The sequence below is a fragment of the Burkholderia cepacia complex sp. TUM26381 genome (assembly GCF_057439935.1).
On the sequence record NZ_CM172006.1, the window covers coordinates 2,205,830 to 2,318,806 of the forward strand.

Consider the following 112,977-nt stretch of genomic DNA (forward strand, 5'->3'; position numbering starts at 1 on the left):
GTTGCGCGGCACGCCCGCCGCCGGCGACGATGCGCTCGACGCGCGCTGGTTCGATCTCGCCGAACTCGACCGCAACGATTTGCCGATGAGCGCAGGCGTTCGCGAGGTCGCGCGCTGCGCGCTCGAGCGTGCGACGGCTCTGGGTAACGCGCGGCGTCCGGCCAACGCCTGAATACCTGAAACACCGCCGTCGTTCTCGCAGCCCTTGCGAGCAGCCCGACCGGGGCCATGACGGCGCCGGCTACCCGCCGAACTTCCAATTACAAATCAAAGATGGGCCAAACCATGATCAGAATTCGCAAATCCACCCAGGCCGACGGCGCACGCGTTTTGGACATCTGGCGCAGCGCAGTCGATGCCACGCACCATTTCCTGAGCGACGACGACCGTCGCGCGATCGAATCCGACGTCGTCGCGTTCCTGCCCGATGCGCCGCTCGATCTCGCCGTCGACGATACCGACCGCGCGATCGGCTTCATGCTGCTCGACGGCGGTCACTTGGAAGCGCTGTTCGTCGATCCCGCCCACCACGGCGCGGGCGTCGGACGGCGGCTTGTCGAAGCAGCGCTCAAGCGGCATCCCGACCTGTCGACCGACGTCAACGAGCAGAACGAAGCGGCGGCCGGATTCTATGAACGGCTCGGTTTCGAGCGCACCGGGCGATCGGCGCTCGACGGGCAGGGGCGCGCCTATCCGCTGATTCACCTGCGCTATCGAGCAACACCGTCGTCCTCGCCGCGGCACGCATGACCGTGGCCGACGCGGGGTATCGCGCCGCCCTCCACGTCACGCGCACCGGGCACGCGAACGCGCTACCCGATACCGGGCCGGCTCCACGCATGCGTCACGCGGCCACATGACGCATCAGGCGCGACGTATCGGCAGCACGCGTTCGACCATTGCAACCGCGCGCTGCATGAAACCGTTGAACCGGACGGCATCGCGCCGCAGCCCGGCCTGTTGACCACCGATCAGGCACATGTGCACGGCCTGCCCGACGATCTCCGCCTCGTCCGGCGTACGCACGAGCCTGCGTGACGTCTCGATCGCAAACGCGAGCCGGGCCGCATCGACGCGCTGCTGGAATTCCGCGACCAGCGGATCGTGCAACGCCCATGCGCGGATCGCGATTTCACGCCCGGACCGCTTCTCGGCGGCAATGCGCAGATAGCGCGCCAGCGTGTCGACGGCGCCGCGACCGTCCGCCGCGTAGGCAAGCATGCGCGCGGCGTAGTCGTCCTCCCATGCGGTCAGCAAGGTCCTGACGAAATCCTCGCGATTACGGAAGTGGTGATAGAACGAACCGCGGGTCACGTTCAGCCGTCGCGCGAGGCACTCGGCCGAAATGCCCGCATACCCTTCCCCGTCGAGGGCGTCGAAGCCCGCTGCAATCCAGTCGTTTCGCGTCAGTGTGCTCATCGTCATCGCCATACAGGCTGTGTATGGTGCGGCATGGACAGATAGGCTGCGAACTCTATCACGGCCGCCGCCGCTTCCGGCAGCGCGCCACCACGCATGGAGTCCACCTTGAAAGACATCGCTCTCGTCGCATTCGACCGGTTCACCGACGTCGACCTGTTCCTGATGTGGGACATTCTCGGCCGCAACTGCCGCGACTGGCGCGTCCGGATTCTGGGTGCGCAGCCGGTGCTGCATTCCGCACATGGTCTGGCCATCCCGACGCACGGCCCGCTTGCCGACGCCAATCACGCCGACGCGGTCCTCTTTTCGAGCGGCAAGGAAGGCGTACCGGCCGCACTGGCCCATCCCGATTTCCTGCCGTCGTTCGATCTCGATACCGAGCGCCAGCTTGTCGGGTCGATCTGCGGCGGGGCTTTCATTCTCGAGCGGCTCGGGCTGCTGCCGGAGCGCCGCGCCACGACGCATCCCGACGCGCGGAAAGGCTTGCAGGCACTCGGGCTGGACGTGCCGAACCAGCCGCTGGTATGCCGTCGCAACGTCGCGACCGCGGGCGGATGCCTTGCGTCGGTCTATCTGACAGGATGGCTGGTGGAATCGATGTTCGATGCGGACAAGCGCCGCGAGACCCTGCAACCCGTGCTGCCCGCCGGGCAACGGGAGATTTATGAAGACCTGATCGAGTTCAGCATCAGGCAGGGTGCGGGGCAAGCCACGGGTACGATCCGGATGGTCGAAGGCGAAAACGGGCTTGCGGCATGACGCACGGGCCAACGCGCTGCCGATAGTCGGCGGCCGGCACCCTGTTGCACCATGTGCGTCCCGCCAAGCCAATGGCGGATCGGGGCGAGTTCGCGGGCGGTCCGGGTCATCGACCGGGTCGGCGCTCACCGCACGGATGGTCGTTTCCCGGGCAGAACGAGCCTGTCGCGGGCCTGGAGATGCTAACCTCTCGGCCACTCTAACGACACCGCGTGAAGCAACAGGATTCGACCATGCAAACCGTTGCAGTACTGGACTTCGAAACAACCGGACTTTCGCCCAATATGGGCGACCGAGCAACCGAAATCGCCGTCATCCTGCTCCGGGATGGACAAGTCGTCGACCGTTTCCAGAGCCTGATGAATGCGGGCAGGCGCATCCCGTCCGATGTCGTCGCGCTGACCGGCATCACGAACGAGATGATCGCAGCGGCTCCGCCGGCGTCGAAAGTCATGAAGGAAGCCGCGGCGTTCGTCGGCAAGCATGCGGTCGTGGCCCACAACGCCGGTTTCGACAAACGGTTCTGGCAGGCGGAACTCGAGCTTCTCGGCATGTCGGCCGAGCATGCCTTTGCGTGCACGATGCTGGTGGCGAGGCGCATCTACCCGGATGCCCGGAGTCACCGCCTGTCGAGCCTCGTGGATATGCTGCGGTTGCCGAAATCGGGGCGTGCGCACCGGGCGATGGTCGACGCCGAGATGGCCGGTCACCTGTGGTGCCGCTTGCAGCACGACATTGCGCGGACTTACGGACTGGATCGCATCGATCACGCGCTCATGACGCGTGTCCAGGCCACGGCGAAGGCGAAAGTGCCGACGTACCTGCGTTCGCTCGTGGGCACGCACGCGTGAGCATCCGAGGCGCGACGGCGCTGACTTGCGCCATCCGTCAATGAAAAACGGCCTGGCAACCCGCCAAACCGTTTTCGTGTCGCAACAGTCTTCCAGTCGATTTCGACGTGACCGGCCCACGGCGCCGACCAACCGAGTCGCGACTTGTTTTTACTACGCGAGGCCGATAAGGAGCACTTTGAGGGTACCTCCGTGGCTGAGGTCTCCCAGGTAGGCCACGACCTTCTGCTTCTGTCCAAGCGCCGTGAGCGCGTTGCCGATCTGGATCAGCAACGCCGTGTTCGACGCATCCACTTCAAACGAATTCGCCCCCTCGTTATTGAGCATGAACGGAAAGGTATCGTGCTGGTCCCAATAGCCCAGCTGGATTGACTCCACCTCGACGCGCTTCAAGCCGTCCGCCTGCTCCGCGAACTTCTGAATTTCGCTGAAATTTTCGTTCGACATGACAATTTCTCCTGCAGTGAGTTGAAAAAAAGCCGAAACCCAGGGTCGTATAGGCCGAATCTGACTTGCGCGAGTCACGCATCGACAACGTTCATCACCCTCTCCGTGGTGGCTTGGGCCAGCCATCCGCCAAGAGCCCTGCGGGGACGAAGTTAGGCTGAGCACGAGGCGCAATCAATTACACTCGATTACAGTCGCGGCGAAACGGGGGGTAGCAGCGCGTCGTTTTCCGATTTCTCCATCAAGCGGTCTCACTGCGCACGCGGACGCTGCTTCAAACCCGCACCTCTTGCGCCGCAACTGAGTGCAGGCGCCGATTGAGTACGGCTTGGTGCAGTCGACGAGCGGAGACGCTGGTCGAACGAGAACGGAACAACGGAACTAAAGGCACCCGCGACCCCTCACGGCGCACGAATGTTCTCGGTGTGTTCTGGCCGATGAAGCACGAAATCCGCGCGATGCGCCAAGCGGGCCAAAAACAAAAAAGCCCGCTGTGAAGCGGGCTTTGATGTGTTCTGCGGTCAGTTCGTACCGGTACGTGCCGGACGTCCAGTTATTCCCACTCGATCGTCGCCGGCGGCTTGCCCGAGATGTCGTACACGACCCGGTTGATCCCGCGCACCTCGTTGATGATCCGGTTCGACGCGCGACCCAGCAGCGCGTACGGCAGGTGCGCCCAGTGTGCGGTCATGAAGTCGGTCGTCTGCACGGCGCGCAGCGACGTCACGTAGTCATACGTCCGGCCATCGCCCATCACGCCGACCGACTTGACCGGCAGGAACACCGCGAACGCCTGGCTCGTCAGGTCGTACCAGCTCTTGCCGACGTCGGCTTCACCGCACAGGCCGGCAGCTGCATCCTGCGCGGTCGCGGTCGTGCCGCGCAGTTCCTCGATGAAGATCGCGTCTGCGCGGCGCAGCAGATCCGCAAATTCGCGCTTCACTTCGCCGAGGATCCGCACGCCGAGGCCCGGGCCCGGGAACGGATGACGGTACACCATCTCCGGCGGCAGGCCGAGCGCGACGCCCAGCTCGCGCACTTCGTCCTTGAACAGGTCGCGCAGCGGCTCGAGCAGCTTCAGGCCGAGCGTTTCCGGCAGGCCGCCGACGTTGTGGTGGCTCTTGATCGTCGTCGCCTTCTTCGTCTTCGTGCCGCCCGATTCGACCACGTCCGGGTAGATCGTGCCCTGCGCGAGCCACTTCGCCTTCGACAGCTTCTTCGCCTCGGCCTGGAACACCTCGACGAATTCGCGGCCGATGATCTTGCGCTTCGCTTCCGGATCGGTCACGCCGGCCAGGTGGCCGAGGAACTGGTCAGCCGCATCGACGTGCACGACCTTCGCATGCAGGCGGCCCTCGAACATGTCGAGCACCATCTTGCCTTCGTTCAGGCGCAGCAGGCCGTGGTCGACGAACACGCACGTGAGCTGGTCGCCGATCGCGCGATGGATCAGCGCGGCCGCGACGCTCGAATCGACGCCGCCCGACAGGCCGAGAATCACTTCCTCGTCACCGACCTGCTCGCGGATCTTCGCGACGGCTTCCTCGATGTGGTTCTTCATGATCCAGTCGGGCTTCGCGCCGGCGATCTGCAGCACGAAGCGTTCGATGATCTGGCGGCCCTTCACCGTGTGCGTGACTTCCGGGTGGAACTGCACCGCGTAGTAGCCGCGCGCTTCATCGGCCATGCCGGCGATCGGGCAGCTCGGCGTCGACGCCATCAGCGCGAAGCCCGGCGGCAGCTCGGCAACCTTGTCGCCGTGGCTCATCCAGACCTTCAGCATCCCGTGGCCTTCGGCCGTCGTGAAATCTTCGATGCCGTCGAGCAGGCGCGTATGGCCGTGCGCACGCATTTCCGCGTAGCCGAATTCGCGATGGTCGCTCCACTCGACCTTGCCGCCGAGCTGCACGGCCATCGTCTGCATGCCGTAGCAGATGCCGAGCACCGGCACGCCGAGATCCCACACGGCCTGCGGCGCGCGCAGCTGATGGTCTTCGTACGTGCTCGCGTGGCTGCCCGACAGGATCACCGCCTTCGGCGCGAACTCGCGGACGAAGTCGTCGGACACATCGTTCGGATGGATTTCGCAGTAGACGTGCGCTTCACGCACACGCCGCGCAATCAGTTGGGTGACTTGCGAACCGAAGTCGAGAATCAGGATTTTGTCGTGCATGGCTGCGGACGGGATGAAGAGAATAAGAAAAGCAGCGCACCAAGCGCTGCGTCAAAAGCATGGACAGCGGCGTCGGGCGGCAGGCGGCTCGCGCGACGCATCGCCGGTCAATCCTGCATCGGCGGGCGTTCGTCGAGTGCGACGCCGCCTGACGATCGACTGGAACCGGATGCAGCCGGCGACGATGCCGCGGGCGCCGCGGGACGGCTGACGACGGGCTCGGCACGCTGCGGTGCGGGCGACGACGCGGGCGCCATCGCCGGCTCGGCCGGACGCTGCGCCGGTGCGCGCGCCTCGAGCGCCTGCGCCTTCTCGCGCCGGCGCACGGCCGATGCGATCCGCACGCCGCCGAGACCGAGCACGATTAGCACAACGCCGGCCGCGACCGACAGCACCCGGCCGGCGGCCGCCAGCGCGGGACCGTTGCCGGCCCCGAGCGACCAGATGATCGTCAGCACGCCGGTCAGCCAGTACACGTGACCGACCGACCGCGCGACAGGCGCCGTGAGATCGCCGTTGAACGCCGCATGAAACGCGAGCCACGCGAGCCCGAGCAACGCGATGCCGAACGCCTGACCGAGCATCGCAGGCTGGATGTTCGCCAGCTGCAATGCGTTGAACAGCGACTGCCAGGGCGTCAGCACGAACAGCACGCCGAACGCCAGCAGCAATACGGCATCGATGATCAGCACAGCTCGCAGCAGCGGTTTCATCGGCGATCAGTCCACGTGATAGTTCGGTGCTTCCTTCGTGATCTGCACGTCGTGCACGTGCGACTCGCGCATGCCCGCTGCCGTGATCTGGACGAACTCGGCCTTCTCGTGCAGCTCGTCGATCGTGCGGCAGCCGCAGTAGCCCATGCTGGCGCGCACGCCGCCGACCAGCTGGAACAGGATCGCGTTGACCGAACCCTTGTATGCGACGCGGCCTTCGATGCCTTCCGGCACGAGCTTGTCGATGTTCGCCGAATTGTCCTGGAAGTAACGGTCTGCCGCGCCGTCCTTCATCGCGCCGACCGAACCCATGCCGCGGTACGACTTGTACTGGCGGCCCTGATACAGGAACACGTCGCCCGGCGCCTCTTCGGTGCCCGCGAACATGCTGCCCATCATCACCGCGTTCGCGCCGGCCGCGAGGGCCTTCGACACGTCACCCGAGAAGCGCACGCCACCGTCGGCGATGCACGGCACGCCGGTGCCCTTCAGCGCTTCCGCGACGTTCGCGATCGCGCTGATCTGCGGCACGCCGACCCCCGCGACGATCCGCGTCGTGCAGATCGAGCCCGGGCCGATACCGACCTTGACCGCGTCCGCGCCGTATTCGACGAGCGCCTTCGCAGCGGCAGCCGTCGCGATGTTGCCGCCGATCACTTCGACGTGCGGGAAGTTCTGCTTGACCCAGCGGACGCGCTCGAGCACGCCCTTGCTGTGACCGTGCGCGGTATCGACGACGATCACGTCGACGCCGGCCTGCACCAGCAGCTCGACGCGCTCTTCGTTGTCCGGGCCGACGCCGACCGCCGCGCCTGCGCGCAGCTTGCCGTGTTCGTCCTTGCACGCGTCCGGGTGCTCGGTCTGCTTCGTGATGTCCTTGACGGTCATCAGGCCGCGCAGTTCGAACGCGTCGTTGACGACCAGCACGCGCTCGAGGCGGTGGCTGTGCATCAGCGCCTTCGCTTCGGCAAGCGGCGTGCCTTCCTTGACCGTGACGAGGCGCTCGCGCGGCGTCATGATCGACTTGACCGGCTCGTCGAGGCGCGTTTCGAAACGCAGGTCGCGGTTCGTGACGATACCGACGAGTTGCGGACCTTCGACGACCGGGAAGCCCGAGATGCCATGCTGGCGCGACAGCGCGATCACGTCGCGCACCTTCATCTGCGGCGGCACCGTGATCGGGTCGCGGACGACGCCCGACTCGAAACGCTTGACCTTCGCGACCTCGCGAGCCTGTTCGGCCGGCGTGAGGTTCTTGTGGACGATACCGACGCCACCCTGCTGCGCCATCGCGATCGCGAGGCGACCTTCGGTGACCGTGTCCATCGCGGCGGACACGAGCGGCATGTTCAGGGAGATGTTGCGGGTCAGCTTGGTCTTGAGGCTGGTGTCGCGCGGGAGAACGTCGGAAAAGGCGGGAACGAGGAGCACGTCATCGAAAGTGAGTGCTTTTTGGATCAGACGCATGGCAAATCCTATGGGCGCAAAAGCGAATTATACGCGAAGCGCCGCGAATTTTCACAACACGAACAACGGCTTAGCCGGTTTCAGCCGTTCGGGGGCCGAATCGTTCGGATCGCGGTTCGGTTCGTTTTCGATCGCCTTTCGTTTCACCGCTGCATCGAGCCATTCGCGCAACCGGCGGCAAAACGGCTCGTTCGCCTGTTGCGGACGGGGCACGCGACGGTCGCGGCCACGGTGAAACAAGGCCCGGCAACGCATCGAATCGGCCTGCCTACCCTGTGTTATAGCAGTCCGGCCGCATGCACGATCATCGCAATGCCGCCGCCGACCGCCGCACAGCCGGCGATCCGCGCCACTCGTCCGCCGGACGGCGCGAGGCGCTCGGCGGCGATCGCGACCGTCACGGCCGCCATCACGCGCAGGTCCATCATGCCGACGGCCAGCGCCACCGCCATCAGGTTTCCGCAGCAGGCGCTGCAATGCATCGCAGCCCGCACGCCGTACCGCCATGCCGCGCCGGCAGTCGTCGCCTGCGACCGGTGCGCGCTGCCCGTCGCGTGCCGGCAGCACGACAGCCGGCGCGCCTTCCACGCGGAGAATTGCAGCCCGCCCGCAGCCAATACGACCATGCCGGCCGCGAACGGCATCGCACGGGCCAGCGCCGGCAGCCGCATGGCAGCGCCCGTCAGTGCAGCGCCGGCCGGAAACACGAGCGCCCCGAGGGCCATCCACACCGCGAAATACCCCGCTCCCGCGACGACGACGAGCCCGGCCGGACGCGGCGCCGCCTGCCGACCGATGTTCTGGCGATAGCGCCAGAGCATCGGCGCGAGCACGGGCAGCATCATCGTCACGGTCATCGCGCCCCACATTCCGGCGAACGCGGTGAGTGCGCGCCCGGCGCCCCATCCGCACGGCTGCAGCCATGCGGCCGAAGCCGTCCAGCCGCCGGGCATCGGCTCGCCACCCATCGCGGCCATCGACGCGTGCTGCACCAGTGTCGCCGTCACCGCGACGGCGAACACGGCCAGGACCGCCGCGCCGAATACTCGTGGATTGGCGCCCGCCCCGCCGGTTGCCGGCCGTGTCATCACGCCCCCGCCCGTCGCCGGCCGGCGCTCAACCGCGCACGTACTCGTCGTGACGGCGCCACCACGGGCCCGCCTCGTTGCGCCCGCGCGGCGCGCGATCGAGCCACTGGTACATCCCCCACAGCCCGTCGAGCCCGCGCGCGTAGGTCGAATACGTGTGATAGACGGCGCCGTCCTCGCGCACGAACGCGCTCATCCCCGGCCGGTCGAGCGAATACGTAACCGCGTCGGTGCCGCAGGTGGCCGCAAACTGCACGACGGGCGCCGGCGGCGGATCCATGTCCATCGCATGGCCGGCCCGCGCGTAGTTGTATTCGACCTCGCCCGCGCGTTGCTGCGTTTCGGTGAACGACACGTTGAAGTCGAAGTTGAATTCGCTGCCGACCGACGACGCCCACGGAAACGTCCATCCCATCCGCTCGCGGTACGCGAGCAACTTCACGAGCGGCGCGCGCGACACGGCGGCAAGCGTGACGTCGTGGTACGCGAGATGCACGGCAAAGCCGTCGAAGCCATCGGCGAGCGCCGAGCATGACGGGCAGCCCGCCTTGTAATCGGGGCCGAACATGAAGTGATAGACGAGCAGTTGCGAGCGGCCGCGAAACAGGTCGTCGAGCGTCGCCTGCCCGTCTTCGGTGTCGAACCGGTAGGTCTTGTCGACGCGCACCCACGGCAGTGTCTGGCGCCGCCGCGCGAGTTCGTCGCTTTGCCGCGTCAGCGCCTTTTCGGCGTCGAGCAGTGCGCGGCGCTCGGCCAGCCATTCGTCGCGCGTTCCGGTGAGATGGGTCGTCATTGCGGGTTCCTCCTTCGGTGGGTATCCGGGCACGGCGTACGATGCCGTGTACGTGGTGCTAGATTAGTGGCCGACATCGGGCCGGAGGGAGTGACAACTGTGTCGGGATTCGAATGGATTCGCTGATCACGGCGGCCGCACGCGCGCTCGCGGCCGGCGACGCGCTCGGCGCGCTGAACCGCGTTGCACTGCGCGACGATGCGCCGGCGCTCGCGCTGCGCGGCATCGCGATGGCGCAGCTCGGCGATTTCGAGCGCGCGCGTGCCCTCGTGCGCGGCGCCGCCCGTGCGTTCGGTCCAAGGGAAGCTGTCGCGCGGGCGCGCTGCGTGGTCGCGGAAGCCGAGATCGCGCTCGCGTCGCGCGACCTTCAGTGGCCGACGCGCGCGCTCGATGCGGCCTGCGCGACGCTCGACGCGCACGGCGACCGCGCAAATGCCGCGCATGCCCGCTATCTCGGCGTGCGCCGGTTGTTGCTGATCGGTCACCTTGACGACGCCGAGCAGCGGCTCGCGACGCTCGATCCCGCGCCACTGCCGCCCGCGTCGCGCGCCGCCCATGAACTGATCGCGGCCGGCATCGCGATGCGCCGCATCCGCACGCACGCGGCCCGTGCAGCGCTTGCCCGTGCGCGGGCCGCCGCCCGCGACGCCGGCATCGCCGCGCTGACGGCCGAAGTCGACACCGCGGCGGGCGTGCTCGACGCACCGGCCGCGCGACTCATTGCGCGCGGCTCATCGCGGCTCGTCCCGCTCGACGAAGTCGAGACGCTGTTCGAGTCGAATGCGCTCGTCGTCGATGCGTGCCGCCACACGGTGCGCGACGCGCGCACGACCGTGTCGCTCGCGCGGCGCCCGGTGCTGTTCGTGCTCGCCCGCGCGCTCGGCGAGGCCTGGCCGGGCGACGTGTCGAGAAACGCGCTCGTCGCCGCCGCGTTCCGCGCGAAACAGGCGGACGAATCGCATCGCGCGCGGCTGCGCGTCGAGATCGGCCGGTTGCGCGCGGTGCTGCGCCCGCTCGCGAACGTCATCGCGACACCGCGCGGCTTCGCGCTCGAACCGCTCGGCGTGCGCGAGACCGTCGTCCTCGCGCGCCCGGTCGACGATCGCCACGCAGCGGTGCTCGCGCTGCTCGCCGACGGTGAAGCGTGGTCGAGCTCCGCGCTGGCGCTCGCGCTCGGCGCGAGCCAGCGCACCGTACAACGTGCGCTCGACGCGCTCGCCGAAGCCGGCAAGGCGCAGGCGCTTGGCCGAGGCCGCGCACGCCGCTGGATGACGCCGCCGCTGCCCGGTTTCGCGACGACCTTGTTACTCCCTGTTGCGCTGCCGGGAGATTAGGATGACCTCATCGAACGACGAGGTGACGAACATGAAACGCTCCACTGCAGACATCCTTCACGAATACGGCCCGTTTCCCGGTGTCGACGGCGTGCACGGCGTCACGTTCGACGGGCAGCACGTGTGGTTCGCGTCCGGCGACAAGCTGAATGCGCTCGATCCCGGGCGCGGCACGACCGTCCGCTCGCTCGACGTCGCCGCGCACGCGGGCACCGCGTACGACGGCCGCCACCTGTTCCAGATCGTCGAAGACCGCATCGAGACAATCGACCCCGAATCGGGCCGCGTGCTCGCGACGATCCCGGCGCCCGGGGGCGGCGCCGATTCGGGGCTCGCGTGGGCCGAAGGCACGCTGTGGGTCGGCCAGTACCGCGAACGCAAGATTCATCAGGTGGATCCGCAATCGGGCGCCGTGCTGCGCACGATCGAGTCGAACCGCTTCGTCACCGGCGTGACGTGGGTCGACGGCGAGCTGTGGCACGGCACGTGGGAAGCCGACCAGAGCGACCTGCGGCGCATCGATCCGCGTACGGGCGAGGTGCTCGAGCAGGTCGACATGCCGCCCGGTGTCGGCGTATCGGGGCTCGAATCCGACGGCCACGACCGCTTCTATTGCGGCGGCGGCAACAGCGGCAAGCTGCGCACCGTGCGGCGTCCGGCGCACACGCGTGCGGCAGGCGACGGCACGCAGGCAACCCCCGATCCCGCTGACGCCTGATCCGCCGCCCGTCGAAGCCGCTCCGGCGCACCGCACGCCGGCATTCGCGACGCCCCGAGTGCAGGAATGAACAAGACGCCGCCGCGACGGCGTCGCTAAGATGCGCGCACATCAGTCATTCGTTCGGAGCAGTCGATGCAGCGCGGTGTGGTTTATGGTGTCCTGGCGGGTGCCCTGTGGGGCATGGTGTTTCTCGTTCCGCGGCTGCTGACCGATTTTTCGCCGCTGCTGCTGAGCGCCGGCCGCTACGCGATGTACGGCCTCGTATCGGTCGCGGCCGCGCTGCCGGCCGCCCGCTCGCTGCTCGCGCGGCTGACCCGTGAAGACCTCGCAGCCCTGGTGAAGCTCGCCGTCGTCGGCAACGTCGCGTACTACATGCTGCTGTCCGGCGCCGTGCACCTGATCGGCATCGCGCCCAGCTCGCTGATCGTCGGCGTGCTGCCCGTGACCGTCACGCTCGCCGGCCTCGGCGACCACGGCGCCGTGCCGCTGCGGCGGCTCGCCGCCCCGCTCGCGCTGGTGATCGCGGGCATCGTCTGCATCAACGTCGATTTGTTTACGTCGGAAGCCGCGCACGCAACCACGCTCCCCCAGAAGCTCGCGGGTATCGCCTGCGCGGCGGGTGCGCTGGCCAGCTGGACCTGGTATGCGGTGGCGAACGCGCGCTACCTGCAGCGCCATCATCGTTTCGGCGGCAACGAGTGGTCGATACTGTGGGGCGTCGTGACGGGCCTGATCGGCGGCCTCTGCTGGATCGCGATCCTCGCGCTGCCCGCGGGTACGGTGCAGGCGGCCGTCCCGGCTTCGCGCTGGCAGTTGTTCTGGCTGCTGAACCTCGTGCTCGCGATCGGCGCGTCGTGGCTCGGCAACGGGCTGTGGAATGCCGCGTCGAAGCGGCTGCCGCTTACGTTGTCGGGCCAGTTGATCGTGTTCGAAACCGTGTTCGCGATGCTGTACGCATTCGTGTACGACCAGCGGATGCCGCGCACGCTCGAAATCGCCGCACTCGTGCTGCTGCTCGCCGGCGTGTACGGCGCGGTGCGACAGCACGGCGACACGCCGGCCGGTGGCAATACGCCGGACCACGCGCCGCCCAACGCAAACGCCGCGGTCCGCTAAGAAGGAGCGCCGCGGCGTTTGATCAGACGAATCGGAACGAATGACGCGTCAGCGCGCGTCCTTGTGCATCCACTTGCGGCCCTCGATCGAGCCGGCACGTCGGGACTTGTCGACACGCCGCTGGCGCGCCAGCTTCGGATCGACGATCAGCGGGCGGTAGATCTCGACGCGATCGTGGTCGGCGAGCGGCGCATCGAGCGGCGCGAGCTTGCCGTACACGCCCGTCTTCGCTTGCGCGAGATCGATCTCCGGGTGCAGCGCGAGCACGCCGCTCGCGTCGATCGCCGAGCGAACGGTCGCCCCTTCTGGCAGCGACAGCGGGATCAGCGTCTGGCGGTCCGGCAGCGCGTAGCAGACTTCGATCGACAGCATCGCGTCACCCCTTCCCGTAGCGCTGGTCCGCACGCTTCACGAACGAATCGACGAACGTGTTCGCGATGTGGCTGAACACCGGCCCGATGATCTTCTCGAGCAGGATGCTCGAGAACTCGTAGTGCAGCGCGAATTCGATCTTGCACGCATCGGCACGCAGCGCCGTGAAGCGCCACGAGCCCGTGAACTTCTTGAACGGGCCGTCCGTGAACTCCATGTCGATCCGCGTCGGGCGCTGCTGCGTGTTGCGCGTCGCGAAATGCTGCTTGATGCCCTTGAAGTTGATATCGATGCGCGCTTCCATCCCGCTCTCGTCCTGACGGCGAATCTCGACGCCGCCGCACCAGGGCAGGAAATTGGGGTAGTCGGCCACGTCGGTGACGAGGTCGAACATCTGTTCCGCCGAATGACGGATCAATACGGTTTTCTGGACATCTGCCATAAATCGCGCGGCATCGCTTAAGGTAGGAACACAAGCCGGGCGATTCCCGCCCCGCTTTGCTAAAATCGTGATTTTAAACGAGTTGGCCCGATCCTTTCATGAGCATCATCGACAACAGGAAAGCGCACTTCGATTATCACATCGAGGAACGCTACGAGGCGGGGCTCGTGCTTGAGGGCTGGGAAGTCAAGGCGCTGCGCGCCGGGCGCGGCCAGATCCGGGAAGGTTACGTCGTCGTGAAGAGCGGCGAAATCTTCCTGATCGGTACCCATATCAGCCCGCTGCCCGAAGCCTCGACGCACATCACGCCCGACCCGGTTCGCACGCGCAAGCTGCTGCTGCACCGCGAGGAAATCAAGAAACTGATCGGCAAGGTCGAGCAGCGTGGCTATACGCTCGTGCCGCTGAACTTCCACTACAAGGGCGGTCGCGTGAAGTGCGACATCGCGCTCGCGAAGGGCAAGAAGCTGCACGACAAGCGCGAAACCGAGAAGAAGCGCGACTGGGAACGCGAAAAGGCCCGCATCATGCGCGCCGGCACCTGACGCGCGTCACGCCCATCGCAAACGACACGGCCCGCTCGAAGCGGGCCGTGTTGCTTTGGACTACCTGAATCGCGCTTGCCGGTTGCCCGGTTGCGCGACGATTCGCCGCACATCGATCGCATGCGGCGGCCGCCTGCGCACCGGATCCGCGCCGCTCAGCCCTTCGCGGGCGTCGAAGCGTTCTTGACGATCGTCAGCGCCGACGAGATCGCGGTGCCGAGATCCGACAGGTTCGACGGCACGATCAGCGTGTTGCCCTGCTTCGCGAGGTTCGAGAACGCGTTCACATACTGCTCGGCGACCTTCAGGTTCACCGCATCCATCCCGCCCTGCGACTGGATCGCGTTCGCGATCTTCTGGATCGCCTGCGCGTTCGCCTCGGCCACCGCCAGAATCGCGGCGGCTTCGCCCTGCGCCTGGTTGATCGCAGCCTGCCGCTCGCCCTCGGACTTCTGGATCGCCGCTTCACGCGCCCCCGACGCGAGGTTGATCTGCTCCTGCTTGCGGCCTTCGGACGCCGCGATCAGCGCGCGCTTTTCGCGCTCCGCGGTGATCTGCGCCTGCATCGCGTGCAGGATTTCCTTCGGCGGCGTCAGATCCTTGATCTCGTAGCGCAGCACCTTCACGCCCCAGTTCGCCGCGGCCTGGTCGAGCGCCGACACGATGTTGTGGTTGATGAAGTCGCGCTCCTCGAACGTCTTGTCGAGTTCGAGCTTGCCGACCACCGAGCGCAGCGTGGTTTGCGCGAGCTGCGTGATCGCGAGCACGAAGTTGCTCGACCCGTACGACGCCTTCATCGGATCGGTCACCTGGAAGTACAACACGCCGTCGACCTGCAACTGCGTGTTGTCGCGCGTGATACAGACCTGGCTCGGCACGTCGAGCGGGATTTCCTTCAGTATGTGCCGGTACGCGATGCGATCGACGAACGGCAGCACGATGTTCAGACCGGGCGACAGCGTCGCGTGATAGCGCCCGAAGCGCTCGAGCACCCACGCATGCTGCTGCGGCACGATCTTCACCGTCTTCGACACGATCACGATCGCGATGACGAGCAGGACAACCCAGATGATCAGCGAATCCATGAAGTATTCCCTCCTTGTTGTATCAGCGGACGATCAGCCCGCGGGTTTCGCCACGACCACGAGACAATTGCCGCGCACGGCACTCACCTGATAGACGTGCACATCGTCGCGCTCGCCGTTCGCGAGCTCGACGTCCCAGTCGGCACCACGATACTGCACGCGCGCGCGTCCGTCGCGCCATGCATCGACCGTGACGGTCGAGCCGATATCGAGATTGACGTCGGGATTCGTCGACGTGTCGCGCTTCTGCTTGCGGCCGAGCCCCGACCGGCGCAGCACGATCATCGCGACGATCGCGACCGCGGCCGCCGCGCCGAACTGCACGTGCGGCGCGAAACCAGCCAGTTGCAGCAACCCGCCCGCGAGAAAGCCGAGCGCGATCATCAACAGATAGAACGTACCGGTCAGCAACTCGGCGACAACCAGCACGCCCACCGCGACCCACCAGAACAGATGCCCCGACATGATTGTGGTCTCCAGGAAAACGGCCCCCACGCTTACGCTCGTTCGCTGTCGGCCGGAGTTGGCGCTTCAGCGCTTGCTCCGGTCTCATGCACGACGCGCCCCCGAGGGGCGATCGATACGCTTGGGGCGGCCCGGCGCGTACCGACAAACAAAAACACCCCGGTGCTTACCGGGGTGTTTATAGCATGAACCTTGCATTTTGCCTTCATTGAAGGAGCGACCGTGCCGCTCCTTCGCCGAAGATGCATTACCGACCGTTACTTCCGGTTGGCAGCGAGCGCTTGCCACGTATCGATGATCGTGTCCGGGTTCAGCGAGATCGACTCGATGCCTTCGTCGGTCAGCCATTGCGCGAAGTCCGGGTGATCGGACGGGCCCTGGCCGCAGATACCGACGTACTTGCCCATCTTGCGGCAGGTATCGATTGCGCGCTTCAGCAGGAACTTGACGGCCGGGTCGCGTTCGTCGAAGTCGACGGCCAGCAGTTCCATGCCCGAATCGCGGTCGAGGCCGAGCGTGAGCTGCGTGAGGTCGTTCGAGCCGATCGAGAAACCGTCGAAGTACTGCAGGAACTCTTCGGCGAGGATCGCGTTGGTCGGGACTTCGCACATCATCACGAGGCGCAGGCCGTTTTCGCCGCGCTTCAGGCCGAACTTCTCGAGCAGGCCGACGACACGCTCCGCCTGCTTCACGGTCCGCACGAACGGCACCATGATCTCGACGTTGGTCAGGCCCATCTCGTCGCGCACGCGCTTCAGTGCACGGCATTCCATCTCGAACGCCTGCGCGAAGTCTTCAGCGATGTAACGCGACGCGCCACGGAAGCCCAGCATCGGGTTTTCCTCGTCCGGCTCGTAACGCGAACCGCCGATCAGCTTCTTGTACTCGTTCGACTTGAAGTCGGACAGACGCACGATCACGGGCTTCGGATAGAACGCAGCACCGATCGTCGCGACGCCTTCCGTCAGCTTGTCGACGTAGAACTGACGCGGCGACGCGTGGCCGCGCGCGACGCTCTCGACCGCCTTCTTCAGGTCCTGGTCGATGTTCGGGTACTCGAGAATCGCCTTCGGGTGAACGCCGATGTTGTTGTTGATGATGAACTCGAGACGTGCGAGACCCACACCGCCGTTCGGCAGTTGCGAGAAGTCGAACGCGAGCTGCGGGTTACCGACGTTCATCATGATCTTGACCGGAATTGCCGGCAGTTCGCCGCGCTGCACTTCCGTGACTTCCGTCTCGAGCAGGCCGTCGTAGATCTTGCCTTCGTCGCCTTCCGCGCACGACACGGTGACGAGCGCGCCGTCCTTCAGGATGTCGGTCGCATCGCCGCAACCGACGACTGCCGGCACGCCGAGCTCACGCGCGATGATCGCCGCGTGGCAGGTCCGGCCGCCGCGGTTCGTGACGATCGCAGCCGCACGCTTCATCACCGGCTCCCAGTTCGGGTCGGTCATGTCGGCCACCAGCACGTCGCCCGGCTGCACGCGTTCCATTTCCGACGGATCCTGGATCACGCGCACGGGGCCCGCGCCGATCTTCTGGCCGATCGCACGGCCCGTCGCCAGCACCTGCGACTGACCCTTCAGCTTGAAGCGCTGCTCGGCCTTGCCGGTTGCCTGGCTCTTCACGGTTTCCGGGCGTGCCTGCAGGATGAAGATCTTGCCGTCGCGGCCGTCCTTGCCCCACTCGATGTCCATCGGACGCTGGTAGTGCTTCTCGATGATGACCGCGTACTTCGCCAGTTCGATCACGTCCTCGTCGGTGATCGAGTAGCGGTTGCGCTGCTCGTGCGGCACGTCGACCGTCTTCACGCGGCCCGGCTCGCCCGGCTGCGTGAATTCCATCTTGATCAGCTTCGAGCCGATCGAGCGGCGGATGATCGGGTACTTGTCCTGCGCGAGCGTCGTCTTGAACACGTAGAACTCGTCCGGGTTCACGGCGCCCTGCACGACGGTTTCGCCCAGGCCGTAGCTCGACGTGATGAACACGGCGTCCTTGAAGCCCGATTCGGTGTCGATCGTGAACATCACGCCGGCGGCGCCGACGTCCGAGCGGACCATGCGCTGCACGCCGGCCGACAGCGCGACTTCGGCGTGCGTGAAGCCCTTGTGCACGCGGTACGAGATCGCGCGGTCGTTGTACAGCGACGCGAACACGTGCTTCATGCGGTCGAGCACGTCTTCGATGCCGACGACGTTCAGGTACGACTCCTGCTGGCCGGCGAACGATGCGTCGGGCAGGTCTTCCGCGGTCGCGGACGAACGCACGGCGAACGACAGCTCGGCCGGCGAGCCGCTCTTCAGGACTTCGAACTGCTCGCGGATTTCCTGCTCGAGACGTGCCTGCATCGGCGCGTCGACGATCCACTTGCGGATTTCGGCACCGGCTTCGGCGAGCGCCTTCACGTCGTCGATGTCGAGGGACTCGAGACGCTTGGCAATACGATCGGTCAGGTCGTTGTGCTTGAGGAAATCACGGAACGCGAGCGCGGTCGTGGCGAAACCGGTGGGTACGCGAACGCCTGCTTCGGAAAGCTGGCTGATCATCTCGCCGAGCGACGCATTCTTGCCGCCCACGATTTCCACATCGGTCATCCGCAACTGCTCGAACGGAATTACATACGCCTGGTCCTTTGCGACGTTTGCTGCGTTAGTCATACAAGCCCCTAAGTGTGAAAAAAATGCTCGATTGCGCAAGTGGGCTCGGACGCGGGCGCTTGCAAAAAGGCGCGGCGCGTCTTGCGCAACCTGTTAGATAAACACTCGCAGCGGCGAAAAATATTCCGACCCGATTTGCAAAAATCCCGGCAGAAGGGCGATATATGCAGACAAATCGCCAAACTTGCCGGGAATTTTGGAATCAAGTGGTCAGGCCGCGGGCGCCGTTCGCGCCCTGCCCCCGCAATTGCTTATCCAACAGGTTGCCGCTATTCTACCGTGCCGGCTGCCGGATGTGGCGCGACCTTGTCACTGCGTCTGGAGGCGAACCTCCAGCCGCCCGCGCAACCGCCCTTCACGCTCGACGCCCAGATTCATGCTGCCTACCGTATTCATCGTCTCCGACGGCACCGGGATCACTGCCGAAACCTTCGCGCACTCGATCCTCTCCCAGTTCGACCAGAAATTCCGTCTCGTACGCGTGCCGTTCGTCGACTCGCTCGACAAGGCCTATGCGACCGTCGAGAAGATCAACGAGGCCGCCGTGCACGACGGCCGCCGCGCAATCGTGTTCACGACGCTCGTCGACAGCGAGTCGAACGACATCGTCAAGCGCTCGAACGCGCTCGTGCTCGACATGTTCCAGCGCTTCGTCGAACCGCTCGAGCAGGAACTGGAGCTCAAGTCCAGCCACGCGATGGGCCGCGGCCACCAGAACGCCGACACCGAGGAATACAAGACGCGGATCGAGGCGATCAACTTCTCGCTCGCGCACGACGACGGCCAGTCGAACCGCAACCTGTCGGAAGCCGACGTGATCCTCGTCGGCGTGTCGCGCAGCGGCAAGACGCCGACGAGCCTGTACCTCGCGATGCAGTACGGCGTGAAGGCAGCAAACTATCCGCTGATTCCGGAAGACTTCGAGCGCGGCAAGCTGCCGTCGGCGCTGTCCGCACACCGCGAGAAGCTGTTCGGGCTGTCGATCGACCCGCAGCGCCTGTCGGAGATCCGTAACGAGCGCCGGCCGGGCAGCAAGTATGCGGCGCCCGAGAACTGCCGCTACGAGATCAACGAGGCCGAAGCGATGATGCGCCGCGAAGGGATCAAGTGGCTGTCGTCGACGCACAAGTCGATCGAGGAAATCGCGACGACGATCCTGCAGGAAATCCGTCTCGACCGGCAGTCGTACTGAGCACGGGCGGCCGCGTGTCCGCCGCCGGAAACAAAAAGGCCGCGTCTGACGCGGCCTTTTTTCATGGTGCGGCAAATGCGCGGGGGCGGCATCACGCAGGCCGCTGCTGGCGCACCTGCTCGAACAGGCATACCGCTGCCGCCGCCGCGACGTTCAGCGACTCCATCCCGCCCGGCTGTGGAATCGTCACGCGATGCGTGGCCGCGTCGCGCCAGAACGCCGACACGCCGGCGCCCTCGTTGCCGAACACCCAGGCAACCGGCCCCGACAGGTCGCAGTCGTAGACCGCCTGCGCGCCATGCGAGTCGGTCAGCGCGACCGGCACGCCGAGCCGTTCGGCGAGCGCGACGGCGTCGACATCCTCGTGGATCGACAGCAGGAAATGCGCCCCCATGCCCGAGCGCAGCACCTTCGACGACCACGCGTAGGCGGTGCCCGGCGCACAGAACACGTGGCGCACGCCCGCCGCCGCCGCGCTGCGCAGGATCGAGCCGACGTTGCCGGCATCCTGCACGCCGTCGAGCACGACCGACGTATGCGTGACGCGAGCAGGCAGCGGTTGTTCGGGCCGATCGACGAGCAGCAGGAAACCGACGCCGTTGACGACATTCGACAACTGCCCGAACAGCGCGTCGGGCAGCGTGACGATCCGCTGCGCATCGATGCGCGCGACGATCGCCTGCGCCTCGGCGTGGCCAAGTGCGCCCTCGGTCGCCACGCACAGTTCCGGCGTCGCACCCGTATCGAGGTACGCGCTCGCGAGGTGGAATCCTTCGAGCAGCGCCTGGCCGCTGCGGCGCTGATGGGGCGTCGAACCCGCGAGCGCCTTCAGGCGCTTGTACAGCGGGTTGTCGCGGGAAGTAATGCTTTTCATCGAATCAGGTCGAGTGCCGCACGGACGGGCGCGAACGTGCGCCGATGCGCTTCGCACGGGCCGTGCTCGCGCAATGCGGCAAGGTGTTTCGCGGTACCGTAGCCCGCGTGCACGTTGAAACCGTACACCGGGAAGCGCTCGTGCAGGTCGACCAGCATCCGGTCGCGCGTGACCTTCGCGAGGATCGACGCGGCCGAGATGCTCGGCACCAGCGCGTCGCCACTGACGATCGCCTCGGCCCGCACCATCAGCGTCGGGCAGCGGTTGCCGTCGATCTGCGCGAGCGTCGGCAGCACCGACAGGCCCTCGACGGCCCGCTTCATCGCAAGCATCGTCGCGTGCAGGATGTTCAGCGTATCGATCTCGTCGACGCTCGCCGACGCGACGCAATACGCGCGCGACCGCGCGACGATCAGGTCGTACAGCGCGTCACGCTTCTTCGCGGACAGCGCCTTCGAATCGTCGAGCCCGTCGATCGGCTGCGCCGGATCGAGAATCACTGCGGCGGCCACCACCGGCCCCGCAAGCGGGCCGCGGCCGGCTTCGTCGACGCCGCAGACGATTTCGTCGGGACGGCTGAAGTCGAAACCGCCCTGCTCGTCGCTCGACGCGCGGCGGCGTGATGCACGTACCGCGGTCATGCGCGCCCCTTGCGATGTTCGAGCACGCGCACGACGGCTTCGGCCGCCTTCACGGCCGTATTCTGCCGCAGCGAAAGATGCATTTCGGTAAACACTTCGGTCAGCGTGCGGCGGTTCGCGTCATCGCGCAGCTGCGTGAGCGTTGCATCGGCGAGCGCCTCGGGCGTCGCGAAATGCTGCAGCAGCTCGGGCACGACGAAACGCCCCGCCAGGATGTTCGGCAAGCCGACGTACGGCAGGTAGCCCTGCCGGCGCATGATCTGCCCGGTCAGCCAGGGCACCTTGTACGAGATCACCATCGGCTTCTTCAGCAGCGCGGCTTCCAGCGTCACGGTGCCGCTCTTCACGAGGATCGCGTCGGCGGCCGTCATCGCGACCTGCGAGCGGCCGTCGGTGATCGTCAGCGCGAGCTGCGGATGCGCGTCGACGAGCGGCTGCAGCAGTTCGCGCAGCGCGGGCGTCGCCGCCGGCATCACGAACCGCACGCCGGGCTCGCGCTGTTGCATCAGCGCCATCGCCGCAAAGAACGTCGGGCCGATCAGCGCGATCTCCGAGCGCCTGCTGCCCGGCAGCACCGCAATCACGGGGCCGTCGGCGGGCAGGCCCAGCGCGATGCGCGCGCCGTGCGTGTCGGGTTCGAGCGGGATTTCGTCGGCCAGCGGATGGCCGACATACGTCGATGCGACGCCCGCCTTGTCGAGGATCGCCGGTTCGAACGGGAACAGGCACAACATGTGATCGACGGACTTCGCGATCTTCTTGATCCGGCCGCCGCGCCACGCCCAGATCGACGGGCACACGAAGTGGATCGACGGGATGCCTGCGTCGCGCGCCGCCTGTTCGACGCTGAAGTTGAAATCGGGGGCGTCGACGCCGATGAATGCGTCCGGCCGCTCCGCGAGCAGCTGGCGCTTCAGTTCGCCGCGAATCCGCAGGATCTCGGGAATCTGGCCCAGCGCCTCGACATAGCCGCGCACGGTCAGCTTGTCCATCTGCCAGTGCGAGTCGAAGCCCTGCGCGATCATCCGCTGCCCGCCGATCCCGTAGTACTGGGCCGATTCGGGCAGCCGCTCGCGCAACCCGCCGAGCAGCGATGCCCCGAGCAGGTCGCCCGACGGCTCGCCGGCTACCATCGCGAGCCGGAGCTGATTGGTCGGAAGCGGCATCGCTTAGCGGATGATGCCGCGTTGCGACGCGTCGATGAAATCGACGAGCGCCTTCACCGGCGCATCGCCGTCGCCGCCCGCCTCCGCCAGCTCGCGCAACTGCACCTTCGCTTCCTCGAACGACAGGCCGTTCTTGTACAGCACGCGGTACGCGCTGCGCAGCGCCGAGATCGCATCGGCCGAGAAGCCGCGCCGGCGCAGCCCTTCGACGTTGATCCCGTGCGGCTCTGCCTTGTTGCCGGCCGCGATCACGAACGGCGGGATGTCCTGCACGAGCGCCGACGCGCCGCCCAGCATCGAATGCGCGCCGATCCGCACGAACTGGTGGACACCCGACATGCCGCCGACGATCGCCCAGTCGCCGATCTCGACGTGGCCGGCCATCTGCGCGTTGCTCGACAGAATCACGTTGTTGCCGACGCGGCAGTCATGGCCGATGTGCACGTAGGCCATGATCCAGTTGTCGTCGCCGAGCGTCGTCACGCCGACGTCCTGCACGGTGCCCGTGTGGATCGTCGTGAATTCGCGGATCGTGTTGCGGTTGCCGATCACGAGCTTCGTCGGCTCGTCCTTGTACTTCATGTCCTGCGGACGGCCGCCGACCGACGCGTAATGGCCGATGCGGTTGTCCTCGCCGAGCGTCGTATGGCCTTCGATCACGCTGTGCGAGCCGATCGTCGTGCGCGCGCCGATCGTGACGTGCGGACCGACGATTGCGTACGGGCCGATCTCGACCGATTCGTCGATTTGCGCGCCCGGCTCGACAATCGCGGTGGGATGAATCCTGGTCATGCGCCGTTGCCTCTCGATGTGATGTGTCGCGTTGCGTTGCCCATGCGTGCCGCGTCGCTCAGGGCGCCGCGTCGGCCGTCTTGACCGTGCACATCAGCTCGGCTTCCGCCGCCACCTTGCCGTCCACTTCCGCCACCGCCTTGAACTTCCAGATGCCGCGGATGTAGCGTTCGAACGTCACGTTCAGAATCAGTTGGTCGCCCGGTTCGACCACGCGCTTGAAGCGCGCGCCGTCGATGCCGACGAAGTAGTACAGCGTGTTCTCCGGATCCTTCGGCTGCTCTTCCGCGAAGGTCAGCAGTGCGGCCGCCTGCGCGAGCGCCTCGAGGATCAGCACGCCCGGCATCACCGGCCGCTTCGGGAAATGCCCCTGGAAGAACGGCTCGTTGATCGACACGTTCTTCAGCGCTTTGATTCCTTTGTGCGGCTCGAGTTCGAGCACGCGATCGACGAGCAGAATCGGGTAGCGATGCGGCAGCAGCGTGAGGATCTTGTGGATGTCGAGATTGATTTTTTCAGTGCTCATGATGGTTCGTCTCACGCAGGGGCTGCGCGGTGGTGATGCAAAGGCTGAAGCGGGCCGCCGCGCGGCCCAGTCTGGCAAACCGGGCCGGTTGCGCTGGCCGTGCCCGGTTCGTGGTCTCGCATGATGCGCTCAGGCGTCCGTGCCGCCCTGGGCGGCGAGCGCGGCTTCGAGCACCTTGATGCGCTCGCGCAGCTTGTCGAGGTTGCGCACGAGCGCGGCGCTCTTGTTCCATTCGCCGTGGTCGACGGCCGGAAACGCGCTGGTATAGATGCCGGCCTTCGGCAGCGACTTCGATACGCCCGACTTCGCGGTGATGATGACATAGTCGCCGAGCGTCACGTGGCCGGCGATCCCGGCCGCGCCGCCGATCATGCAGTGGCGGCCGATCGTCGTGCTGCCCGCGATGCCAGCGCTGCCGGCGATCACCGTATAGGCGCCGATCCGGCAGTTGTGGCCGATCTGGACCTGGTTGTCGATCTTCACGCATTCCTCGATGACGGTATCCGCCATCGCGCCGCGATCGATCGTCGTGTTCGCGCCGATTTCGACGTCCGGGCCGATCGTCACGCCGCCGACCTGCGGGATCTTGACCCAGCTGCCGGTGCGCGCGTCGCCGTCGCCGACGAAATCCGGTGCAAAGCCGAAGCCGTCGGAGCCGATCACGGCGCCCGAATGGACGATCGCGCGCGGGCCGACCTTGCAGCCGTGGTACACCGATGCGTTCGGATAGAAGTGCGAACCGGCGCCGATCGTCGTGCCGCGGCCGACGAAGACGTTCGCGTCGAGCTGCACGCCGTCCTCGATCACCGCGCCGGCCTCGACCGTCACGTGCGGGCCGATCACCGCGCTCGCCGCGATCTTCGCGGCCGGATCGATCGTCGCGCTCGGATGCACGCCGGCGGCGCGCTGCGGCGTGGCCAGGTCGATGAACATCTGCGCGACGCGCGCAAAGTACGCGTACGGATTCGGCGTGACGATGAAATTGCGGCCGCTAGCGGCCGCACCCAGCTTCTCCAGATCCTTCGGTGCGATCAGCACCGCGCCTGCCCGGGTCGTCTCGACCTGCGACAGGTACTTCGGATTCGCGAGGAACGCGAGTTGCTGAGGGCCTGCCTGGTCGAGCGGTGCGAGCCCGCCCACCTTGCACTGTGCGTCGCCGGCGATCTCGCCGCCGAACCGCTTTACGAGTTCCTCAAGCGTCAATGCCATTCGTCGTCTGCTCCGTTCAGTTCGTCGAGCCGGACGCGAGCGCCTTGAGCACCTTGTCGGTGATGTCGATGCGCGGGCTGACGTACACGGCTTCCTGCACGATCAGGTCGTAATTCTGCTGCTCGGCGATCTGCTTGATGACCTTGTTCGCCCGCTCCAGCACGGCCGCCAGTTCCTCGTTGCGACGCTGGTTCAGGTCTTCGCGGAACTCGCGCTGCTTGCGCTGGAAGTCGGTATCGAGCTGGGCGAGATCGCGCTGCTTCTGCGCACGATCGGCCGCCGACAGCGACGCGCCGTTCTTGTCCAGCGAATCGGACATCGACTTCAGGCGCGCGCCCAGGTCCTGCAGATCCTTGTCACGCTTCGCGAACTCGGCTTCGAGCTTCGTCTGCGCCGCCTTCGCGGGCACCGACTCGCGCAGGATCCGATCCGAATTGACCGCCGCAATGCGGGCGACGTCCTGTGCGTGCACCGTTGCCGCGCCCAGGGCCAGCGCAACGGTCAGCGCGCACATCACTCGTTTCGAAAACTTACCGGTTAGCAAAATTACCCTCTCATTGCTGTTGTCATGCGTTCGGTCAGAACGCCGTCCCGATCTGGAACTGGAATTTCTGGTACTGGTCGCCTTCGTGCTTCTGCAGCGGGAAACCGAGGCTCAGCTTCAGCGGGCCGATCGGCGAGATCCACGCGAGACCCACACCGTAGCCGTAGCGCAGGCCGTTCGCGCCCGTACTCGTGCCGCCCGGTGCGTTGCCCCACACGTTACCGCCGTCAAGGAACGTGAACACGCGCAGCGTGCGGTCGTAGCCGGTGCCCGGCAGCGGGAACGTCAGTTCGATGTTGCCGACGAGCATCTTCGAACCGCCGATCGGGTCGTTCGTCTTCGTGTCGCGCGGGCCCAGCGAGCTCGGCTCGTAGCCACGCACGGAGCCGATACCGCCCGCGTAGTAGTTCTTGAAGATCGGGTACGGGTTGCCGATACCGTTGCCGTAGCCACCCTGCAGGTTCATGCCCAGGATGAAGCCGCGCGAGAACGAATAGTAGTATTGCGCCTGCAGGTCGGCCTTGTAGTACTGGATCTTGCCGACCGGCACGCCGTACTCCATGTTCGCCTGCGTGAAGTAGCCGCGGCTCGGAATCAGCGCGCTGTCACGCGCGTCGCGCGACCAGGCCACCGTCAGCGGCACCGTGTTCGACACGCGGCCGAACTGGTTCACATAATCCTGGTAGCTCTGCGGCGTGTTCGAATCGACGTCGAGGCGGTTCTGCTCGAAGCCCGCGCCGAAGTAGACGGTGTCGACTTCCGAAAACGGAATGCCGAACTTCAGGTTGCCGCCCGCGCTGATGATCCGGAAGCTCGAGCTCGTCGAATAGTACAGCGGCTGGTACGTACGGTAGTAGACGTCCGTGATCCGCTTGATGCCGTCGACCGTGAAGTACGGGTCGACCTGCGTGACGGTCAGCGTACGGTAGCTCTTCGCGGTGTTGACGTTCACCGACAGGCTGGTACCCGAACCGAACACGTTGTCCTGCGACACGCCGGCCGACAGCACGACCTTGTCCGTCGATGAGAAGCCCGCACCCAGCGTGATGGCGCCGGTCGGCTTTTCGTCGACCTTCACGTTCACGTCGACCTGGTCGTTCGTGCCTTCGACCGGCACCGTCGTCACGTCGACGTTGGTGAAGTAGCCGAGACGGTTGACGCGATCTTTCGACAGCGCGAGGCGGTTCGAATCGAACCACGAGCTTTCGAGCTGGCGCATTTCGCGGCGCACCACTTCGTCGCGCGTGCGCGTGTTGCCGACGACGTTGATGCGGCGCACGTACACGCGGCGGCTCGGATCGACGACGAGGTTCAGGTTCACCTTGTGGTTCGCCTGGTCGATGTCCGGCTGCGCGTTGACGGTCGCGAAGGCGTAGCCGTATTCACCGAGCTTGTCGACGATCGACTTGGTGGTCTGCTGGAGCTTTTCGGCCGAGAAGCGGTCGCCCGGCTTGATCTTGATCAGCTTGGTGAGTTCGGCCTCGCGATCGAGCAGGTTGCCCGACAGCTTGATGCCCGACACCGTGTACGGCTCGCCTTCGTGCAGCGTGACCGTCAGGTACATGTCCTTCTTGTCGGGCGAGATCGACACCTGGGTCGACTCGATGTTGAACTCGAGGTAGCCGCGGTTCAGGTAGTACGAGCGCACGGCCTCGAGGTCGCCGGTGAGCTTTTCCTTCGAGTACAGGTCGTTCTTCGTGTACCAGGAGAACCAGTTCGGCGTCGACAGCTGCATCTCGTCGCGCAGCTTACTCGTGCTGAACGCCTTGTTGCCGATGAAGTTGATCTGGCGGATCTTCGCGCTCGGGCCTTCGGCCACCGCGAACAGGATCGACACGCGGTTCGCATCGACCGGCGTGATCGTCGTCTTGACCTCGGCCGCATAGAAGCCGCGCGTCAGGTACTGGCGCTTGAGCTCCTGCTCCGCCTTGTCGACGAGCGCCTTGTCGTAGTAGCGGCCGTCGGCGAGGCCGACGGCGCGCAGCGCCTTCGTCAGGTTGTCCTTGTCGAATTCCTTCGTGCCGGTGAAGTCGATCGACGCGATGGCCGGACGCTCCTGCACCTGCACGATGACGACGTTGCCTTGCGTCGCGATGCGCACGTCGTTGAAAAAGCCCGTCGCGTACAACGCGCGGATTGCTTCGGATGCCTTGTCGTCCGTGAAGGTATCGCCCTGCTTGATCGGCAGATAGGCGAACACCGAACCCGCTTCGACGCGCTGCAGCCCCTCGATCTTGATGTCTTGCACCACGAACGGTGCCGCTGCATGCGCCGCGAGGCCGTGAGCGGCGAGCGCGGCCGCTGCAACTGTCTTAGGTACAAAGCGATGAGGTTTGAACAACATGCATCCCCAATATTTAGCTGCATCAAATCGGGCGACTGCCGAGCAGCGGCCGCCTGACGCTTCAGAAATGGATTAACCGAGCCAGATCGTTGAACAGCGCGATCGCCGACAATGCGACGATGCAGATCAACCCGGCTCTTTGCAGAATCAGCTGCCAGCGCTCCGAGACGGCTTTCCCGGTCGCGGCTTCAACCGCATAATATAACAGATGCCCCCCGTCCAAAACGGGAATCGGCAACAAGTTCAGGACGCCAAGGCTAATGCTGACAAGGGCGAGGAACGACAGGAACGCCGACGGACCGAGCCGCGCGCTCTTGCCTGCGTAGTCGGCGATCGTCACTGGGCCGGACAGGTTCTTCAGCGATGCGTTGCCCGTGATCATCCGCCCGAACATCTTCAGCGAATACACGGAAATGTCCCACGTGCGGTGCGCGCCGAGCCGCAGGCTCTCGATCGGCCCGTAGCGCACGTCGACGGACGGCGCGTGCATCGACAGCGCCGCGCCGATCCGGCCGACCTGCTGCCCCGATTCGTCGTCGCGCTGCGTCTGCGGCACGATCGACACCGTCTGTGTGGCGCCGTCGCGCTCGATCTGCAGGTCGAGCGCCTGGCCCGCGTGGTGCTTCACCGAATCGATGAAACGCGTTGCGCCGCCGATCGGCTTGCCGCCGAGCGCCACCAGCTTGTCGCCCGCCTTCAGCCCGGCCTGCTCCGCCGCGCTGCCCGGCTGCACGGATGCGACCGACAGCGTGCCGCCGCCGGTCTCGAAGCCCAGATGGGCCATGAAATCGTCGTCGAGCTGGCTATCGGGAACGTTGCGGAGGTCGACGCGGAAATCGAACGTTGCGTTGCCGTCGCGCGCGCCGAGCACGATCTCGCGGTGGTCGAACGCGGCCGACAGCAGCTTCCAGCGCAAGTCCGACCACGACCGCACCGGCTCGGACTCGCCGCCCTGCGCGTTGCGGATCGACACGACCGTCTCGCTGCCGTCGAAGCCCGCGCGGGCCGCCACCGTGCCGGCGGCCGGCGGCGCGACGATCGCGGCCGGCTCGGTCACGCCCGTAGCAAACACGATCGAGAACAGCGCGATTGCCAACAGGAAGTTCGCAATCGGCCCGGCCGCGACAATCGCGATCCGCTTGTAGACGGATTGCCGGTTGAACGCCTGCCCGAGCTCCTCGGGCTGGATGCCGGGGCCCGGATCGCGCTCGTCGAGCATCTTCACGTAGCCGCCGAGCGGCAGCACGGACAGCGTCCACTCGGTGCCGGTCCGGCGGCTGACCCAGCGCGCAATGGGCTGGCCGAAGCCGATCGAGAAACGCAGCACCTTCACGCCGCACCAGCGCGCGACGCGATAGTGTCCGTACTCATGCACGACGACCAGTACCCCGATCGCCACCGCAAACGCGACCAGTTCGACCAGCACGTTCATGAGCACCCCATTCAGACAGTACGCTCCACGCGTGGCGCAGGCGCTTTCGCAATGATCTCGGCGGCGAGGCGGCGTGCCTCGGCATCCGCCGCCAGGACATCGTCGAGCCCGTCGGGCGCGCGGTTCGGCAGTGCGTTGAGCACCGAGTCGACCGTCGCCGCGATCGCCATGAAGCCGATCCGGCGCTCGAGAAATGCTTCGACCGCAACTTCGTTCGCCGCGTTCAATGCGGCGCTCGCGATGCCGCCTTCCTCGAGTGCCTTCAGCGCGAGCGCGAGGCACGGGAAGCGCGCGTAGTCGGGCTTCTCGAATGACAGCTGCGCGATCTGCGCGAGGTCGAGCTGGTCGACGCCCGCGTCGACGCGCTCGGGGAACGCGAGCGCATGCGCGATCGGCGTGCGCATGTCGGGATTGCCGAGCTGCGCGAGCACCGAGCCGTCACGGTACGACACGAGCGAATGGATCACGCTCTGCGGATGGATCAGCACGTCGATGCGATCGCCCGGCAGCCCGAAGATCCAGTGCGCCTCGATCACCTCGAGGCCCTTGTTCATCATCGTCGCCGAATCGACCGAGATCTTGCGGCCCATCACCCAGTTCGGGTGCTTGCACGCTTCGTCCGGCGTCACGTCGACGAGCGTGGCCGGCTCGCGCGTGCGGAACGGACCGCCCGACGCAGTCAGGATGATCTTCGAGATCCCGCCGTGCTCGGCCGCGTCGCGCGGCATGCACTGGAAGATCGCGTTGTGTTCGCTGTCGACCGGCAGCAGGATCGCGCCGTGGTCGCGCACGGCGTCCATGAAGATCGCGCCCGACATCACGAGCGCTTCCTTGTTCGCGAGCAGGATCCGCTTGCCGGCGCGCGCAGCCGCGAGGCTCGGCGCCAGGCCGGCCGCGCCGACGATCGCCGCGACCACCGTATCGCAGCCATCGCTCGTCGACACGTCGACGAGCGCCTGCGGGCCGTACAGCACGGCCGTCTTGCTGCCTGCCGCGCGCAGCTTCGCTTCGACGTGTGCGGCCGTCGCGGCATCGCCGACCACCGCCACTTCGGGCGCGAAGCGCAGACACTGCTCGACGAGCTTGTCGCCGTTGCGGTGCGCAGTCAGCGCGTAGACCGAGAAGCGCTCGGGATGGCGGGCGACCACGTCGAGCGTGCTGTCTCCGATCGAGCCCGTGGAACCGAGCAATGTCAGACGTTTTTGCATAACAGAATTAATGGTTTAACCAAGCAGCAGCATCGCGAGCGGCAGCACCGGCAGCAGCGCGTCGACACGGTCGAGCACGCCGCCGTGGCCCGGCAGCAGTCCGCTCGAATCCTTGACGCCCGCCTGCCGCTTCAGCAGCGACTCGAACAGGTCGCCGATCACGCTGTACGCAACCAGCAGCGTCAGCGCAGCCCACGCGCCGGACATCCCGTAGCGGGCGGCAAATGCAGAAAACAGGGTCGGCTCGAACGCATGCGCGGCCATCGCGGCACCGGCGACGACCATCACCGCCAGCCAGCCGCCGATCGCGCCTTCCCAGCTCTTGCCGGGGCTGATCGTGATGGCCAGTTTACGCTTTCCGAAGGCCTTGCCCGCGAAGTATGCACCGATATCGGCCAGCCAGACGACCAGTAGCAGCGACAGCACGAACGGCACGCCCTGCGCACGCGCCGCGACGAGCGCATGCCAGCAGGCCGCGAACACGATCAGGCCGGCGGCGAGCAGGAACGGCCGCCAGACGCCGCCCGCGAGTTCGGGCTTGCGCCGCAGCGCGAACGGACCGACCAGCAGCCAGAACACGCCGGCTGCCATGAAAAGAGGGCGAGATCCGGCCGCATCGACGCCGAGCGGCGTGGTGGCCGCCAGCGCAAGCGCCGCGACGACCGCATAGACGACCGGGCCGGCGCCGCCGAGCTTCAGCAGGCGCGCCCACTCCCACGCGGCGAACACGAGCACGGCGCCGATCAGCGCGCCGAACGCCGTGAGCGGCGCGAACAGCGTCACCGGCAGCAGCACTGCCAGCATCACGATCGCCGTGATCACACGGGTTTTCAGCATGAAAGGGAGTCGGCGTTTTGCGATTGCGGTTCGAGCTGCGCACTCGTGCGCCCGAAACGGCGCTCGCGCTCGGTATACGACGCCATCGCGTCGGCCAGTGCCGCGCCGTCGAAGTCCGGCCAGTATTTGTCGGTGAAATAGAACTCGGCGTACGCGAGCTGCCACAGCAGAAAGTTGCTGACGCGCTGCTCGCCGCCCGTACGGATGAAGAGATCGGGCTCCGGCGCATAGGCCATCGCCAGGTGCGGCGCGAATGCGTCCTCGGTCACTTCGACCTCGCGACCTTCGCGCACGGCTTGCTCGACGAGCTTCTTCGTCGCCTGCAGGATGTCCCACCGCCCGCCGTAGTTGGCCGCGATGGTGAGCGTCAGGCGCGTATTGCGCGCCGTCTTGGTTTCGGCGCGGCGAATCAGTTCGCGGATGCGCGGCTCGAAACGGTCGAGATCGCCGACGACACGCAGGCGGATCCCGTTTGCATGCAGCTTGCCCACCTCGCGCTCGAGCGCAGTGATGAACAGCCGCATCAGGAACGACACTTCGTCGTTCGGCCGGCGCCAGTTTTCCGAACTGAACGCGAACAGCGTCAGGTATTCGACGCCGGCGCGCGCGCAACCTTCGACCACCGCCCGGACGGCATCGACGCCGCGGGTGTGCCCCGCGACGCGCGGCAAGCGGCGTTCGGTCGCCCAACGGCCGTTGCCGTCCATGATGATCGCGATGTGACGCGGCACGACGCCGACGTCAGGCACGCGAACGGTAGAGCTGGTATAGGTCATGGCCGTTGAGACAGTAATGCGGGAAGAAGGCGGCGCGCGAGGACGGTCGTCAGACCGTCATGATCTCGGCTTCCTTGCTCTGCACGAGCTTGTCGATTTCGGCAACGTGCTTGTCGGTCAGCTTCTGCACGTCGTCGCTCGCACGGCGCTCGTCGTCTTCCGAGATTTCCTTGTCCTTCACGAGCTTCTTGAGCGCTTCGTTCGCGTCGCGGCGCAGGTTGCGGATCGCGACCTTGGCCGTTTCGCCTTCGCTCTTCACGACCTTGGTCAGCTCGCGGCGGCGCTCTTCCGTCAGCGCGGGCATCGGCACGCGGATCAGATCGCCGGACGTTGCCGGGTTCAGGCCGAGATCGGCTTCGCGAATGGCCTTCTCGACCTTTGCGACCATCGGCTTTTCCCACGGCTGCACACCGATCGTCCGTGCGTCGACGAGCGTCATGTTGGCAACCTGCGAGATCGGCACCATCGACCCGTAGTAGTCAACCTGCACGTGATCGAGCATGCCGGTGTGCGCACGGCCCGTACGGATCTTTGCCAGATCGCTCTTGAATGCATCGATCGAGCGCTGCATCTTTTGCTCGACGCCCTTCTTGGTATCAGCGACACTCATTTCAACCTCCGAACCTTCAAACCTTCAAAGAACGCGGGCCCCGCCCGGCGCAGGACATACGCCGCGGCCGATGACCCGCATCCGCGGGAGTTTACACGTGGACGAGCGTACCTTCGTCCTCGCCCAGCACGATGCGCTTGAGCGCGCCCGGCTTGTTGATCGAAAACACGCGAATCGGCAGCTTCTGGTCGCGGCACAGCGCAAAGGCCGTCGCGTCCATCACCTGCAGATTGCGGCTGATCGCCTCGTCGAAAGTGATCGTCGTGTAACGCGTGGCCGACGGATCCTTCTTCGGATCGGCAGAATATACGCCATCGACCTTGGTCGCCTTCAGCACGACCTCGGCGCCCACTTCCGAACCGCGCAGCGCAGCGGCCGTGTCCGTCGTGAAGAACGGGTTGCCCGTACCGGCCGCGAAGATCACGACGCGGCCTTCCTCGAGCTGGCGGATCGCGCGGGGCCGGATGTACGGCTCGACGACCTGGTCCATGCGCAGCGCGGACTGCACGCGCGCCTCGATGCCGGCGTGGCGCATCGCGTCCTGCAGCGCCAGCGCGTTCATCATCGTCGCGAGCATCCCCATGTAGTCGGCCGTCGCGCGGTCCATGCCGGCCGCGCCACCCGCGACACCGCGGAAAATATTACCGCCACCGATCACGACCGCGAGCTGCGTACCGAGACGCACGACTTCGGCAATATCGGCCACCATCCGTTCGATCGTCGCGCGATTGATGCCGAAGGCATCGTCGCCCATCAGCGCTTCGCCGGAGAGTTTGAGAAGGACGCGTTTATAGGCATTGGACATAGGGGCTTCCGAGCGACGAGAGGATGACAACCACGAACTGTAGGGGCGAAATACTGATTCGGGCAAGCGCCGACGACCGGACCGGGGTTCCCGGCCGGCCGGCAGCGCCGCCGGCCGCGGCGGAGCGGACGCCCGCCGCGGATACTGCCTGACTGCTTACTGCTGCTTTGCTGCTGCGACTTGCGCGGCCACTTCGGCGGCGAAGTCGTCCTGGCGCTTCTCGATGCCTTCGCCGACGACGAACAGCGAGAACTTCTGCACGGCGGAATCCGCCGCCTTCAGCATCTGCTCGATCGTCTGCTTGTCGTTCTTCACGAACGTCTGGTTCAGCAGCGACACTTCCTTCAGGTACTTCTGGACGCTACCGTCGACCATCTTCGCGACGATTTCAGCCGGCTTGCCCGATTCCGCAGCCTTCTGCTCGGCCACGCGGCGTTCCGTCTCGATCAGTTCTGCCGGCACGTCGGCCGACGACAGCGCGACCGGCTTCATTGCCGCGATGTGCATCGCGACGTCCTTGCCGACCTGCTCTTCCGCGCCCGTGTACTCGACGATCACGCCGATACGCGCGCCGTGCAGGTACGTTGCGATCTTGTTCGCGGTTTCGAAACGGACGAAACGGCGGATCGAGACGTTCTCGCCGATCTTGCCGATCAGTGCCAGGCGCACTGCGTCGACCGTCGAGCCTTCGAGCGGCAGCGCCGACAGCGCAGCCACGTCGGCCGGGTTTTGCGTCGCGACGAGTTCTGCAACCGTCTTCGAGAATGCGAGGAAGTCGTCGTTCTTCGCGACGAAGTCGGTTTCGCAGTTCAGTTCGACCAGCGCGCCTGCATTGCCGCCGACGAACGATGCGACGACGCCTTCAGCCGTCACGCGCGATGCCGCCTTGCTCGCCTTGTTGCCGAGCTTGACGCGCAGCAGCTCTTCAGCCTTGGCCAGATCGCCGTCGGCTTCCGTCAGCGCCTTCTTGCACTCCATCATCGGTGCGTCGGTCTTTGCGCGCAGTTCTGCCACCATGCTTGCGGTAATTGCCGCCATCATTCGCTCCTTGAGTCTGTATTCACAACGCCGCCCGCTTGGACGCGAACGGCCGAGATTCGTTTCCGGACCCGCGCCGATTCGGCGCGATCAGGTCCGGCGCACAAGCTTAAAAAAAGGGGGCCTGTTGAGAGCCCCCTTTTTGCGCCGGCTCGGGGCCAGTTACGCGTTTTCCTCGACGTACTCGTCGTCGCCGCGTGCGGCCTGGACCACTTCGTTGACCGCATTCGCACGGCCTTCGAGGATCGCGTCGGCCACGCCTTCGGCGTACAGCGCGACTGCCTTGCTCGAGTCGTCGTTACCCGGGATCACGTAATCCACACCTTCCGGCGAGTGGTTCGTATCGACCACGGCGATGACCGGCACGCCCAGCTTGTTCGCTTCCGTGACGGCAATCTTGTGGTAGCCGACGTCGACGACGAAGATTGCGTCCGGAATGCCGCCCATGTCCTTCACGCCGCCGATCGACTTCTGCAGCTTGGCGATTTCGCGTTCGAACAGCAGCGCTTCCTTCTTGCTCATCTTCTCGAGCTCGCCTGCCTCGACTGCCGCTTCCATGTCCTTCAGGCGCTTGATCGATACCTTCAGCGTCTTGAAGTTGGTCATCATGCCGCCGAGCCAGCGTGCGTTGACGAACGGCATGCCTGCGCGCTGCGCTTCCTGGGCGATCGTGTCACGCGATTGACGCTTCGTGCCGACGAACAGGATCGTGCCGCGGTTCGCTGCCAGCTGGCGCACGTACTTCTGTGCGTCCGTGAACATCGGCAGCGTCTTTTCGAGGTTGATGATGTGAATCTTGTTGCGGTGACCGAAAATGAACGGAGCCATCTTCGGGTTCCAGAAGCGCGTCTGGTGACCGAAGTGGACACCTGCTTCCAGCATTTGGCGCATCGTAACTGCCATGTAAATTCTCCACGAGGGTTGGGTCTTAAGCCGGCCGCCGTACCGCCGCGCGAACCCGCCCCGAAGGGCACCGATTCCACGCGGCCGGCACCCTGGTTGCGCCGGCTTGCGATTCGGCACGTGCAAAACGCCCGTGCCGTAAGCCTTTCATCGCCATGCCGCCCCAAGATGGGGCAAATTCGGCATTTGGATATCGACTTAGCCAAAGAGTATAGCACGCCGATTTGTCCGCTCTCAAGTCGCTCACCACTTTCGCTAGCCGTGCGGCAGCCGGCCGGACAATCCGCGAAAACCCGCATCCGCGCGGCCGGCAGGGGCTGCGAGGCCCGCCATAAGGTGCGATAATCCGTCAATTCACCGCATTCCAGGCATACCTCGATGGCTATTACGCTCAAAAACGAACACGATATCGCGGAGATGCGCGTCGCCTGCCGTCTCGCCAGCGAAGTGCTCGACTTCATCACGCCGCACGTCGTCGCGGGCATCACGACCGCCGAACTCGATCGCCGCTGTCATGAATTCATGCTCAACGAACAGGGCACGATCCCGGCGCCGCTGAACTACCAGCCGCCCGGCTATCCGCCGTACCCGAAGGCCACCTGCATTTCGGTCAACGACGTGATCTGCCACGGCATTCCCGGCGAGAAGGTGATCAAGAACGGCGATGCGCTGAACATCGACATCACCGTGATCAAGAACGGCTACTTCGGCGACACCAGCCGGATGTTCATCGTCGGCGAAGGCTCGATCCTCGCGAAGCGTCTCGTGCAGACCACCTACGAATGCATGTGGCTCGGCATCGACCAGGTCAAGCCCGGCGCGCACCTCGGCGACATCGGCTACGCGATCCAGAAGCACGCGGAAGCGCAGGGCTACAGCGTCGTGCGCGAATACTGCGGCCACGGCATCGGCACGGTGTTCCACGAGGATCCGCAGGTCGTCCACTACGGCCGTCCGGGCACCGGCATCGAGCTGAAGGCCGGGATGATCTTCACGATCGAGCCGATGATCAACGCCGGCAAGCGCGACATCCGCACGATGCCCGACCAGTGGACGGTCAAGACGCGCGACCGCAGCCTGTCCGCGCAGTGGGAGCACACGGTGCTCGTCACCGAGACCGGCTACGACGTGCTGACCGTGTCGGCCGGCACGCCGGCGCGCCCCGTGTTCGCGCAACCGGCCGCCGCCGTCTGAGCGCCGTCGCGCCAGCCCGCCCCACCCGCACCTGAACGGCCGCCCATGAGCGCTCACGCCGCCCCCTCGCCCGACGCGCTGTCGCGGCGCGCCGAATTCAAGGCCGCCAAGACGGAGATGCTCGAGCGCTTTCGCCGCGCGACGAACGTCGCGTCGCTGATGCACGCGCTGTCGAAACTCACCGACGATGCGCTCAAGCGCGTGTGGGACGACTGCGGGCTGCCCGCGACGCTCGCGCTCGTCGCCGTCGGCGGCTACGGGCGCGGCGAGCTCGCGCCCTATTCCGACGTCGACATCCTCGTGCTGCTGCCCGACGCGCACGATCCGGCGCTCGACGCATGCATCGAGCGCTTCATCGGGATGGCGTGGGATCTCGGTCTCGAGATCGGCAGCAGCGTGCGCACGGTCGCGCAGTGCATCGAGGAGGCGTCGCAGGACGTCACGGTGCAGACCTCGCTGCTGGAAGCGCGCCGCATCGTCGGCAGCACCGCGCTGTTCGAGCGTTTCACGGTGCACTACCACGAGGCGCTCGACGCCCGCGCGTTCTTCACCGCGAAGGTGCTCGAGATGCGCCAGCGCCACGCGAAGTTCCAGGACACGCCGTACAGCCTCGAACCGAACGTGAAGGAAAGCCCCGGCGGGCTGCGCGACCTGCAGACGATCCTGTGGATCGCACGCGCGGCGGGCTTCGGCAGCAGCTGGCGCGAACTCGATACGCGCGGCCTCATCACCGATCGCGAAGCACGCGAACTGCGCCGCAACGAAGGATTCCTGAAGACGCTGCGCGCGCGCCTGCACGTGATCGCCGGCCGCCGCCAGGACATGCTCGTGTTCGACCTGCAGACGCAGGCCGCCGAGAGCTTCGGCTACCAGCCGACGCAGGCCAAGCGCGCGAGCGAGCAGCTGATGCGCCGCTACTACTGGGCCGCGAAAGCCGTCACGCAGCTCGCGACGATCCTGATCCAGAACATCGAGGCGCAACTCTTCCCCGCAACGAGCGGCATCACGCGCGTGCTGTCGCCCGACCGCTTCGTCGAAAAGCAGGGCATGCTCGAGATCGTCGACGACGGCGTGTTCGAGCGCCATCCCGACGCGATCCTCGAAGCGTTCCTGTTGTACGAGACGACCCGCGGCGTGAAGGGCCTGTCCGCCCGCACGCTGCGCGCGCTGTACAACTCGCGCGAAATCATGAACAACGCGTGGCGTCGCGATCCGCAGAACCGCGACACGTTCATGCAGATCCTGCAGCAGCCCGAAGGCATCACGCACGCGTTCCGGCTGATGAACCAGACGAGCGTGCTCGGCCGCTATCTGCTGAACTTCCGCCGCATCGTCGGCCAGATGCAGCACGACCTGTATCACGTGTACACGGTCGACCAGCACATCCTGATGGTGTTGCGCAACATCCGCCGCTTCGCGGTGGCCGAGCATGCGCACGAATACCCGTTCTGCAGCCAGCTGATCGGCAACTTCGAGCGCCCGTGGGTGCTGTATGTCGCGGCGCTGTTCCACGACATCGCGAAGGGCCGCGGCGGCGACCATTCGACCCTCGGGATGGCCGATGCGCGACGCTTCTGCCGCGAGCACGGCATCGTCGGCGACGACGCGTCGCTGATCGTATGGCTCGTCCAGCATCACCTGACGATGAGCCAGGTCGCGCAGAAGCAGGACACGAGCGACCCCGAAGTCATCAAGCGCTTCGCCGAAGTCGTCGGCAACGAACGCTACCTCACCGCGCTGTACCTGCTGACCGTCGCCGATATCCGCGGCACGAGTCCGAAGGTGTGGAACACGTGGAAGGGCAAGCTGCTCGAGGACCTGTACCGCATCACGCTCGCGGTGCTCGGCGGCGCGAACCCCGACGCGCATTCGGAGCTGAAGTCGCGGCAGGAACAGGCGCTCGCGCTGCTGCGCCTCGAGACCGTCCCCGACGATGCGCACCGCGCGCTGTGGGATCAGCTCGACGTCGGCTTCTTCCTGCGTCACGATGCGGCCGACATTGCATGGCAGACGCGCGTGCTGTACCGGCACGTGAACGCCGAAACCGCGATCGTCCGCGCGCGGCCGTCGCCGATCGGTGACGCGCTGCAGGTGCTCGTGTACGTGAAGGACCGCCCCGACCTGTTCGCGGGCATCTGCGCATATTTCGACCGCAACGGGCTGTCGGTGCTCGATGCACGCGTCAGCACGACGCGGCACGGCTATGCGCTCGACAACTTCATCGTCACGCAGACCGAACGCGACGTGCGGTACCGCGACATCGCGAATCTCGTCGAACAGCAGCTCGCGACGCGGCTCGCCGAAACCGCCCCGCTGCCGGAGCCGTCCAAGGGCCGCCTGTCGAGGCTGTCCCGAACGTTTCCGATCACGCCGCGCGTCGACCTGCGGGCCGACGAGCGCGGCCAGTACTACATCCTGTCCGTGTCGGCCAACGACCGGCCGGGCCTTCTCTATTCGATCGCGCGCGTACTCGCCGAGCATCAGATCGGCGTCCATGCGGCGCGGATCAACACGCTCGGCGAACGCGTCGAGGACATCTTCCTGCTCGCGGGTGCCGGCCTGTCCGACAACCGCCTGCAGATCCAGCTCGAAACCGAATTGCTGCGTGCGATCGCAGTCTGAATGAATTCAAGCGTTTATGCGCACCAAACTAACCGTCAAGAATCCGAAGCCGGCGTCGCCGACCCGCGCCCCTGTCCGCTCCGGCAGCCTCGTCGCCCGCAAGGCGGTGCGTCCCGCTACGCCGCCGGCAGGCGACAAGCCGGCGCGTCCGAAAAAGGCCGCCCCGGCCGCCGCCGGCGAACGCTCGTTCAAGCCGCGCGGGGCCGCAGGCGCCGAGCGCCCGGGCGCGGATCGCGCACCGGCCAAGCGCGCGCCGCGTGACGGCGGTGCCGAACGCAGTCCGCGCGCGCCGTATCGCGACAACGCAGGCGGTGAAGGCGCGAAGCGCAGCTTCGGCGACCGCCGCACGTCGTCGGATCGCCCGCCGCGCCGTGATGACGATTCACGTCCGCGCCGCGCAGGTGGCGAAGGCGGTGCACGTGCGCCGTATCGCGACAACGCATCCGGCGAAGGCGCGAAGCGCAGTTTCGGCGATCGACGCACGTCGTCGGATCGCCCGCCGCGCCGAGATGACGATTCACGTCCGCGCCGCGCAGGTGGCGAAGGCGGTGCACGTGCGCCGTATCGCGACAACGCATCCGGCGAAGGCGCGAAGCGCAGCTTCGGCGATCGCCGCACGTCGTCCGATCGTCCGCCGCGCCGTGACGACGATGCACGTCCGCGCCGCGCAGGTGGCGAAGGCGGCCCGCGCGCGCCCTATCGCGACAATGCATCCGGCGAAGGCGCGAAGCGCAGCTTCGGCGACCGCCGCACGCCGTCCGATCGCCCGCCGCGCCGTGACGACGATGCACGTCCGCGCCGCGCAGGTGGCGAAGGCGGCCCGCGCGCGCCCTATCGCGACAACGCATCCGGCGAAGGCGCAAAACGCAGCTTCGGCGACCGCCGCACGTCGTCCGATCGCCCGCCGCGCCGCGACGACGATTCACGTCCGCGCCGCGCAGCTGGCGAAGGCGGTGCACGCGCGCCGTATCGCGACAACGCATCCGGCGAAGGCGCAAAACGCAGCTTCGGCGACCGCCGCACGTCGTCCGATCGCCCGCCGCGCCGTGATGACGATGCACGTCCGCGCCGCGCAGCTGGCGAAGGCGGTGCACGCGCGCCGTATCGCGACAACGCATCCGGCGAAGGCGCAAAACGCAGCTTCGGCGACCGCCGCACGTCGTCCGATCGCCCGCCGCGTCGTGATGACGATTCCCGTCCGCGCCGCGCAGGCGCCGACGAAGGCAAGCGCCCGTCCTACCGCGACAAGGCAGCCGGCGAAGGCGCGAAGCGCAGCTTCGGCGACCGCCCGGCCCGCCCCGCACGCGACGGCGAGCGCCGCTCGTTCGGCGCGGTCAAGACCGCGCAACCGGTCAAGCGCGTTTCTGCCGACGTCGACTACGGCGACGAAACGGGCCTGATGCGCCTGTCGAAGCGGATGTCCGAGCTCGGCATGTGCTCGCGCCGCGAAGCCGACGAATGGATCGAAAAGGGCTGGGTGCTCGTCGACGGCGAACGCATCGACACGCTCGGCACCAAGGTCCGCGCCGACCAGAAAATCGAGATCGACGAGCGCGCGAGCGCCGCGCAGGCCGCGCAGGTGACGATCCTGCTGCACAAGCCGGTCGGCTATGTGTCGGGTCAGGCGGAAGACGGCTACGAGCCGGCGGCCGTCCTGATCACGCGCGCGAACCGCTGGAGCGGCGATCATTCGCCGGTGCGCTTCTCGCCGCAGCACCTGCATGCGCTCGCACCGGCCGGCCGGCTCGACATCGACTCCACCGGCCTGCTCGTGCTGACGCAGAACGGCGTGATCGCGAAGCAGCTGATCGGCGAGCAATCGGACATCGACAAGGAATACCTGGTGCGCGTGCGCTTCGGCGAGCAGCTGATCGACATCGACCAGCACTTCCCGGCGGAATCGCTCGCGAAGCTGCGTCACGGCCTCGAACTCGACGGCGTCGCGCTGAAGCCCGCGCTGGTGAGCTGGCAGAACGGCGAGCAGCTTCGCTTCGTGCTGCGCGAAGGCAAGAAACGCCAGATCCGCCGCATGTGCGAACTGGTCGGCCTCGACGTGATCGGCCTGAAGCGCGTGCGGATGGGCCGCGTGATGCTCGGCGCGCTGCCGCAAGGCCAATGGCGCTATCTGTCGGCCGACGAGACGTTCTGACCGCAGGCGAGCCATGTGCGCCATGCAATGAAAAAGCCCGCGCAAGCGGGCTTTTTTCTTGTCTGCCGGAAGCCGGGCGATCAGTCGTCGCCGGTCGGGTCGAGCCCCGGGAACAGCACTTCGGTGAAGCCGAAACGCGTGAAGTCGGTGATCCGCATCGGATACAGCTTGCCGATCAGGTGATCGTATTCGTGCTGGACCACGCGCGCGTGGAACCCGTCGGCGACGCGGTCGATCTTCTCGCCGAATTGGTCGAAGCCGCTGTAGCGCACCTTCGCATAGCGGCTGACGACGCCGCGCATGCCCGGCACCGACAGGCAGCCTTCCCAGCCCTCTTCCATGTCCGGCGGCATGTACTCGACCTTCGGATTGATCAGCACCGTCTCGGGCACCGGCGGCGCATCCGGGTAGCGGTTGTTGTTGCCGAAGCCGAAGATGATGATCTGCAGCCCGATGCCGATCTGCGGCGCGGCCAGCCCGGCGCCGTTCGCATGGTGCATCGTCTCGAACATGTCCGCGACGATCTCGTGCAGTTCGGGGGTATCGAACCGCTCGACCGGCTTGGCGATTTCGAGCAGGCGCGGATCGCCCATCTTCAGGATCTCGCGAATCATGGCGTATTGCCCTCCAGGAGTTGGTGCAGACCGTCTTCGTCCAGCACGGGGATGCCGAGTTCCTCGGCCTTCACGAGCTTGCTGCCGGCTTCGGCGCCCGCGACCACGTAATCCGTCTTCTTCGATACCGAACCCGCAACTTTCGCGCCCGCCGCTTCGAGCATCTCCTTCGCGGCATCGCGCGTGAGCGTCGGCAGCGTGCCCGTCAGCACGACCGTCTTGCCGGCCAGCACGCCCTGCGGCGCCCTCGGCGCGGGCGGCCCTTCCGGCCACGTGACCTTGCCCGGCGCGCGCAGCTGCTCGATCACGGTCCGGTTGTGCTCTTCCGCGAAGAACTGGTGAAGCGACTCGGCGACGATCGGCCCGACGTCGTTGACTTCGAGCAGCGCCTCGAGCGACGCGTCCATGATCGGCGTCAGCGAGCCGAAGTGCTTCGCGAGATCCTTCGCGGTCGATTCACCGACATGGCGGATGCCGAGCCCGTAGATGAAGCGCGCGAGCGTCGTGTGCTTCGCCTTCTCGAGCGAATCGAGCAGATTCTGGGCGGACTTCTCGGCAAAGCGGTCGAGCTCGGCCAGCGTCGCGAAACCGAGATTGAACAGGTCGGCCGGCGTGCGCACGAGATTCAGCTCGACGAGCTGGTCGATGATCTTCTCGCCGAGCCCGTCGATGTCGAGCGCGCGGCGCTGCGCGAAGTGCCACAGCGCCTGCTTGCGCTGCGCCGGGCAAAACAGGCCGCCCGTACAGCGCGCGATCGCCTCGTCCGGCAGACGCTCGATCTTCGAGCCGCACACCGGGCATTCGGTCGGCATCACGAATTCCGCCGCATCGGCCGGACGCCGGTCGAGCAGCGCGCCGACGACCTCCGGAATCACGTCGCCCGCGCGGCGCACGATCACGGTGTCGCCGATCCGGATGTCCTTGCGGCGCACTTCGTCCTCGTTGTGCAACGTCGCGTTGGTGACGGTCGCGCCGCCGACGAACACGGGCTCGAGACGCGCGACCGGCGTGATCGCACCGGTGCGGCCGACCTGCACGTCGATCGCGACGAGCTTCGTCAGCGCTTCCTGTGCGGGGAACTTGTGCGCGAGCGCGAAGCGCGGCGCGCGCGACACGAAACCGAGGCGCTCCTGCTCGTCGCGCCGGTTGACCTTGTAGACGACGCCGTCGATGTCGTACGGCAGCGATTCGCGCTTCTCGCCGACGTTGCGGAAGAAGTCGAGCAGGCCTTCGGCGCCCTGCACGACCGCACGTTCGCGGTTCACCGGCAGGCCGAGCGACTCGTACCAGTCGAGCAGCGCGCTGTGCGTGTCGGGCATCGGCATCCCGTCGAGCACGCCGATCCCGTACGCGAAGAACGACAACGGACGCTGCGCGGTGATCTTCGAGTCGAGCTGGCGCAGGCTGCCGGCCGCCGCATTGCGCGGGTTCGCGAATTCACGCTGCTCGGCCGCGCGCTGGCGTTCGTTCAGGCGTGCGAAATCGCGCTTGAACATCAGCACCTCGCCGCGCACGTCGAGCACGGCCGGCACGTTCTTGCCCTTCAGCTTCAGCGGAATCGAGCGGATCGTGCGCACGTTCTCTGTCACATCCTCGCCCGTCGTCCCGTCGCCACGCGTCGATGCCTGCACGAACACGCCCTGCTCGTAGCGCAGCGAGATCGCGAGCCCGTCGAACTTCAGTTCGCATGCGTATTCGACAGGCTCGGTCACCGAGCCGGCGAGATCCGTCGTCTTGTCGAGCGCATCGGCGATGCGCTTGTCGAACGCGACGATGTCTTCGTCGGCGAAACCGTTGTTCAGCGACAGCATCGGTGCATCGTGGACGACCGGCGTGAAGCCGCCTGCCGCTTCACCGCCCACGCGTTGCGTCGGCGAATCGGGCGTCACGAGTTCGGGATGATCGGTTTCGAGCTGCTGCAGCTCGCGGAACAGCCGGTCGTATTCGGCATCGGGCAGATCCGGCTGGTCGAGCACATAGTAGGCGTAGTTCGCCCGCTCGAGTTGGTCGCGCAGCCACGCGGCGCGCGCGTCGGGCTGGCTGGCTGGCGGTTCGGCTTGGGTTCGGGCCATGCTGGCGGCAGAGTCGTTCTGAAAAATCGGATGCCCGATTATCTCAGTTTGACGCCGCGGCGGGGCGTGCAATGCAAGCCCGATGCGCGTGTTGCAGCGCACACGAAGCGGTGTGCGCTGCCATGACGGACAGCGACGCCGAAGCCCGCCGTCCGCGCCATCGCGTTACTGGCTGAAGAGGCGGCGCGTGACCGGCGAACCGGCCGGGATACCCGCTTCTTCGAGCTTCGCATACAGCTTCATCAGCTGCTGCTCGATCGCGAGCAGCGTCGATTCCGGCAGCGGCCGGCGCGAATCGTCGACGACGCGCGCGCCGATGCGTTCGGACAGCGACTTCGCGTAATCGCACATCAGCCGGAACGGCAGGATGTCCTCTTCGGCGACCGGTACGTCGAGCACCAGCGTGATCATGTTGCCGCCCTTGTACGTGAGGTCGTCACGCAGGAAGTTCGTATCGCCGAATTGCAGCATGAACACCGGGTTCTGCTTCGCGTCGAGCTTCACGAAACGCGTGCCGTCGCGCGACAGCAGCAGCCCGTCCTGCGATGCGACCGCCTGCACGTAGTTCGCCGACCACGGCGCGCCGTCCGACATCACGTTGATCGACAGCTGCGCGTCGCACTGCGCGGCGAACGCGTCGAGCTCGCGCGCCATCGCGACGGTTTCCATCATGTCCGGGAATTCCGGTGCGCCGTCGATCGCGTCGGCGAACTGCTGGACCCCCGTCACGAACTCGGAGAATTCGAGTTCGTTCAGCGCGCCGCTGCGGTTCGCGAGCTGGGCTGCCGCGCGCAGTTCTTCGTAGCGCACGCCGTTCTGCAACAGCTCCCACTGGCCGCCTTCCGGCTTGCCTTCGATGTGCACGGGCTTGCTGCCCGCGCGGCGCAGCCGCTGCGCGGCCGGCAGGATCTTGTCGCCCGGCAGCGGCCCGGCGAGGCGGATCGGCACGATGCAGTCGATCCGGCGGTCGACGATCGCCGGCGGCGCCGACGAGATCGTCGTCGCGGCAGGCAGCACGGGTTCGGTCGGCTCGGCCGCGCCGGCCGGCGCTTCGTGCGCGGCGGCAGGCACGGCGTCTTCACCGGCAGCCGGCTCGGTCACTTCGGACTGCGTGTCCGCGCCCGTTGCCTCGGCCTGCAGATCGGCCGGCATGTCGGCCGGTGCCGCACCACCGAACGTCGGCTCGACGCGCGCGACTTCAGCCGTCGCAGCGGCGGCGGCCGCGACCGGTGCCGCGGGCTCGCGGCGCACCGGCTGACGCACCGGTTCGATGAACGGCAACTCGTCATCGCGCTCGGGGCGATTCATCGCCTCGGCCGCTTCCTCCGGCATCGGGCGCGGCATCCTGCGCCGCACTTTCGCACCCTGCCACGCGTTGTAGACCACGACGCCGCCCACCACGACAGCGCCCGCGCCGATCAAACCGAGTGTCAACTCGTCCATGCACGCTCCATCAGCAATTCTTTTTCGTCGGGACCGCGAACGGGCGCCTCATGCGCCGCGCGAACGCGGTCCGGTTTCGTCAAACGTCAATTCTGGGCAAAACCCGCGGCGGTTTCCATGTCCACCGCAACGATCCGCGACACACCCTGCTCCTGCATCGTCACGCCGATCAGTTGCTGCGCCATTTCCATCGCGATCTTGTTGTGCGAGATGAACAGGAACTGCGTCTTGTCGGACATCGCGCGCACGAGATTCGCGAAACGCTCGGTGTTCGCGTCGTCGAGCGGCGCGTCGACCTCGTCGAGCAGACAGAACGGCGCCGGGTTCAGCTGGAACATCGCGAACACCAGCGCGGTCGCGGTCAGCGCCTTCTCGCCGCCCGACAGCAGGTGAATCGTCGCGTTCTTCTTGCCCGGCGGCTGCGCCATCACCTGCACGCCGGCATCGAGAATCTCGTCGCCCGTCATGATCAGCTTCGCCTGGCCGCCGCCGAACAGGCGCGGGAACAGGTCGCTGAAGTGGCGGTTGACCTCGTCGAAGGTGCCCTGCAGCAGCGTGCGGGTTTCCTGGTCGATCTTGTGGATCGCGTCCTCGAGGGTCGTGATCGCGTCGATCAGGTCGGCCGACTGCGCGTCGAGGAACACCTTGCGCTCGCTCGCGGCCTTCAGCTCGTCGAGCGCGGCCATGTTCACCGGGCCGAGCGCGTTGATCGCATTGTTCAGGCGCGTGACCTCGCCCTGCAGGTACGACGGCTTCAGGTCCGGCGTCAGCTTCGTGGACAGCGCGGCCTCGTCGACCTCGGCCGTCGCGAGCTGCTCGGCGAACTGCTCGACGGACAGGCGCGCGGCCTGCTCCTTCAGCTGCAATTCGGTGATGCGGTCGCGCAGCGGCTGCAGCGAGCGCTCGGCCACGAGGCGCTGCTCGTCCGATGCGCGCAGCTTCGCGGTCAGGTCGTCGAGCTCGATCCGCGCGGCCTGCAGCGCTTCTTCCTTCACCGCGCGAATTTCGAGCGCGTCCTGCAGGCCGGTGTGCGCGGTCTGCTCGTTGATTGTCTCGAGTTCGGCACGTGCGTCTTCCAGCGACCCGGCAACGCGCTCGCTCTGCTCGTGCGCGACCTGGATGCTGCGCTTGAGCTCGTCGATCCGCGTCACCGCGTTGCGCGCCGCGAAGCGGGCATCGTTCGCGCCGCGCTCGAGGTCGCGCGCTTCCTGGCGCGCCTGCGTCAGCGATTCGTCGAGCGATTCGAACGCGAGCTGGTTGTCTTCGAAGCGCGCCTGCAGCTCCGCGAGTTCGCCGTCGAAACGCTCGAAATTCGCTTCCGACTCCGCGCGCAGCGCGCGCTGCTCTTCGATCTGCGCGCCGATTTCCTCGAGTTCCTCGCGGATCTGCGTGCTGCGCTGCGTGTAACGTTCGTGCGCCTGCGCGAGCTTCAGCACGTCCATCTGCAGCGCGTGCACGCGCTGCGTCGCACGTTCGGCCTGCGCGCGCACGTCGCCGAGCGCCTGCGTGGCCTGCGTGTGCGCGGCTTCCGCACGCACGGCGGCCGTACGCGCCTCGTCGGCGAGCAGCGCCTGGGCGCGCACCTGGCGCGTCAGGTTTTCGATTTCCTGCTGGCGGGCCAGCATCCCGGCCTGTTCCGAATCGGCGGCGTACAGCTGCACGCCGACGCGCGTGACGATATGGCCCGCCTTGACGACGAACGCGCCGCCTGCCGGCAGCTGCGTGCGCGTGGCAAGCGCCTGTGCGACGTCGTCGGCGACATACACGTTGCCGAGCCAGTCGTTCAGCACCGCGCGGATGCCTGCGTCGTCGATGCGCACGAGCGACAGCACCGGACGCAGCCCGGCCACCGCGGCGGGCGGCTCGCCGGCCGCGGGCGGCGCGTAGAACGCGAGCTTCGCGGGCGGCGCATCGGTCGCGAACGCCTTCACCCAGTCGAGATTCGACACTTCGAGCGCGGCGAGGCGCTCACGCAGCACGGCCTCGAGCGCCGCTTCCCAGCCGGCCTCGACGTGCAGCTTCTTCCACAGACGCGGCAGCGCGCCGAGCTCGTGCCTGTCGAGCCACGGCTGCACCTTGCCTTCGGTCTGCACGTTTTCCTGCAGCTGCTTCAGCGCGGCGAGACGCGCCTCGAGCTGGTGGATCTGCGCGGCTTCGGCCTGCACGCGCTCCTGCGCGGCACGGCGTTCGCCGTCGAGCCGCGGCACCGTTTCCTGTGCATCGGCGAGGCGCGCCTGCGCTTCGGCGAGGATCTCTTCCTGCTCGGCCAGCTGCATGCGCAGCTCCTCGAGCTGCGCCTCGTCCGGCGCGTCGAGCCCGCCCGCTTCGCCCTTCAGGCGCTCGTGGCGCTGCTGAAGCTGCTGCAGCTGCTGGTCGGCGTTGCGCTGGTGCGCGGCTTCGAGCTTCAGCGACTGTTCGGTCTGCGCGATCCGCGCACGCTCGTCGTTGAGCTGCGCCTGCGCATCGCGCCACTTCGCTTCGAGCGCCGGCAGCGCGTCGTGCTTCGACGCCGCGTTGTCTTCGGCGAGCGCGGCCTTCTCGTCGGCCATCGCGCGCGCCTCTTCGGCTTCCTCGAGCTCGTCCTGCGACTTCTCGGCCTGCGCGCGCCATTGCTCGCGCTGCGCGTTCAGCGCGGCGATCTGCGCCTGCACGCGATTGCGCGATTCGACGATGAACTTGATCTCGGCCTCGAGGCGGCTCACTTCGGCATTCGCCTCGTACAACGAACCCTGCGCGCCCTGCATCGCGTCGCTTGCCGAGTAGTGCGCGACGCGCAGCGTCTCGAGCTGCGCCTCGACTTCGCGCAGCTTGGCCGTCTGCGCCTCGAGGTCGATCTGCGCCTGTTCGATCGCGCGCTGCTGCTTCTGCTGCTCGCCGGCGGCCTCGTTCTTGCGCAGCAGCCACAGCAGGCGCTGCTTCTCTTCGCCGTCGGCGACGAGTTCCTTGTACTTGGTCGCGACGACGGCCTGTGCCTCGAGCTTCTCGAGGTTCGCACCGAGTTCGCGGACGATGTCTTCGACGCGCGTCAGGTTCTCGCGCGTGTCGTGCAGGCGGTTCTCGGTTTCGCGGCGGCGTTCCTTGTACTTCGACACGCCGGCGGCTTCCTCGAGGAACACGCGCAGTTCTTCCGGCTTCGCCTCGATGATCCGCGCGATCATGCCCTGCCCGATGATCGCGTAGGCACGCGGCCCGAGGCCCGTGCCGAGGAAGATGTCCTGGATGTCGCGGCGGCGTGCCGGCAGGTTGTTGATGTAGTAGCTTGACGTGCCGTCGCGCGTCAGCACGCGCTTCACGGCGATCTCGCCGTACTGGCCCCACTGCCCGGCCGCTCGGCCGTCGGAGTTGTCGAAGATCAGCTCGACGCTGGCCCGGCTGCCGGGCTTGCGTGCGGTCGAGCCGTTGAAGATCACGTCCTGCATCGACTCGCCGCGCAGCTCGGAGGCTCGCGACTCGCCGAGCACCCAGCGCACGGCATCGATGATGTTGGACTTGCCGCACCCGTTCGGGCCTACCACGCCGACAAGCTGGCCCGGAACCTGGAAATGCGTGGGATCGACGAAGGATTTGAAGCCAGCGAGTTTGATCGAGCTCAGACGCACGGCGGTATCGGATGTGAAGAAGGTGTGAAACGGACGGGACCGCATTGCACGGGGCCGGACGGCCCATGCGCGCGACGCGCCCCGGAATTCAAAAACGGGGCCGCGCGCATACAGCGTTGGGCCCCGCAAACGGCTTCCATCATACCATCGCGCGTGCGCCGTCCCGACCGTCGCCGGGTTTGTCCGGTGCGGGCGCGGCCCGATGGACCCGGCTCGACAGCAGCGTCGCCAGCACGATGCACACGCCGCCCGCCCATTCGCGCGCGGTCGGCAGCTCGCTCGCGAACACCCACGCCGACAGCGCGGTGATCACGATCTCGAACAGCATGATGATCGACGCGCGGTTCGCCGGCACCCGCGCCAGGCCGTATTGCACGAGCAGGTTGTTCGACGCCATCGTCACGCCGATCGCGGCGATGATCAGCGCGGCGATCCCCAGCTGGCCGCTCGCCGGCGCGGCCGGCAGCCCCTCGAACAGCGACGCGATCGCCCCGAACACGGCCGCGCCGCCGAACAGCGTTGCGGTACGCATTTCCGCGCGCATGTCGGGCAGCTCGCGGCTCGCCTTGATCACGAGCACGTTGCTCATCGCGAAGCTCAGCCCGGCCGCGAGGCCTGCCCATTCGGCCGGATTGGCCGGCAGCGGCAAGCCGAGCTTCGGCGACCACAGCATCAGCATCGCGCCCCCGATCGACAGCGCCGCGAGCCCCGCGCCGGCCCAGGTCAGCCGCTCGCGCAGCAGGAAGTGCGCGTAGATCGCGGTCCAGGCCGGGGTCAGGTAGAACAGCAGCATCACGCGCAGCACCTCGCCGTGGATCGTGCCCCACACGAAGCCGAGGTTCGTCACGCCGGCCGTCAACGCAATGCCCGGCAGCACCCAGTGCCAGCGCAGCGTCGCGATCGTGCGATGCCGCGCGATGACCACGAACAGGAACGCGACGAGACTCGTCAGCGCGCTCGCCAGCGTGCCCGTCACGCCGAGCGACGCGAGGATCCGCAACGGATACCAGATCAGGCCCCATACCGAAGCGCCGATCAGGATGGCCAGCGTCGGCAGGCTGCCGCGTACCGCGTTATTCATTTGGTTCGATACCCTTTATTCGACCGGCCCGGCCGCCGTTCCGGCAGGCCGTGACCGCATTCCGTCACGCTATAATCATCCGTTGCGACCCGCGCGCCTCAGGCGCCCGTTCGCAGCCGCGCGGCGCGCCCGCCGCTTCTTTCGCTCCAACCGGCCGCGATGGCCGCTTCGCCCGTGAACCCTCGACTCGACTCGCTCCAGCCCTATCCCTTCGAAAAGCTGCGCGCCCTGTTCAAGGACGTGACGCCTTCCGGCGACCTCAAACCGATCAGCTTCGGCATCGGCGAGCCCAAGCACGCAACGCCGGCGCTGATCCGCGACGCCGTGGTCGCCGCGCTCGACGGCCTTGCGTCGTACCCGGCCACGGCCGGCTCGGACGCGCTGCGCACGTCGATCGCGCACTGGCTCGAGCGCCGCTACGGGCTGCCGGCGATCGATCCGGCCACGCAGGTGCTGCCCGTGTCGGGGTCGCGCGAAGCGCTGTTCTCGCTCGCGCAGACCGTGATCGACGCGCGCCCGGCCGCGCAGGGCGAGAAGGCGATCGTACTCTGTCCGAATCCTTTCTATCAAATTTACGAAGGCGCGGCGCTGCTGGCCGGTGCCGAACCCTATTTCGCGAACAGCGACCCGGCCCGCAACTTCGCGTGCGACTACGCGGCCGTGCCCGACGAAGTCTGGGCGCGCACGCAGCTGCTGTACGTGTGCTCGCCGGGCAACCCGACGGGCGCAGTGCTGACGCTCGACGACTGGCGCGAGCTGTTCGCGCTGTCCGACCGCCACGGCTTCGTGATCGCGTCCGACGAGTGCTATTCGGAAATCTATTTCGACGAAGCGGCGCCGCCGCTCGGCGGCCTCGAGGCCGCGCACCGCCTCGGCCGCGGCTTCGAGCGCCTCGTGATGCTGTCGAGCCTGTCGAAGCGCTCGAACGTGCCGGGCATGCGCTCGGGCTTCGTCGCCGGCGACGCGGCGCTGCTCAAGCAGTTCCTGCTGTACCGCACGTACCACGGCGCGGCGCTGTCGCCGGTCTGGCAGCACGCGAGCATCGCCGCGTGGAACGACGAGGCGCACGTGCAGGAGAACCGCGCGCTGTACCTGCAGAAGTTCAATACGGTCACGCCGATGCTCGCCGACGTGATCGACGTGAAACTGCCCGACGCCGCGTTCTACCTGTGGGCCAACGTGTCGCGCACCGGCCTGTCGGACACCGAGTTCGCCCGCCGCCTGTACGCCGACTATAATGTGACGGTTCTGCCCGGCTCGTACCTGGCGCGCGATGCGCACGGCACGAATCCGGGCCGCGATTTCATCCGGATCGCGCTCGTCGCGGGCACCCCCGAATGCGTCGAGGGCGCGCAACGCATCGTCGATTTCTGCCGGTCCCTCGCGCGGTAATCGTCCATCCCGATCAATTCCATCCTTTTCCTGCGAAAACGAACATGTCGCAACAACTTCAGCAAATCATCGATACCGCCTGGGAAAACCGCGCCGAGCTGTCGCCGAAGGCCGCGCCGGCCGACGTCCGCGAAGCCGTCGCTCACGCGATCGAGCAACTCGACAAAGGTGCGCTGCGCGTCGCCGAGAAAATCGACGGCAACTGGACCGTGCACCAGTGGCTGAAGAAGGCCGTGCTGCTGTCGTTCCGCCTGGAGGACAACGCACCGATGCCGGCCGGCGGCTACTCGCAGTTCTACGACAAGGTGCCGTCGAAGTTCGCGAACTACACGGCGGAAGATTTCGCCGCGGGCGGCTTCCGCGTCGTGCCGCCGGCCATCGCGCGCCGCGGCTCGTTCATCGCGAAGAACGTCGTGCTGATGCCGTCGTACACCAACATCGGCGCGTACGTCGACGAAGGCACGATGGTCGACACGTGGGCGACGGTCGGTTCGTGCGCGCAGATCGGCAAGAACGTGCACCTGTCGGGCGGCGTCGGCATCGGCGGCGTGCTCGAGCCGCTGCAGGCGAACCCGGTCATCATCGAAGACAACTGCTTCATCGGCGCGCGCTCGGAAGTCGTCGAAGGCGTGATCGTCGAGGAAAACTCGGTGATCTCGATGGGCGTGTACCTCGGCCAGAGCACGAAGATCTACGACCGCGAGACGGGCGAAGTCAGCTACGGCCGCATCCCGGCCGGCTCGGTCGTCGTCGCCGGCAACCTGCCGTCGAAGGACGGTTCGCACAGCCTGTACTGCGCGGTGATCGTCAAGAAGGTCGACGCGAAGACGCGTGCGAAGGTCGGCCTGAACGAGCTGCTGCGAGGCGACTGATGGCGAAGCCGCACACCGTGGTCGTCTACGGCATTCCGAACTGCGACACCGTGAAGAAGGCCCGCGTGTGGCTTGACGATCACGGCGTCGAGTTCGAGTTCCACGATTTCAAGAAGCTCGGCGTCAGCGCGCCGCTGATCGAAGACTGGCTGAAGGACGTGTCGCTCGACGCGCTCGTGAACAAGCGCGGCACCACGTGGCGCGGCCTGGACGACGCAATGAAGGCGGCCGCCGAATCGAAGACCGGCGCGGTCGCGCTGATGATCCACAAGCCGTCGGTCATCAAGCGCCCCGTGCTCGTCGTCAACGGCCGCGTGAAATCGCTCGGCTTCGTGGCCGATCAATACGCGGCGCTGTTTGCCGCATAGGGCCGCCCGCGCTGCGCCTGCCGGCGCAGCCCGACGTCCTGTCGCTGCCGGCCACCGCGCCGGCATTTTTTATCGAAAGTGGTCCGAACCATGTCCGCCACCCTAGCCCTTACCGAACAGCTGATCGCCCGCGCGTCCGTGACGCCCGACGACCAGCACTGCCAGCAGATCATGACCGAGCGCCTCACCGCGCTCGGCTTCGAATGCGAGACCATCGCGTCGCACGGCGTGACCAACCTGTGGGCCGTCAAGCGCGGCGCCGACGGCCGCGACGGCAAGCTGCTCGCGTTCGCGGGCCACACCGACGTCGTGCCGACCGGCCCGCTCGAGCAGTGGACCTCGCCGCCGTTCATTCCCGCCCATCGCGACGGCAAGCTGTACGGCCGCGGCGCGGCCGACATGAAGACGTCGCTCGCGGCGTTCGTCGTCGCCTCCGAGGAATTCGTCGCGGCCCACCCCGGCCACCGCGGCGCGATCGCGTTCCTGATCACGAGCGACGAGGAAGGCCCGGCCACCGACGGCACCGTGAAGGTCGTCGAACTGCTGCAGGAACGCGGCGAGCGCCTCGACTACTGCATCGTCGGCGAGCCGACGTCGACCGCCGAGCTCGGCGACGTCGTCAAGAACGGCCGCCGCGGGTCGATGTCGGGCGAACTGGTCGTCAAGGGCGTGCAGGGCCACATCGCCTACCCGCACCTCGCGAAGAACCCGATCCACCTGCTCGCGCCGGCGCTCGCCGAGCTCGCCGCCGAACAGTGGGACGAAGGCAACGAATACTTCCCGCCGACCACCTGGCAGGTGTCGAACCTGCACGCCGGCACCGGCGCGACCAACGTGATCCCCGGTCACGCCGACCTGCTGTTCAACTTCCGCTTCTCGACCGCCAGCACGGTCGAAGGCCTGCAGGCACGCGTGCACGCGATCCTCGACAAGCACGGCCTCGAATACACGCTGAAGTGGTCGGTCAGCGGCCTGCCGTTCCTCACGCCGCGCGGCGAGCTGTCGGGCGCGCTGGAGCATGCGATCCGTACCGAGACTGGCATCACGACCGAACTGTCGACGACGGGCGGCACGTCGGACGGCCGTTTCATTGCGCGCATCTGCCCGCAGGTGATCGAGTTCGGCCCGCCGAACGGCAGCATCCACAAGATCGACGAGCACATCGAGGTGCGCTTCATCGACCCGCTGAAGAACGTGTACCGCCGCGTGCTCGAACAACTGATCGCCTGATGGAGCCTCGCATGACGACACCTTTTGCCACTGTTCGCGACCTGCTGCGCTACGCGGTCACGCGCTTCTCGAAGGCGAAGCTCGCGTTCGGCCACGGCTCCGACAACGCGTACGACGAAGCGGCCTATCTCGTGCTGCGCACGCTCGACCTGCCGCTCGACACGCTCGAACCGTTCCTCGACGCACGCCTGCTGCCCGACGAAATCGCGGCCGTACTCGCGGTGATCGAGCGGCGCGCGACCGATCGCGTGCCGGCCGCTTACCTCACGCATGAAGCGTGGATGCATGGCCACCGCTTCTACGTCGACGAACGCGTGATCGTGCCGCGCTCGTTCATCGGCGAGCTGCTCGACGACGGGTTGCAGCCGTATGTCGCCGATCCCGAGCAGGTCGGCGCGGTGCTCGAACTGTGTACCGGTTCCGGCTGCCTCGCGATCCTTGCGGCAAGCGCGTTCCCGAACGCCGAGATCGACGCGGTCGACCTGTCGGACAAGGCGCTCGAAGTCGCCGAGATCAACGTGCGCGACTACGGCCTCGAAGACCGCATCGGATTGCACCGCGGCGACCTCTACGCACCCCTGCCCGCATTCCGCACCGACCCGGGCTCGCGCTACGACGTGATCCTGACGAACCCGCCGTACGTGAACGCATCGTCGATGGCCGCGCTGCCGCCCGAATACCGGCACGAGCCGGAGATGGCGCTCGCGGGCGGCGACGACGGCATGGACATCGTGCGACGCATCGTCGCCGAAGCGCACCGCTGGCTGCACGACGACGGCGTGCTCGTCGTCGAGATCGGCAACGAGCGCGAGCACGTCGAAGCGGCATTCGGCGGCCTCGAACTCACGTGGCTGCCCACCAGCGCGGGCGACGACGCCGTCTTCCTGATCCAGGCGTCGGACCTGCCGCGCAAGGCCTGAACCTTTCCGGCCCGCCAACCGTGCGGCACACCGTTGCGCCGCACGGTTGGGTAAGATGCGCGTAGGCGGCCGCCCGGCCGCCCGACCTCAGGAGTCCGTCACGCGCCCATGACCCTCGACTGGCTACATCTCGGCACCCTGATCCTGACCATCCACGTGCTCGGGATCGTTGCGGCATGCCACGCGATCATGAACACGCGCACGTCGCAAGGCGCAATCGCGTGGGCCGTCTCGCTCGCGGCCATGCCGTACCTGACGCTCATTCCCTACCTGTTCCTCGGCCGCAGCAAGTTCTCCGGCTACGTCGACGCCCGGCGCCACGAGCTGGAAATGTTGCGCACGCACACGCCGCGCTCGCCGTGGCGCACCACCGACGCAACCGACGGGCCGGCCGCCGACGCGCTCGGCCAGGCCGCCGTGCTCGCGCTCACGCGGCTCGGCGGCATGCCGTTCCTCGGCGGCAACTCGGTGCGCACGCTCGTAAACGGCGACGCGACGTTCTCCGCCATCCTGTCGTCGATCGACGCTGCGCGAGACTACGTGCTCGTCCAGTTCTTCATCGTGCGCGACGACGCGCTCGGCCGGATGCTGCGCGACTCGCTGCTCGCGCGCGCGGCGGCCGGCGTGCGCTGCTGCCTGCTGTACGACAGCATCGGCAGCTTCGACCTGCCGCACAGCTACGTCGACACACTGCGCCGGGGCGGCGTCGAAGTTCATCCGTTCGCGACCAACCGGAAGTTCGTCAACCGCTTCCAGCTGAACTTCCGCAACCATCGCAAGATCGTCGTCGTCGACGGCAATCGCGCGTTCGTCGGCGGTCACAACGTCGGGGTCGAATATCTCGGTGCGAAGCCGCGCCTGTCGCCGTGGCGCGACACGCACATCGAGATCCGCGGCCCCGTCGTCGCGAGCATCCAGTATGTATTCGCCGAAGACTGGCACTGGGCGACGCAGAAGCTGCCGCCCATCGCGCTGCCGCCGCCCGCGCAGCCCGGCGACGGCATGCATTGCCTCGCGGTGCCGATGGGGCCGGCCGACAAGCAGGAAACCGGCTCGCTGTTCTTCGTCGAATCGATCAATGCCGCACGCGAGCGGGTCTGGATCACCACGCCGTACCTGGTTCCCGACGAAGCGGTAATCTCCGCGCTGAAGCTCGCGGTGATGCGCGGCGTCGACGTGCGCATCCTGATTCCGAGCCGGCGCGATCACTACGTCGTGTTCGAGGCGTCGAAGCTGTACGCGCGCGACCTCGTCGATGCCGGCGTGAAGGTGTTCCGCTACCGGCCCGGCTTCCTGCACCAGAAAGTCGTGCTGATCGACCGCATCGCGGCGGCAATCGGCAGCGCGAACCTCGACAACCGTTCGTTTCGCCTCAATTTCGAGGTGATGGTGCTGACCGTCGACCGTGCGTTCGCCGACGAAGTCGAAACGATGCTCGAGGCCGATTTCGCGCAGGCGTACGAGGTCGATGCGAACGAATACCGCCAGTCGCCCGCGTGGCGGCGCATCGCGATGCACGTCGCGCGGCTGTTCGCGCCGATCCTGTAGCGGCCGGGGCGATGGCCGCGCCGGCGCAATCCGCACCGGCGCTACACACGCCGCCCCGCCCTCACAGCAGCTTGTCGATATCGGCGGCGATTTCGTCGGGCTTGGTTGACGGCGCGTAGCGCTTGACGATGCGCCCGTCGCGGTCGACCAGGAATTTCGTGAAGTTCCACTTGATCGCCTTGAGGCCCAGAATGCCGGGCGCCTCGTCGGTCAGGTAGCGGTACAGCGGATGCGCGTGATCGCCCTTCACGTCGATCTTCGCGAACATCGGGAACGTGACGCCGTAGTTGCGCTCGCAGAACGCGCCGATCTGCGCGGCGTCGCCCGGCTCCTGCTTGCCGAACTGGTTGCACGGGAAACCGAGCACGAAGAAGCCGCGCGCCGCGTACTGGTCGTACAGCTTCTGCAGGCCCGCGTACTGCGGCGTGAAACCGCACTCGCTCGCCGTGTTGACGATCAGCAGCACCTTGCCGCGATACGCGTCGAGCGGGGCCGGCGCGCCGGCGAGCGTCTCTGCGCTGAACGAATACAGGGTGGACATCGGACACTCCTTTTACGAAACCGGATCGACACGGAGTCTAGGCGAAATTGCACGGTTGTGGCATCCGCCGAGCGGCCGATGCCCGGCGCGACCGGCGCGCAGTCTAGAATAGCGGTTTTGCCCAGTCATTTCCGCCGTGATCCGTTTCAATCAGTTCAGCCTTGCGCGCGGCACCAAGCCGCTGTTCGAGTCGACCTCGTTCGTGCTCAATCCCGGCGAGAAAGCCGGCCTGATCGGCGCGAACGGCGCCGGCAAATCGACGCTGTTCTCGGTCCTGCGCGGCGAGCTGCACTCGGACGCCGGCGATTTCTCGATGCCGCCGTCGTGGCGGATCGCCCATGTGTCGCAGGAAACGCCCGCCGTCGACCGCTCGGCGCTCGACTACACGCTCGACGGCGATGCCGCGCTGCGCGAGATCGAGGCGCGCATCGCCGCCGCCTCGGCCGCGCATGACGGCGCCGCCGAAGCCGACGCGCACGCGGCGTTCGCCGACGCCGACGGCTACACGGCGCCCGCCCGCGCCGAAGCGCTGCTGCTGGGCCTCGGCTTCACGCTCGCGCAGACGCGCGAATCGGTCGCCAGCTTCTCCGGCGGCTGGCGCATGCGCCTGAACCTCGCGCAGGCGCTGATGTGCCGTTCCGACCTGCTGCTGCTCGACGAACCGACGAACCACCTCGACCTCGACGCGATCGTCTGGCTCGAAGACTGGCTGCACCGCTACCCCGGCACGCTCGTCGTGATTTCGCACGACCGCGAATTCCTCGATTCGATCTGCAACGTCACGCTGCATCTGGAAAACCGCCAGGTGAAGCGCTACGGCGGCAACTACTCGCAGTTCGAAGTGCTGCGCGCGCAGCAACTGGCGCTGCAGCAAAGCGCATACGAAAAGCAGCAGAAGACGATCGAGCACCTGCAGAGCTTCGTCGACCGCTTCAAGGCCAAGGCGACCAAGGCCAAGCAGGCGCAGAGCCGGATGAAGGCGCTCGAGAAGATGGAGCTGATCGCGCCCGCGCACATCGCGTCGCCGTTCACGTTCGAATTCCGCACGCCCGACGCCGCGCCGAACCCGATGATGGTGATGGAAGACGTCCGCTGCGGCTACCATGCCGACGACGGCGCGGAAATCCCGATCGTCGAGCGTGTCGCGCTGTCGATCCAGAACGGCCAGCGCATCGGCCTGCTCGGCGCGAACGGCCAGGGCAAGTCGACGCTGATCAAGACGCTGGCCGGCACGCTCGCGCCGCTGTCGGGGCATGTCCGCGACGGCAAGGGGCTGACGATCGGCTATTTCGCGCAGCACCAGCTCGAAACGCTGCGCGAAGACGATTCGCCGCTCGCGCATCTGGCGCGGCTCGCGCCCGATACACGCGAGCAGGAACTGCGCGACTTCCTCGGCGGCTTCAATTTCTCGGGCGACATGGCGACCAGCCCGGTCGGCCCGTTCTCGGGCGGTGAAAAGGCGCGCCTCGCACTTGCGCTGATCATCTGGCAGAAGCCGAACCTGCTGCTGCTCGACGAACCGACCAACCACCTGGACCTCGAAACGCGCCACGCGCTGACGATGGCGCTCGCGCAGTTCGAAGGCACGCTGATCCTCGTGTCGCACGACCGCCACCTGCTGCGCGCGACGACCGACCAGTTCATGCTGGTCGCAAAGCACCGGCTGCAACCGTTCGACGGCGACCTCGACGACTACCGTGACTGGCTGCTGCAGCACGCGGCCGAGCAGCGCGCAGCGGCGAAGGCCGACAGCGCGGCTTCGCCGGGCGCCGGCGCAGCGGCCAACCGCAAGGACCAGAAGCGTCAGGCCGCCGAGGAGCGGCAGCGCCTGTCGGTCTTGAAGAAGCCGCTGCAGAACCGCATCACGAAGCTCGAAAAGGAAATGGAGACGCTGCACGCCGAGAAGGCGCGCCTCGACACATTCGTCGCCGATCCGGCGAGCTACGAGGCCGAGCGCAAGACGGAGCTGACCGATGCGATCCGCAGGCTCGGCGACGTCAACGCGCGTCTCGAAACGGTCGAGGCCGACTGGCTCGCCGCACAGGAAGAACTCGAGCAGATCGGCTGAACGCAGGCCCGATGCGGCCTGCCGATGCACCTGCCCGGTGCGTGGGCGGCCGCTCGGGCGCCTGCCGGGCCCGGATACGACAAGGCCGGGCGCACTGGCCCGGCCTTGTCGTCAGCGTCGTTCGTCGGCCGCCGCCCGCTCAGCGGCGCGGCAACGTATCGCGCGGCATCTGCTCGTCGTCACCCATCAGGTGCCGGCGCCCTTCGGCCGGCCGGCGGATCGCCGCGGCGACTTCCGCTTCGGTCACATCCTCGGACACGACCTTGCGTGCGAGGCGCCCGTCGTCGTCGATCCATTCGACGATCCGGCATCCACCGCCCCACGGCTGGCGAATCGGCTCCGACACGCGGCAGCCGCGCAGGTTGTAAAGGCGTCCGCCCGGCGCTTCCCCATACGATTTCAACATAGGTTCCCTTCGCATTGCGCGGTTCGACAATCCGGCAAAGGATAGGGAAAAGCGATGTCCGGCGGGTTACAGAAGCCTACATATTCTTTACAGCGAATTACGCGCCAGATCGCCGGCAGCCCCGGCCCGCATGCCTGTGCGGCCGGTCACTCGAGATCGCGCACGCGGTCGATCGCCTGTTCGAGCCGATCGACGGCCATCACGTTCAGCCCTTCGATCGGCTGCTTCGGCGCATTCGCCTTCGGAATCAGCGCGGACGTGAAGCCGAGCTTCGCCGCCTCGCGCAGCCGCTCCTGCCCGCGCGGCGACGGCCGGATCTCGCCCGCCAGCCCCACTTCGCCGAACACGATCAGCCCCTTCGGCAGCGCCTTGTTGCGCATCGACGAATGGATCGCGAGCAGCACTGCGAGGTCGGCCGCCGGCTCGGTGATCTTCACGCCGCCCACCGCATTGAGGAACACGTCCTGGTCGAAGCACGCGATACCTGCGTGCCGGTGCAGCACCGCGAGCAGCATCGCGAGCCGGTTCTGTTCGAGGCCGACCGCGAGCCGGCGCGGGTTCGGCACGTGCGCGGTGTCGACGAGCGCCTGGACTTCGACGAGCAGCGGCCGCGTGCCCTCTTGCGTGACGAGCACGCACGAGCCCGGCACGACCTGTTCATGCTGCGACAGGAACAGCGCGGACGGATTCGCGACGCCGCGCAGCCCGCGCTCGGTCATCGCGAACACGCCGAGTTCGTTGACCGCGCCGAAGCGGTTCTTGAATGCGCGCACGAGCCGGAACGACGAATGCGTGTCGCCTTCGAAGTACAGCACCGTGTCGACGATGTGCTCGAGCACGCGCGGGCCGGCCAGGTTGCCTTCCTTCGTCACGTGCCCGACCATGATGATCGCGGTGCCCGACTGTTTTGCGATGCGCGTGAGCTGCGCCGCGCATTCCCGCACCTGCGCGACCGAGCCCGGCGCCGACGTGAGCGCTTCCGAATAGACGGTCTGGATCGAGTCGATCACGGCCACGTCCGGCCGTTCCGCGTCGATCGCGGCCTGGATCTTCTCGAGCTGGATCTCGGCGAGCAGTTTCAGCTCGTCTGCGGGCGCCCCGCCGTCGAGCAGCGCAAGCCGTTGCGCGCGCAACGCGATCTGCGCAGCCGACTCCTCACCGCTGATATAGAGCGCGCGCCGCTCGCTCGCGATGTCCGCGAGCGACTGCAGCAGCAACGTCGACTTGCCGATGCCGGGATCGCCGCCGATCAGGACGACGCCGCCCGGGACCAGCCCGCCGCCGAGCACGCGATCGAATTCGCCGATGCCGGTCGAGAAGCGCGGCACGTCGGCGGCTTCGATGTCGACGAGCCGTTGCACGGGCGCCCGCTTCGCGAGCGACTGGAACCGATGGGCCGCCGGCGCTTCGGCGACCGATTCGACGAGCGTGTTCCACGCCTGGCACGACGGGCACTGGCCCTGCCACTTCGGGGTCTGTCCGCCGCACTCGCTGCAGACATAAACGGTTTTCTGTTTGGCCACGCGCGACGCCCTTATTCCGCTCGCACCGGCACGCGGCCGGCGACCGCGCACATCAGCTCGTAACCGATCGTCCCGCAATGGCGCGCGACGTCGTCGATCGGCAGCGCATTGCCCCACAGCTCGACGCGTGCACCGACGCCGGCCTGCGGGCACGGGGTCAGGTCGACGGTAATCATGTCCATCGACACGCGGCCGACGATCCGCGTGCGGATGCCGTCGACGATCACCGGCGTGCCTTCGGGTGCGACGCGCGGATAGCCGTCCGCGTAGCCGCACGCCACGACGCCGATCCGCATCTGCGCCTGCGCGGAGAACGTCGAGCCATAGCCGATCGCCTGGCCCTTCGCGATCGTCTGCACCGCGATCAGCTCGGACGCGAGCGTCATCGCGGGCTTCAGCCCCGCGTCGGCGATGTCGGACGACAGCCCCGACGGCGACGCGCCGTACAGCACGATCCCCGGCCGCACCCAGTCGAAGTGCGTATCCGGGTGCCACAGCACGGCTGCCGAGTTCGCGAGACTGCGCGCGCCGGCGATGCTTTCCGCGCCGCGCTCGAAGGTCGCGAGCTGCTCGGCGACGCCACGCTCGTTGTCCGCGTCCGAGAAATGGGTCATCAACGTGATCTGGCCGATGCCGGGGCACGCGCGGGCGCGCTCCCACGCCGCACGGTATTTTTCCGGCACGTAGCCGAGCCGGTTCATCCCGCTGTTCATCTTGAGCTGCACGTTGACCGGCTTCGACAGCCGCGCCGTTTCCAGCATCCGCATCTGCTCGTCGTTGTGGACGGTCGTCGTCAGGCTGTAGCGGTCGATCACGTCGATGTCGGTCGACCGGAAGAAGCCTTCGAGCAGCAGGATCGGGCCGGCCCAGCCGAGCTCGCGCAGCTTCACGGCCTCGTCGAGGTCGAGCAGGCCGAAGCCGTCGGTGCCGCGCAGGCCCGGAAACGCACGGGCGAGACCGTGGCCGTACGCATTGGCCTTGACGACCGCCCAGACCTTGGACGGGCCGGCAAATCGGCGGACGACGGAGAGATTGTTCGCGAGAGCGGCGGTGTGGATGGTGGCGGAGATCGGGCGCGGCATGGGAAATTTACGTAAAGACGCTTGCGAATCATCAGCTTACCGCGCCTTTTGAGCACTGAAGCCGACAATTTGCGGAACGATCGGGGAATCTTGCTAGTCCGAATTGGCGTATTTTCATGTTATAAAGCCGTGCGCACAACCCATTTCGAACGGAATAAGCCGATCGCATACCAGGCGGCCTACGCGGCCCTGCCGCAGCGACGAAAGCATCGCATCAGATGAAAAAAGGTTTTTACACCATCATGGCCGCGCAGTTTTTCTCGTCGCTGGCCGACAATGCGCTCCTCATCGCCGCCATCGCCCTGCTGAAAGACCTCCACGCTCCCAACTGGATGACACCGCTGCTAAAGCTGTTCTTCGTGTTGTCGTACGTGGTGCTGGCGGCGTATGTCGGTGCGTTCGCGGATTCGCGCCCGAAGGGCCGCGTGATGTTCATCACCAACTCGATCAAGGTGGTGGGCTGCATGATCATGCTGTTCGGCGCCCACCCGCTGATCGCGTACGGGATCGTCGGCTTCGGCGCGGCCGCCTATTCGCCCGCCAAGTACGGGATTCTCACCGAGCTGCTGCCGGCCGACCGGCTGGTCGCCGCGAACGGCTGGATCGAAGGCACGACCGTCAGCTCGATCATCCTCGGCACCGTGCTCGGCGGCGCACTGATCAGCCCGCACATCGCGTCGCACGTGATCGCGCATACGCCCGACTGGATCAGCACGCCCGCCGAAGCGGCGATGGCGATCATCATGGCGATCTATGTGATCGCCGCACTGTTCAACCTGCGCATCCCCGATACGGGCGCCCGCTACCCGAAGCAGGAACGCGGCCCGGTCAAGCTGCTCACGGATTTCGCCGACTGCTTCATGGTGCTCTGGCGCGACAAGCTCGGCCAGATCTCGCTCGCGGTCACGACGCTGTTCTGGGGCGCAGGCGCGACGCTGCAGTTCATCGTGCTGAAGTGGGCCGAAGTGTCGCTCGGCATGTCGCTGTCGGAAGGCGCGATCCTGCAGGCCGTGGTCGCGGTCGGTGTCGCGGCGGGTGCAATCGCCGCCGCCGCCCGGATTCCGTTGAAGAAGTCGCTGACCGTGCTGCCCGTCGGCATCATCATGGGCATCGCGGTGATGCTGATGGCGTTCTACACGCGCGACCTGTTCCCGTCGCACTGGGCCGTGCACTTCGGCCATCTGCGCATGCCCGTCTACCTGATCGTCGCGTACATCTTCCTGATGTGCGTCGGCGCGCTGTCGGGCTACTTCGTCGTGCCGATGAACGCGCTGCTGCAGCATCGCGGCCACGTGCTGCTGTCGGCCGGCCACTCGATCGCGGTGCAGAACTTCAACGAGAACCTGTCGGTGCTCGTGATGCTGTGCCTGTATGCGGTGCTCGTGTGGCTCGACGTGCCGGTCGGCGTCGTGATCGTGCTGTTCGGCACGTTCGTCTGCCTGACGATGTGGCTCGTGATGCGCCGCCACCAGGCGAACCAGCGTCAGTTCGACTCGGTCGCGCTGATCGGCGAATCGCGGCACTGACGCTACACTTTCCGTTTCCGTCCGCCGGCGCCGGTCTTCGAACCGGCGCGTTGCCCTCATGACGCACCCGATACCCAACATCCTGACGATCGCCGGCTCCGATTCGGGCGGCGGCGCAGGCATCCAGGCCGACCTGAAGACCTTCTCCGCGCTCGGCGCGTATGGCGCGAGCGTGATCACCGCGCTGACCGCGCAGAACACGCGCGGCGTGACGGGCGTGCATGCGCCGGACGCCGCGTTCGTGACCGCGCAGCTCGATGCGGTATTCGACGACATCCGCATCGATGCGGTCAAGATCGGGATGCTCGCGAACGCGTCGATCGTGCGCGCGGTGGCCGACGCGCTGCGCCGTTACGCGCCGCGCTTCGTCGTGCTCGACACGGTGATGATCTCGAAGAGCTCGCACGCGCTGCTCGCGCCCGATGCGGTCGATGCATTGCGCGATGCGCTGCTGCCGCTCGCGACGGTCGTCACGCCGAACCTGCCCGAAGCGGCCGCGCTGCTGAACGATGTCCCCGCCACCACGGAAGACGACATGGTGCGGCAAGGCCGGGCATTGCTGCAGACGGGCGCGCGCGCCGTGCTGATGAAAGGCGGCCACCTGCCCGATGCGTCCGCGAGCCCCGACTGGCTCGTTGAAGCGGCACGCACCGTGCGGCTCGACGGTGCACGCGTGCCGGTCAGCAACACGCACGGCACCGGCTGCACGCTGTCGTCGGCGATCGCCGCGCTGCTGCCGCAGCAGCCCGACCTCGAAAGCGCGGTGCGCGAAGCCAAGACCTACCTGACCGGTGCGATCGCCGCGAGCGGCGACCTCGACGTCGGCCGCGGCGTCGGCCCCGTCCATCACTTCCATCGCTGGTGGTAAGCGCCGGCTGACGCGGCGTCAGCGATCCTGCGCCGCGAACGCCTGTGCGCGGGCCGGCCAGTCGTCCGGCACCACGAAGCCGCGCGCCCTTTCGCGCCACGTACCGTCACTGCCCGGTTCATGCACGCCGATCAGCGCCGGCGCCTCGCGCGTCGTCAACACGGGCGGCAGCGCCAAAGCGGCCGCCAGCGGCTCGGGTTCGAATCCGGTATCGGCGGCCGCCCGTCGCGGCGCGAGCCATGCCAGCCTCGGCAACACGCTCCATGCGGCGCCGGCACGCTGCGAGGCCGCCCACGCCGGCCACTGCGCGTGCGTCAGCCAGAATCCATGCGGGTGATCTGGAGCGATTTCCGCTGAAACCGGCGGCAACGGCGCGCCGTGCGGGTAGAACAACCAGCCCTTGATGAACATCTGCGCGTCGGACGGCGCGCCAAAGCCGAGCCGCGCAAAGCCGTCGTGTTCGGCGAGCCGCAACTGGTGATCGAGCAGCCGGCTGCGCTTGCGGTCGAACCGGTCGACGAGATTGGGGCCGACGAAGTCGGCAAGCGACGCGCCGGCGCGTACCGGCGCGCACAGATAGCACTTCACCGCGAGCTCCCAGTGCAGGCGCTGCCCGTCCGGCGCATCGACGAGAAAATCGACTTCGCCGAGCGTCTTGCCGTTGCTGCGCAGCGGGAGATTGGCCGCGACGAGCCGCAGCGACGGGCCGTGCGTCAGGAAATACTCGAGCAGGCATTCGGCGTAGCGGCCGAGCCGGGTCGGCCGGAAGCCGTCGAGCGCGCGATGCAGCGGCTCGGGCTGCGCATCGAGCGTGGTGAGCCATGCTTCGACGGCCGATCGTCCAGCCGCATCCGGCCACGGTTGCGCAAGCGGCGCGCCCGGCACCGCGGTCAGCAGGCTCGGGCTGGCCAGCAGCCAGCCCAGATCGCGCACCGCGGCGTCATGCAGCGTATCGACGAACGCGAACGCCGCGCCGGTCGTCATTGCCCGGCCGGGCCGTTCGCGTCAACGCCTTCCGCGCGCTGGAACGTGTCGCGCGCGAGGCACAGGTCGGCCCACGCCTTCGACTTGTCCTGCAGGCTGCGCAACAGGTACGCCGGGTGGTAGGTGACGATCACCGGCACGCCTTCGTACGCATGCACGCGGCCGCGCAGCGACGCGATGCTCGCGTCCGTCTTCAGCAGCGTCTGCGCGGCAAAACGGCCGAGCGCGACGATCAGCTTCGGCTTCACGAGCGCGACCTGGCGCTGCAGATAAGGCTCGCAGCTCGCGACCTCGTCCGGCTCCGGGTTGCGGTTGCCGGGCGGACGGCACTTGATCACGTTCGCGATGTACACGTTGTCGCCGCGCTTGAGCGACAACGACTGCAGCATGTTGTCGAGCAGCTTGCCGGCCTGGCCGACGAACGGCTCGCCCTGCTTGTCCTCGTTCTCGCCCGGCGCTTCGCCGATCAGCATCCAGTCCGCTTCGCGGTCACCGACACCGAACACGGTGTTGGTCCGCTTCTCGCACAGACGGCACTGCGTGCAGTCGGCCACGCGCGCCGCCAGCGCATCCCAGTCGAGCGCGGCAACCGGCGTACCGGCCGGGCGCGATTCTGCAGCCGGCGCGGGCACGAAATCGCCCGGCGGCGCCGCGTCGAACCACGCGAAATCGTCGGCATCGGCCGGCGGCGCGTCGTCCATCGGCGGCATCGCATCGGTCGAGGCGGCCGGTACGGGCGCCGCGGGCACGCGATCGCGCTCGGCGACACGGCGCGCCGGCGCATCCGCGTCGCGCGCCAGCGCAGCATCGCCCGTGCGCGCAACCGCCGGCGGCGCATCGTCCTGCACCGGCGGACGCGCCGCACGCACCGGGCGCTCGGCCGCGACCGCGGGAACCCCGTCGTCTGCACCGGTTTGCGTCACCGCCGGCGCTTCGGCTGCCACGCCTTCGTCCGCGCGCTGCCCGCGCCGCACCCAGATCTGCGCGAGGCCCAGTTCCTCGAGCGCCGCTTCAGCCCACGCCATGCGCGTCTCCCTCATCCTTGTTCAGCGTCAGACGCATCACGATCGCGTCCTCCCGGCTGCGATGCTTCGCCGGATAGTAGTTCTTGCGGCGGCCGATCGTCACGAAGCCGAACCGCTCGTACAGCTGGATCGCGCGCGGATTGGACGGCCGTACCTCGAGCAGCACGCCGTCGAGCCGCTCCGCGCGCGAAATGCGCACGGCCTCGCGCAGCAGCGCAAGGCCCGCGCCCGCGTGCTGCGCGGCCGGCGCGACACACAGGTTCAGCAGGTGCATCTCGTCGACCACGGGCATCAGCACGCAATAGCCGACGAGCGACCCCGTCACGTGCCGCAGGCACACGCCCAGATAGCCGTTGCGCAACGAATCCTCGAAGTTGCCGCGGCTCCACGGGAATTCGTACGCGATGTGCTCGATCGCGACGACCTCGTCGAGATCGGCGTCCGTCATCGGCGCCAGATAGCGGTCGCTCAGCAAGACACCCGTCATCCCTTCGCTCCGCCCGTCTGCGCGGCCCGTGCCGCGACGCGCTCGGCGGTGGTCTGGGCGACCTTGTCGCGCACGTATTCGGGCGCGGCCTGATCGGCCGGCACCGCCCGCCCGGCGCGGAACGCGCGCAGCGCGGCATGCGCGACCGCCAGCGCATGCGGCATCGCGTCGCCGTCGATCACGGCCGCACGCGCCGCGGCCGGCAACTGCGCGCCGAACGCGGCGGCCGCATTGCCCGCGAGCGTGAACGGCACATCGGGCACGCCGACGGCGCCCGGCGCATCGAGCGACGCCGGATGCAGCGTGCGCCAGTCGCCGGCGCCGTCATCCCATTCGAAATCCGCCCAGTAGGCTTCGTCCATCCGCGCGTCCAGCGCGGCCAGCACACGGGCCGTGCCGGGCGCGCGCAGCCGCGCGTGCTCGGCGCACGCGAGCAGCGTGCCGATCGGCACGACCGGCAACCCGCCGCCGAATGCGAGGCCCTGGGTAATGCCCGTCGCGGTGCGCAGGCCCGTGAACGAGCCGGGGCCCGCGCCGAACGCGATCGCATCGCAATCGGCAAGCGTCAGCCCGGATTCGGCGAAGAGCTCCTGGATCGCCGGCAGCACGCGCGTGCTCGACACGGCGCCTGTCGGCTCGTGGCGAACCCAGGTTTGCGGGGTGGAAACGGCGTCATCGGCGTGAGCCGAGCGCAGCAGCGCGACCGAGCAGTATTCGGTCGACGTATCGATGGCGAGGAGCACTGTTTGCGTCATGGCCGACATTGTAATGCGACGCCCCGCTCCCACGGGCGATCGGGCCCGATCTGTGCGCACGCGCGGGGCCGGCGGCGGTTTGGAAGGATCGCTCGACCCCGTGCGACGGTCCGCTTGTTAAGATCGCCCGACCTGAAACCCTTACGGAGACACCCGATGAGCGAACTCACCACCCAATTCGACCAGGCCCAGATCGACGTCAAGCAACTGACCGAACGCCCGGGCAACCTGACCCTGCTGCGCCTGTACGCGCTCTTCAAGCAGGCGACCGATGGCGATGCGCACGGCGACAAGCCGGGCTTCACCGACATCGTCGGCAAATACAAGTACGACGCGTGGGACGCGCTGAAGGGCACGTCGTCGGATGCGGCAAAGCAGCAGTACATCGAACTCGTCGAATCGCTGAAAAACGGCACGGCTTCCTGACGGATCGCCCGCCGCCGCAATAGGCAATCAAATCAGTGGCGCAGCGCAGCAAAATTCTTTATAATGCGGCCTGCGTCACCTCCCGCGCTCGGCTCGCAAGCCGTTCCGGCCAGACGCCTCGTAGCGTTAAGCTCCAATCCGGTTTAGAACCTGTCCCCTCCTGCTTCGACCCTCGCGGTCGTCACTTATCAGGCTGGCGGCCCCGCTCCAGAAGCGCGCCGCACCCAAAACAGCTTCTAATGCCTCATCCGCCGACGGTTCGGCGGATTGCACCCGTTTCCCGATTTGCTCGCTGAATCCGACGACTTGGGTATGCGCGATTGGCGCCGACGTTTCACCCACTGTGTTTCAAGGATTGTTATGACTTCGAGCATCAACTCCAGCCCGCTCAACGCGATCGCCGACCAGGCGCTCGGTCTCGACGACGCCGCCGCACCGGCCGCGGTCGAACCGGCGTCGGACGAGCCGAGCTTCGCGTCGCTCGGGTTGTCGCCGGAGATCGTCTCCGCGCTGCAAGCCGCCGGCTACGTGAAGCCGACGCCGGTCCAGCAGCGCGCGATTCCGGCCGGCATCGCCGGCCGCGACCTGCTGGTCTCGAGCCCGACCGGTTCGGGCAAGACCGCTGCATTCATGCTGCCCGCGATCGAACGTTTCGCGCAGCTCCAGAAGACGCAGGCGCAGCAACCGCGCGCGCCGCGTGAACCGAACCAGGGCGACCGCCGTGTGCGCCGCCCGCAACCCGTCGCGCGCCCGGGCCTGCTCGTGCTGACGCCGACCCGTGAACTCGCGATGCAGGTCACCACGGCCGCATCGACGTACGGCAAGCACCTGAAGCGCCTGCGCACGGTCAGCATCCTCGGCGGCGTCGCCTACGGCCAGCAGCTGATGCTGCTCGCGAAGAACCCGGAAATCCTGGTCGCCACGCCCGGCCGTCTGCTCGATCACCTCGAGCGCGGCCGCATCGACCTGTCCGAACTGAAGATGCTCGTGCTCGACGAAGCCGACCGCATGCTCGACATGGGCTTCATCGAAGACATCGAAACGATCGTCGCCGCCACGCCCGAGTCGCGCCAGACGATGCTGTTCTCGGCCACGCTCGACGGCAAGATCGGTTCGCTGACGAGCCGCCTGCTGAAGGATCCGGAACGCATCGAGATCCAGCAGCGCCTCGAGTCGCGCGCCAACATCGCGCAGACCGTGCACTACGTCGACGACCGCGATCACAAGGATCGCCTGCTCGATCACCTGCTGCGCGACGACGCGCTCGACCAGGCGATCATCTTCACGGCAACCAAGATCGACGCCGACCAGCTCGCCGGCCGTCTTGCCGATGCAGGCTTCGAATCGGCTGCACTGCACGGCGACCTGCCGCAGGGCGCGCGCAACCGCACGATCCGTGCGCTGCGCGAGCGCCGTGTGCGCGTGCTGGTGGCCACCGACGTCGCGGCACGCGGCATCGACATCCCGGGCATCACGCACGTGTTCAACTACGACCTGCCGAAGTTCGCGGAAGACTACGTGCACCGTATCGGCCGTACCGGCCGTGCAGGCCGTTCGGGCACGGCAGTGAGCCTCGTGCACCACGCCGAGCAAGGCGCGCTCAAGCGCATCGAGCGCTTCGTGCGCGCGCCGCTGCCGGTCAACGTGATCGAAGGCTTCGAGCCGCGCAAGGCGCCCCCGCGTAACGGCGGCAACGGCGGCCGCGGCCGTCCGGGCGGCGGTAACGGCGGCGGTCGACGTTTCGGCGGCAAGCCGGGCGGCGGCTATGGCGGCAACGGTAACGGCAACGGCCGCAGCTACGGCGGCGGCAATGGCGGCGGCTGGAGCGGCAAGCCGGGCGGCAGCCGCGACGGCGGCCCGCGTCGCGACGGTCAGCGCAGCGGCGGCCCGCGTCGCAGCAACTCCGCGTCGTAAGCACGCACGGGCGGCGCTTCGCCGCCGCCCCAACGGATGGGCACCCCACCCATCCAGCCAACCGGCGCACCTGCGCCGGTTTTTTTTCGCCCCGCCCCACATTTCACGATGCGGAAAATTTTTTTGCGTCGTAAAAAATCATGTTGCACGGCACAACCCGTGCGATTGCGGGATGGAAAAAGACGTTTCTCATCCCGAAATCACAAATACAAGCACTTGATTTAAAACACTTAAAAATTTACCCGATCCCCGGGCAAGCCCCCTGTTTCGCGCCTGCCGATTTGCCTAGACTCTTATACAAGACTTCGCGAAACGGAATGCTCCGCGCCCCGCTTCGCGAACCGCATCACTACCGTCAGATTCGGCCCATTAGGCAACACACCGCATCAAGGAGCTCATCATGTCGCGTCAGCAACAGGCACAGGACCTGCAACAGCAATGGGAAACCGATCCGCGCTGGAAGGGCATCAAGCGCGGCTACTCGGCCGAGGACGTGGTCCGCCTGCGCGGCTCGGTCCCGATCGAGCACACGCTGGCCAAGCGCGGCGCGGAAAAACTGTGGAGCCTCATCAACCACGAGCCGTTCGTCAACGCACTCGGCGCGCTGACCGGCAACCAGGCGATGCAGCAGGTGAAGGCCGGCCTGAAGGCCATCTACCTGTCCGGCTGGCAAGTGGCCGGCGACGCGAACGTCGCGGGCGAAATGTACCCGGACCAGTCGCTGTACCCGGCGAACTCGGTGCCGCTCGTCGTGAAGCGCATCAACAACACGCTGACGCGCGCCGACCAGATCCAGTGGTCGGAAGGCAAGAACCCGGGTGACGAAGGCTATGTCGACTTCTTCGCACCGATCGTCGCCGACGCGGAAGCCGGTTTCGGCGGCGTGCTGAATGCGTTCGAACTGATGAAGGCGATGATCGAGGCGGGCGCATCGGGCGTCCACTTCGAGGACCAGCTCGCGTCGGTGAAGAAGTGCGGCCACATGGGCGGCAAGGTGCTCGTGCCGACGCGCGAAGCCGTCGCGAAGCTGTCGGCCGCGCGTCTCGCCGCCGACGTGATGGGCACGCCGACCGTGCTGGTCGCGCGGACCGACGCGGAAGCGGCCGACCTGATCACGTCCGACGTCGACGACAACGACCAGCCGTTCCTGACGGGCGAGCGCACGGTGGAAGGCTTCTTCCGCACGAAGCCGGGCCTCGAGCAGGCGATTTCGCGCGGCCTCGCGTACGCACCGTACGCCGACCTGATCTGGTGCGAAACGGGCAAGCCGGATCTCGAGTACGCGAAGAAGTTCGCGGAAGCGATCCACAAGCAGTTCCCGGGCAAGCTGCTGTCGTACAACTGCTCGCCGTCGTTCAACTGGAAGAAGAACCTCGACGACGCGACGATTGCGAAGTTCCAGAAGGAACTCGGTGCGATGGGCTACAAGTTCCAGTTCATCACGCTGGCCGGCTTCCATGCGTTGAACTACTCGATGTTCAACCTCGCGCACGGCTATGCCCGCACGCAGATGAGCGCGTTCGTCGAACTGCAGCAGGCCGAATTCGCGGCAGCCGACAAGGGCTTCACGGCCGTCAAGCACCAGCGCGAAGTCGGTACCGGCTACTTCGACGCAGTGACGCAGACGGTCGAGCGCGAAGCGTCGACGACCGCGCTGCACGGCTCGACCGAAGACGAGCAGTTCTTCGACGGCAAGAAGGTCGCGTAACCCGCGCCCAGCGTCACGCCGGTGCCCGCCTCGTCACGGCGCGGCACCGGCCACCGGACAACAATCAGGGAGGAGACGGCAGGCGCGCGGCACTGATCGCGCGACCCGCCGCGCGGCCTGCGGGCCGCCTGCAACGATGCGCGCCGGCTTCGTCCGGCGCGCCCTTTTTCCGCGACGCTGCCCGCGCAGCCACGGGCGCCACCGCCCTACCGATAAACGATCACCGGAATTTTCGTATGGGTCAGCACGCGCTGCGTCTCGCTGCCGATCAGCAGGCTGCCGAGACCGCGGCGTCCGTGGGACGCCATGAAGATCACGTCGCAACCGCCGCGTTCGGCCGCCTCGATGATGCCGAGGTACGGCGACGGGTGGACGCTCGTCCACGTGTCGCAGGCGACGCCGGCCGCCTTCGCGGCGGCCTCGACCTCGTCGAGGTGCGCACGCGCCTCGCGCTCGCTGCGCGCGCGGAAATCGGCGGGCGGCTCGATGATCACTTCGGAAAACGGCGAGTACGGATACTGCGGCAGGCACGCGTAGGCCGTCACGCGCGCGCCGACCGCGCGTGCCAGGTCGATCGCGCCGTCGATCGCCTTCTGCGACAGTTCGGAACCGTCGGTTGGAACGAGGATGTGCCTGAACATCGCGCCCTCCTTCGTCAATCGCACGCCGCGCGCCACGATCCCGTCCGGACCGGCCGCGACGCGCCGGACATGCCTCCTACGAGTGTAGTGTGCGAAACCGCCCGATCGGAACCGGCAGCGGGTTCGCCCTCATATCGGAAACACGCGGGCGGGCGCCGCCTACTCGCCCCAATAGCCGGGCTGCTCGTACGTGTGCTTCAGGTAATCGAGAAACAGGCGCACGCGCAACGGCAGGTGCCGGCGCTGCGGAAACACCGCGTGGATGCCGATCGGCGGCGCCTCGAATGCATCGAGCACGCTGACGAGCCGGCCGCCCGCGATGTCGTCGCCGACCTCCCACCACGAGCGCCACGCCAGGCCGTAGCCTTCGAGGCACCACTCGTGCAGCACCGCGCCGTCGGAGCATTCCATCGTGCCGTTCACGCGGATCGACACGACCTTGTCGTCTTCCTGGAACGCCCAGCCGCGCTGCTGGTTCGCATTCGCGGCGAGCGCCAGGCAGTTGTGCCGCGCCAGCTCCGCGAGCGTGACCGGCGTGCCGCGCCGCGCCAGATAGGCGGGCGACGCGACGCACACGCGGCGGTTCTCGCCGAGCTTCAGCGACACGAGCGACGAATCGGGCAGCTCGCCGAGCCGCACCGCGCAATCGAACCCCTCGTTGACGAGATCGACCATCCGGTCGGACAGGTCGAGCGTGACCGACACGTCCGGATGCCCGACGCTGAATTCGGGTACGAGCGGCGCGACGTGCCGCCGGCCGAAGCCGGCCGGCGCGGAAATCCGCAGGTGGCCGCTCGCCTTGACGCCGCCAGCGGACACGCTCGCCTCCGCGTTCTGCATGTCGTTGATGATCCGCTGGCAATCCTCGAGGAACGCCGAACCTTCGAACGTCAGCGTGAGCTTGCGCGTCGTGCGCACCAGCAGCTTCACGCCGAGCCGCTCCTCGAGTGCGTCGAGGCGGCGGCCGATGATCGCCGGCGCGACGCCTTCCGCGTGCGCGGCCGCCGACAGGCTGCCCTTCGCCGCAACCGCGGCGAACGTTTCGATCTGTTTGAACCGGTCCATGAATCGCGAGGACGGCACGGCCGCCCTTCAAATAGCTTAAGCCGCTCAAGATTAGGTATATGAAAGTAAAAGATCAAGTGATGAATAGCGTATTTTTTAGACCATACGATCACGAATAGAATCGATCCGACCTCTGAAACTGGAGCGCAAGGCTATGTCGGCCACAACGACACTCTCCTCTCCCGACGCAATCCTCTTCGACGCATTCGGCACGTTGTTCGACGTGCGTGCGGTGCTGGCCGCGGCGGAGCAGATGTTTCCCGGACACGGGGAACGGTTGTCGCAGCTGTGGCGACGCAAGCAAATCGAATACTCGCAACTGCGCACGCTCGCCGATCCGGCCGGCGCGCGCTATCGCCCGTTCCGGGACATCACGCTGGACGCGCTGCGGTTCGCCGCGCGCCGGCTCGGGCTCGCGCTGAACAGCGCGGCCGAGAAGCGGCTGATGGACGAATACGCGTGCCTGTCCACCTATCCCGACACCGTGCCCGCGCTGCGCAAGCTGCGCGCGCTCGAACCGCGCCCGTCGCTCGGGATCCTGTCGAACGGCACCCCGCAGATGCTCGACATCGCGATCAAGAGCGCCGGCATGACCGGGCTGTTCGATCGCGTGCTGTCGGCCGACACCGTGCGCGCGTACAAGCCGAGTCCGGCCGCTTACGCGCTCGGCACCGCCGCGTTCGGGTCGAACCCGCGCAGCATCGTGTTCGTGTCGTCGAACGCCTGGGACGTCGCCGGAGCCGTCTGGTTCGGCTACACGACGTTCTGGCTCAACCGCACGGGCGCGCCCGCCGAGGAACTCGGCGCGCCGCCCGACGGCACGGGCACCGGCATGGCCGACCTGCTCGCCTTCCTCGCCACCCCGGCTCCGTCCGGCAAGCCCGCGAACCGCACGCGCCCCAGCCCGGGTGCATGACGTTCGCGGCGCTGCCGCCTTCCCCCTTCACCGAAACCGCAACTGACCGACCAAGGAGATGAGACTCATGAGCACCCCGATCACGCTGCCGCAAGGCATGACGATCACCGGCGAAATCAAGCCGGGTTACGAAGCGATCCTGACGCCCGAAGCACTGGAACTCGTCGCGGCGCTGCACCGCACGTTCGAACCGCGTCGCCAGACGCTGCTGCAGGCGCGCGTCGAACGCACGAAACGCCTCGACGCAGGCGAGCGCCCCGACTTCCTGGCCGAGACGAAGTCGATCCGCGAAGGCGACTGGAAGGTCGCACCGCTGCCGGCCGACCTGCAATGCCGCCGTGTCGAAATCACGGGCCCCGTCGAGCGCAAGATGATCATCAACGCGCTGAACTCGGGCGCCGATTCGTACATGACGGACTTCGAGGATTCGAACGCACCGAGCTGGACCAACCAGATCGACGGCCAGATCAACCTGAAGGACGCGGTGCGCCGCACGATTTCGCTCGAGCAGAACGGCAAGTCATACCGGCTGAACGACAAGGTCGCGACGCTGATCGTGCGTCCGCGCGGCTGGCACCTCGACGAGAAGCACGTGACGGTCGACGGCCAGCGCGTGTCCGGCGGCATCTTCGATTTCGCGCTGTTCCTGTTCCACAACGCGAAGGAACTGATCGCGCGCGGCTCGGGCCCGTACTTCTACCTGCCGAAGATGGAAAGCCATCTCGAGGCGCGCCTGTGGAACGACATCTTCGTCGCCGCGCAAGAAGCGGTCGGCGTGCCGCGCGGCACGATCCGCGCGACGGTGCTGATCGAGACGATCCTCGCCGCGTTCGAGATGGACGAGATTCTGTATGAGCTGCGCGAACACAGCTCGGGCCTGAACGCCGGCCGCTGGGACTACATCTTCTCGGCGATCAAGAAGTTCAAGAACGACCGCGACTTCTGCCTGGCCGAGCGTTCGAAGATCACGATGACGGTGCCGTTCATGCGCGCGTACGCGCTGCTGCTGCTGAAGACCTGCCACCAGCGCAACGCGCCGGCGATCGGCGGGATGAGCGCGCTGATCCCGATCAAGAACGATCCGGAAGCGAACGACAAGGCAATGGGCGGCGTGCGCTCGGACAAGCAGCGCGACGCGACCGACGGCTACGACGGCGGCTGGGTCGCGCACCCGGGCCTCGTGCCGATCGCGATGGAAGAGTTCGTCAAGGTGCTCGGCGACAAGCCGAACCAGATCGCGAAGCAGCGCGACGACGTGCAGGTCGAAGGCAAGAACCTGCTCGACTTCCAGCCGGAAGCGCCGATCACCGAAGCCGGCCTGCGCAACAACATCAACGTCGGCATCCACTACCTCGGTGCATGGCTCGACGGCAACGGCTGCGTGCCGATCCACAACTTGATGGAAGACGCGGCCACGGCCGAGATCTCCCGCTCGCAGGTGTGGCAGTGGATCCGCTCGCCGAAGGGCGTGCTCGACGACGGCCGCAAGGTCACGGCCGAGCTCGTGCGTGAATTCTCGAAGATCGAGCTCGACAACGTGAAGCGCTCGGTCGGCGGCGACGCGCAGCCGTACGAGCGCGCTGCGGCCATCTTCGAACACATGTCGACGTCGGAAGGCTTCACCGAATTCCTGACGCTGCCGCTGTACGAGGAAATCTGACGACGCGTCACGCTGCGACCGGCGGCCGGCCACGCGCCGCCGCCAGCCGCATGCGATGACCGCATGAAAAAAGCGCCCTGCGGGGCGCTTTTTTCTTTTGACACGAATCCGGCTGCGGCCGGGCCGCTCAGGCGGCTTCCTGCTCGCGCCGGTGCTGGACCCAGTCACCCGACGCAATGCGCGGACGCCCGGCTACCGCATGCGCGGCGATCGGATAGTACAGGCACGCATACTGCCGGCCGCCGAGCTCGACGGTCACCTCCTCCGGCTTGAACAGCGAGTCGACGCCCGGATAGACGCGCTCGATCTCGTCGAGCACGGGGACCAACTGTTCGTCGACCTCGTAGACATCGCCCCAGACCAGCGACTTGCCGGCCGCCGGCCCGGCGATCATCCCCGGATACGTGCCGAAATCGTACAGCTCGCCCGGCAGCGCGGCCGCGCCCAGCAGCGTCGGCGCCGCGATTCCATGCCGTGCGGCCGCATGGCCGATGTCGTTGGCCTGTCCGGCTCTCAAGGTGCCGTAGACGAATACGTAGCGCATCGTGGTTCTCCTCTTCGATTCGTTATTGCCGTGTTCGCGCGCGATTCACATGAAAATGCACGTGCATCGATAGACCACGATACCGGCCCGATGGTTCGAACCCGGCGGCACGCGCGACCGCGGGCAGCCGCCCGGGAATCGCCGGCACCCACACAAAGTTCATTTGAACCCGGCATGATCGCCCGAAAAACCGCCGCATGCGCTTGCGCGGTGCCTTCTAAAATAACGGCATCGCCGCCGCGCTGCCCGAACCGTCCATGAATCCGCCCGTCCAAGCCGACGCATCGAACCCGTACGTCATCGACATCCCGCCCGAATTCGCGCCGACCGCCGTCCATCCGATGCGCGTGCGCGCCCGGCAGGTCGACGCCGGCCACCGTATTCCGCTGCACACGCATGCGTGGGCGCAGCTCGCGTACGCGTCGCGCGGCGTGCTGCGCGTCGCGACGACCGGTACGACCTGGATGGTGCCGCCGTCCCGCGCGATCTGGGTGCCACCGCACGTGACGCACGAGGTCGTGATCGTCGAGGAAGCCTATTTGCGCACGCTGTATATCGACGAGTCGATCGTGCCGGATGGGCTCGATGCGTGCCGCGTCGTCGAGGTGACGGGACTGCTGCGCGAACTGATCATCGCGCTCGACGCGCGCAATCTGAGCGCCGCGCGCGAGCGGTTGCTGTGCGGGCTCGTGCTCGACGAGTTGAGTCACGCCGAACCGCTGCCGCTCGCCGTGCCGATGCCCGACGAGAAACGGCTGCGCATGCTGTGCGAATCGGTGCTCGCGCATCCCGCGCATGCGGAGTCGCTCGAACACTGGGCGAGCGAGGTCGGCGCGAGCACCCGCACGATTTCGCGGCTCTTCAAGCAGGAACTGGGCGTGAGCTTTTCGCAGTGGCGCCAGCAGGCGCTGCTCGCGCGGGCAATCCCGCTGCTGAACCAGGGTCGCCCGCTGTCGCATATCGCGCGCGAACTCGGCTACCAGAGCCAGAGCGCGTTCTCGGCGATGTTCCGGCGTGCATTCGGCGAAAGCCCGCGCGCGTTCATGCTGCGCGGCTACGAGCATCGAGGCCTGGAGGGCAGCGCCGCGCAACACGACGCCCCGGACGACGACGCGATCGACATGGTCCGCTGACCGCATGACCGGATCGCCGGCCCGTCAGACCGACCGCACCATGTGGCGGATCGAGCCGAGTTGCGCGAGCCGCGGCCCGGCGACCCGGTAGCCCATGCGCAGGTAAAGGCGCGCGGCCGGGTTGTCGACGAACACGCGCAACTGCAGTTCGTGCAGCCCGCGCGCGCGCGCCCAGCGGTGGGACATGTCGAGCATGTAGGTACCCGCGCCCTGCCCGCGATGGCCGGCCGCGATCTGCACGTCGCGGATATGCAGGGAGTCGCCCTCCTCGGTCACGCGCAGCACGCCGATGCGCTCGCCGTCGGCCTCGAGGATGAAGTTCTCGGATTCACGCCAGCTCGCAAAGAACAGGTCGCTGCGCCACACGAGCCCATGGCGTTTGTAGTAGCCGCCCATGTTGCCGTGCGTCAGCGCTTCGGCGAACGGGAAATCGCCCGGCTCCGCAGGCCGGAGCTGATACAGGAGTCGCAGGTCGGTCGGATCGAGCATCACGCAGGGGTCAAGAACGCATCCCGCCACGATAGCGCAGTCGCGTACGGATGCAATCGCGAATTTCTCGTAGCAGTGAGGTGCCGGACGCGGAAGTTCGGTGTGCGACAGGTGCGACCGGAAGCACAAATGAAAAAGCCCGCACAAGGCGGGCTTTCTCATTTTTTGGCGGAGCGGACGGGACTCGAACCCGCGACCCCCGGCGTGACAGGCCGGTATTCTAACCGACTGAACTACCGCTCCAGTCTTGCTGCTTGCCTGGCAGGCGTCGGTTACTTCCTGCCGGCGCGTCGTTTATTCGAACGACGCTGAAATCTGGCGTCCCCTAGGGGATTCGAACCCCTGTACTCACCGTGAAAGGGTGATGTCCTAGGCCTCTAGACGAAGGGGACAACGTACTGCTTACATCTTTAACGATAAAGCCCGTTCAAAAAACGTTCTTTGAACGGGCTTCGTTCTGGCGGAGCGGACGGGGCTCGAACCCGCGACCCCCGGCGTGACAGGCCGGTATTCTAACCAACTGAACTACCGCTCCAGCTTTCTGCACCACCGCCTGCAGGACATCGTCACGTTCCTGCCTGCGTTGCGACACTTCTACGAAACGCCGCTGAATCTGGCGTCCCCTAGGGGATTCGAACCCCTGTACTCACCGTGAAAGGGTGATGTCCTAGGCCTCTAGACGAAGGGGACAACGTACTGCTTACACCTTTAATACAAAAGCCCGCTCAAAAACGTCTTGAACGGGCTTCGTTCTGGCGGAGCGGACGGGACTCGAACCCGCGACCCCCGGCGTGACAGGCCGGTATTCTAACCGACTGAACTACCGCTCCAACTTTCTGCACCGTTACCTGCAGGACGTCGGTTACGTTCCTGCAAGCCTCGCGACACTTCTACGAAACGCCGCTGAATCTGGCGTCCCCTAGGGGATTCGAACCCCTGTACTCACCGTGAAAGGGTGATGTCCTAGGCCTCTAGACGAAGGGGACATGATCTTTTCAGATCTGTCTGACTTTCGCTATCACTTACGGTCAACAGCGAAGGCCGAAATTCTAACTGCTTTGAATCATTTTGTGAAGCATTTATTACTACCGCTGCTTCGCAAATCAATCCAGCTTGTTCTGTTGGTGGAGGTAAGCGGGATCGAACCGCTGACCTCTTGCATGCCATGCAAGCGCTCTCCCAGCTGAGCTATACCCCCTTGCAGAACAGAAATGAGATTATATGGACCTACTTTGAACTTGTAAATACCCTTTTTGCGATTCGCACGAAATATTTTGCGAAGCTGCCGTGCGCTCACGCGCAGACAGCTTCACTGACGCACGAACCTCAGGCGAGCGCGCCCTCGATGCGCGACACCACGACGTCACGACCGAACAGCACCAGCACCGCGTCGATCGACGGCGTGTGCGTGGTGCCCGCCACCAGCAGGCGCACCGGCATCGCGAGTTGCGGCATCTTCAGCTTGTGCGTGGCGAGCGTCGCCTTCAGCGCCGCGGACACCGCTTCCTTCGTCCAGTCGGCCGCCTTCAGCGCGGCGGCGAGATCGGCCAGCGCCGGCCGTACCGCATCGGTCACGTGCTGCGCGAGCGCGTCGGCTTCCGGTGCCGGCACACGGTAGAACATCGCCGCGCCTTCCGCGATCTCCTTGACCGTCGTCGCGCGATCCTTCATCAGGCCGACCACCGCATCGAGCGCGGGGCCCGTCGCGATCGCCGCGTCGTCGACGCCGAGCGCGTCGAGGAACGGCTTCGCGAGTCCGGCGAGGCGCGCGTTGTCGGCTTCCTTGATGTAATGCGCGTTCAGCCAGCTCAGCTTGCTATGGTCGTACTGCGCGGGCGACTTGCCGAGATGCTCGAGATCGAACCACTCGACGAACTGCTCGCGCGAGAAGATCTCGGCATCGCCGTGCGACCAGCCGAGGCGCGCGAGATAGTTGACGACCGCTTCGGGCAGGAAGCCTGCGTCGCGGTACGCCATCACGCTCATCGCGCCATGGCGCTTGCTCATCTTCTCGCCCTGCTCGTTCAGCACGGTCGGCAGGTGTGCATAGACGGGCGCTTCGCCGCCGAGCGCATTCAGGATGTTGATCTGGCGCGGCGTGTTGTTCACGTGGTCGTCGCCACGGATCACGTGCGTGATGCCCATGTCCATGTCGTCCACCACCACGCAGAAGTTGTAGATCGGCGTGCCGTCCGGGCGCGCGATCACGAGGTCGTCGAGCTCTTCGTTCGAGATCTCGACACGCCCCTTCACCGCGTCTTCCCAGACGACCGTGCCCGTCAGCGGATTGCGGAAACGCAGCACGGGCTTCACGCCGGCCGGCGGCTCCGGCAGCACCTTGCCGGGCTCCGGACGCCACGTGCCGTCGTAGCGCGGCTTCAGGCCGGCTTCGCGCTGGCGTTCGCGCAGCGCGTCGAGCTCTTCGGCCGACATGTAGCACGGGTACGCGAGGCCCTTCTCGAGCATTTGCGCGAGCACTTCGCGATAGCGGTCCATCCGCTGCATCTGGTAGATCGGGCCTTCGTCGAAATCCAGGCCGAGCCATTGCATCCCTTCGAGGATCGCATCGACCGCTTCCTGCGACGAACGCTCGACGTCGGTATCCTCGATGCGCAGCACGAACGTGCCTTCCATCTTGCGGGCGAACGCCCACGGATAGAGTGCGGAGCGGATGTTGCCGAGGTGAATGAAGCCGGTGGGACTCGGCGCGAAGCGGGTACGGACAGGACGGGTCATAAACGGTAACTCGAACGCCTGGGGCGCATGAATGATTCGACGCGGGACGGCAGCAGCAGCCCGGACAGCAACGGAGCCGGCGACGCCCGGAACGGGAAAGAAGCCGGAATTATACTCGCGCCGGACAGCGCGCCAAGCGCACCGCTTGCTTTATGATGTGCGCGCCGCGGCCGCCAGCCGGCGCGGCGCCGGCCGCACGGAACCCGCCGCGCGGCCGCTTGAAACCTATCGCCGCCGCGGGCCGTGTAACCCGCCGCCAAGCCGCCGGAGAACCATTCGATGTCGTCCCCTCGCCTGTCGCGCCGCCACTTCACGATCGCCTGCGCGTCCGCCAGCCTCGCCGCCTGCACGTCATTCGGCGACAAGTCCCGCCCCAACACGGCGCAGCCGCAAGAGAAGCCCGTGAAGATCGGCATCGCGCTCGGCGGCGGCGCCGCGCGCGGCTTCTCGCACATCGGCGTGCTGAAGGCGCTCGAGGCGCGCGGCATCCCGGTCGAGATCGTCGCCGGCACGAGCGCGGGCTCGGTGGTCGGCGCACTCTACGCATCGGGCATGAGCGCGCTGCAGATCAACAAGATCGCGCTGGACATGGATCAGGCGGCGATCAGCGACTGGGCGCTGCCGTTCCGCTCGCGCGGCCTGCTGCAAGGCGTCGCGTTGCAGAACTTCCTGAACAAGACGCTGAACAACCGGCCGATCGAGAAGATGGCGAAGCCGCTCGGCATCGTCGCGACGGATCTGCAGAGCGGCCAGCCGATCCTGTTCCAGCAGGGCAACACGGGGCTCGCGGTGCGCGCGTCGTGCAGCGTGCCGTCGGTGTTCGAGCCGGTGAAGATCGGTAACCGGGAATATGTGGACGGCGGCCTCGTGAGCCCGGTGCCCGCGTCGTACGCGCGCAAGATGGGCGCGAGCTTCGTGATCGCGGTCGACATCTCGGCCCGGCCGGACGGCGCCGCGACCAACAACCCGATCGAGATGCTGCTGCAGACCTTCACGATCATGGGCCAGACGATCAAGACCTACGAGCTCGACAAGTACGCGGACGTCGTGATTCGCCCGAACCTCGCGGCGATGGGCGGCAGCGACTTCAACCAGCGCAACGCGGCGATCCTCGCGGGCGAGGAAGCCGTCGCGCGCATCATGCCGGAGCTGCAGCGCAAGCTCGCGGCCGCGCGCGGCATGGCTGCTGCGTAAGCACGCGCGTCACGGGAAGGGGCGCTCCATGCCGGCGCCCCGCTGCTGCCCGCAGAGCGATGTCCGCCGCGCCGCCGGCGCCGGCCCAAAAACAAAAAACCCTGCCGCCTTTCGGTGACAGGGTTTTTTTCCGGCCTGGCTGACCGGCAAACGTCAGTTGTTGCCGTTCGCCGAATCGTCGCCGATCGTCGCGCGCACGCGCTGACGGAGGTCTTCTGCCTTCATCGGGAATTCCGACTCGATCCGGCGCGCGCCGGTGAACCGCTTTTCCCAGTAGCCGCTATCGAGATCGTCGACGCGAACGGTGCTGCCCGTCGACGGCGAGTGCACGAACTTGTTGTCGCCGATGTAGATGCCGACGTGCGAGAACGTGCGGCGCATCGTGTTGAAGAACACCAGATCGCCCGGCTTCAGGTTGCTCATGCTCACCTTCTCGCCGACGCGGCTCATCTCTTCCGCGCGACGCGGCAGCGACATGCCGAGCGTGTCCTGGAACACGTAGCGCACGAAGCCGCTGCAGTCGAGGCCCGAATCCGGCGAGTTGCCGCCCCAGCGATAACGCACGCCGATCATGTTCAGCGCGCCGACGACCACGTCGCCTGCCTTGCCCGCCATGCCGGCAAGGAACGACTTCGCGCCGCCGCTCGACGGCTGTGCACTGGTCTGCTGGAGGGAGGAACCCGACCCGATCTGAGTCGAATTGGTGACATTCTGGTTAAAACTGCTGACTTCGTCGGCGAACGCGCCGGGAGCTGCTGCGAACAGGGCGCCGATGAACAGCCCGGCGATGGTGCGCGCGCATGCCTGGGTCAGGGATCGATGCTGCATTGGTCGATGGAATGTGCTTAAAAATCAGCTGATTGGCGGAAAATTTCGGTCGATACTAGCCAGCGCGTAATCGTTTGTCAAAACAAATTAAAAAATACAATCGAGATGGTCAGACCATTGGACACCTATCACGCTTTCCAGACCGCTTTCAACAGCTTTTGTGTGTAAGGATGTGACGGTCTCGTGAAAATGTCGGACACCTCTCCCGACTCGACGACGGCACCGTCCTGCATCACCGCGACGCGGTGCGCCATCGCGCCGATCACCTCCAGGTCGTGGCTGATGAACACATAGCCGAGGTTGTATTTCTGTTGCAAATTCGCGAGCAGTTTCAGCACCTGCTGCTGGATCGACACGTCGAGCGCCGACGTCGGCTCGTCGAGGATCAGGATCCGCGGCTCCAGCACCAGCGCCCGCGCGATCGCGATCCGCTGGCGCTGCCCGCCCGAGAATTCGTGCGGATACCGGTGCAGCACCGTGCGGTCGAGGCCCACTTCGCGCAGCACCGCGAGCGACTTCGCGCGGCGCGCATCGGGCGTCATGTCCGGGCGATGCAGCTCGAGCCCCTCGCCGACGATCCGCTCGATCGTGTGACGCGGCGAAAGCGAACTGAATGGATCCTGAAAGACCACCTGCATGTTCGAGCGCAGCGCGGTCTGTTCGCGGCCGCGATAGGTCGACAGCGCGCGCCCCTGGAATTCGATCTCGCCGCCGGCCGTCTTCTGCAGCCCGAGCAGCGCCATCGCGAGCGTCGACTTCCCCGACCCCGATTCGCCGACGATGCCGAGCGTCTCGCCCTGCCGCACCGACACCGACACGTCCGCGACGGCCGTCACCGGCAGCGTGCCGAACCAGCCCGCGATGCCCGGCCGCTTGCGCGCGAACTGCACGCTCACGTGCCGCGCGTCGAGCACGACGGGCGCGATCGGCATCACCGGCATGACGGCGCGCTGCGGCCGGCTGTTCAGCAGCCGCTGTGTATACGGATGCTCGGGTTCCGCGAAGATCCGCTCGACCGGCCCGCTCTCGACGAGCCGGCCGCGCTCCATCACCGCGATGCGCTCGGCGAAATGTCTGACGAGATTCAGGTCGTGCGTGATCAGCAGGATCGCCATCCCGCGCTTTTCCGCTTCCTCGCGCTGCAGTTCCAGCAGCAGGTCGACGATCTGCGCGCGGATCGTCACGTCGAGCGCGGTGGTCGGTTCGTCGGCGAGCAGCAGCCGCGGCCGACATGCGAGCGCCATCGCGATCATCGCGCGCTGCCGCTGGCCGCCCGACAACTGGTGCGGGTAGCTGTCGACGCGCTTGTCCGGCTCCGCAATGCCCGTGCGGGCGAGCAACGCGATCGCGCGCTTGCGCGCCTCGACCGCCGAGACGCCGTCGTGCAGCACGATCGTCTCGCCGATCTGCACGCCGATCGTATACAGCGGATTGAGCGCCGTCATCGGCTCCTGGAAGATCATCGCGATGTCCGAGCCGCGCAGCCCGCGCATCTCGCGCTCGCTCTTGCCCACCAGGTCCTGCCCCGCGAAACGGATCGCGCCGCTGACGTCGGCGTCGCGCAACAGGCGCAGGATCGACAGCGCGGTCACGCTCTTGCCGGAACCCGACTCGCCGACGAGCGCGACGCGCTCGCCGCGGCCGATCGCGAGCGTCACGTCGTCCACCGCGACCGTGTCGCCGAAGCGCACGTGCAGATGCTCGAGCGACAGCAGCGGTTCGGGCTGCGTCGATACGGTCGACTCGCTCATCGCTGGCCTCCCGCTGCGCGCACCGAATCGGCGATCCGCGTGTCGAGCGCGTTGCGCAGCGCGTCACCCATGAAGGTCAGCAGCAGCAGCGTCGCGACCAGCACGCCGAACGTCGACAGCGAGATCCACCATGCGTCGAGGTTGCCCTTGCCCTGCGCGAGCAGCTCACCGAGGCTCGGCGTCGGCGGCGGCACGCCGAGCCCGAGGAAATCGAGGCTCGTGAGCGCGAGGATCGAACCGCTCATCCGGAACGGCAGGAACGTGATCACCGGCGTAAGACTGTTCGGCAGCACGTGGCGCCAGATGATCTGCGCGTTCGTGAGCCCCATCGCGCGGGCCGCGCGCACGTAGTCCTGCGTGCGGTTGCGCAGGAATTCCGCGCGCACGTAGTCGGCCAGCCCGATCCAGCCGAACAGCGACAGCAGCACGATCAGCAGCAGGAAGCTCGGCTCGAAGATCGACGCGAAGATGATCAGCAGGTACAGCTCGGGCAACGAGCTCCAGATCTCGATCAGCCGCTGCCCGACGATGTCGATGCGCCCGCCGAAGAAGCCCTGCACGGCGCCCGCGGCGATCCCGAGCAGCGTGCCGATCACGGTCAGGATCAGCCCGAACTCGACCGAGATGCGGAACCCGTACACGAGCCGCGCGAGCAGGTCGCGCCCCTGTGCGTCAGTGCCGAGCCAGTTCTCGCGCGACGGCGGCGCCGGGTTCGGCACGTTCGAGAAGTAATTCAGCGTGTCGTAGTAATAGTGGTTCGGCGGATAGACGACGAAGTTGCCGGGTGCCTCGAGCCGCTTGCGCACGTACGGATCGAGATAGTCGGCCGGCGTCGGGAAATCGCCGCCGAAAGTCGTCTCCGGATACGCATGGAACATCGGGAAATAGGTCTGGCCGTCGTAGCGCACGACGAGCGGCTTGTCGTTCGACCACAGTGGCGCCGCAAGGCTCGCGGCGAACGCGACGACGAAGATCACGAAGCTCCAGTAGCCGAGGCGCTGCTGCCTGAAGCGCTGCCACACGCGGCGCGCCGGTGACGGCGACACGCGCGCCCGCGCGGCGTCGATGCGGGATGATGCAACGGCCCGGTTCATCGCGCTCCTCGCCCCATGGCGCCCGGCATGCGGATGGATCGTTTCATGTCAGCGCTCCAGGTTGTCGAATTGAATGCGCGGATCGACCCACACATAGCAGAGATCGGAGACCAGCTTGGTCGCGAGCCCGATCAGCGTGAACAGGTACAGCGTGCCGAGCACGACCGGATAGTCGCGCCGCACGACCGACTCGTACGACAGCAGCCCGAGGCCGTCGAGCGAGAACAGTGTCTCGATCAGCAGGCTGCCCGTGAAGAACGCACCGATGAACGCGGCCGGGAAGCCGACGATCAGCGGCAGCATCGCGTTGCGGAACACATGCTTCCACAGCACGCTGCGCTCGGAGAGCCCCTTCGCGCGCGCGGTCAGCACGTATTGCCGGCGGATCTGGTCGAGAAACGCATTCTTCGTGAGCATCGTGACGACCGCGAAGCTGCCGACGACCGACGCCGTGATCGGCAGCGCGATGTGCCACAGGTAGTCGAGCACCTTGCCGACGAGCGACAGCTGCGCGAAGTTGTCCGATGTGAGGCCGCGCAACGGAAAGAGCTGCCAGAACGAGCCGCCGCCGAACAGCACGAGCAGCAGCACGCCGAGCACGAAACCCGGGATCGCATACCCGACGAGCACGACGAGGCTCGTCGCGACGTCGAACGGCGAACCGTTGCGCACGGCCTTCGCGATGCCGAGCGGCACCGAGATCAGGTACGTGAGGAAGAACGTCCACAGCCCGATGCTGATCGACACGGGCAGTTTCTGCACGACCAGCGACCACACGCTCTGGTGGCGGAAATAGCTGTCGCCGAGATCGAAGCGCGCGAAGCGCTTCAGCATCAGCCAGTAGCGTTCGAGCGGCGGCTTGTCGAAGCCGTACAGCGCCTTGAGCTGCGCGAGCTGCTGCGCGTCGACACCGGTGTGCGCGCGCATTCCGAACGGCACCGCGCCCTGCTCCGTCGCGCCCTTGCGCAGTTCCTGCACGGCCTGCTCGACGGGCCCGCCCGGCACGAACTGGATCACCGCGAACGTGAGGGTCAGCACGCCGATGAGCGTCGGGATCATCAGCAGCAGGCGTTTGAGGATGTAGCTCCACATAGGGCGTCGACTCGTGATCGGTGGCGGGTTGGACGAAGGGGCGGCGCGGGTCAGTGATCGGGCTTCGCCCACCAGGTCGACACGACCCAGCCCTCGGCCGAATAGTACAGCGGCAACGTCTGCGGATAGGCCAGCGTGTGCCGGTACGCGATCCGGTGCGTCGTGCTGTACCACTGCGGCACCGCGTAATAGCCGTGCATCAGCACGCGGTCGAGCGCGTGCGTCGCGTCGAGCAGGTCTTCGCGCGTCTGCGCGGTGCCGAGCGCGTGCAGCAACGCGTCGACGGCCGGCGACTTCAACCCGATGAAGTTGTCGGAGCCCGGTTCGTCGGCGAACTTGCTCGCGTAACGCGAGTATTGTTCGGCACCCGGCACCTGCACGCCCGGCAAGCGGATCGTCGTCATGTCGTAGTCGAACGCATCGAGGCGCTTCTGCAGCAGCGCGAAATCGGCCGTGCGAAAACGTGCGTCGATGCCGAGCTTCGCGAGATTGCGCTGATAGGCCGTCACGACACCTTCCATCGCGGCGCCCGAATCGTCGAGGATCTCGAACGTGAACGGTTCGCCCTTCGCGTTGCGCAGCGCACCGTCGCGATAGGTCCAGCCGGCCTGTGCGAGCAATGCGCGCGCCTTCAGCAGGTTCGCACGCAGCGAGCCCGGCGGGTTCGTGTCCGGTTGCGTGACCATCGGGCCGAACACGGCCGGGTCGAGCTGCGCGCGCAGCGGCTCGAGCAGCTTCAACTCGCCTTCACCCGGCGTACCGGTCGCCTGCAGGTCCGTGTCGGCGAAATAGCTGTCGAGGCGCGTGTACGCGCTATAGAACAGCTGGCGGTTCAGCCATTCGAAGTCGAACGCGAGGTCGAGCGCCTGGCGCACGCGCACGTCGCGAAACAGCGGCCGGCGCAGGTTCATGAAGAAGCCCTGCATGCCGGCGCCGTTATGCTGGCGGAATTCGCGCTTGACGAGCTCGCCGCTGTCGAAGCGCTTGCCGACGTCGCGCCGTGTCCAGTTGCGTGCGATGTACTCGACGAGCACGTCGTATTCGCCGGCCTTGAACGCCTCGAGCCGCGCGACGCCGTCGCCGTACAGCTTGTAGACGATCCGCGCGAAATTGTTGGTGCCGATCCGCACCGGCAGGTCGGCGCCCCAATACGCAGGATTGCGCCGGTAGGTGATCGTGCGGCCGTTGTCGTAACGCTCGATCAGGTACGGGCCGCTGCCGATCGGCTGCTCGAACGCGAGCTGGTCGAACGGGATGCGCGAGCCGTCCGCGCGCAAGCCCCACTTGCGCGAGAACACCGGCACGCCGCCGGCGATCAGCGGCAGCTCGCGATTCGCGCTGCGGAACTCGAAACGCACGGTGGCCGGATCGACCACCACGGCCTTCGCGATCTCCGCGAAATATGCGCCGAACTGCGGCGCGGCCTGTTTGCTCTTCAGCGTATCGAATGAGAATTTGACGTCGTCGGCGGTGACGCGGTCGCCGTTCGAGAAGCGCGCGCGCGGATTCAGGTGGAACGTGACCGAACGGCGGTCGGGCGCGACGTCGATGTCGTCGGCGAGCAGCCCGTAGGCGGACGCCGGTTCGTCCGAACTTCCCGTCGCGAGGCTCTCGAACAGGTTGTCGATGCCGGGTGCGGGATTGCCGCGCATCGTGAACGGATTGAATTTGTCGAACGACGTCAGCCGGTTCGGGTTCGCGAGCACGAGCGTGCCGCCCTTCGGCGCGTCGGGGTTGACGTAGTCGAAATGCTTGAAACCCGGCGGATACTTCGGCTCGCCGTACTGCGCGATCGCATAGGCCGCGTGTGCGGCCGGCGCGGCCAGCGCCGCGTACAGCGCAAACGCCGCAGCGACGCGGCCGGCGGCCCGTACGCCACGCTGCGCGCCGAGGCAGGCTCGCGCGGCGGCGGCCCGGGGCGAACCCTTCGTCATAGAGGCCCTGTCGGTCGAATGGGGGATGTAACGTGGACCGATTCTACCCATTCAATCCGTCGGGCCAAAAGAAAACCGCCACGCGGGCGGTTTTCTCGTTGACCGGCAGTCGCGGCGCACGCGTCACGCGTGCGCGACGCGCCGATCAGCGCCAGCCGTTGTGGCGGCCGTGATCCCAGTGACCACGATCGTCGCCCCAGCCGCGACCATGGCGGCGATACCACTCGTCGCGGCCCCAGTAGCGGCGGCCGTCCCAGTAACGATCGCCGTGCCAGCCGATCACGATCGTCGGCGCCGGCGCATAGGCCGGCGCATACACCGGCGCAGGCTGATAGACGACCGGCGGCGGGGGTGGCGGCGCATACACGGGTGCGGGCGCGACGTAGACCGGGGCCGGCACGCCGACGTTGATCCCGACATTGACTCCCGCCATTGCTGCGCCCGACACGAGCAAGGCCGTCATACCGGTCAAGAGCGAGGCAACACGCAAAGTCTTCATGGATTCCTCTTCTGGTTGTGTCATGTGTGATTCGACTATAACGGCAAGCCCCGTTTCCGCATATTTCAAGTTTGTAAGAACTGATGCGCCGCATCGCAACGGGAAGCTCGCGCTAACGTCTTGTAACAATCGGCGCCCGTTTGCCCTCTCCGCACCCATTCCTAAAACATCTTTCATCCTGCCCCGCGCCCGGCGTTAAGCGGCGCCACGCACACTGCGCGAGCCGAATCGGGCTCCCGCCACGCTTCGGCACTTCGCTGACAGGCCGGCGCCCGCGCCGGCGGAGACCTCGCCGATGCTGAAACTCGTCCGACTCGCGCTCGCGCGCCCCTATACGTTCATCGTCCTCGCGCTGCTGATCCTGATCGCGGGGCCGCTCGCGGCGCTGCGCACGCCGACCGACATCTTCCCCGACATCCGGATTCCGGTCATCAGCGTCGTATGGAACTACGCGGGCCTGCAGCCGGCCGACATGTCCGGGCGCATCGTCACCTATTACGAGCGCACGCTCGGCACGACGGTCAACGATGTCGCGCACATCGAGTCGCAATCGTTCCGCAGCTTCGGGATCGTCAAGATCTTCTTCCAGCCGAGCGTCGATATCCGCACCGCGACCGCGCAGGTCACGTCGATCTCGCAGACCGTGCTCAAGCAGATGCCGCCCGGCACCACGCCGCCGCAAATCCTCAACTACAACGCGTCGACGGTGCCCGTGCTGCAACTCGCGCTGACGAGCGACACGCTGAACGAACAGCAGCTCGGCGACTACGCGACCAACGTGATCCGGCCGCAGTTGCTGTCCGTCGCGGGTGTCGCGATTCCGTCGCCGTACGGCGGCAAGGTGCGCCAGGTGCAGATCGATCTCGATCCGCAGGCGCTGCAGGCCAAGGGGCTGTCCGCGCAGGATGTCGCGACCGCGCTCGCGCAGCAGAACCAGATCATTCCGGCCGGCACGCAGAAGATCGGCGGCTTCGAGTACAACATCCGCCTCAACGACAGCCCGCTGTCCATCGACCAGCTCAACGCGCTGCCGATCCGGACCGTCAACGGCGCGGTGATCTTCATGCGCGACGTCGCGCATGTACGCGACGGCTTTCCGCCGCAGGGCAACATCGTGCGCGTCGACAGCCGCCGCGCGGTGCTGATGAGCGTGCTGAAAAGCGGCTCGGCGTCGACGCTCGACATCATCGCGGGCGTCAAGGCGCAGTTGCCGCGCATCGAGGCGACGCTGCCGCCGTCGCTCCGGCTCGTCGTGATGGGCGACCAGTCGGTGTTCGTCAAGGGCGCCGTGAGCGGCGTCGCGCGCGAAGGCCTGATCGCCGCCGCGCTCACGTCCGCGATGATCCTGCTGTTCCTCGGCAGTTGGCGCTCGACGCTGATCATCGCCGCGTCCATTCCGCTCGCGGTACTGGCGGCGATCGCCGCGCTTGCCGCCGCGGGCGAGACGCTCAACGTGATGACGCTCGGCGGGCTTGCGCTCGCGGTCGGCATTCTGGTCGACGACGCGACCGTCACGATCGAAAACGTCAACTGGCATCTGGAACAGGGCAAGGACGTGCGCAGCGCGATCCTCGACGGTGCGTCGCAGATCGTCGCGCCGGCCTTCGTATCGCTGCTGTGCATCTGCATCGTGTTCGTGCCGATGCTGCTGCTCGACGGCGTCGCGCGCTTCCTGTTCGTGCCGATGGCCGAAGCCGTGATCTTCGCGATGATCGCGTCGTTCGTGCTGTCCCGCACGTTCGTGCCGATGATGGCCCGTTACTTGCTGAAACCGCATGCCGCGCATCCGGTGGCCGTGCTCGCACCGCATGGCACACCGTTCACGCCGCCGCGCGCACGCAATCCGCTCGTCGCGTTCCAGCAGGGTTTCGAGCGCCGCTTCGCCGCACTGCGCGCCGGCTACCGGGTCTTGCTCGGCCTCGCCCTCACCTACCGCGCCCGCTTCGTCGTGTGGTTCCTCGCGGGGGTCGCCGTATCGTTCGCGCTGGTGCCGGGGCTCGGCCGCAATTTCTTCCCGTCGGTCGACTCCGGCGAGATCGCGATCCACGTGCGCGCACCGATCGGCACGCGCATCGAGGAAACGGCCGCGCTGTTCGACCGCGTCGAGCGCACGGTGCGCGCGGTCGTGCCGCCGCATTCGCTCGCGAGCATCGTCGACAACATGGGGTTGCCCAATAGCGGGATCAACCTCACGTACAGCAACAGCGGCACCATCGGCCCGCAGGACGGCGACATCCTCGTGTCGCTCACGGGCGACCACGCGCCGACGGCCGGCTACGTGAAGCAACTGCGCACCGAGCTGCCGCGTGCCTTTCCGGGCGTGACGTTCTCGTTCCTGCCCGCCGACATCGTGAGCCAGATCCTCAACTTCGGCGCACCGGCGCCGATCGACGTGCAGGTGACGGGCCCCGACCGGGCGGCCAACCGCGCGTATGCGACCGCGCTGTTGCGGCGCATACGCGCGGTGCCGGGCGTCGCCGATGCGCGCGTGCAGCAGGCGTCGACCTATCCGCAGTTCACGGTGTCGGTCGACCGCGCGCGCGCCGCGCCGCTCGGCATCACCGAGCAGGACGTCACCAATGCGGTGGTCGCCAGCCTGTCCGGCACGAGCCAGGTGTCGCCGACCTACTGGCTCGATCCGCGCAACGGCGTGTCCTATCCGATCGTCGCGCAGACGCCGCAATACCGGATGACGTCGCTGTCGGACCTGCGCGCGCTGCCCGTCACGGGCCGCACGGGCGCCCCGCAACTGCTCGGCGGTCTCGCGACGATCGTGCGCGGGCAGACCGACGCGGTCGTGTCGCACTACGACATCGCGCCGCTCTACGACATCTTCGCGACCACACAGGATCGCGATCTCGGTGCGGTCAGCGCCGACATCGAACGCGTGCTGCGCGCGAGCGCCGCCGACCTGCCGAAGGGATCACGCGTGACCGTGCGCGGCCAGGTGCAGACGATGAACGGCGCATTCGGCGGGTTGCTCGCCGGCCTCGCCGGCGCGGTGCTGCTGATCTACCTGCTGATCGTCGTGAACTTCCATTCTTGGCGCGACGCGTTCGTGATCGTGAGCGGCCTGCCTGCCGCGCTCGCCGGCATCGTCTGGATGCTGTTCGTCACGCGCACGCCGCTGTCGGTGCCGGCGTTGACGGGCGCGATCCTGTGCATGGGGGTCGCGACCGCGAACAGCATTCTCGTCGTCACCTTCGCGCGCGAACGGCTCGCGCACACCGCCGACGCGGCCGCCGCCGCGCTCGAGGCCGGCTTCACGCGCTTTCGGCCCGTGATGATGACCGCGCTCGCGATGATCATCGGCATGGCGCCGATGGCCCTCGGTCTCGGCGACGGCGGCGAACAGAATGCGCCGCTCGGCCGTGCGGTCATCGGCGGCCTGCTGTGCGCGACCGTCGCGACGCTGGTGTTCGTCCCCGTCGTGTTCAGCCTCGTCCACCGGCGCGATCGCGCGCCGCGCTCCGATTCCCTTTCCGTCACTCCGGGAGAACAGCATGTCCACTGAATTCGAAGTCCGTCCCCCCGGCACGCCGCGCTATCTGAAGCCGCTCGCGATCGCAGGCGCCGTCGCCGCGCTCGCCGTCGCGGCCGCCGGTGTCTTCGCCCGCATGCATGACGCGCACGCGGTCGCCGCGTGGACTGCGCAGCAAGCGATCCCAACCGTCGCAACGGTCGCGCCGCAGCCGGCCGCGGCCGACGCACTCGTGCTGCCGGGCCGCCTCGACGCGTATGTCGACGCACCGATCTATGCGCGCGTGCCGGGCTACCTGCATGCGTGGTACGCGGACATCGGCGCGCATGTGAAGGCCGGCCAGCTGCTTGCGTCGATCGATACGCCCGATCTCGACCAGCAGTTGCAACAGGCCCGCGCGGACCTGCAAAGCGCGAGCGCGAACGAACGGCTCGCCGCCATCACGGCCGCACGGTGGGCCGAGATGCTTGCGCAGGATTCCGTCTCGCAGCAGGAGGCCGACGAGAAGCGCAGCGATCTCGACGCGAAACGCGCGGCCGTCGCAGCGAGCACCGCCAACGTACGGCGGCTCGACGCGCTCGAATCGTTCAAGCGGCTCACCGCGCCGTTCGACGGCATCGTGACGGCCCGCAAGACCGACGTCGGCGCGCTGATCGACGCGGGAAGCGGCAACGGCGCCGAACTCTTCACCGTGTCGGATGCGCGGCGGCTGCGACTGTACGTCCACGTGCCGCAAGACGACGCGACCGCGATCCGTGCGGGCATGCAGGTCGCGCTGACCGTGCCCGAGCGCCCCGGCACGACGTTCAACGCAACGCTCGCGGATTCCGCGCAGTCGATCGACCCGGCTTCCGGCACGCTGCTCGCGCAGTTTTCGATCGCCAATCCGGCAGGCACGCTGTTTCCCGGCGAATACGCGCAGGTGCGGATCGCGATGCCCGGCGCCGCGCATGCGTTGACGATTCCGGCCAGCACGCTGATCTTCCGCCAAGACGGGTTGCAGGTCGCGGTGCTCGACGCGAACGGGCACGCCAGGTTGCGCAACGTGTCGATCGCGACCGACCTCGGCACGCGTGTCGAGATCGCATCCGGGCTCGCAGCCGGCGATCGCGTGATCGACAATCCGCCGGATTCGCTCGCCGATGGCGACCCCGTACGCGCCGCCGGCACCGCGACGACGGAGCACGCGCATGGCTGACCGACCGCTTGCTGCATTGTTGGGCAGTGTCGCGCTGCTTGCCGGCTGCTCGCTCGCACCGACCAGTCGCGCGCCGGATGTTCCGGTGCCGGCCGCGTTTCGCGAAACGGGCCCGTGGGTCGATGCCGCCCCGGCCGACCGGCTGCCTCGCGACGGCTGGTGGCGCGTGTATGGCGATGCGACGCTCGACCGGCTCGAACCGCTCGTCGCACACGCGAATCCCGATCTCGCGGTCGCCGTCGCGCGGCATGACGAAGCTGCCGCGCTGTTCGACGCAGCGCATGCGGCATTGCTGCCGACCGTGGGCATCGATGCCGAACCCGACCGCGACCGGCAGTCGGCGCGCCGGCCGCTGCGCGGCAGCGGCCAGCCCGACGTCTACGAGTCGAACACGCTCGAAGCCGGCATCGGCTATGACGTCGATCTGTGGGGCAAGGTCCGCAACACGGTCGCGGCCGACCGCAACGAGGCGCAGGCGGCCGACGATGATCTCGCGTCGGTCCGGCTCAGTCTGCAGGCCAGCGTGGCCGGCACCTACTTCGACCTCGCGGGCCTCGACCGCGAAGCCGATACGCTCGCGCAAACGATCGACACGTACCGCCGCGCGTGGCAGCTGACGGTCAGCCGTCATCGAGGCGGCCTCGCATCGGGGCTCGACGTGTCGCGTGCACAAACGCAACTCGCGCTCGCCCAGGCGCGCGCATCCGACATCGCCGCGCGCCGCGCACTCGACGAACACGCGATCGCGGCGCTCGTCGGCGCATCCGCGTCGACGTTCACGCTGCCGCCCGTCGCGGCGCTGCCGGGCGTGCCGTCGATTCCGACCGGGCTCGCGTCGACGCTGCTCGAACGCCGGCCGGACGTCGCCGCCGCCGAACGCCGCGTTGCAGCCGCGAACGCACGCATCGGCGTCGCCCGCGCGGCCTATTTCCCCGACCTGTCGCTCGGCCTCGACGCCGGCTTCCAGAGCGATACGTTTTCGCCGTGGCTCGCCGCGCCGAACGAGATCTGGTCGATCGGGCCACGCCTCGCGATGACGCTGTTCGACGGCGGCCTGCGTGCCGCGGGCGTACGCAAGGCACGTGCGCAGTTCGCCGAACAGGGCGCGCGCTATCGCGCCGTCGTGCTGCAGGCGTTCCGCGAAGTCGAGGACGATCTCGCGCTGCTGCATCGCCTCGGCGACGAATCGGACCAGGACGACGCCGCGCTCGTCGCGGCGCGACAGTCGCTTGCACTCGCGATGTCGCGCTATCGCGACGGTGCGGTCAGCTATCTCGACGTCGTCACGGCGCAGACGACCGAACTCGATACGCAGATCGCGTCGCTCGATGCCGACGCGCGGCGCCTGCAGGCATCCGTCGGGCTCGTGCGCGCGCTCGGCGGCGGCTGGCACCGCGCGCATTCATGAACGTTTCTTCATCGGCACGCCCGGCGCCTGCACTGACGCACCCGATAACGTGGTTCCTGCCGGCATCGCCCTCGCGGCACCGGCCACCGACACTTGAAAAGGACTCCGCCATGAAGACCCTGATGTTCGCCACCCTTCTCTCTGCGCTCTGCGTCGCGCTGCCCGGCCGGGCCGGCGCGACGCCGCCCGGTGCGGCGACGGCATCGCAGACGCTCGCATCTACCGCGCCCGCGCCACTGCCGTCTCGACCGGCATGGAACTGGAACGCCTCGCCAGCCACGCCGCTGACACGTGCGCAGGTCTATCGTGAACTCGTCCACGCCGAACGCGACGGCCAGCTCGCGCAACTCGATCGCGAACTCTATTCGCACTGACTGTATGCAAGCGAGTGTGCCGTGCGGCGCGCGGCACCTCTGCGATACGGACGCGCGGCGCAATGCCGTCCCGTCATCCGCCCGCGTCGAACCGGAACCCGAATCGCGCGACCGTTTCGATCCGCGCGGAGAACGCATGCGCGGCCAGCTTGCGCCGCAACCTCACGACCAGCGCATTGACCGTTTCGGGTTCGATGTCGGCATCGCCCCATGCGTAACGCAGCACGGCATCGCGCCCGACCGGCCGCCCCGCTTCGCGCAGCAGGCATTCGACGAGACGGAATTCCCGTGCGCTGAGCGCCAGCCGCCTGCCACGCTCCTCGAGTGCGCGCGTCGCCGTGTCGAGCCGGACCGATTCCCGCGTTTCGATCGCGCCCGTCCGGCGCCACAACGCGCGCAGCCGCTCGTGCAGCTCCACGAACGAACACGGATGGGCAAGACACACGTCGCAGCCGGCCTGCAGCATCCGCGCACGCTGCGCGGGCGTTGCGCCGCTGACGATCGCGGCGATCGTCGCGCCGCCGGCCGATACGGCGAGTCGCGGCAATCCTGCGAGGATCGCCGGGTCGGCCGCCGCATCCGGTGCGGCAATCACGATGGCATCGAACCGGTCCTGGGTCGCCGCGAAGCAGCCGTCGCGCCATCCGTCGACGCGCTCGACGCCGTGCATGCTCTCGCGAAACGCCTTGTCGAGCCGCGCAGCCTCCGGCGTCGGCGGCGCAATCAGCAGGATGCGCATCGAGCGGTCTCCTGCGCCGTCATGCGAGCGAGCGCGGCCAGCATTCGACCGTAATCGCTGCGCCGGCCGGCTGCGCATCGCCAATCCGCAGCGCGAAACCGTGCACGCGCATCACGGCCGACACGATGCTCAACCCGAGCCCCGACCCGTTCACGTGACGCGTGCGCTCGCCGCGATAGAAGCGTTCGAGCACGGCGTCGCGCTCGCCTGGCGGGATGCCCGGCCCGGTGTCCTCGAACCGGACGAGCGGGCCGCCCGGTGTCGTGTGAAGCACGACGCGCACGCGACCGCCGGGCGGCGTGAACTTGATGGCGTTGTCCGCGAGATTGCTGAACGCCTCGAACAGCAATGCGCGGTCGCCATGAATACCGTCGACCGGCAAGGCTTCGAGTTCGAACGACACGTCGACGGCTTCGGCCAGCGGCTCGTATAGGTCGCACACGTCGCGCAGCAATGCCGCGACGTCGACCGCGGCAAAGCCGCCGCGCCGGCTCAGCGTGCCGATCTCGGAGATGCGCAGCATCGCGCGAAAGCGTTCGAGCAGCCGGTCGGTCTCGTCGCGCGCGGAAGCCAGCAGTGCCGCCGACGCAGGATCGTCCGCGCAGAACGGCTGGTCGGCGAGCCGGGCCAGCATCGTATGGACCCGCGCGAGCGGCGTGCGCAGGTCGTGCGCGATGCCGTCGCAGGTATGACGCACCTCGCCCATCAGCCGCTCGACTTCGTCGAGCATGTGGTTCACGAGATGCGCGAGCAGATCGAGTTCGTCGTAGCGGCCGACCGGCAGCCGCTTGCCGAGATCGCCCTCGGCGATCTGCCGCGTGACGCGCCGGATCGCGGCGACGCGGCGCATCTGCCGCATGCCGAGCATGCTGCCGCCTGCAATGCCCGCAATCAGGATCATCACGCCGCCGATCACGAGCCCGCGGATCGCGACATCGCGGATCTGGATGAAATGCGACAGGTCGCGCGCGACGACCAGCGTCATCCCGTTGTCGCGGCGCACGGCCATCGCGCGCGTGATCGGCGCGGGCTGGCCGTCGAGCGGCGCGAGCGTGCGGTTCAGCGTGCGTCCGTCGCGATCCGTGCGCAGCGCGGGCGGTGTCGCGATGTCGCCGGCCACACGGCGACCGGCCGCATCGAACAGCCCGTAGAAACTCGTATGCATGTGCTCGTGCTCGAGCCGCCGGTGAATCGCGAGCGGCAGCTCGGCATCGGGGATCGAATCGAAATAGATCAGCTGCCACGCGAGCACCTCGTCGGTGTCGCGCGTCATCGTGTGCGTCGCGGCGACGTTGATCACGCCCGCGAGCAGCAGCAGCGACACCGAGAAGATCGCCGCATACGCGCACAGCCAGCGAAACGTCGTCGTATGCCAGCGGCGCGTGAAATTCGCCGCGCGAGCCGCGTCCATGCCCGCCTCCGTCACGCGAGCATGTAGCCCGAGCCGCGCACCGTCTGGATCATCGGTTGCGCACCGGGCGGATCGATCTTCTTGCGCAGCCGGCCCATGTGGACGTCGATCAGGTTGGTACCCGGATCGAAGTGATAGCCCCATACGGTTTCGAACAGCATCGTGCGCGTGATCGTCTGGCCCGCGTTGCGCATCATGAATTCGAGCACGCGGAATTCCGTCGGCAGCAGCGGAATCTCGTCGCCGCCGCGGCGCGCGCAGCGCGAAATGAGGTCGAGCTCGAGTGCGCCGACTTTCAGCAGCGTCTGCTGCGGCACGCCCGATGTCTGGCGGCGGCGCAGCAGCACCTCGATGCGCGCGCTCAGCTCGCCGGAATCGAACGGCTTCGTCAGGTAGTCGTCGCCGCCCGCGCGCAGCCCGCGGATGCGCTCGTCGACGTCGCCGAGCGCGCTCAGCATCAGCACCGGCGTATCGATGCCGACCGTGCGCATCGCGGTCAGGATCGCGAGGCCGTCCGCGCCCGGCAGCATCCGGTCGAGCGTGATCGCATCGTACGAAGCGCTCATCGCGCGCATCATCCCTTCGCGGCCGTTGTCGATCCAGTCGACCTCGAACCCGCGCGCGGTCAGTTCGCCGACGATTTCGTTCGCGGTCACCGCATCGTCCTCGACCGTCAGTACTCGCATGCTTGTCCTCGCAATGAACGTCACGACGGGCGCACACGATGCGCCCGCGACTATCGTAGGCGACGCGGTCGCCCTTCGGCGTTACATGAAAAATGCTTCATCGGATGACACGGCAGGCATGCGTGAAACTTGTTTCATCCGTGCGTCGCCCGCGCGGCGGCACGCGCCGCCTACGCTGACGTCATGCGGCATCGGGCCGCCAAACCAGGAGTTACCGGATGAAACTGTCGACCACCGTCGCCTGCATGCTGCTCGCATGCGCCAGCACCGCCGCGTTTGCGGGACCGCACCTCACCCCGCAGGAATGCCACGCGTACCCGTTCGTTCACACCGGCCATGACATCACGCATGCGGATCTCGTGCGCGAGCTGACCGAACTCGAACAGGTCGGCTACGATCCGGCGCACGCGAGCCCCTACTACCCCGACGATCTCGATGGCGCGAAGCATCGCCTCGCCGCCGAATACCGCGCGGACTGCACGCATGCGCTGACGGCCGACGCGGGCAGGCCGTACTGACCGCATGGCCGGGCTCAACGCGGCCGAAAAAAACGAAAAGGCGGCACTCGCGTGCCGCCTTTTTTCATGAACGCGCATGGATATCGACCGCTGCGCCGCGACACCGCTCAGCGCGACATCATGTTCATGCTGACGTTGTGCATCACCCACAACGTGCCGACGATCAGGATCGCCGCGGTCAGCACCGTGTAGCTGAACGCCATGACGTTCCAGCGCTGGCCCGACGAGCCGTTCATGTGCAGGAAGTACACGAGGTGCACGACGATCTGCACGAAGGCGAGCACGGCGAGCGCGATCAGCGACGCATGCGGCGACAGCACGCCGCCCATCACGAGGCCGAACGACGCGGCCGTGAGCAGCACCGACAGGATGAAACCGGCGACATAGCCGCCGACGCTGCCGTGCCCTTCTTCGAGTTGAGACGAATGCGAATGGGCCATTTAGATCACGCTCGCGAGATAGACAAAGGAAAACACGCAGATCCACACGATGTCGAGGAAGTGCCAGAACAGGCTCAGGCACGTCAGGCGCCGCAGGTCACGATCGGTCAGGTCGCCGCCGCGGAACACGATCTGCCCGGCGAGCACGATCATCCACAGCAGGCCGGCCGTCACGTGCAGCCCGTGCGTGCCGACCAGCGTGAAGAACGCCGACAGGAACGCGCTGCGCTGCGGGCCCGCGCCTTCCGCGATCAGGTGCGAGAACTCGCGCAGTTCCATCGCGAGAAACGCCGCGCCGAGCACGAACGTCACCGCGAGCCACGCGAGCAGCGCGCCGCGCCGCTGCTTGTACGCCGCGAGCATCGCGAAACCGTACGTGATGCTCGACAGCAGCAGCGCGGCGGTTTCCACCGCGACGCCCGGAATGTCGAACAGCTCCTTCGCGGTCTGGCCGCCCGCATACTGGTGGCCGAGCACGGCGAACGTCGCGAACAGTGCCGCGAAGATCACGCAGTCGGTCATCAGGTACAGCCAGAAACCGAACACCGAATGCGACGGCGGATGGTCGTCGTGCTCGAGCAGGGTTGCGCTCAAGGTTTTCTGCAACATCAGTTGGCCTCCAGTTCCACGTCGTCGACGCGCGCGGCCACGCGCTGCGTCGGCTGCTTGTCTTCGATCTTCCGCACCGTCGACGCGGGGATGTAATAGCCGTCGTTATCGCGCGAGCTGTAGATCACGAGCGTCGCGATGATCCCGACGAGCCCGCCGATCGCCATCCACCAGATGTGCCATACCAGCGCGAAGCCGAGCACCAGGCTGAAGATCGCGATCACGAGGCCCGCGCAGGTATTCGACGGCATGTGGATATCGCGGATCGTCGCCGGGTTCGGCCGGCCTTCGCCGCGCGCCTTCATGTCGGCGTACGCGTCGAGCGTGCGCACCTGCGGAATCACCGCAAAGTTGTAGTCGGCCGGCGGCGACGACGTCGCCCACTCCAGCGTGCGGCCGCCCCACGGATCGCCCGTCGTGTCGCGGTACTCGGGCAGGTGGCGGTTGCGGATGCTGACCACCAGCTGCAGCAGCTGGCATGCAATGCCGACCGCGATCAGCACGGCGCCGAACGCGGCGACCAGCAGCCACGGATGCCATGCCGGGTTGTCGTAGTGGTTCAGGCGGCGCGTCATGCCCATGAAGCCGAGCACGTAGAGCGGCACGAACGCGACATAGAAACCGATCTGCCAGAACCAGAACGCGGCCTTGCCGAGCTTCTCGTTCAGCTTGAAGCCGAACGCCTTCGGGAACCAGTAGTTGAAGCCCGCGAGATAGCCGAACAGCACGCCACCGATGATCACGTTGTGGAAGTGCGCGATCAGGAACAGGCTGTTGTGCAGCACGAAGTCGGCGCCGGGAATCGCCATCATCACGCCGGTCATGCCGCCGAGCGTGAACGTGACCATGAAGCCGATCGTCCACAGCACGGGCGTCGTGAATTCGATCCGGCCGCGATACATCGTGAACAGCCAGTTGAACACCTTCACGCCGGTCGGAATCGCGATGATCATCGTCATGATCCCGAAGAACGCGTTCACGTTCGCACCCGAGCCCATCGTGAAGAAGTGATGCAGCCACACGAGGAACGACAGCACCATGATCGCGCAGGTCGCGTACACCATCGTCTTGTAGCCGAACAGCGGCTTCTTCGCGAACGTCGCGATGACTTCCGAGAAGATCCCGAACGCCGGCAGGATCAGGATGTACACCTCCGGATGGCCCCACGCCCAGATCAGGTTCAGGTACAGCATCGCGTTGCCGCCGGCATCGTTCGTGAAGAAGTGCATGCCGAGGTAACGGTCGAGGCCGAGCAGCGCGAGCGTCGCAGTCAGGATCGGGAACGACGCCATGATCAGCACGTTCGTGCACAGCGCGGTCCACGTGAACACCGGCATCTTCATCAGCGTCATGCCCGGCGCGCGCATCTTGATGATCGTCACGAAGAAGTTCACGCCGGTCAGCAGCGTGCCGACGCCCGAGATCTGCAGCGCCCACAGATAGTAGTCGACCCCTACCCCCGGACTGAACTGCAGCTCCGACAGCGGCGGGTATGCGAGCCAGCCCGTCTGCGCGAATTCGCCGATCACGAGCGACACGTTGATCAGGATCGCGCTGACGGCCGTCATCCAGAACGAGAGCGAGTTGATGAACGGGAACGCGACGTCGCGCGCGCCGATCTGCAGCGGCACGATCAGGTTCATCAGGCCGACCATGAACACCATCGCCATGAAGAAGATCATGATCACGCCGTGCGCCGTGAAGACCTGGTCATAGTGATGCGGCGGCAGGTAGCCGGGCCCGTTGTACGCGAGCGCGAGCTGCATGCGCATCATGATCGCGTCGGCGAAGCCGCGCAGCAGCATGATCAGCGCGACGATGATGTACATCACGCCGAGTCTCTTGTGGTCGACCGTGGTCAGCCATTCCGTCCACAGCCATTTCCACCGGCCGGTGATCGTCAGCGCGGCGAGAATGCCCAGCACGACCAGCCCCATGAAGGCGCCTGCCCCCATGATGATGGGCTGATCGAACGGGATCGCCGAGAGTGTGAGTTTGCCGAACATGCGTTACCCCTTCGTGCCGCAGGCGGCGTCCTTCAGGTCGAGGACGTGGCCATCGTTGTATTTCGCGATGATGTTGTGGAAGAGCCGCGGATCGACCGACGAGAAGTAGCGCACCGGCGCCTTCTCGCTCGGCTGCGCGACGTTGCCGTACACGGTCGCGTCGAGCCGGTCCGGCGACGCCTTCACCTTCTGCACCCATGCATCGAACTGTTCGCGCGGCTCGGCGAGCGTGCGGAATTTCATGTCGGAGAAGCCGCGGCCGCTGAAGTTGGCGGACGTGCCCGCGTAGTTGCCGGGTTCGTCGGCGATCAGGTGCAGGCGCGTCTGCATGCCGGCCATCGCGTAGACCTGGCCGCCGAGCTGCGGGATGAAGAACGAGTTCATCACCGAATCCGACGTGATGTGGAAATTCACCGGCGTGCCCACCGGGATCGCGAGCTGGTTCACCGACGCGATGCCGAGTTCCGGATAGATGAACAGCCACTTCCAGTCGAGTGCGACCACCTCGACGTCGATCGGCTTCACCGACGACTCGAGCGGCTTGTACGGGTCGAGCTCGTGCGTGGTCTTCCACGTGAGCACGCCGAGGAACAGGATGATCAGCGTCGGCACCGTCCAGATCACGACCTCGATCGCGGTCGAGTGCGACCAGTTCGGCGCGTAGGTGGCGTTGCGGTTCGATGCGCGGTAACGCCACGCAAACCACAGCGTCAGCAGGATCACCGGCACGACGACGATCAGCATCGCCCAGGTGGACGTCGCGATCAGCGCCTTTTCGGCGGCACCCACGCTACCTTTCGGATTTAGTACATCTAAATTACAGCCTGACAGGCTCAAAGCCGCGCCGATTGACATCAGCGCCGACCAGCCTCTTGAAGCTCTTCTTTTCATCACACAGCCCGAGGGTCATTGAATCCGTTTGCGTATGCCCGATGCGCATTCGATCCACGAAAGTGGCCGAATCATACGTCGCGCGAGTGCGATGAAAAACCGGTGGATGCGGCAAATCATCATTGCAAAATCTGCCGTGAGTCACATTGTCGCGGGGCAATTTCACGCAGCCGGAAGCGGGCCCGGCACGCGCCGTGCCGGACCTCGATCGATGCGTGCGCAACGGGCCGCATCGCCGTACGATGCAGCCCGCTTGCGCGGACCGGCGTGCCGCGATCAGTCGTGCGTCGACGCCATGTACGACGGCACCGGCCCGGCACCATCCCCTGCCGGCACCTTCGAATGGCTCGCTTCCTCGATCAGCTTGCCGACGGTCGGATCGATCGCGTCGGTGAACGGTTTCGGATCGATGCCGATTGCCAGCACGATCAGCGCAAGCGACGCGAACATCACGATCTCGCGACGATTCAGGTCGGCGAGCTTTGCGATCCGCTGGCTAGCGACCTTGCCGAACACGACGCGCTTGAGCATCCACAGCGTGTACGACGCGCTGAGGATCAGCGTGAGCGCCGCGATCGCGCCGATCCAGAAGTTGAAGCGGATCGCGCCCATGATGACCATGAACTCGCCGACGAAGCCCGACGTGCCCGGCAGGCCGACGTTGGCCATCGCGAACAGCACCGTGAAGGTCGCGAAGCGCGGCATCACGCCCGCCACACCGCCGTATGCGGCGATCTCGCGCTGCTTCGTGCGATCCGCGAGCACGTTTACGCACAGCAGCATCGCGCCCGCGACGAAGCCGTACGACACGAGCTGCACGATCGCGCCTTCGACGCCGATCCGGTTGAACAGGAACAGCCCGAGCGTGACGATCCCCATGTGCGCGACCGTCGAGTACGCGAGCAGCTTGCCGAGATCGGTCTGCGCGAGCGCGATCAGGCTCGCATAGACGATCGCGAACAGCGACAGCGCGATCACCGCCGGCGCGAAGAAGTGGCTTGCATCGGGCGTGACCGGCAGCGCGAAGCGCAGGAACCCGTAGCCGCCGAGCTTGAGCATCGCGAGCATCAGCGCGGCACCGGTCGGGCCGTCGGTGTAGACGTCGCTCAACCACGTATGGACCGGCCACATCGGCACCTTGACCGCGAACGCGGCGAAGAACCCGAGGAACACCAGCAGTTGCGGCGCGAAACCGAGCTGCAGCGTGCGCCACACGGCCATGTCGAACGTATGCGACTGCGCGTACAGGTACAGCATTGCCATCAGCAGCAACAGCGAGCCGGCGAATGAGATGAAAAAGAACTTCACGGCCACATAAACGCGACGCTCGCGCCCCCACGTGCCGATCAGCAGGTACAGCGGGATCAGCGTCGCCTCGAAGAAGATGAAGAACAGCAGCCCGTCCTGCGCGACGAACACGCCGACCATCAGCCCCGACAGGATCAGGAACGACGCGTAGTACTGCGCGACGCGCACCGTGACCGACTCCCACGACGCGATCACCACCACGAGCGTCGTGAAGGCGGTCAGCACGACGAGCCACAGCGACGCACCGTCGATGCCGACCCGCCATCCGGAATTGAACGCCGCCAGCCAGTCGCGGCTTTCGACGAACTGCATCGCCGCCGAATGCGTGTCGAAGCCCGCAACCAGCGGAACGACGGCCGCAAGCCCCACGATCGCGCCCGCGAGCGCGATCAGCCGCGTCCGGCGCGGGTGATGGTCGGAACCGGCACGCAGCAGGCACGCGCCGAACAGGATCGGAGCCCAGATGGCCAGGCTCAGGAAGGGGAAATCATGCATGTCAACAAGGCCTTGAGGAGGTCGCGCACTGCATCGGTGACAGGCGAGACGAAAGGAACGAAATCAAATCGACAGGTAGATTTCGTGAATCGCCAGTGTTGGCAAAATGTAAAGCGACATCACGGAAAAACTTGATGCCGCTCAAACGCGATCGGGTTAACCAGCATAAGGCGATTGATTATTTTCTGCAGCGCAGCAGAGCCTCAATTTTCCACACCGACGCACAACACTGATTTTATTGAGTAATTTTTTGTATTGCGCGTCATGGCAAATCGCGAAAAACGACGCAATGCCGCATTTTTGGCGTCAACGCGTCATTCCGAAGGGCCGGAACAGGATTATCTGGATCGCGCAGGGCGTTGATCCTGCACCTCAGTTTTCCTTACAACAATACTTACATGTGTATTTCACATCGCCGATGCGATACAGGCCGGGTGAATGCCCCCTACCCGCCCGGCGTCGTAGCGGGCATCGCATCCTTCACGCTCCCGGCCGTCAGCGCTGATGACTCAGCCGGTCCCAGACGCGCATCGTCACCGCACGATAGTGATCGTGTTGGGCGGGGAAATGAACGAAGCGGCTGTCGCGCGTTGCATAAACCGGCGATGACGCGAGCGTCGTCGCATCGACGATATGGCGCGCATCGATCATGCCGGACTCGAGCAGTTCCACATAGATCGCCTGCTGGTCGCCGCCGCTCGCGTAGACCGACGAACGATCGTCGAAACGCTCGATGCGTGCGCAGATGCGCTCGACCAGTTCGCGCATCGACGCCACGTTGCGCACGCCGATCATGCACGAGTTGATCGCCCAGGCCGTGTGATCGGTGCCGATCACGAAGTCGCAGCCGTCGATCGTACTGTCGACGGTCTGGCTCTGGTCGATTGCCAGGATGTCCGCATCGACCCAGAACACGAACGCATGATGCGGCAGATGTTCGCGAATCAGATGCAGCTTCGCCCAGTTCGCACCGATGCCGTCCGGCAGGAATGCAGGCGCCTCGCGATACGTGTGATACGCATAGCCATGCCGTGTGCAGTAGCGCACGAAGTTCTCTTCGTGCAGGTCGCCGTAGCCGGCAATATGCGGCGTATGCAGGCTCACGAACGCAATACGCGCCTGCGGATTCACATGCCGCTCCGGTTCGCGTGTTCGCTGCTGCGCGGCGCGCCACTCATCCATGGCGTGCGGATGGTCGCCGCGCTGGTACCGTCCGGCATCGTCGACGAGCGCTGCCACGTAACGAAAGTCGTAATCGGCCGCCGGCGCCCAGGCCCCGTTCACCTCGCGCCACTCGGGCGCCTGGTGCGCGACGAGCGGCCGCGCACCGGCAATCGAATCGATCGAGATACCGTCGCTCCAGACCGTCTGGGCCGACGCGAAATGACCGTTCGCAAGCGGCGCATCGAACGGCAGCGGCGGAAAGAACGCCGCAAGCAGCGTCGCCTCGCACGCATGCTGCCGCTCCGGAAGGTGCATCGCCCACTTGCCCAGTTCGACCGCCAGCCTCCGCAAGCGCTCGCGCACGTCGGGCACGTTGCGGAAGATCATTCCGCTTGCGGCGGGCAGTGCCGATTTCGTCGCCTGCGTCGTGACGATGGCATCGTATCCGTGCGCGACATCCGGCAGCACGTGCGGATCGAACACGACGGAGAACGGATCGAGCACGAGCAGCAATGCCCCCTGCTCCATCGCGACGAGCTGCGCGATGATCGCGTGGTACTTGTACAGGATCTGCTGGCGCTCGCCGTACACGTGCATGCCGTCGACGATCGCGTGCCGATAGCCGTGCAGCTGTGCGTAACGCGCGTGGTTGTCGACGAGTCCGTCGACAGGCCGATGGGAGAGGAAGGTCAGAACGGCATGCGGGCTTGCCAAGAGCATCACCTTGAGTTGCGCCAGACGATACGCGATATGTAGCGCATGACAGGTGCTCAAGTCGAGCATTCATTGCCCGAGGGGGCACGACGAAGGCCGCACGAGGATGCGATCCGGCAGCATCGAACCTGTCGCGCGCGACACGGCGCGAAATGGGCCCGCAAAAGAAAAAGCCCCGCAAGTCCGAGAACTTGCGGGGCTTTGTCACCGCTTTTGGCGGAGACGGAGGGATTCGAACCCTCGATCCAGGTTTTGGCCCAGATGCTCCCTTAGCAGGGGAGTGCCTTCGACCTCTCGGCCACGTCTCCCAAACCTTCGCTCGCACCAGGGAGGCAGTGCGACGAGAACAAGATCATATAGGGTTTGGAGCCGTTGGTCAATTTCCTTGATGCATTTTCTTCAATGCATCACGAAAAATTCACGATGCCTGGTCGAGTTCGAATGCCTTGTGCAGCGCGCGGACGGCCAGCTCCATGTATTTCTCGTCGATCAGCACCGAAATCTTGATTTCGGACGTCGAGATCATCTGGATGTTGATGCCCTCTTCCGACAGCGTGCGGAACATCTTGCTCGCGACGCCCACGTGCGAACGCATGCCGACGCCGACGACCGACACCTTCGACACCTTCGGGTCGCCCTGCACGCGCTCGGCGCTCACATGGCCCTGCACCTGGTTCGTGAGGATGTCCATCGCACGCTGGTAGTCGCCGCGGCCGACCGTGAACGTGAAGTCGGTTTTGCCTTCGACGCTCTGGTTCTGGATGATCATGTCGACGTCGACGTTCGCGTCGGCGACCGGACCGAGGATCTGATATGCGATGCCCGGCTTGTCGGGCACGCCCATCACCGCAATGCGTGCTTCGTCGCGCTGGAACGCGATGCCGGAAATGACTGCCTTTTCCATGGTCTCGTCTTCTTCAAAAGTAATCAGGGTGCCCGAGCGCATTTCTTCGTCGAGCGGAATCAGCGGATCGGTCAGGCTCGACAGCACACGCGTCTTCACCTGGTATTTGCCGGCGAATTCGACCGAGCGGATCTGCAGGACCTTCGAGCCGAGGCTGGCCATTTCCAGCATCTCTTCGAACGTCACGCGATCGAGGCGGCGGGCCTCTTCGACGACGCGCGGATCGGTCGTGTAGACGCCGTCGACGTCCGTGTAGATCAGGCACTCTTCGGCATCCAGCGCAGCCGCGACCGCCACCGCCGACGTATCGGAGCCGCCACGGCCCAGCGTCGTGATGTGGCCATCCGGATCGACGCCCTGGAAGCCCGTGATGATCACGACCTTGCCGGCGTCCAGATCGGCCTTCACGCGCTCGTCGTCGATCGAGTGAATGCGCGCCTTCGTGAACGCACTGTCGGTCTTGATCGGCACTTGCCAGCCGGCATAGCTCACGGCCTCGACGCCGATTTCCTGCAACGCGATCGACAGCAGGCCGACGCTGACCTGCTCGCCGGTCGACGCGATCATGTCGAGCTCACGCGGGCTCGGCTGGCTCGAAATCTCTTTCGCGAGACCGAGCAGACGGTTGGTTTCGCCGGACATCGCCGAAGGCACGACCACCATCTGGTGCCCGGCCTGATGCCATTTTGCGACGCGTTTCGCGACGTTCTTGATGCGCTCGACCGAGCCCATCGAAGTGCCGCCGTATTTGTGTACGATGAGTGCCATTGTCGTTCTGAACTGAAGGAGAAACCGCACGGGCGCGCTGGGCAGGCCGGGTAGCCGTTCGGTCACGCGGCTTGTGGCTGTGGACGGACGACGAGGGGGACGGCTGGGACGCAACACGCAAGCGTGACGGATTTTGCCCGGAAGGCCGATCAGGCCGCGCAAACCGGGTACGTCACGCGGAAAACCTGCACAAAACGCTCAAAAATCGAGCCGAGCAAACGACCGAGCGTACCCGATAGAAGCCCGCTTGACAAGCCGCTCGCCGTGTTGGCAGCCGTTCCGGCGCTGTTTACCAAATGGTGAAAATGGGCGCGCCATCGCGCCGCCGGAAGCCAGTCCGCCGCTATGCGATCAGCAGGTCGGGACGCCATTCGATCCGGCGCCATCCGGTGTCGCCCGGCGCGTCACCGTCCAGCGGGCCGACATCGCAATTGATGCCGAGCCGCGGCACGTAGATCAGCCGGTCGCCCGCGAACAAGAGCGGCACGTCGCGCTGCCAGGCCGGCACGCCGCGTTCCTGGAACAGATTCTTCAGCGTCCGGCCCGGCCCGCCCGGCGACGTACGCATCCGTTCACCGCCGGCACGGGCGCGCGCCGCGAGCCGCGCCCCGCGCAGCAACGCCTCCGGCACCGCATCGGCGCCGTGCGCGTCGGCTGGCGCGAACACGAACGTGCCGCGCCAGCCCGGCAGGTGCCAGACTTCCTGTCCGCCCCACGCGAGCACCGCTTCCGGGTGCGGCGCGCCCGTGCCGTCGTCGGCCGGTTCGCTGCTGTCGCCCGCTTCCCAGTAGACGACATCGCGATAGAGCCGCAGGCACTGCCCCGCATGATCGACGCGCAGCGCGTGTGCGTCATGCGCGGCGCGCAGCTGTCGCATCATGTTGGCGAGCCGGGCGGCCGACGCGCCCGGCAAGCCCAGCCGGCGCATCCAGAAACGCAGCAGGTTCGCACCGCGCGTGTCGTCGAACGCGACCAGCGCGTCGCGCGACAGCGCATGCCCGTCATCGCGCGCGGCGGCGGCGAAATCCAGTTCGGCCAGATCGTCGAGCAGCCGCTGTGCGGCGGCCGCATGCTGGGCCGCGCGGCCGAGCGCGTCGCGAAAACCCGGGAAATGCACGGCCAGCGCGGGCAGCACGTCGATCCGCAGCGCATTGCGCGCATAACGCGTATCGCCGTTCGATTCGTCGTCGATCCACACGAGCGCGTGCTGCTCCGCATAGCGCTCAAGTTGTGCGCGCAACAATCGCAGCAACGGACGGACGCGCTCGACGCTCACGCCGTCGGGGCGATAGCGCGGCGCCATCGCGGCGAGCCCGGCGATGCCCGCCCCGCGCAGCAATTGAAGCAGCACGGTCTCGGCCTGGTCGTCCGCGTGCTGCGCGAGCCACAGCGTGTTCGCGCCATGGCGTTCGCACATCGCGTCGAGCGCCGCATAACGACGCTCGCGCGCGGTTGCCTCGATACCGAGACCGCTGTCGCGCGGCACGTCGACGCGCCTCGATTCGAATGCGACACCGAGCCGCGCCGCTTCCGCTTCGGCATGCGCGAGCCACGCGTCGGCGTTCGCGCTCAGGCCGTGATGCACGTGCAGCGCGACGCAACGCGCAGCGCCCGCGACACGCACGGCCGCATCGAGCAGCACCGTCGAATCGAGGCCGCCGCTGTAGGCAATCGCAATGCACGCATCCGGCGGCAGGCCGGAAAGCGCAACGCCGACCGCGTCGAGGACGACGCGGTCGGCGGAGAATTCGGTCGGCGGGATCACGAGAGGCACGCGCGCGCAGCGGCGCGCGAATTGAATACGCAGCCGGTCATGCGCCGGGCGTGGTTTCCTTGAACTTGCCGTAGGCCATCAAGCGCTCGAAGCGGCGCTCACGCACGGCATCGATGCTCATGCCCTGGAACTGGCGCAGCGAATCGGCGAGCGCACGGCGCAGCAGCGCGGCCATGCCCTTCGGATCGCGATGCGCGCCGCCGAGCGGCTCGTTGATGATCTTGTCGATCAGGCCGAGTGCCTTCAGGCGGTGCGCGGTCAGGCCCAGCGCTTCCGCGGCTTCCGGCGCCTTCGCCGCGCTCTTCCACAGGATCGACGCGCAGCCTTCCGGCGAGATCACCGAATAGGTCGAGAACTGCAGCATCATCACGGTGTCGGCCACGGCGATCGCCAGCGCGCCGCCCGAACCGCCCTCGCCGATCACGGTCGTGATGATCGGCGTCTTCAGCTCGGCCATCACGTACAGGTTGCGGCCGATCGCTTCCGACTGGCCGCGCTCTTCCGCGCCGATGCCCGGGTACGCGCCCGGCGTGTCGACGAACGTGAAGATCGGCAGCCCGAACTTCTCGGCGAGACGCATCAGGCGCTCGGCCTTGCGATAGCCTTCCGGACGCGGCATCCCGAAGTTGCGCGCGGCGCGCTCCTTCGTGTCGCGGCCCTTCTGGTGACCGATCACCATGCACGGATGACCGCCGAAGCGCGCGAGGCCGCCGACGATCGACAGGTCGTCCGCAAACGCGCGGTCGCCGTGCAGCTCGTGAAAATCGGTAAACAGTTCCGCGACGTAATCGAGCGTGTACGGACGCTGCGGGTGCCGCGCGATCTGCGAAACCTGCCACGGCGACAGGTTCGCGTAGAGGTCTTTCGTCAGTTGCTGGCTTTTCTTCGACAGCCGCTCGATTTCTTCCGAAATATCGACAGCCGAGTCGTCCTGCACGAATCGCAGCTCTTCGATCTTGGCCTCGAGTTCGGCGATCGGCTGTTCGAAATCCAGAAACGTGGTCTTCATGTGTTCGAATCCTTGGGTCTTGCGGCAGCGCGTATTCTACCCGCGCGAGCGACGCTCAAAACCAGCTCTCAACTATTGATGTTTAAAACCCGATAGCCGACGCTCAGGCGCCGGTGTCAGGCGCGTCGAGGCTGCGCCACATGTACCAGGTCGCGACGGTGCGCCACGGCTCCCAGTTGGCTGCGACTTCCCGCGCCTCGCTGCGCGTGACGGGTTCCCCGCTGAAATAATTGACGCTGATCGCGCGGATCAGGCCCGGATCGTCGAGCGGCAGCACGTCCGGCCGCGACAGGTTGAAGATCAGGAACATCTCGGCCGTCCAGCGGCTGATGCCGCGGATCTGCGTGAGTTCCGCGATCACGTCCTCGTCGTCCATCGACGTCCATTTGTCGACGTGCAGCGCCCCCGATACGAAATGCTGCGCAAGATCGAGGATGTATTCCGTCTTGCGTTTCGACAGCCCGCACGCGATCAGCTTGTCCGCGCCGAGCCGGATCACCGGCTGCGGTGCGAGCTTCGGACAGGCGTCCTCGATGCGCGCCCACAGCGACTGGGCGGACGGCACCGAAATCTGCTGGCCGACGACCGAGCGTGCCAGCGTGACGAACGGGTCGCCGCGCTTCACGAGATGCGCGGGACCGAACTTCGGAATCAGTTTCTTCAGGATGCGGTCGCGCTTGACGAGGTCGGCGCATGCCTTGTCCCAGTATGCAGGACGCACGACGACCTCCTCGCCGTCCGCTTCGGACGCACGTGTCTTGCGGGCCGCGTCGGCGGCCGGCAACGCAGCCGCCGGCTGCGCATGACCGTTCAGCGCGCCGTTCGGCACGGCGCGCGTCGCGTCCGCCTTCGCCGCCGGCACGCGCTTGGCTGCCGGACGCGCGGCGACCGGGGTCGCGCGCCTGACCGGCGCTTTTCTGGCCGTTGCCATCTTGCCTCCTACCTGACGGATCGGTCAGTGGAACGCACCGCGCTCATACGCGACGCCATTCGGTCGATCCGCCCGGTTTGTCTTCAAGTGCGATGCCGGCTTCGAGCAGTTCCGCCCGGATCCGGTCCGCTTCGGCATAGTCCTTCGCTTGCTTCGCCGCGACGCGCGCGGCGATCTTCGCTTCGATCTCGTCGGCAGCGAGCCCGCCCGCCTGCGCGGCGCCGGACGCCTGCTGCAGGAACACGCGCGGTTCGCGGCCCAGCAGGCCGAGCAGGCCCGCCAGCTGTTTCAGCTGCCGTGCGAGCGACGCGTCGCGCGTGCGATTCACCTCGCCCGCGAGTTCGAACAGCGTCGCCACTGCAACCGGCGTGTTGAAGTCGTCGTTCATCGCGGCCGCGAAACGCTGCGCGTGCGGCTCGTTCCAGTCGAGCGCGAGCGTATCGGCTTCGACATCCTTCAGCGCCGTGTACAGACGCGTGAGCGAGGCACGTGCATCGTCGAGATGCACGTCGCTGTAATTGAGCGGCGACCGGTAGTGCGTGCGCACGATGAAGAAACGCATGACTTCCGCGTCGTAGCGCTCCAGCACTTCGCGGATCGTGAAGAAGTTGCCGAGCGATTTCGACATCTTCTCGTTGTCGACCTGCACGAAGCCGTTGTGCATCCAGTAATTGACGAACGTCTCGCCGGTCGCGCCTTCGCTCTGCGCGATCTCGTTCTCGTGGTGCGGGAATTGCAGATCCTGCCCGCCGCCGTGGATGTCGAAATGATTGCCGAGCAGCGAGCAGCCCATCGCCGAGCACTCG

General features: G+C 66.7%; 99 protein-coding genes, 8 tRNA genes and 1 pseudogene (2 of these 108 only partly in view). 34 read left to right on the plus strand and 74 right to left on the minus strand.

What is annotated here, in order from left to right; all coding sequences use genetic code 11:
- Nucleotides 1-172 carry the 3' end of an NUDIX hydrolase gene (locus ACWMMN_RS10315; protein ID WP_059233875.1) on the plus strand. Its footprint begins 320 nt before the window's first position, so 172 of the gene's 492 nt are visible here — the last part of the coding sequence; its start codon lies off the left edge, out of view; the stop codon is at nt 170-172.
- Between the two features lie 113 nt (nt 173-285).
- The gene (locus ACWMMN_RS10320; protein ID WP_059233874.1) at nt 286-750 is read left to right on the plus strand and encodes an acetyltransferase; all 465 of its coding nucleotides are present in this window, start codon (nt 286-288) and stop codon (nt 748-750) included.
- Between the two features lie 114 nt (nt 751-864).
- Here the strand turns inward: ACWMMN_RS10320 and ACWMMN_RS10325 are convergent, their stop codons facing one another.
- A complete protein-coding gene (locus tag ACWMMN_RS10325) occupies nt 865-1,419 on the minus strand; it encodes a TetR/AcrR family transcriptional regulator (protein ID WP_174993029.1) in 555 nt (184 codons plus the stop codon).
- 96 nt (nt 1,420-1,515) lie between these two features.
- Between ACWMMN_RS10325 and ACWMMN_RS10330 the strand changes: the two genes are divergently transcribed.
- On the plus strand, nt 1,516-2,181 hold the full coding sequence (locus ACWMMN_RS10330; RefSeq protein ID WP_340624214.1) for a DJ-1/PfpI family protein: 666 nt from the start codon (nt 1,516-1,518) through the stop codon (nt 2,179-2,181).
- Between the two features lie 233 nt (nt 2,182-2,414).
- On the plus strand, nt 2,415-3,032 hold the full coding sequence (locus tag ACWMMN_RS10335) for a 3'-5' exonuclease (protein WP_059233872.1): 618 nt from the start codon (nt 2,415-2,417) through the stop codon (nt 3,030-3,032).
- 153 nt (nt 3,033-3,185) lie between these two features.
- Here ACWMMN_RS10335 and ACWMMN_RS10340 read toward each other — a convergent pair whose 3' ends face one another.
- From ACWMMN_RS10340 to ACWMMN_RS10365, 6 genes are all read right to left on the minus strand, one after another.
- On the minus strand, nt 3,186-3,479 hold the full coding sequence (locus ACWMMN_RS10340; protein WP_059233871.1) for a hypothetical protein: 294 nt from the start codon (nt 3,477-3,479) through the stop codon (nt 3,186-3,188).
- 553 nt (nt 3,480-4,032) lie between these two features.
- The gene (guaA, locus tag ACWMMN_RS10345) at nt 4,033-5,652 is read right to left on the minus strand and encodes a glutamine-hydrolyzing GMP synthase (RefSeq protein WP_059233870.1); all 1,620 of its coding nucleotides are present in this window, start codon (nt 5,650-5,652) and stop codon (nt 4,033-4,035) included.
- Nucleotides 5,653-5,759: 107 nt separating this feature from the next.
- Entirely contained in the window at nt 5,760-6,365 is a 606-nt protein-coding gene (locus ACWMMN_RS10350) for an Asp23/Gls24 family envelope stress response protein (protein ID WP_486422642.1), read from the minus strand.
- A gap of 6 nt (nt 6,366-6,371) precedes the next feature.
- Complete coding sequence (guaB, locus tag ACWMMN_RS10355; RefSeq protein ID WP_034207642.1) at nt 6,372-7,832, minus strand: IMP dehydrogenase; 1,461 nt, start codon at nt 7,830-7,832, stop codon at nt 6,372-6,374.
- Between the two features lie 278 nt (nt 7,833-8,110).
- Nucleotides 8,111-8,920, minus strand: a complete 810-nt coding sequence (locus tag ACWMMN_RS10360) for a DUF2182 domain-containing protein (protein WP_486422643.1) — start codon at nt 8,918-8,920, stop codon at nt 8,111-8,113.
- A 28-nt stretch (nt 8,921-8,948) separates the two neighbouring features.
- Nucleotides 8,949-9,713 carry a DUF899 domain-containing protein gene (locus tag ACWMMN_RS10365; RefSeq protein WP_174993033.1) on the minus strand — a complete coding sequence of 255 codons (765 nt, stop codon included), beginning with the start codon at nt 9,711-9,713 and terminating at the stop codon, nt 8,949-8,951.
- 113 nt (nt 9,714-9,826) lie between these two features.
- Between ACWMMN_RS10365 and ACWMMN_RS10370 the strand changes: the two genes are divergently transcribed.
- From ACWMMN_RS10370 to ACWMMN_RS10380, 3 genes are all read left to right on the plus strand, one after another.
- Complete coding sequence (locus tag ACWMMN_RS10370) at nt 9,827-11,047, plus strand: hypothetical protein (RefSeq protein ID WP_059233866.1); 1,221 nt, start codon at nt 9,827-9,829, stop codon at nt 11,045-11,047.
- A 31-nt stretch (nt 11,048-11,078) separates the two neighbouring features.
- Nucleotides 11,079-11,765 (plus strand): Vgb family protein, encoded by a 687-nt coding sequence (locus ACWMMN_RS10375; RefSeq protein ID WP_059236714.1) that lies wholly within the window; start codon nt 11,079-11,081, stop codon nt 11,763-11,765.
- A 135-nt stretch (nt 11,766-11,900) separates the two neighbouring features.
- Nucleotides 11,901-12,884, plus strand: coding sequence for a DMT family transporter (locus ACWMMN_RS10380; protein WP_486422644.1), 984 nt, complete (start codon nt 11,901-11,903; stop codon nt 12,882-12,884).
- A gap of 48 nt (nt 12,885-12,932) precedes the next feature.
- Here ACWMMN_RS10380 and ACWMMN_RS10385 read toward each other — a convergent pair whose 3' ends face one another.
- Together ACWMMN_RS10385 and ACWMMN_RS10390 are read right to left on the minus strand one after the other, a co-directional pair.
- Nucleotides 12,933-13,256, minus strand: coding sequence for an RnfH family protein (locus ACWMMN_RS10385; protein WP_059233864.1), 324 nt, complete (start codon nt 13,254-13,256; stop codon nt 12,933-12,935).
- Between the two features lie 4 nt (nt 13,257-13,260).
- Nucleotides 13,261-13,698: a type II toxin-antitoxin system RatA family toxin gene (locus tag ACWMMN_RS10390; RefSeq protein WP_034188832.1), complete on the minus strand. Its 438-nt coding sequence runs from the start codon at nt 13,696-13,698 to the stop codon at nt 13,261-13,263.
- 98 nt (nt 13,699-13,796) lie between these two features.
- Here ACWMMN_RS10390 and smpB point away from each other — a divergent pair, with 98 nt between their 5' ends.
- Complete coding sequence (smpB, locus tag ACWMMN_RS10395; RefSeq protein WP_014896751.1) at nt 13,797-14,243, plus strand: SsrA-binding protein SmpB; 447 nt, start codon at nt 13,797-13,799, stop codon at nt 14,241-14,243.
- Between the two features lie 155 nt (nt 14,244-14,398).
- Here the strand turns inward: smpB and ACWMMN_RS10400 are convergent, their stop codons facing one another.
- From ACWMMN_RS10400 to ppsA, 3 genes are all read right to left on the minus strand, one after another.
- Nucleotides 14,399-15,328 (minus strand): SPFH domain-containing protein, encoded by a 930-nt coding sequence (locus tag ACWMMN_RS10400; RefSeq protein WP_059233863.1) that lies wholly within the window; start codon nt 15,326-15,328, stop codon nt 14,399-14,401.
- A 33-nt stretch (nt 15,329-15,361) separates the two neighbouring features.
- A complete protein-coding gene (locus ACWMMN_RS10405; RefSeq protein ID WP_059236712.1) occupies nt 15,362-15,796 on the minus strand; it encodes an NfeD family protein in 435 nt (144 codons plus the stop codon).
- Nucleotides 15,797-16,050: 254 nt separating this feature from the next.
- Complete coding sequence (gene ppsA, locus ACWMMN_RS10410; RefSeq protein ID WP_059233862.1) at nt 16,051-18,453, minus strand: phosphoenolpyruvate synthase; 2,403 nt, start codon at nt 18,451-18,453, stop codon at nt 16,051-16,053.
- Nucleotides 18,454-18,829: 376 nt separating this feature from the next.
- On the opposite strand from ppsA, the gene ppsR reads away from it, so the two are divergent.
- Nucleotides 18,830-19,645, plus strand: coding sequence for a posphoenolpyruvate synthetase regulatory kinase/phosphorylase PpsR (ppsR, locus tag ACWMMN_RS10415; protein ID WP_047900996.1), 816 nt, complete (start codon nt 18,830-18,832; stop codon nt 19,643-19,645).
- A 91-nt stretch (nt 19,646-19,736) separates the two neighbouring features.
- Here ppsR and ACWMMN_RS10420 read toward each other — a convergent pair whose 3' ends face one another.
- From ACWMMN_RS10420 to rpsB, 16 genes are all read right to left on the minus strand, one after another.
- Nucleotides 19,737-20,519: a TrmH family RNA methyltransferase gene (locus ACWMMN_RS10420; RefSeq protein ID WP_340624233.1), complete on the minus strand. Its 783-nt coding sequence runs from the start codon at nt 20,517-20,519 to the stop codon at nt 19,737-19,739.
- The gene (gene rnhB / locus ACWMMN_RS10425; RefSeq protein ID WP_059233860.1) at nt 20,516-21,160 is read right to left on the minus strand and encodes a ribonuclease HII; all 645 of its coding nucleotides are present in this window, start codon (nt 21,158-21,160) and stop codon (nt 20,516-20,518) included. The genes ACWMMN_RS10420 and rnhB overlap by 4 nt, the downstream gene beginning before the upstream one ends.
- Entirely contained in the window at nt 21,157-22,326 is a 1,170-nt protein-coding gene (gene lpxB / locus ACWMMN_RS10430) for a lipid-A-disaccharide synthase (RefSeq protein WP_059233859.1), read from the minus strand. The genes rnhB and lpxB overlap by 4 nt, the downstream gene beginning before the upstream one ends.
- 3 nt (nt 22,327-22,329) lie before the next feature.
- Complete coding sequence (lpxA, locus tag ACWMMN_RS10435; RefSeq protein ID WP_059233858.1) at nt 22,330-23,118, minus strand: acyl-ACP--UDP-N-acetylglucosamine O-acyltransferase; 789 nt, start codon at nt 23,116-23,118, stop codon at nt 22,330-22,332.
- A gap of 58 nt (nt 23,119-23,176) precedes the next feature.
- Nucleotides 23,177-23,644, minus strand: a complete 468-nt coding sequence (gene fabZ / locus ACWMMN_RS10440) for a 3-hydroxyacyl-ACP dehydratase FabZ (RefSeq protein WP_006495559.1) — start codon at nt 23,642-23,644, stop codon at nt 23,177-23,179.
- A gap of 129 nt (nt 23,645-23,773) precedes the next feature.
- Nucleotides 23,774-24,853: a UDP-3-O-(3-hydroxymyristoyl)glucosamine N-acyltransferase gene (gene lpxD, locus ACWMMN_RS10445; RefSeq protein WP_486422645.1), complete on the minus strand. Its 1,080-nt coding sequence runs from the start codon at nt 24,851-24,853 to the stop codon at nt 23,774-23,776.
- A gap of 16 nt (nt 24,854-24,869) precedes the next feature.
- On the minus strand, nt 24,870-25,367 hold the full coding sequence (locus ACWMMN_RS10450) for an OmpH/Skp family outer membrane protein (protein ID WP_059233856.1): 498 nt from the start codon (nt 25,365-25,367) through the stop codon (nt 24,870-24,872).
- 64 nt (nt 25,368-25,431) lie between these two features.
- Complete coding sequence (gene bamA, locus ACWMMN_RS10455) at nt 25,432-27,741, minus strand: outer membrane protein assembly factor BamA (RefSeq protein WP_059233855.1); 2,310 nt, start codon at nt 27,739-27,741, stop codon at nt 25,432-25,434.
- A gap of 61 nt (nt 27,742-27,802) precedes the next feature.
- The gene (gene rseP, locus ACWMMN_RS10460) at nt 27,803-29,173 is read right to left on the minus strand and encodes an RIP metalloprotease RseP (RefSeq protein WP_174993035.1); all 1,371 of its coding nucleotides are present in this window, start codon (nt 29,171-29,173) and stop codon (nt 27,803-27,805) included.
- An 11-nt stretch (nt 29,174-29,184) separates the two neighbouring features.
- Nucleotides 29,185-30,381 (minus strand): 1-deoxy-D-xylulose-5-phosphate reductoisomerase, encoded by a 1,197-nt coding sequence (locus ACWMMN_RS10465; protein WP_059233853.1) that lies wholly within the window; start codon nt 30,379-30,381, stop codon nt 29,185-29,187.
- A 15-nt stretch (nt 30,382-30,396) separates the two neighbouring features.
- Nucleotides 30,397-31,218 (minus strand): phosphatidate cytidylyltransferase, encoded by an 822-nt coding sequence (locus ACWMMN_RS10470; protein WP_059233852.1) that lies wholly within the window; start codon nt 31,216-31,218, stop codon nt 30,397-30,399.
- Nucleotides 31,212-31,994: a polyprenyl diphosphate synthase gene (gene uppS / locus ACWMMN_RS10475; RefSeq protein ID WP_006478494.1), complete on the minus strand. Its 783-nt coding sequence runs from the start codon at nt 31,992-31,994 to the stop codon at nt 31,212-31,214. Before uppS ends, ACWMMN_RS10470 begins: the two co-directional genes overlap by 7 nt.
- Before the next feature lie 49 nt (nt 31,995-32,043).
- A complete protein-coding gene (frr, locus tag ACWMMN_RS10480) occupies nt 32,044-32,604 on the minus strand; it encodes a ribosome recycling factor (protein WP_048248629.1) in 561 nt (186 codons plus the stop codon).
- Between the two features lie 91 nt (nt 32,605-32,695).
- Nucleotides 32,696-33,409, minus strand: coding sequence for a UMP kinase (gene pyrH / locus ACWMMN_RS10485; RefSeq protein ID WP_011352459.1), 714 nt, complete (start codon nt 33,407-33,409; stop codon nt 32,696-32,698).
- A 156-nt stretch (nt 33,410-33,565) separates the two neighbouring features.
- Nucleotides 33,566-34,447, minus strand: a complete 882-nt coding sequence (gene tsf / locus ACWMMN_RS10490; RefSeq protein ID WP_043190814.1) for a translation elongation factor Ts — start codon at nt 34,445-34,447, stop codon at nt 33,566-33,568.
- A gap of 162 nt (nt 34,448-34,609) precedes the next feature.
- Entirely contained in the window at nt 34,610-35,350 is a 741-nt protein-coding gene (rpsB, locus tag ACWMMN_RS10495; protein WP_006752149.1) for a 30S ribosomal protein S2, read from the minus strand.
- Nucleotides 35,351-35,728: 378 nt separating this feature from the next.
- On the opposite strand from rpsB, the gene map reads away from it, so the two are divergent.
- The 3 genes from map to ACWMMN_RS10510 are packed head-to-tail and all read left to right on the plus strand — an operon-like array spanning nt 35,729 to nt 41,315.
- Nucleotides 35,729-36,544 carry a type I methionyl aminopeptidase gene (gene map, locus ACWMMN_RS10500; RefSeq protein ID WP_486422646.1) on the plus strand — a complete coding sequence of 272 codons (816 nt, stop codon included), beginning with the start codon at nt 35,729-35,731 and terminating at the stop codon, nt 36,542-36,544.
- 45 nt (nt 36,545-36,589) lie between these two features.
- The gene (locus tag ACWMMN_RS10505; protein ID WP_059233850.1) at nt 36,590-39,166 is read left to right on the plus strand and encodes a [protein-PII] uridylyltransferase; all 2,577 of its coding nucleotides are present in this window, start codon (nt 36,590-36,592) and stop codon (nt 39,164-39,166) included.
- 16 nt (nt 39,167-39,182) lie between these two features.
- Nucleotides 39,183-41,315, plus strand: a complete 2,133-nt coding sequence (locus tag ACWMMN_RS10510; protein ID WP_486422647.1) for a pseudouridine synthase — start codon at nt 39,183-39,185, stop codon at nt 41,313-41,315.
- 80 nt (nt 41,316-41,395) lie between these two features.
- Here ACWMMN_RS10510 and def read toward each other — a convergent pair whose 3' ends face one another.
- From def to ACWMMN_RS10535, 5 genes are all read right to left on the minus strand, one after another.
- Nucleotides 41,396-41,929 (minus strand): peptide deformylase, encoded by a 534-nt coding sequence (gene def / locus ACWMMN_RS10515; protein WP_059233849.1) that lies wholly within the window; start codon nt 41,927-41,929, stop codon nt 41,396-41,398.
- A complete protein-coding gene (ligA, locus tag ACWMMN_RS10520; protein WP_059233848.1) occupies nt 41,926-44,001 on the minus strand; it encodes an NAD-dependent DNA ligase LigA in 2,076 nt (691 codons plus the stop codon). The genes def and ligA overlap by 4 nt, the downstream gene beginning before the upstream one ends.
- Nucleotides 44,002-44,166: 165 nt before the next feature.
- Nucleotides 44,167-45,444, minus strand: coding sequence for a cell division protein ZipA C-terminal FtsZ-binding domain-containing protein (locus tag ACWMMN_RS10525; protein WP_256085027.1), 1,278 nt, complete (start codon nt 45,442-45,444; stop codon nt 44,167-44,169).
- A gap of 86 nt (nt 45,445-45,530) precedes the next feature.
- A complete protein-coding gene (gene smc, locus ACWMMN_RS10530) occupies nt 45,531-49,043 on the minus strand; it encodes a chromosome segregation protein SMC (protein ID WP_059233846.1) in 3,513 nt (1,170 codons plus the stop codon).
- Between the two features lie 139 nt (nt 49,044-49,182).
- On the minus strand, nt 49,183-50,124 hold the full coding sequence (locus ACWMMN_RS10535) for a DMT family transporter (protein WP_059233845.1): 942 nt from the start codon (nt 50,122-50,124) through the stop codon (nt 49,183-49,185).
- Nucleotides 50,125-50,283: 159 nt separating this feature from the next.
- Between ACWMMN_RS10535 and dapC the strand changes: the two genes are divergently transcribed.
- From dapC to cls, 6 genes are all read left to right on the plus strand, one after another.
- Entirely contained in the window at nt 50,284-51,516 is a 1,233-nt protein-coding gene (gene dapC / locus ACWMMN_RS10540; protein WP_059233844.1) for a succinyldiaminopimelate transaminase, read from the plus strand.
- 44 nt (nt 51,517-51,560) lie between these two features.
- Complete coding sequence (gene dapD, locus ACWMMN_RS10545; protein ID WP_006478479.1) at nt 51,561-52,388, plus strand: 2,3,4,5-tetrahydropyridine-2,6-dicarboxylate N-succinyltransferase; 828 nt, start codon at nt 51,561-51,563, stop codon at nt 52,386-52,388.
- Entirely contained in the window at nt 52,388-52,756 is a 369-nt protein-coding gene (locus ACWMMN_RS10550) for an ArsC family reductase (RefSeq protein ID WP_059532248.1), read from the plus strand. The genes dapD and ACWMMN_RS10550 overlap by 1 nt, the downstream gene beginning before the upstream one ends.
- A gap of 90 nt (nt 52,757-52,846) precedes the next feature.
- A complete protein-coding gene (dapE, locus tag ACWMMN_RS10555) occupies nt 52,847-53,986 on the plus strand; it encodes a succinyl-diaminopimelate desuccinylase (protein WP_059233843.1) in 1,140 nt (379 codons plus the stop codon).
- Nucleotides 53,987-53,997: 11 nt separating this feature from the next.
- Entirely contained in the window at nt 53,998-54,906 is a 909-nt protein-coding gene (prmB, locus tag ACWMMN_RS10560) for a 50S ribosomal protein L3 N(5)-glutamine methyltransferase (RefSeq protein ID WP_174993040.1), read from the plus strand.
- 108 nt (nt 54,907-55,014) lie between these two features.
- On the plus strand, nt 55,015-56,454 hold the full coding sequence (cls, locus tag ACWMMN_RS10565) for a cardiolipin synthase (RefSeq protein ID WP_059233841.1): 1,440 nt from the start codon (nt 55,015-55,017) through the stop codon (nt 56,452-56,454).
- A gap of 61 nt (nt 56,455-56,515) precedes the next feature.
- Here cls and ACWMMN_RS10570 read toward each other — a convergent pair whose 3' ends face one another.
- Nucleotides 56,516-56,995, minus strand: coding sequence for a glutathione peroxidase (locus ACWMMN_RS10570; RefSeq protein WP_175845253.1), 480 nt, complete (start codon nt 56,993-56,995; stop codon nt 56,516-56,518).
- Nucleotides 56,996-57,131: 136 nt separating this feature from the next.
- Here ACWMMN_RS10570 and ACWMMN_RS10575 point away from each other — a divergent pair, with 136 nt between their 5' ends.
- On the plus strand, nt 57,132-59,063 hold the full coding sequence (locus tag ACWMMN_RS10575; protein WP_486422648.1) for an ATP-binding cassette domain-containing protein: 1,932 nt from the start codon (nt 57,132-57,134) through the stop codon (nt 59,061-59,063).
- 139 nt (nt 59,064-59,202) lie between these two features.
- Here ACWMMN_RS10575 and ACWMMN_RS10580 read toward each other — a convergent pair whose 3' ends face one another.
- The 3 genes from ACWMMN_RS10580 to alr form a co-directional block, all read right to left on the minus strand.
- Nucleotides 59,203-59,469 (minus strand): DUF2866 domain-containing protein, encoded by a 267-nt coding sequence (locus ACWMMN_RS10580; RefSeq protein ID WP_059233838.1) that lies wholly within the window; start codon nt 59,467-59,469, stop codon nt 59,203-59,205.
- Between the two features lie 146 nt (nt 59,470-59,615).
- Entirely contained in the window at nt 59,616-60,992 is a 1,377-nt protein-coding gene (gene radA, locus ACWMMN_RS10585; protein WP_059233837.1) for a DNA repair protein RadA, read from the minus strand.
- 11 nt (nt 60,993-61,003) lie between these two features.
- Nucleotides 61,004-62,074, minus strand: coding sequence for an alanine racemase (gene alr / locus ACWMMN_RS10590; protein ID WP_059233836.1), 1,071 nt, complete (start codon nt 62,072-62,074; stop codon nt 61,004-61,006).
- A gap of 218 nt (nt 62,075-62,292) precedes the next feature.
- On the opposite strand from alr, the gene lplT reads away from it, so the two are divergent.
- Together lplT and thiD are read left to right on the plus strand one after the other, a co-directional pair.
- Nucleotides 62,293-63,600 carry a lysophospholipid transporter LplT gene (gene lplT, locus ACWMMN_RS10595; RefSeq protein ID WP_059233835.1) on the plus strand — a complete coding sequence of 436 codons (1,308 nt, stop codon included), beginning with the start codon at nt 62,293-62,295 and terminating at the stop codon, nt 63,598-63,600.
- Between the two features lie 58 nt (nt 63,601-63,658).
- Nucleotides 63,659-64,468 carry a bifunctional hydroxymethylpyrimidine kinase/phosphomethylpyrimidine kinase gene (gene thiD / locus ACWMMN_RS10600; protein WP_342702444.1) on the plus strand — a complete coding sequence of 270 codons (810 nt, stop codon included), beginning with the start codon at nt 63,659-63,661 and terminating at the stop codon, nt 64,466-64,468.
- An 18-nt stretch (nt 64,469-64,486) separates the two neighbouring features.
- Here the strand turns inward: thiD and ACWMMN_RS10605 are convergent, their stop codons facing one another.
- From ACWMMN_RS10605 to tsaB, 4 genes are read right to left on the minus strand one after another with little or no spacing between them, the layout of a single operon-like run.
- Entirely contained in the window at nt 64,487-65,452 is a 966-nt protein-coding gene (locus ACWMMN_RS10605) for a DUF1853 family protein (RefSeq protein WP_486422649.1), read from the minus strand.
- Nucleotides 65,449-66,477, minus strand: coding sequence for a uracil-DNA glycosylase (locus ACWMMN_RS10610; protein WP_174993044.1), 1,029 nt, complete (start codon nt 66,475-66,477; stop codon nt 65,449-65,451). Before ACWMMN_RS10610 ends, ACWMMN_RS10605 begins: the two co-directional genes overlap by 4 nt.
- Nucleotides 66,464-66,964 carry a ribosomal protein S18-alanine N-acetyltransferase gene (rimI, locus tag ACWMMN_RS10615; RefSeq protein ID WP_059233831.1) on the minus strand — a complete coding sequence of 167 codons (501 nt, stop codon included), beginning with the start codon at nt 66,962-66,964 and terminating at the stop codon, nt 66,464-66,466. The genes ACWMMN_RS10610 and rimI overlap by 14 nt, the downstream gene beginning before the upstream one ends.
- Entirely contained in the window at nt 66,961-67,728 is a 768-nt protein-coding gene (gene tsaB, locus ACWMMN_RS10620) for a tRNA (adenosine(37)-N6)-threonylcarbamoyltransferase complex dimerization subunit type 1 TsaB (RefSeq protein ID WP_174993045.1), read from the minus strand. The genes rimI and tsaB overlap by 4 nt, the downstream gene beginning before the upstream one ends.
- Before the next feature lie 147 nt (nt 67,729-67,875).
- On the opposite strand from tsaB, the gene ACWMMN_RS10625 reads away from it, so the two are divergent.
- The 3 genes from ACWMMN_RS10625 to aceA all read left to right on the plus strand — a co-directional run bounded on the left by ACWMMN_RS10625 (nt 67,876) and on the right by aceA (nt 71,767).
- Entirely contained in the window at nt 67,876-68,145 is a 270-nt protein-coding gene (locus tag ACWMMN_RS10625) for an acyl-CoA-binding protein (protein WP_059233829.1), read from the plus strand.
- Nucleotides 68,146-68,505: 360 nt separating this feature from the next.
- Nucleotides 68,506-70,059: a DEAD/DEAH box helicase gene (locus tag ACWMMN_RS10630; RefSeq protein ID WP_059233828.1), complete on the plus strand. Its 1,554-nt coding sequence runs from the start codon at nt 68,506-68,508 to the stop codon at nt 70,057-70,059.
- Nucleotides 70,060-70,459: 400 nt separating this feature from the next.
- Nucleotides 70,460-71,767 carry an isocitrate lyase gene (gene aceA, locus ACWMMN_RS10635; protein ID WP_256085034.1) on the plus strand — a complete coding sequence of 436 codons (1,308 nt, stop codon included), beginning with the start codon at nt 70,460-70,462 and terminating at the stop codon, nt 71,765-71,767.
- A gap of 206 nt (nt 71,768-71,973) precedes the next feature.
- Here the strand turns inward: aceA and ACWMMN_RS10640 are convergent, their stop codons facing one another.
- Both ACWMMN_RS10640 and ACWMMN_RS10645 read right to left on the minus strand, forming a co-directional pair.
- Complete coding sequence (locus tag ACWMMN_RS10640; RefSeq protein ID WP_011549516.1) at nt 71,974-72,408, minus strand: universal stress protein; 435 nt, start codon at nt 72,406-72,408, stop codon at nt 71,974-71,976.
- 159 nt (nt 72,409-72,567) lie between these two features.
- Complete coding sequence (locus ACWMMN_RS10645) at nt 72,568-73,473, minus strand: LysR family transcriptional regulator (protein WP_059233826.1); 906 nt, start codon at nt 73,471-73,473, stop codon at nt 72,568-72,570.
- A gap of 154 nt (nt 73,474-73,627) precedes the next feature.
- Between ACWMMN_RS10645 and ACWMMN_RS10650 the strand changes: the two genes are divergently transcribed.
- Together ACWMMN_RS10650 and aceB are read left to right on the plus strand one after the other, a co-directional pair.
- Nucleotides 73,628-74,389 (plus strand): haloacid dehalogenase type II, encoded by a 762-nt coding sequence (locus tag ACWMMN_RS10650; protein ID WP_059233825.1) that lies wholly within the window; start codon nt 73,628-73,630, stop codon nt 74,387-74,389.
- A 67-nt stretch (nt 74,390-74,456) separates the two neighbouring features.
- A complete protein-coding gene (gene aceB, locus ACWMMN_RS10655; protein ID WP_059233824.1) occupies nt 74,457-76,049 on the plus strand; it encodes a malate synthase A in 1,593 nt (530 codons plus the stop codon).
- Between the two features lie 127 nt (nt 76,050-76,176).
- Here the strand turns inward: aceB and ACWMMN_RS10660 are convergent, their stop codons facing one another.
- Entirely contained in the window at nt 76,177-76,593 is a 417-nt protein-coding gene (locus ACWMMN_RS10660) for a gamma-glutamylcyclotransferase family protein (RefSeq protein ID WP_059233823.1), read from the minus strand.
- A gap of 257 nt (nt 76,594-76,850) precedes the next feature.
- Between ACWMMN_RS10660 and ACWMMN_RS10665 the strand changes: the two genes are divergently transcribed.
- On the plus strand, nt 76,851-77,726 hold the full coding sequence (locus ACWMMN_RS10665; RefSeq protein WP_486422650.1) for an AraC family transcriptional regulator: 876 nt from the start codon (nt 76,851-76,853) through the stop codon (nt 77,724-77,726).
- 24 nt (nt 77,727-77,750) lie between these two features.
- Here ACWMMN_RS10665 and ACWMMN_RS10670 read toward each other — a convergent pair whose 3' ends face one another.
- From ACWMMN_RS10670 to gltX, 9 genes are all read right to left on the minus strand, one after another.
- Nucleotides 77,751-78,215, minus strand: a complete 465-nt coding sequence (locus ACWMMN_RS10670) for a GNAT family N-acetyltransferase (RefSeq protein WP_486422651.1) — start codon at nt 78,213-78,215, stop codon at nt 77,751-77,753.
- A gap of 166 nt (nt 78,216-78,381) precedes the next feature.
- A tRNA-Asp gene (locus ACWMMN_RS10675) sits at nt 78,382-78,458 on the minus strand.
- 73 nt (nt 78,459-78,531) lie between these two features.
- Nucleotides 78,532-78,607: transfer RNA gene (locus tag ACWMMN_RS10680), tRNA-Glu, on the minus strand.
- A gap of 66 nt (nt 78,608-78,673) precedes the next feature.
- Nucleotides 78,674-78,750, minus strand: a tRNA-Asp gene (locus ACWMMN_RS10685).
- A 79-nt stretch (nt 78,751-78,829) separates the two neighbouring features.
- Nucleotides 78,830-78,905, minus strand: a tRNA-Glu gene (locus ACWMMN_RS10690).
- A 63-nt stretch (nt 78,906-78,968) separates the two neighbouring features.
- Nucleotides 78,969-79,045, minus strand: a tRNA-Asp gene (locus ACWMMN_RS10695).
- An 80-nt stretch (nt 79,046-79,125) separates the two neighbouring features.
- Nucleotides 79,126-79,201 (minus strand) — tRNA-Glu (locus tag ACWMMN_RS10700).
- Between the two features lie 136 nt (nt 79,202-79,337).
- A tRNA-Ala gene (locus ACWMMN_RS10705) sits at nt 79,338-79,413 on the minus strand.
- A 128-nt stretch (nt 79,414-79,541) separates the two neighbouring features.
- Entirely contained in the window at nt 79,542-80,951 is a 1,410-nt protein-coding gene (gene gltX / locus ACWMMN_RS10710) for a glutamate--tRNA ligase (RefSeq protein WP_059233820.1), read from the minus strand.
- Nucleotides 80,952-81,230: 279 nt separating this feature from the next.
- Here gltX and ACWMMN_RS10715 point away from each other — a divergent pair, with 279 nt between their 5' ends.
- A complete protein-coding gene (locus ACWMMN_RS10715) occupies nt 81,231-82,145 on the plus strand; it encodes a patatin-like phospholipase family protein (protein ID WP_059233819.1) in 915 nt (304 codons plus the stop codon).
- Between the two features lie 153 nt (nt 82,146-82,298).
- Here the strand turns inward: ACWMMN_RS10715 and ACWMMN_RS10720 are convergent, their stop codons facing one another.
- From ACWMMN_RS10720 to ACWMMN_RS10745, 6 genes are all read right to left on the minus strand, one after another.
- Nucleotides 82,299-82,973 (minus strand): C40 family peptidase, encoded by a 675-nt coding sequence (locus ACWMMN_RS10720; RefSeq protein ID WP_059233818.1) that lies wholly within the window; start codon nt 82,971-82,973, stop codon nt 82,299-82,301.
- A gap of 128 nt (nt 82,974-83,101) precedes the next feature.
- On the minus strand, nt 83,102-84,724 hold the full coding sequence (locus ACWMMN_RS10725) for an ABC transporter ATP-binding protein (RefSeq protein WP_059233817.1): 1,623 nt from the start codon (nt 84,722-84,724) through the stop codon (nt 83,102-83,104).
- Complete coding sequence (locus tag ACWMMN_RS10730; protein ID WP_256085037.1) at nt 84,721-85,818, minus strand: ABC transporter permease; 1,098 nt, start codon at nt 85,816-85,818, stop codon at nt 84,721-84,723. Before ACWMMN_RS10730 ends, ACWMMN_RS10725 begins: the two co-directional genes overlap by 4 nt.
- Nucleotides 85,819-85,866: 48 nt before the next feature.
- Nucleotides 85,867-86,910, minus strand: coding sequence for a microcin C ABC transporter permease YejB (locus tag ACWMMN_RS10735; protein WP_059233815.1), 1,044 nt, complete (start codon nt 86,908-86,910; stop codon nt 85,867-85,869).
- 50 nt (nt 86,911-86,960) lie between these two features.
- The gene (locus tag ACWMMN_RS10740) at nt 86,961-88,844 is read right to left on the minus strand and encodes an extracellular solute-binding protein (RefSeq protein ID WP_059233814.1); all 1,884 of its coding nucleotides are present in this window, start codon (nt 88,842-88,844) and stop codon (nt 86,961-86,963) included.
- A gap of 145 nt (nt 88,845-88,989) precedes the next feature.
- The gene (locus tag ACWMMN_RS10745) at nt 88,990-89,343 is read right to left on the minus strand and encodes a hypothetical protein (protein WP_059233813.1); all 354 of its coding nucleotides are present in this window, start codon (nt 89,341-89,343) and stop codon (nt 88,990-88,992) included.
- A gap of 295 nt (nt 89,344-89,638) precedes the next feature.
- Between ACWMMN_RS10745 and ACWMMN_RS10750 the strand changes: the two genes are divergently transcribed.
- From ACWMMN_RS10750 to ACWMMN_RS10765, 4 genes are all read left to right on the plus strand, one after another.
- Nucleotides 89,639-92,857, plus strand: a complete 3,219-nt coding sequence (locus tag ACWMMN_RS10750; protein ID WP_486422652.1) for an efflux RND transporter permease subunit — start codon at nt 89,639-89,641, stop codon at nt 92,855-92,857.
- The gene (locus tag ACWMMN_RS10755; RefSeq protein WP_256085040.1) at nt 92,847-94,022 is read left to right on the plus strand and encodes an efflux RND transporter periplasmic adaptor subunit; all 1,176 of its coding nucleotides are present in this window, start codon (nt 92,847-92,849) and stop codon (nt 94,020-94,022) included. Before ACWMMN_RS10750 ends, ACWMMN_RS10755 begins: the two co-directional genes overlap by 11 nt.
- A complete protein-coding gene (locus ACWMMN_RS10760) occupies nt 94,015-95,430 on the plus strand; it encodes an efflux transporter outer membrane subunit (protein ID WP_059236707.1) in 1,416 nt (471 codons plus the stop codon). Before ACWMMN_RS10755 ends, ACWMMN_RS10760 begins: the two co-directional genes overlap by 8 nt.
- A 110-nt stretch (nt 95,431-95,540) precedes the next feature.
- Complete coding sequence (locus tag ACWMMN_RS10765; RefSeq protein ID WP_059233810.1) at nt 95,541-95,804, plus strand: DUF4148 domain-containing protein; 264 nt, start codon at nt 95,541-95,543, stop codon at nt 95,802-95,804.
- 73 nt (nt 95,805-95,877) lie between these two features.
- Here ACWMMN_RS10765 and ACWMMN_RS10770 read toward each other — a convergent pair whose 3' ends face one another.
- The 3 genes from ACWMMN_RS10770 to ACWMMN_RS10780 are packed head-to-tail and all read right to left on the minus strand — an operon-like array spanning nt 95,878 to nt 98,640.
- Nucleotides 95,878-96,543, minus strand: coding sequence for a response regulator transcription factor (locus tag ACWMMN_RS10770; RefSeq protein WP_174993504.1), 666 nt, complete (start codon nt 96,541-96,543; stop codon nt 95,878-95,880).
- A 19-nt stretch (nt 96,544-96,562) separates the two neighbouring features.
- Nucleotides 96,563-97,954, minus strand: a complete 1,392-nt coding sequence (locus ACWMMN_RS10775; protein WP_174993505.1) for a sensor histidine kinase — start codon at nt 97,952-97,954, stop codon at nt 96,563-96,565.
- 11 nt (nt 97,955-97,965) lie between these two features.
- A complete protein-coding gene (locus ACWMMN_RS10780) occupies nt 97,966-98,640 on the minus strand; it encodes a response regulator transcription factor (RefSeq protein ID WP_059233808.1) in 675 nt (224 codons plus the stop codon).
- A 218-nt stretch (nt 98,641-98,858) separates the two neighbouring features.
- Between ACWMMN_RS10780 and ACWMMN_RS10785 the strand changes: the two genes are divergently transcribed.
- Nucleotides 98,859-99,158 carry a DUF4148 domain-containing protein gene (locus ACWMMN_RS10785; protein WP_486422653.1) on the plus strand — a complete coding sequence of 100 codons (300 nt, stop codon included), beginning with the start codon at nt 98,859-98,861 and terminating at the stop codon, nt 99,156-99,158.
- 107 nt (nt 99,159-99,265) lie between these two features.
- On the opposite strand, the gene cyoD is transcribed toward ACWMMN_RS10785, so the two are convergent.
- From cyoD to ACWMMN_RS10825, 8 genes are all read right to left on the minus strand, one after another.
- Nucleotides 99,266-99,598 carry a cytochrome o ubiquinol oxidase subunit IV gene (gene cyoD, locus ACWMMN_RS10790; RefSeq protein ID WP_011352504.1) on the minus strand — a complete coding sequence of 111 codons (333 nt, stop codon included), beginning with the start codon at nt 99,596-99,598 and terminating at the stop codon, nt 99,266-99,268.
- Nucleotides 99,599-100,207, minus strand: coding sequence for a cytochrome o ubiquinol oxidase subunit III (gene cyoC / locus ACWMMN_RS10795; protein WP_034188894.1), 609 nt, complete (start codon nt 100,205-100,207; stop codon nt 99,599-99,601).
- The gene (gene cyoB, locus ACWMMN_RS10800; protein ID WP_059233806.1) at nt 100,207-102,213 is read right to left on the minus strand and encodes a cytochrome o ubiquinol oxidase subunit I; all 2,007 of its coding nucleotides are present in this window, start codon (nt 102,211-102,213) and stop codon (nt 100,207-100,209) included. Before cyoB ends, cyoC begins: the two co-directional genes overlap by 1 nt.
- A 3-nt stretch (nt 102,214-102,216) precedes the next feature.
- Entirely contained in the window at nt 102,217-103,104 is an 888-nt protein-coding gene (cyoA, locus tag ACWMMN_RS10805) for a ubiquinol oxidase subunit II (RefSeq protein WP_059233805.1), read from the minus strand.
- Between the two features lie 276 nt (nt 103,105-103,380).
- Complete coding sequence (locus tag ACWMMN_RS10810) at nt 103,381-104,907, minus strand: complex I subunit 4 family protein (RefSeq protein WP_486422654.1); 1,527 nt, start codon at nt 104,905-104,907, stop codon at nt 103,381-103,383.
- A 495-nt stretch (nt 104,908-105,402) separates the two neighbouring features.
- A complete protein-coding gene (locus ACWMMN_RS10815) occupies nt 105,403-106,791 on the minus strand; it encodes a glycosyltransferase family protein (protein ID WP_486423224.1) in 1,389 nt (462 codons plus the stop codon).
- A 208-nt stretch (nt 106,792-106,999) separates the two neighbouring features.
- Nucleotides 107,000-107,093 (minus strand) — tRNA-Ser (locus ACWMMN_RS10820).
- A 110-nt stretch (nt 107,094-107,203) separates the two neighbouring features.
- A complete protein-coding gene (locus ACWMMN_RS10825; RefSeq protein WP_059233802.1) occupies nt 107,204-108,457 on the minus strand; it encodes an aspartate kinase in 1,254 nt (417 codons plus the stop codon).
- Here ACWMMN_RS10825 and ACWMMN_RS10830 point away from each other — a divergent pair.
- Nucleotides 108,440-108,677 (plus strand): annotated as a pseudogene (locus ACWMMN_RS10830) (hypothetical protein); the annotation flags it as partial. The gene ACWMMN_RS10825 and the pseudogene ACWMMN_RS10830 sit on opposite strands and share 18 nt — an antisense overlap.
- A gap of 123 nt (nt 108,678-108,800) precedes the next feature.
- On the opposite strand, the gene tilS reads toward ACWMMN_RS10830, so the two are convergent.
- The 4 genes from tilS to cysS all read right to left on the minus strand — a co-directional run.
- Nucleotides 108,801-110,222 (minus strand): tRNA lysidine(34) synthetase TilS, encoded by a 1,422-nt coding sequence (gene tilS / locus ACWMMN_RS10835; protein ID WP_486423225.1) that lies wholly within the window; start codon nt 110,220-110,222, stop codon nt 108,801-108,803.
- 46 nt (nt 110,223-110,268) lie between these two features.
- Nucleotides 110,269-111,240: an acetyl-CoA carboxylase carboxyltransferase subunit alpha gene (locus ACWMMN_RS10840; RefSeq protein ID WP_048248707.1), complete on the minus strand. Its 972-nt coding sequence runs from the start codon at nt 111,238-111,240 to the stop codon at nt 110,269-110,271.
- 103 nt (nt 111,241-111,343) lie between these two features.
- Nucleotides 111,344-112,171 (minus strand): DNA-3-methyladenine glycosylase family protein, encoded by an 828-nt coding sequence (locus tag ACWMMN_RS10845; protein ID WP_059233800.1) that lies wholly within the window; start codon nt 112,169-112,171, stop codon nt 111,344-111,346.
- 43 nt (nt 112,172-112,214) lie between these two features.
- On the minus strand, nt 112,215-112,977 hold the 3' portion of the coding sequence (gene cysS / locus ACWMMN_RS10850) for a cysteine--tRNA ligase (protein WP_256085044.1). It continues 635 nt past the right edge of the window; 763 of the gene's 1,398 nt are visible here — the last part of the coding sequence; its start codon lies beyond the right edge, outside the window; it ends in the stop codon at nt 112,215-112,217.

Excerpts from the sequence above, each read along its gene's own strand:
- ACWMMN_RS10320 (WP_059233874.1), top strand. The coding sequence starts at position 286 with ATGATCAGAATTCGCAAATCCACCCAGGCCGACGGCGCACGCGTTTTG.
- ACWMMN_RS10325 (WP_174993029.1), bottom strand. The coding sequence starts at position 1,419 with ATGAGCACACTGACGCGAAACGACTGGATTGCAGCGGGCTTCGACGCC.
- ACWMMN_RS10330 (WP_340624214.1), top strand. The coding sequence starts at position 1,516 with ATGGAGTCCACCTTGAAAGACATCGCTCTCGTCGCATTCGACCGGTTC.
- ACWMMN_RS10335 (WP_059233872.1), top strand. The coding sequence starts at position 2,415 with ATGCAAACCGTTGCAGTACTGGACTTCGAAACAACCGGACTTTCGCCC.
- ACWMMN_RS10340 (WP_059233871.1), bottom strand. The coding sequence starts at position 3,479 with ATGTCGAACGAAAATTTCAGCGAAATTCAGAAGTTCGCGGAGCAGGCG.
- guaA (WP_059233870.1), bottom strand. The coding sequence starts at position 5,652 with ATGCACGACAAAATCCTGATTCTCGACTTCGGTTCGCAAGTCACCCAA.
- ACWMMN_RS10350 (WP_486422642.1), bottom strand. The coding sequence starts at position 6,365 with ATGAAACCGCTGCTGCGAGCTGTGCTGATCATCGATGCCGTATTGCTG.
- guaB (WP_034207642.1), bottom strand. The coding sequence starts at position 7,832 with ATGCGTCTGATCCAAAAAGCACTCACTTTCGATGACGTGCTCCTCGTT.
- ACWMMN_RS10360 (WP_486422643.1), bottom strand. The coding sequence starts at position 8,920 with ATGACACGGCCGGCAACCGGCGGGGCGGGCGCCAATCCACGAGTATTC.
- ACWMMN_RS10365 (WP_174993033.1), bottom strand. The coding sequence starts at position 9,713 with ATGACGACCCATCTCACCGGAACGCGCGACGAATGGCTGGCCGAGCGC.
- ACWMMN_RS10370 (WP_059233866.1), top strand. The coding sequence starts at position 9,827 with ATGGATTCGCTGATCACGGCGGCCGCACGCGCGCTCGCGGCCGGCGAC.
- ACWMMN_RS10375 (WP_059236714.1), top strand. The coding sequence starts at position 11,079 with ATGAAACGCTCCACTGCAGACATCCTTCACGAATACGGCCCGTTTCCC.
- ACWMMN_RS10380 (WP_486422644.1), top strand. The coding sequence starts at position 11,901 with ATGCAGCGCGGTGTGGTTTATGGTGTCCTGGCGGGTGCCCTGTGGGGC.
- ACWMMN_RS10385 (WP_059233864.1), bottom strand. The coding sequence starts at position 13,256 with ATGCTGTCGATCGAAGTCTGCTACGCGCTGCCGGACCGCCAGACGCTG.
- ACWMMN_RS10390 (WP_034188832.1), bottom strand. The coding sequence starts at position 13,698 with ATGGCAGATGTCCAGAAAACCGTATTGATCCGTCATTCGGCGGAACAG.
- smpB (WP_014896751.1), top strand. The coding sequence starts at position 13,797 with ATGAGCATCATCGACAACAGGAAAGCGCACTTCGATTATCACATCGAG.
- ACWMMN_RS10400 (WP_059233863.1), bottom strand. The coding sequence starts at position 15,328 with ATGGATTCGCTGATCATCTGGGTTGTCCTGCTCGTCATCGCGATCGTG.
- ppsA (WP_059233862.1), bottom strand. The coding sequence starts at position 18,453 with ATGACTAACGCAGCAAACGTCGCAAAGGACCAGGCGTATGTAATTCCG.
- ppsR (WP_047900996.1), top strand. The coding sequence starts at position 18,830 with ATGCTGCCTACCGTATTCATCGTCTCCGACGGCACCGGGATCACTGCC.
- ACWMMN_RS10420 (WP_340624233.1), bottom strand. The coding sequence starts at position 20,519 with ATGAAAAGCATTACTTCCCGCGACAACCCGCTGTACAAGCGCCTGAAG.
- rnhB (WP_059233860.1), bottom strand. The coding sequence starts at position 21,160 with ATGACCGCGGTACGTGCATCACGCCGCCGCGCGTCGAGCGACGAGCAG.
- lpxB (WP_059233859.1), bottom strand. The coding sequence starts at position 22,326 with ATGCCGCTTCCGACCAATCAGCTCCGGCTCGCGATGGTAGCCGGCGAG.
- lpxA (WP_059233858.1), bottom strand. The coding sequence starts at position 23,118 with ATGACCAGGATTCATCCCACCGCGATTGTCGAGCCGGGCGCGCAAATC.
- fabZ (WP_006495559.1), bottom strand. The coding sequence starts at position 23,644 with ATGAGCACTGAAAAAATCAATCTCGACATCCACAAGATCCTCACGCTG.
- lpxD (WP_486422645.1), bottom strand. The coding sequence starts at position 24,853 with ATGGCATTGACGCTTGAGGAACTCGTAAAGCGGTTCGGCGGCGAGATC.
- ACWMMN_RS10450 (WP_059233856.1), bottom strand. The coding sequence starts at position 25,367 with ATGTGCGCGCTGACCGTTGCGCTGGCCCTGGGCGCGGCAACGGTGCAC.
- bamA (WP_059233855.1), bottom strand. The coding sequence starts at position 27,741 with ATGTTGTTCAAACCTCATCGCTTTGTACCTAAGACAGTTGCAGCGGCC.
- rseP (WP_174993035.1), bottom strand. The coding sequence starts at position 29,173 with ATGAACGTGCTGGTCGAACTGGTCGCGTTTGCGGTGGCGATCGGGGTA.
- ACWMMN_RS10465 (WP_059233853.1), bottom strand. The coding sequence starts at position 30,381 with ATGCAAAAACGTCTGACATTGCTCGGTTCCACGGGCTCGATCGGAGAC.
- ACWMMN_RS10470 (WP_059233852.1), bottom strand. The coding sequence starts at position 31,218 with ATGCTGAAAACCCGTGTGATCACGGCGATCGTGATGCTGGCAGTGCTG.
- uppS (WP_006478494.1), bottom strand. The coding sequence starts at position 31,994 with ATGACCTATACCAGCTCTACCGTTCGCGTGCCTGACGTCGGCGTCGTG.
- frr (WP_048248629.1), bottom strand. The coding sequence starts at position 32,604 with ATGAGTGTCGCTGATACCAAGAAGGGCGTCGAGCAAAAGATGCAGCGC.
- pyrH (WP_011352459.1), bottom strand. The coding sequence starts at position 33,409 with ATGTCCAATGCCTATAAACGCGTCCTTCTCAAACTCTCCGGCGAAGCG.
- tsf (WP_043190814.1), bottom strand. The coding sequence starts at position 34,447 with ATGGCGGCAATTACCGCAAGCATGGTGGCAGAACTGCGCGCAAAGACC.
- rpsB (WP_006752149.1), bottom strand. The coding sequence starts at position 35,350 with ATGGCAGTTACGATGCGCCAAATGCTGGAAGCAGGTGTCCACTTCGGT.
- map (WP_486422646.1), top strand. The coding sequence starts at position 35,729 with ATGGCTATTACGCTCAAAAACGAACACGATATCGCGGAGATGCGCGTC.
- ACWMMN_RS10505 (WP_059233850.1), top strand. The coding sequence starts at position 36,590 with ATGAGCGCTCACGCCGCCCCCTCGCCCGACGCGCTGTCGCGGCGCGCC.
- ACWMMN_RS10510 (WP_486422647.1), top strand. The coding sequence starts at position 39,183 with ATGCGCACCAAACTAACCGTCAAGAATCCGAAGCCGGCGTCGCCGACC.
- def (WP_059233849.1), bottom strand. The coding sequence starts at position 41,929 with ATGATTCGCGAGATCCTGAAGATGGGCGATCCGCGCCTGCTCGAAATC.
- ligA (WP_059233848.1), bottom strand. The coding sequence starts at position 44,001 with ATGGCCCGAACCCAAGCCGAACCGCCAGCCAGCCAGCCCGACGCGCGC.
- ACWMMN_RS10525 (WP_256085027.1), bottom strand. The coding sequence starts at position 45,444 with ATGGACGAGTTGACACTCGGTTTGATCGGCGCGGGCGCTGTCGTGGTG.
- ACWMMN_RS10535 (WP_059233845.1), bottom strand. The coding sequence starts at position 50,124 with ATGAATAACGCGGTACGCGGCAGCCTGCCGACGCTGGCCATCCTGATC.
- dapC (WP_059233844.1), top strand. The coding sequence starts at position 50,284 with ATGGCCGCTTCGCCCGTGAACCCTCGACTCGACTCGCTCCAGCCCTAT.
- dapD (WP_006478479.1), top strand. The coding sequence starts at position 51,561 with ATGTCGCAACAACTTCAGCAAATCATCGATACCGCCTGGGAAAACCGC.
- ACWMMN_RS10550 (WP_059532248.1), top strand. The coding sequence starts at position 52,388 with ATGGCGAAGCCGCACACCGTGGTCGTCTACGGCATTCCGAACTGCGAC.
- dapE (WP_059233843.1), top strand. The coding sequence starts at position 52,847 with ATGTCCGCCACCCTAGCCCTTACCGAACAGCTGATCGCCCGCGCGTCC.
- prmB (WP_174993040.1), top strand. The coding sequence starts at position 53,998 with ATGACGACACCTTTTGCCACTGTTCGCGACCTGCTGCGCTACGCGGTC.
- cls (WP_059233841.1), top strand. The coding sequence starts at position 55,015 with ATGACCCTCGACTGGCTACATCTCGGCACCCTGATCCTGACCATCCAC.
- ACWMMN_RS10570 (WP_175845253.1), bottom strand. The coding sequence starts at position 56,995 with ATGTCCACCCTGTATTCGTTCAGCGCAGAGACGCTCGCCGGCGCGCCG.
- ACWMMN_RS10580 (WP_059233838.1), bottom strand. The coding sequence starts at position 59,469 with ATGTTGAAATCGTATGGGGAAGCGCCGGGCGGACGCCTTTACAACCTG.
- alr (WP_059233836.1), bottom strand. The coding sequence starts at position 62,074 with ATGCCGCGCCCGATCTCCGCCACCATCCACACCGCCGCTCTCGCGAAC.
- lplT (WP_059233835.1), top strand. The coding sequence starts at position 62,293 with ATGAAAAAAGGTTTTTACACCATCATGGCCGCGCAGTTTTTCTCGTCG.
- thiD (WP_342702444.1), top strand. The coding sequence starts at position 63,659 with ATGACGCACCCGATACCCAACATCCTGACGATCGCCGGCTCCGATTCG.
- ACWMMN_RS10605 (WP_486422649.1), bottom strand. The coding sequence starts at position 65,452 with ATGACGACCGGCGCGGCGTTCGCGTTCGTCGATACGCTGCATGACGCC.
- ACWMMN_RS10610 (WP_174993044.1), bottom strand. The coding sequence starts at position 66,477 with ATGGCGTGGGCTGAAGCGGCGCTCGAGGAACTGGGCCTCGCGCAGATC.
- rimI (WP_059233831.1), bottom strand. The coding sequence starts at position 66,964 with ATGACGGGTGTCTTGCTGAGCGACCGCTATCTGGCGCCGATGACGGAC.
- tsaB (WP_174993045.1), bottom strand. The coding sequence starts at position 67,728 with ATGTCGGCCATGACGCAAACAGTGCTCCTCGCCATCGATACGTCGACC.
- ACWMMN_RS10625 (WP_059233829.1), top strand. The coding sequence starts at position 67,876 with ATGAGCGAACTCACCACCCAATTCGACCAGGCCCAGATCGACGTCAAG.
- ACWMMN_RS10630 (WP_059233828.1), top strand. The coding sequence starts at position 68,506 with ATGACTTCGAGCATCAACTCCAGCCCGCTCAACGCGATCGCCGACCAG.
- aceA (WP_256085034.1), top strand. The coding sequence starts at position 70,460 with ATGTCGCGTCAGCAACAGGCACAGGACCTGCAACAGCAATGGGAAACC.
- ACWMMN_RS10640 (WP_011549516.1), bottom strand. The coding sequence starts at position 72,408 with ATGTTCAGGCACATCCTCGTTCCAACCGACGGTTCCGAACTGTCGCAG.
- ACWMMN_RS10645 (WP_059233826.1), bottom strand. The coding sequence starts at position 73,473 with ATGGACCGGTTCAAACAGATCGAAACGTTCGCCGCGGTTGCGGCGAAG.
- ACWMMN_RS10650 (WP_059233825.1), top strand. The coding sequence starts at position 73,628 with ATGTCGGCCACAACGACACTCTCCTCTCCCGACGCAATCCTCTTCGAC.
- aceB (WP_059233824.1), top strand. The coding sequence starts at position 74,457 with ATGAGCACCCCGATCACGCTGCCGCAAGGCATGACGATCACCGGCGAA.
- ACWMMN_RS10660 (WP_059233823.1), bottom strand. The coding sequence starts at position 76,593 with ATGCGCTACGTATTCGTCTACGGCACCTTGAGAGCCGGACAGGCCAAC.
- ACWMMN_RS10665 (WP_486422650.1), top strand. The coding sequence starts at position 76,851 with ATGAATCCGCCCGTCCAAGCCGACGCATCGAACCCGTACGTCATCGAC.
- ACWMMN_RS10670 (WP_486422651.1), bottom strand. The coding sequence starts at position 78,215 with ATGCTCGATCCGACCGACCTGCGACTCCTGTATCAGCTCCGGCCTGCG.
- gltX (WP_059233820.1), bottom strand. The coding sequence starts at position 80,951 with ATGACCCGTCCTGTCCGTACCCGCTTCGCGCCGAGTCCCACCGGCTTC.
- ACWMMN_RS10715 (WP_059233819.1), top strand. The coding sequence starts at position 81,231 with ATGTCGTCCCCTCGCCTGTCGCGCCGCCACTTCACGATCGCCTGCGCG.
- ACWMMN_RS10720 (WP_059233818.1), bottom strand. The coding sequence starts at position 82,973 with ATGCAGCATCGATCCCTGACCCAGGCATGCGCGCGCACCATCGCCGGG.
- ACWMMN_RS10725 (WP_059233817.1), bottom strand. The coding sequence starts at position 84,724 with ATGAGCGAGTCGACCGTATCGACGCAGCCCGAACCGCTGCTGTCGCTC.
- ACWMMN_RS10730 (WP_256085037.1), bottom strand. The coding sequence starts at position 85,818 with ATGAACCGGGCCGTTGCATCATCCCGCATCGACGCCGCGCGGGCGCGC.
- ACWMMN_RS10735 (WP_059233815.1), bottom strand. The coding sequence starts at position 86,910 with ATGTGGAGCTACATCCTCAAACGCCTGCTGCTGATGATCCCGACGCTC.
- ACWMMN_RS10740 (WP_059233814.1), bottom strand. The coding sequence starts at position 88,844 with ATGACGAAGGGTTCGCCCCGGGCCGCCGCCGCGCGAGCCTGCCTCGGC.
- ACWMMN_RS10745 (WP_059233813.1), bottom strand. The coding sequence starts at position 89,343 with ATGAAGACTTTGCGTGTTGCCTCGCTCTTGACCGGTATGACGGCCTTG.
- ACWMMN_RS10750 (WP_486422652.1), top strand. The coding sequence starts at position 89,639 with ATGCTGAAACTCGTCCGACTCGCGCTCGCGCGCCCCTATACGTTCATC.
- ACWMMN_RS10755 (WP_256085040.1), top strand. The coding sequence starts at position 92,847 with ATGTCCACTGAATTCGAAGTCCGTCCCCCCGGCACGCCGCGCTATCTG.
- ACWMMN_RS10760 (WP_059236707.1), top strand. The coding sequence starts at position 94,015 with ATGGCTGACCGACCGCTTGCTGCATTGTTGGGCAGTGTCGCGCTGCTT.
- ACWMMN_RS10765 (WP_059233810.1), top strand. The coding sequence starts at position 95,541 with ATGAAGACCCTGATGTTCGCCACCCTTCTCTCTGCGCTCTGCGTCGCG.
- ACWMMN_RS10770 (WP_174993504.1), bottom strand. The coding sequence starts at position 96,543 with ATGCGCATCCTGCTGATTGCGCCGCCGACGCCGGAGGCTGCGCGGCTC.
- ACWMMN_RS10775 (WP_174993505.1), bottom strand. The coding sequence starts at position 97,954 with ATGGACGCGGCTCGCGCGGCGAATTTCACGCGCCGCTGGCATACGACG.
- ACWMMN_RS10780 (WP_059233808.1), bottom strand. The coding sequence starts at position 98,640 with ATGCGAGTACTGACGGTCGAGGACGATGCGGTGACCGCGAACGAAATC.
- ACWMMN_RS10785 (WP_486422653.1), top strand. The coding sequence starts at position 98,859 with ATGAAACTGTCGACCACCGTCGCCTGCATGCTGCTCGCATGCGCCAGC.
- cyoD (WP_011352504.1), bottom strand. The coding sequence starts at position 99,598 with ATGGCCCATTCGCATTCGTCTCAACTCGAAGAAGGGCACGGCAGCGTC.
- cyoC (WP_034188894.1), bottom strand. The coding sequence starts at position 100,207 with ATGTTGCAGAAAACCTTGAGCGCAACCCTGCTCGAGCACGACGACCAT.
- cyoB (WP_059233806.1), bottom strand. The coding sequence starts at position 102,213 with ATGTTCGGCAAACTCACACTCTCGGCGATCCCGTTCGATCAGCCCATC.
- cyoA (WP_059233805.1), bottom strand. The coding sequence starts at position 103,104 with ATGAAAAGAAGAGCTTCAAGAGGCTGGTCGGCGCTGATGTCAATCGGC.
- ACWMMN_RS10810 (WP_486422654.1), bottom strand. The coding sequence starts at position 104,907 with ATGCATGATTTCCCCTTCCTGAGCCTGGCCATCTGGGCTCCGATCCTG.
- ACWMMN_RS10815 (WP_486423224.1), bottom strand. The coding sequence starts at position 106,791 with ATGCTCTTGGCAAGCCCGCATGCCGTTCTGACCTTCCTCTCCCATCGG.
- ACWMMN_RS10825 (WP_059233802.1), bottom strand. The coding sequence starts at position 108,457 with ATGGCACTCATCGTACACAAATACGGCGGCACTTCGATGGGCTCGGTC.
- ACWMMN_RS10840 (WP_048248707.1), bottom strand. The coding sequence starts at position 111,240 with ATGAAGACCACGTTTCTGGATTTCGAACAGCCGATCGCCGAACTCGAG.
- ACWMMN_RS10845 (WP_059233800.1), bottom strand. The coding sequence starts at position 112,171 with ATGGCAACGGCCAGAAAAGCGCCGGTCAGGCGCGCGACCCCGGTCGCC.